This is a genomic window from Micromonospora endolithica (assembly GCF_003626595.1).
In the GTDB taxonomy this organism is placed as follows: Bacteria; Actinomycetota; Actinomycetes; order Mycobacteriales; family Micromonosporaceae; genus Micromonospora; species Micromonospora endolithica.
The window spans coordinates 1-115,343 of record NZ_RBAK01000004.1 but is presented as its reverse complement, the minus strand read 5'-3'; the positions used below and the strand labels follow the sequence as shown (position 1 = coordinate 115,343).

At 70.8% G+C, this 115,343-nt stretch carries 93 protein-coding genes and 6 pseudogenes (1 of these 99 running past the window's edge); 42 read left to right on the top strand and 57 right to left on the bottom strand.

Annotation, left to right across the window (positions count from 1 at the left end; translation table 11 throughout):
- Together D7223_RS12405 and D7223_RS12400 are read left to right on the top strand one after the other, a co-directional pair.
- A protein-coding gene (locus D7223_RS12405) for an alpha/beta hydrolase (RefSeq protein ID WP_120728386.1) crosses the window boundary here: on the top strand, positions 1–243 show its 3' end. The gene continues 558 nt to the left of window position 1, outside the view; the window shows 243 of its 801 coding nt (coding positions 559–801); its start codon lies off the left edge, out of view; it ends in the stop codon at positions 241–243.
- Positions 240–1,040, top strand: coding sequence for an MBL fold metallo-hydrolase (locus D7223_RS12400; RefSeq protein WP_120728384.1), 801 nt, complete (start codon positions 240–242; stop codon positions 1,038–1,040). Before D7223_RS12405 ends, D7223_RS12400 begins: the two co-directional genes overlap by 4 nt.
- Before the next feature lie 371 nt (positions 1,041–1,411).
- Here the strand turns inward: D7223_RS12400 and zwf are convergent, their stop codons facing one another.
- The 13 genes from zwf to rpmB form a co-directional block, all read right to left on the bottom strand.
- Positions 1,412–2,959, bottom strand: a complete 1,548-nt coding sequence (gene zwf, locus D7223_RS12395) for a glucose-6-phosphate dehydrogenase (RefSeq protein ID WP_238161867.1) — start codon at positions 2,957–2,959, stop codon at positions 1,412–1,414.
- A gap of 397 nt (positions 2,960–3,356) precedes the next feature.
- A complete protein-coding gene (locus D7223_RS12390) occupies positions 3,357–4,010 on the bottom strand; it encodes a choice-of-anchor M domain-containing protein (protein ID WP_120728380.1) in 654 nt (217 codons plus the stop codon).
- Positions 4,007–4,654 (bottom strand): choice-of-anchor M domain-containing protein, encoded by a 648-nt coding sequence (locus D7223_RS12385; RefSeq protein WP_120728378.1) that lies wholly within the window; start codon positions 4,652–4,654, stop codon positions 4,007–4,009. The genes D7223_RS12390 and D7223_RS12385 overlap by 4 nt, the downstream gene beginning before the upstream one ends.
- A gap of 212 nt (positions 4,655–4,866) precedes the next feature.
- The gene (locus D7223_RS12380) at positions 4,867–5,805 is read right to left on the bottom strand and encodes an anchored repeat-type ABC transporter permease subunit (protein WP_120728375.1); all 939 of its coding nucleotides are present in this window, start codon (positions 5,803–5,805) and stop codon (positions 4,867–4,869) included.
- Positions 5,805–6,548, bottom strand: a complete 744-nt coding sequence (locus D7223_RS12375; protein ID WP_120728373.1) for an anchored repeat-type ABC transporter ATP-binding subunit — start codon at positions 6,546–6,548, stop codon at positions 5,805–5,807. Before D7223_RS12375 ends, D7223_RS12380 begins: the two co-directional genes overlap by 1 nt.
- On the bottom strand, positions 6,545–7,537 hold the full coding sequence (locus D7223_RS12370) for a choice-of-anchor M domain-containing protein (RefSeq protein WP_120728371.1): 993 nt from the start codon (positions 7,535–7,537) through the stop codon (positions 6,545–6,547). Before D7223_RS12370 ends, D7223_RS12375 begins: the two co-directional genes overlap by 4 nt.
- Positions 7,537–9,123 (bottom strand): anchored repeat ABC transporter, substrate-binding protein, encoded by a 1,587-nt coding sequence (locus D7223_RS12365; RefSeq protein WP_186832198.1) that lies wholly within the window; start codon positions 9,121–9,123, stop codon positions 7,537–7,539. The genes D7223_RS12370 and D7223_RS12365 overlap by 1 nt, the downstream gene beginning before the upstream one ends.
- On the bottom strand, positions 9,120–10,787 hold the full coding sequence (locus D7223_RS12360; protein ID WP_186832197.1) for a TIGR03773 family transporter-associated surface protein: 1,668 nt from the start codon (positions 10,785–10,787) through the stop codon (positions 9,120–9,122). Before D7223_RS12360 ends, D7223_RS12365 begins: the two co-directional genes overlap by 4 nt.
- Complete coding sequence (locus D7223_RS12355; protein WP_120728874.1) at positions 10,784–11,902, bottom strand: WxL protein peptidoglycan domain-containing protein; 1,119 nt, start codon at positions 11,900–11,902, stop codon at positions 10,784–10,786. The genes D7223_RS12360 and D7223_RS12355 overlap by 4 nt, the downstream gene beginning before the upstream one ends.
- 122 nt (positions 11,903–12,024) lie before the next feature.
- Entirely contained in the window at positions 12,025–13,497 is a 1,473-nt protein-coding gene (locus tag D7223_RS12350; RefSeq protein ID WP_120728367.1) for a choice-of-anchor M domain-containing protein, read from the bottom strand.
- A 50-nt stretch (positions 13,498–13,547) separates the two neighbouring features.
- Entirely contained in the window at positions 13,548–13,853 is a 306-nt protein-coding gene (gene rpsN, locus D7223_RS12345; protein ID WP_120728365.1) for a 30S ribosomal protein S14, read from the bottom strand.
- Positions 13,853–14,020 carry a 50S ribosomal protein L33 gene (rpmG, locus tag D7223_RS12340; RefSeq protein ID WP_120728363.1) on the bottom strand — a complete coding sequence of 56 codons (168 nt, stop codon included), beginning with the start codon at positions 14,018–14,020 and terminating at the stop codon, positions 13,853–13,855. The genes rpsN and rpmG overlap by 1 nt, the downstream gene beginning before the upstream one ends.
- Complete coding sequence (rpmB, locus tag D7223_RS12335; RefSeq protein ID WP_120728361.1) at positions 14,020–14,256, bottom strand: 50S ribosomal protein L28; 237 nt, start codon at positions 14,254–14,256, stop codon at positions 14,020–14,022. Before rpmB ends, rpmG begins: the two co-directional genes overlap by 1 nt.
- A 223-nt stretch (positions 14,257–14,479) precedes the next feature.
- Between rpmB and D7223_RS12330 the strand changes: the two are divergent.
- Both D7223_RS12330 and D7223_RS12325 read left to right on the top strand, forming a co-directional pair.
- Positions 14,480–15,776, top strand: a pseudogene (locus D7223_RS12330) (CobW family GTP-binding protein).
- The gene (locus tag D7223_RS12325; RefSeq protein WP_120728358.1) at positions 15,773–16,033 is read left to right on the top strand and encodes a type B 50S ribosomal protein L31; all 261 of its coding nucleotides are present in this window, start codon (positions 15,773–15,775) and stop codon (positions 16,031–16,033) included. The pseudogene D7223_RS12330 and the gene D7223_RS12325 overlap by 4 nt, the downstream one beginning before the upstream one ends.
- Positions 16,034–16,244: 211 nt before the next feature.
- Here D7223_RS12325 and D7223_RS12315 read toward each other — a convergent pair whose 3' ends face one another.
- The 5 genes from D7223_RS12315 to rpmF form a co-directional block, all read right to left on the bottom strand.
- Positions 16,245–17,099 carry a class I SAM-dependent methyltransferase gene (locus D7223_RS12315; RefSeq protein ID WP_120728357.1) on the bottom strand — a complete coding sequence of 285 codons (855 nt, stop codon included), beginning with the start codon at positions 17,097–17,099 and terminating at the stop codon, positions 16,245–16,247.
- Positions 17,100–17,200: 101 nt separating this feature from the next.
- Entirely contained in the window at positions 17,201–17,533 is a 333-nt protein-coding gene (locus D7223_RS12310) for an NADH-quinone oxidoreductase subunit NuoE family protein (RefSeq protein WP_147252492.1), read from the bottom strand.
- Complete coding sequence (locus D7223_RS12305) at positions 17,530–18,243, bottom strand: class I SAM-dependent methyltransferase (RefSeq protein WP_238161866.1); 714 nt, start codon at positions 18,241–18,243, stop codon at positions 17,530–17,532. The genes D7223_RS12310 and D7223_RS12305 overlap by 4 nt, the downstream gene beginning before the upstream one ends.
- 2 nt (positions 18,244–18,245) lie before the next feature.
- A complete protein-coding gene (locus D7223_RS12300) occupies positions 18,246–19,472 on the bottom strand; it encodes a GTP-binding protein (RefSeq protein WP_120728350.1) in 1,227 nt (408 codons plus the stop codon).
- Positions 19,469–19,648 carry a 50S ribosomal protein L32 gene (gene rpmF / locus D7223_RS12295; protein ID WP_120728348.1) on the bottom strand — a complete coding sequence of 60 codons (180 nt, stop codon included), beginning with the start codon at positions 19,646–19,648 and terminating at the stop codon, positions 19,469–19,471. Before rpmF ends, D7223_RS12300 begins: the two co-directional genes overlap by 4 nt.
- A gap of 371 nt (positions 19,649–20,019) precedes the next feature.
- Here rpmF and D7223_RS12290 point away from each other — a divergent pair, with 371 nt between their 5' ends.
- Positions 20,020–20,775, top strand: coding sequence for a formate/nitrite transporter family protein (locus D7223_RS12290; RefSeq protein ID WP_238161863.1), 756 nt, complete (start codon positions 20,020–20,022; stop codon positions 20,773–20,775).
- 158 nt (positions 20,776–20,933) lie between these two features.
- Positions 20,934–21,563, top strand: coding sequence for a thioesterase (locus tag D7223_RS12285; protein ID WP_120728344.1), 630 nt, complete (start codon positions 20,934–20,936; stop codon positions 21,561–21,563).
- Positions 21,564–22,247: 684 nt separating this feature from the next.
- Here D7223_RS12285 and D7223_RS12280 read toward each other — a convergent pair.
- On the bottom strand, positions 22,248–23,267 hold the full coding sequence (locus tag D7223_RS12280) for a potassium channel family protein (RefSeq protein ID WP_158610869.1): 1,020 nt from the start codon (positions 23,265–23,267) through the stop codon (positions 22,248–22,250).
- A gap of 636 nt (positions 23,268–23,903) precedes the next feature.
- Here D7223_RS12280 and D7223_RS12275 point away from each other — a divergent pair.
- Together D7223_RS12275 and D7223_RS12270 are read left to right on the top strand one after the other, a co-directional pair.
- Complete coding sequence (locus D7223_RS12275; RefSeq protein WP_202864625.1) at positions 23,904–24,563, top strand: DUF1345 domain-containing protein; 660 nt, start codon at positions 23,904–23,906, stop codon at positions 24,561–24,563.
- 69 nt (positions 24,564–24,632) lie between these two features.
- On the top strand, positions 24,633–25,319 hold the full coding sequence (locus D7223_RS12270) for a TMEM175 family protein (RefSeq protein ID WP_202864624.1): 687 nt from the start codon (positions 24,633–24,635) through the stop codon (positions 25,317–25,319).
- Between the two features lie 68 nt (positions 25,320–25,387).
- On the opposite strand, the gene D7223_RS12265 is transcribed toward D7223_RS12270, so the two are convergent.
- Positions 25,388–26,296 (bottom strand): aldo/keto reductase, encoded by a 909-nt coding sequence (locus tag D7223_RS12265; protein ID WP_238161861.1) that lies wholly within the window; start codon positions 26,294–26,296, stop codon positions 25,388–25,390.
- A gap of 942 nt (positions 26,297–27,238) precedes the next feature.
- Here D7223_RS12265 and D7223_RS33200 point away from each other — a divergent pair.
- Both D7223_RS33200 and D7223_RS12250 read left to right on the top strand, forming a co-directional pair.
- Complete coding sequence (locus D7223_RS33200) at positions 27,239–27,781, top strand: SRPBCC family protein (RefSeq protein WP_202864623.1); 543 nt, start codon at positions 27,239–27,241, stop codon at positions 27,779–27,781.
- On the top strand, positions 27,778–28,953 hold the full coding sequence (locus D7223_RS12250; protein WP_120728334.1) for a zinc-dependent alcohol dehydrogenase: 1,176 nt from the start codon (positions 27,778–27,780) through the stop codon (positions 28,951–28,953). The genes D7223_RS33200 and D7223_RS12250 overlap by 4 nt, the downstream gene beginning before the upstream one ends.
- A 149-nt stretch (positions 28,954–29,102) precedes the next feature.
- Here the strand turns inward: D7223_RS12250 and D7223_RS12245 are convergent, their stop codons facing one another.
- A complete protein-coding gene (locus D7223_RS12245) occupies positions 29,103–31,634 on the bottom strand; it encodes an FtsX-like permease family protein (protein ID WP_120728333.1) in 2,532 nt (843 codons plus the stop codon).
- Positions 31,631–32,389, bottom strand: a complete 759-nt coding sequence (locus tag D7223_RS12240) for an ABC transporter ATP-binding protein (RefSeq protein ID WP_120728331.1) — start codon at positions 32,387–32,389, stop codon at positions 31,631–31,633. Before D7223_RS12240 ends, D7223_RS12245 begins: the two co-directional genes overlap by 4 nt.
- Before the next feature lie 146 nt (positions 32,390–32,535).
- On the opposite strand from D7223_RS12240, the gene D7223_RS12235 reads away from it, so the two are divergent.
- Positions 32,536–33,729, top strand: a complete 1,194-nt coding sequence (locus D7223_RS12235) for a sensor histidine kinase (RefSeq protein ID WP_120728329.1) — start codon at positions 32,536–32,538, stop codon at positions 33,727–33,729.
- Positions 33,726–34,364: a response regulator gene (locus D7223_RS12230; protein ID WP_120728327.1), complete on the top strand. Its 639-nt coding sequence runs from the start codon at positions 33,726–33,728 to the stop codon at positions 34,362–34,364. The genes D7223_RS12235 and D7223_RS12230 overlap by 4 nt, the downstream gene beginning before the upstream one ends.
- 113 nt (positions 34,365–34,477) lie before the next feature.
- Here the strand turns inward: D7223_RS12230 and D7223_RS34255 are convergent.
- The 5 genes and pseudogenes from D7223_RS34255 to D7223_RS33025 all read right to left on the bottom strand — a co-directional run.
- A pseudogene (locus D7223_RS34255) lies at positions 34,478–34,660 on the bottom strand (SDR family NAD(P)-dependent oxidoreductase); the annotation flags it as partial.
- A 256-nt stretch (positions 34,661–34,916) separates the two neighbouring features.
- The gene (locus D7223_RS12220) at positions 34,917–35,495 is read right to left on the bottom strand and encodes a DUF1963 domain-containing protein (RefSeq protein ID WP_120728325.1); all 579 of its coding nucleotides are present in this window, start codon (positions 35,493–35,495) and stop codon (positions 34,917–34,919) included.
- Positions 35,496–35,664: 169 nt separating this feature from the next.
- Positions 35,665–36,003 (bottom strand): cyclic-phosphate processing receiver domain-containing protein, encoded by a 339-nt coding sequence (locus D7223_RS12215; protein WP_120728322.1) that lies wholly within the window; start codon positions 36,001–36,003, stop codon positions 35,665–35,667.
- A gap of 173 nt (positions 36,004–36,176) precedes the next feature.
- Positions 36,177–36,893: a GNAT family N-acetyltransferase gene (locus tag D7223_RS12210; protein ID WP_120728320.1), complete on the bottom strand. Its 717-nt coding sequence runs from the start codon at positions 36,891–36,893 to the stop codon at positions 36,177–36,179.
- Positions 36,894–36,986: 93 nt separating this feature from the next.
- Positions 36,987–37,271 (bottom strand): hypothetical protein, encoded by a 285-nt coding sequence (locus D7223_RS33025; protein ID WP_186832450.1) that lies wholly within the window; start codon positions 37,269–37,271, stop codon positions 36,987–36,989.
- On the opposite strand from D7223_RS33025, the gene D7223_RS34250 reads away from it, so the two are divergent.
- Positions 37,161–37,769, top strand: a complete 609-nt coding sequence (locus D7223_RS34250) for a transposase (RefSeq protein WP_158610868.1) — start codon at positions 37,161–37,163, stop codon at positions 37,767–37,769. The genes D7223_RS33025 and D7223_RS34250 overlap by 111 nt on opposite strands.
- Here the strand turns inward: D7223_RS34250 and D7223_RS12200 are convergent.
- Together D7223_RS12200 and D7223_RS12195 are read right to left on the bottom strand one after the other, a co-directional pair.
- On the bottom strand, positions 37,723–38,157 hold the full coding sequence (locus D7223_RS12200) for a DoxX family protein (protein ID WP_120728316.1): 435 nt from the start codon (positions 38,155–38,157) through the stop codon (positions 37,723–37,725). The two genes, D7223_RS34250 and D7223_RS12200, sit on opposite strands and share 47 nt — an antisense overlap.
- 309 nt (positions 38,158–38,466) lie before the next feature.
- A complete protein-coding gene (locus tag D7223_RS12195; protein WP_120728314.1) occupies positions 38,467–38,841 on the bottom strand; it encodes a hypothetical protein in 375 nt (124 codons plus the stop codon).
- A gap of 405 nt (positions 38,842–39,246) precedes the next feature.
- Here D7223_RS12195 and D7223_RS12190 point away from each other — a divergent pair, with 405 nt between their 5' ends.
- Positions 39,247–39,891 (top strand): hypothetical protein, encoded by a 645-nt coding sequence (locus D7223_RS12190; protein WP_147252491.1) that lies wholly within the window; start codon positions 39,247–39,249, stop codon positions 39,889–39,891.
- A gap of 134 nt (positions 39,892–40,025) precedes the next feature.
- Positions 40,026–40,423 (top strand): annotated as a pseudogene (locus D7223_RS12185) (transposase family protein); the annotation flags it as partial.
- On the opposite strand, the gene D7223_RS12180 reads toward D7223_RS12185, so the two are convergent.
- Entirely contained in the window at positions 40,419–41,153 is a 735-nt protein-coding gene (locus D7223_RS12180; protein WP_120728309.1) for a TetR/AcrR family transcriptional regulator, read from the bottom strand. The pseudogene D7223_RS12185 and the gene D7223_RS12180 overlap by 5 nt on opposite strands.
- A gap of 96 nt (positions 41,154–41,249) precedes the next feature.
- Between D7223_RS12180 and D7223_RS12175 the strand changes: the two genes are divergently transcribed.
- The gene (locus D7223_RS12175) at positions 41,250–41,480 is read left to right on the top strand and encodes a hypothetical protein (protein ID WP_120728308.1); all 231 of its coding nucleotides are present in this window, start codon (positions 41,250–41,252) and stop codon (positions 41,478–41,480) included.
- 788 nt (positions 41,481–42,268) lie between these two features.
- On the top strand, positions 42,269–43,315 hold the full coding sequence (locus D7223_RS12170; RefSeq protein WP_147252490.1) for a TolB-like translocation protein: 1,047 nt from the start codon (positions 42,269–42,271) through the stop codon (positions 43,313–43,315).
- Positions 43,316–43,429: 114 nt separating this feature from the next.
- On the opposite strand, the pseudogene D7223_RS12165 reads toward D7223_RS12170, so the two are convergent.
- Positions 43,430–43,997: pseudogene (locus D7223_RS12165) on the bottom strand (IS256 family transposase); the annotation flags it as partial.
- Between the two features lie 244 nt (positions 43,998–44,241).
- Between D7223_RS12165 and D7223_RS12160 the strand changes: the two are divergent.
- The 3 genes from D7223_RS12160 to D7223_RS12150 all read left to right on the top strand — a co-directional run bounded on the left by D7223_RS12160 (position 44,242) and on the right by D7223_RS12150 (position 47,480).
- Positions 44,242–44,532: a hypothetical protein gene (locus tag D7223_RS12160; protein WP_147252489.1), complete on the top strand. Its 291-nt coding sequence runs from the start codon at positions 44,242–44,244 to the stop codon at positions 44,530–44,532.
- Positions 44,533–45,456: 924 nt separating this feature from the next.
- Positions 45,457–45,666: a hypothetical protein gene (locus tag D7223_RS12155; protein WP_120728302.1), complete on the top strand. Its 210-nt coding sequence runs from the start codon at positions 45,457–45,459 to the stop codon at positions 45,664–45,666.
- Positions 45,663–47,480, top strand: a complete 1,818-nt coding sequence (locus D7223_RS12150) for an HEXXH motif domain-containing protein (protein WP_120728300.1) — start codon at positions 45,663–45,665, stop codon at positions 47,478–47,480. Before D7223_RS12155 ends, D7223_RS12150 begins: the two co-directional genes overlap by 4 nt.
- 207 nt (positions 47,481–47,687) lie before the next feature.
- Here D7223_RS12150 and D7223_RS12145 read toward each other — a convergent pair whose 3' ends face one another.
- Both D7223_RS12145 and D7223_RS32480 read right to left on the bottom strand, forming a co-directional pair.
- The gene (locus D7223_RS12145; RefSeq protein WP_158610867.1) at positions 47,688–49,853 is read right to left on the bottom strand and encodes an NB-ARC domain-containing protein; all 2,166 of its coding nucleotides are present in this window, start codon (positions 49,851–49,853) and stop codon (positions 47,688–47,690) included.
- Positions 49,854–49,918: 65 nt separating this feature from the next.
- Positions 49,919–50,197 (bottom strand): hypothetical protein, encoded by a 279-nt coding sequence (locus D7223_RS32480; protein ID WP_147252488.1) that lies wholly within the window; start codon positions 50,195–50,197, stop codon positions 49,919–49,921.
- Between the two features lie 478 nt (positions 50,198–50,675).
- Here D7223_RS32480 and D7223_RS12140 point away from each other — a divergent pair, with 478 nt between their 5' ends.
- Positions 50,676–51,062: an endonuclease/exonuclease/phosphatase family protein gene (locus tag D7223_RS12140; RefSeq protein WP_238161856.1), complete on the top strand. Its 387-nt coding sequence runs from the start codon at positions 50,676–50,678 to the stop codon at positions 51,060–51,062.
- 42 nt (positions 51,063–51,104) lie between these two features.
- On the opposite strand, the gene D7223_RS12135 is transcribed toward D7223_RS12140, so the two are convergent.
- The 4 genes from D7223_RS12135 to D7223_RS12120 all read right to left on the bottom strand — a co-directional run bounded on the left by D7223_RS12135 (position 51,105) and on the right by D7223_RS12120 (position 54,354).
- Positions 51,105–51,887 (bottom strand): alpha/beta fold hydrolase, encoded by a 783-nt coding sequence (locus D7223_RS12135; RefSeq protein ID WP_238161852.1) that lies wholly within the window; start codon positions 51,885–51,887, stop codon positions 51,105–51,107.
- 158 nt (positions 51,888–52,045) lie between these two features.
- A complete protein-coding gene (locus D7223_RS12130; RefSeq protein ID WP_120728294.1) occupies positions 52,046–52,747 on the bottom strand; it encodes an alpha/beta fold hydrolase in 702 nt (233 codons plus the stop codon).
- A 554-nt stretch (positions 52,748–53,301) separates the two neighbouring features.
- The gene (locus D7223_RS12125; RefSeq protein WP_120728292.1) at positions 53,302–53,601 is read right to left on the bottom strand and encodes a GyrI-like domain-containing protein; all 300 of its coding nucleotides are present in this window, start codon (positions 53,599–53,601) and stop codon (positions 53,302–53,304) included.
- 45 nt (positions 53,602–53,646) lie between these two features.
- Positions 53,647–54,354, bottom strand: coding sequence for an alpha/beta fold hydrolase (locus tag D7223_RS12120; protein ID WP_120728290.1), 708 nt, complete (start codon positions 54,352–54,354; stop codon positions 53,647–53,649).
- 379 nt (positions 54,355–54,733) lie between these two features.
- On the opposite strand from D7223_RS12120, the gene D7223_RS33490 reads away from it, so the two are divergent.
- From D7223_RS33490 to D7223_RS32475, 3 genes are all read left to right on the top strand, one after another.
- The gene (locus D7223_RS33490; protein WP_337589447.1) at positions 54,734–55,222 is read left to right on the top strand and encodes a sensor histidine kinase; all 489 of its coding nucleotides are present in this window, start codon (positions 54,734–54,736) and stop codon (positions 55,220–55,222) included.
- A gap of 159 nt (positions 55,223–55,381) precedes the next feature.
- Entirely contained in the window at positions 55,382–58,102 is a 2,721-nt protein-coding gene (locus D7223_RS12110; RefSeq protein ID WP_120728286.1) for an AAA family ATPase, read from the top strand.
- A 136-nt stretch (positions 58,103–58,238) separates the two neighbouring features.
- Positions 58,239–58,490 carry a hypothetical protein gene (locus D7223_RS32475; protein WP_147252487.1) on the top strand — a complete coding sequence of 84 codons (252 nt, stop codon included), beginning with the start codon at positions 58,239–58,241 and terminating at the stop codon, positions 58,488–58,490.
- Positions 58,491–59,485: 995 nt separating this feature from the next.
- On the opposite strand, the gene D7223_RS32755 is transcribed toward D7223_RS32475, so the two are convergent.
- A complete protein-coding gene (locus D7223_RS32755; protein WP_158610866.1) occupies positions 59,486–59,854 on the bottom strand; it encodes a CU044_2847 family protein in 369 nt (122 codons plus the stop codon).
- 59 nt (positions 59,855–59,913) lie between these two features.
- Between D7223_RS32755 and D7223_RS12100 the strand changes: the two genes are divergently transcribed.
- Together D7223_RS12100 and D7223_RS12095 are read left to right on the top strand one after the other, a co-directional pair.
- On the top strand, positions 59,914–63,786 hold the full coding sequence (locus tag D7223_RS12100) for a tetratricopeptide repeat protein (protein ID WP_158610865.1): 3,873 nt from the start codon (positions 59,914–59,916) through the stop codon (positions 63,784–63,786).
- A 143-nt stretch (positions 63,787–63,929) separates the two neighbouring features.
- Positions 63,930–64,601, top strand: a pseudogene (locus D7223_RS12095) (IS5 family transposase); the annotation flags it as partial.
- Positions 64,602–64,763: 162 nt separating this feature from the next.
- Here D7223_RS12095 and D7223_RS12090 read toward each other — a convergent pair.
- Both D7223_RS12090 and D7223_RS12085 read right to left on the bottom strand, forming a co-directional pair.
- Complete coding sequence (locus D7223_RS12090; RefSeq protein WP_120728280.1) at positions 64,764–67,166, bottom strand: ATP-binding protein; 2,403 nt, start codon at positions 67,164–67,166, stop codon at positions 64,764–64,766.
- A 29-nt stretch (positions 67,167–67,195) separates the two neighbouring features.
- Positions 67,196–68,041: a formyltransferase family protein gene (locus tag D7223_RS12085; protein WP_120728278.1), complete on the bottom strand. Its 846-nt coding sequence runs from the start codon at positions 68,039–68,041 to the stop codon at positions 67,196–67,198.
- A gap of 319 nt (positions 68,042–68,360) precedes the next feature.
- Between D7223_RS12085 and D7223_RS12080 the strand changes: the two genes are divergently transcribed.
- The gene (locus D7223_RS12080) at positions 68,361–68,579 is read left to right on the top strand and encodes a hypothetical protein (RefSeq protein ID WP_120728276.1); all 219 of its coding nucleotides are present in this window, start codon (positions 68,361–68,363) and stop codon (positions 68,577–68,579) included.
- 215 nt (positions 68,580–68,794) lie between these two features.
- Here D7223_RS12080 and D7223_RS12075 read toward each other — a convergent pair whose 3' ends face one another.
- The 5 genes and pseudogenes from D7223_RS12075 to D7223_RS12055 all read right to left on the bottom strand — a co-directional run.
- Entirely contained in the window at positions 68,795–69,103 is a 309-nt protein-coding gene (locus D7223_RS12075) for a hypothetical protein (protein WP_147442470.1), read from the bottom strand.
- Positions 69,104–69,740: 637 nt separating this feature from the next.
- Positions 69,741–70,310, bottom strand: coding sequence for an NADAR family protein (locus D7223_RS12070; RefSeq protein WP_120728273.1), 570 nt, complete (start codon positions 70,308–70,310; stop codon positions 69,741–69,743).
- A 60-nt stretch (positions 70,311–70,370) separates the two neighbouring features.
- Positions 70,371–70,847 (bottom strand): hypothetical protein, encoded by a 477-nt coding sequence (locus tag D7223_RS12065; protein WP_120728271.1) that lies wholly within the window; start codon positions 70,845–70,847, stop codon positions 70,371–70,373.
- Complete coding sequence (locus D7223_RS12060; RefSeq protein WP_238161850.1) at positions 70,820–71,602, bottom strand: IS256 family transposase; 783 nt, start codon at positions 71,600–71,602, stop codon at positions 70,820–70,822. The genes D7223_RS12065 and D7223_RS12060 overlap by 28 nt, the downstream gene beginning before the upstream one ends.
- 35 nt (positions 71,603–71,637) lie before the next feature.
- Positions 71,638–71,850 (bottom strand): annotated as a pseudogene (locus D7223_RS12055) (helix-turn-helix domain-containing protein); the annotation flags it as partial.
- Positions 71,851–72,049: 199 nt separating this feature from the next.
- Between D7223_RS12055 and D7223_RS12050 the strand changes: the two are divergent.
- The 4 genes from D7223_RS12050 (at position 72,050) to D7223_RS12035 (ending at position 77,910) form a co-directional block, all read left to right on the top strand.
- Positions 72,050–73,744, top strand: a complete 1,695-nt coding sequence (locus D7223_RS12050; RefSeq protein WP_120728269.1) for a 3-hydroxyacyl-CoA dehydrogenase family protein — start codon at positions 72,050–72,052, stop codon at positions 73,742–73,744.
- Positions 73,741–75,162 (top strand): acyl-CoA carboxylase subunit beta, encoded by a 1,422-nt coding sequence (locus D7223_RS12045; protein WP_120728267.1) that lies wholly within the window; start codon positions 73,741–73,743, stop codon positions 75,160–75,162. The genes D7223_RS12050 and D7223_RS12045 overlap by 4 nt, the downstream gene beginning before the upstream one ends.
- A 130-nt stretch (positions 75,163–75,292) precedes the next feature.
- Positions 75,293–76,432 carry an acyl-CoA dehydrogenase family protein gene (locus D7223_RS12040; RefSeq protein ID WP_120728265.1) on the top strand — a complete coding sequence of 380 codons (1,140 nt, stop codon included), beginning with the start codon at positions 75,293–75,295 and terminating at the stop codon, positions 76,430–76,432.
- Complete coding sequence (locus tag D7223_RS12035; RefSeq protein WP_120728263.1) at positions 76,429–77,910, top strand: amino acid adenylation domain-containing protein; 1,482 nt, start codon at positions 76,429–76,431, stop codon at positions 77,908–77,910. The genes D7223_RS12040 and D7223_RS12035 overlap by 4 nt, the downstream gene beginning before the upstream one ends.
- A 36-nt stretch (positions 77,911–77,946) precedes the next feature.
- On the opposite strand, the gene D7223_RS12030 is transcribed toward D7223_RS12035, so the two are convergent.
- From D7223_RS12030 to ccrA, 5 genes are all read right to left on the bottom strand, one after another.
- Complete coding sequence (locus tag D7223_RS12030; RefSeq protein ID WP_238161847.1) at positions 77,947–79,230, bottom strand: IS4 family transposase; 1,284 nt, start codon at positions 79,228–79,230, stop codon at positions 77,947–77,949.
- A gap of 188 nt (positions 79,231–79,418) precedes the next feature.
- Positions 79,419–80,399: a dTDP-glucose 4,6-dehydratase gene (gene rfbB, locus D7223_RS12025; RefSeq protein ID WP_120728261.1), complete on the bottom strand. Its 981-nt coding sequence runs from the start codon at positions 80,397–80,399 to the stop codon at positions 79,419–79,421.
- A 1-nt stretch (position 80,400) separates the two neighbouring features.
- Positions 80,401–81,297, bottom strand: a complete 897-nt coding sequence (rfbA, locus tag D7223_RS12020; RefSeq protein ID WP_120728259.1) for a glucose-1-phosphate thymidylyltransferase RfbA — start codon at positions 81,295–81,297, stop codon at positions 80,401–80,403.
- A gap of 22 nt (positions 81,298–81,319) precedes the next feature.
- Positions 81,320–82,540 carry a nucleotide disphospho-sugar-binding domain-containing protein gene (locus D7223_RS12015; RefSeq protein WP_120728257.1) on the bottom strand — a complete coding sequence of 407 codons (1,221 nt, stop codon included), beginning with the start codon at positions 82,538–82,540 and terminating at the stop codon, positions 81,320–81,322.
- 9 nt (positions 82,541–82,549) lie between these two features.
- The gene (gene ccrA, locus D7223_RS12010) at positions 82,550–83,896 is read right to left on the bottom strand and encodes a crotonyl-CoA carboxylase/reductase (RefSeq protein ID WP_120728256.1); all 1,347 of its coding nucleotides are present in this window, start codon (positions 83,894–83,896) and stop codon (positions 82,550–82,552) included.
- A 194-nt stretch (positions 83,897–84,090) separates the two neighbouring features.
- On the opposite strand from ccrA, the gene D7223_RS12005 reads away from it, so the two are divergent.
- Complete coding sequence (locus D7223_RS12005) at positions 84,091–85,353, top strand: IS701 family transposase (protein ID WP_120728253.1); 1,263 nt, start codon at positions 84,091–84,093, stop codon at positions 85,351–85,353.
- A gap of 225 nt (positions 85,354–85,578) precedes the next feature.
- Here the strand turns inward: D7223_RS12005 and D7223_RS11995 are convergent, their stop codons facing one another.
- A complete protein-coding gene (locus D7223_RS11995; protein ID WP_272948692.1) occupies positions 85,579–88,455 on the bottom strand; it encodes a helix-turn-helix transcriptional regulator in 2,877 nt (958 codons plus the stop codon).
- A gap of 634 nt (positions 88,456–89,089) precedes the next feature.
- On the opposite strand from D7223_RS11995, the gene D7223_RS11990 reads away from it, so the two are divergent.
- The 3 genes from D7223_RS11990 to D7223_RS11980 all read left to right on the top strand — a co-directional run bounded on the left by D7223_RS11990 (position 89,090) and on the right by D7223_RS11980 (position 93,043).
- A complete protein-coding gene (locus D7223_RS11990) occupies positions 89,090–90,415 on the top strand; it encodes a cation:proton antiporter (RefSeq protein WP_120728249.1) in 1,326 nt (441 codons plus the stop codon).
- A 100-nt stretch (positions 90,416–90,515) separates the two neighbouring features.
- Positions 90,516–91,859: a lipopolysaccharide biosynthesis protein RfbH gene (gene rfbH / locus D7223_RS11985; protein WP_120728247.1), complete on the top strand. Its 1,344-nt coding sequence runs from the start codon at positions 90,516–90,518 to the stop codon at positions 91,857–91,859.
- Positions 91,856–93,043, top strand: coding sequence for a cytochrome P450 family protein (locus D7223_RS11980; RefSeq protein ID WP_147252484.1), 1,188 nt, complete (start codon positions 91,856–91,858; stop codon positions 93,041–93,043). The genes rfbH and D7223_RS11980 overlap by 4 nt, the downstream gene beginning before the upstream one ends.
- Positions 93,044–93,099: 56 nt before the next feature.
- On the opposite strand, the gene D7223_RS11975 is transcribed toward D7223_RS11980, so the two are convergent.
- Both D7223_RS11975 and D7223_RS11970 read right to left on the bottom strand, forming a co-directional pair.
- Positions 93,100–93,414: a hypothetical protein gene (locus D7223_RS11975; RefSeq protein WP_120728243.1), complete on the bottom strand. Its 315-nt coding sequence runs from the start codon at positions 93,412–93,414 to the stop codon at positions 93,100–93,102.
- A 37-nt stretch (positions 93,415–93,451) separates the two neighbouring features.
- Positions 93,452–94,270 carry a hypothetical protein gene (locus D7223_RS11970; RefSeq protein WP_120728241.1) on the bottom strand — a complete coding sequence of 273 codons (819 nt, stop codon included), beginning with the start codon at positions 94,268–94,270 and terminating at the stop codon, positions 93,452–93,454.
- Between the two features lie 157 nt (positions 94,271–94,427).
- On the opposite strand from D7223_RS11970, the gene D7223_RS11965 reads away from it, so the two are divergent.
- A complete protein-coding gene (locus D7223_RS11965) occupies positions 94,428–97,547 on the top strand; it encodes a non-ribosomal peptide synthetase (protein ID WP_120728238.1) in 3,120 nt (1,039 codons plus the stop codon).
- Between the two features lie 3 nt (positions 97,548–97,550).
- On the opposite strand, the gene D7223_RS11960 is transcribed toward D7223_RS11965, so the two are convergent.
- A complete protein-coding gene (locus D7223_RS11960) occupies positions 97,551–98,291 on the bottom strand; it encodes a thioesterase II family protein (RefSeq protein ID WP_120728236.1) in 741 nt (246 codons plus the stop codon).
- A gap of 196 nt (positions 98,292–98,487) precedes the next feature.
- Between D7223_RS11960 and D7223_RS11955 the strand changes: the two genes are divergently transcribed.
- A complete protein-coding gene (locus D7223_RS11955) occupies positions 98,488–99,264 on the top strand; it encodes an NAD-dependent epimerase/dehydratase family protein (RefSeq protein ID WP_120728234.1) in 777 nt (258 codons plus the stop codon).
- Here the strand turns inward: D7223_RS11955 and D7223_RS11950 are convergent.
- A complete protein-coding gene (locus D7223_RS11950; RefSeq protein ID WP_120728232.1) occupies positions 99,238–100,359 on the bottom strand; it encodes a DegT/DnrJ/EryC1/StrS family aminotransferase in 1,122 nt (373 codons plus the stop codon). The genes D7223_RS11955 and D7223_RS11950 overlap by 27 nt on opposite strands.
- A 245-nt stretch (positions 100,360–100,604) precedes the next feature.
- On the opposite strand from D7223_RS11950, the gene D7223_RS11945 reads away from it, so the two are divergent.
- Both D7223_RS11945 and rffA read left to right on the top strand, forming a co-directional pair.
- Positions 100,605–101,768: a nucleotide disphospho-sugar-binding domain-containing protein gene (locus tag D7223_RS11945; RefSeq protein ID WP_158610863.1), complete on the top strand. Its 1,164-nt coding sequence runs from the start codon at positions 100,605–100,607 to the stop codon at positions 101,766–101,768.
- A complete protein-coding gene (gene rffA, locus D7223_RS11940; protein WP_202864622.1) occupies positions 101,765–102,958 on the top strand; it encodes a dTDP-4-amino-4,6-dideoxygalactose transaminase in 1,194 nt (397 codons plus the stop codon). Before D7223_RS11945 ends, rffA begins: the two co-directional genes overlap by 4 nt.
- On the opposite strand, the gene D7223_RS11935 is transcribed toward rffA, so the two are convergent.
- Positions 102,933–103,616: a TetR/AcrR family transcriptional regulator gene (locus tag D7223_RS11935; protein ID WP_120728229.1), complete on the bottom strand. Its 684-nt coding sequence runs from the start codon at positions 103,614–103,616 to the stop codon at positions 102,933–102,935. The genes rffA and D7223_RS11935 overlap by 26 nt on opposite strands.
- A gap of 79 nt (positions 103,617–103,695) precedes the next feature.
- On the opposite strand from D7223_RS11935, the gene D7223_RS11930 reads away from it, so the two are divergent.
- Entirely contained in the window at positions 103,696–105,276 is a 1,581-nt protein-coding gene (locus D7223_RS11930) for an MFS transporter (RefSeq protein WP_120728227.1), read from the top strand.
- Here D7223_RS11930 and D7223_RS11925 read toward each other — a convergent pair whose 3' ends face one another.
- Positions 105,277–106,275 carry a threonine ammonia-lyase gene (locus D7223_RS11925; RefSeq protein WP_158610862.1) on the bottom strand — a complete coding sequence of 333 codons (999 nt, stop codon included), beginning with the start codon at positions 106,273–106,275 and terminating at the stop codon, positions 105,277–105,279.
- A gap of 242 nt (positions 106,276–106,517) precedes the next feature.
- Here D7223_RS11925 and D7223_RS11920 point away from each other — a divergent pair, with 242 nt between their 5' ends.
- A complete protein-coding gene (locus D7223_RS11920; protein WP_120728223.1) occupies positions 106,518–106,808 on the top strand; it encodes an acyl carrier protein in 291 nt (96 codons plus the stop codon).
- A 41-nt stretch (positions 106,809–106,849) separates the two neighbouring features.
- A partial coding sequence (locus tag D7223_RS11915) for a type I polyketide synthase (protein WP_475038321.1) occupies positions 106,850–115,343 on the top strand: 8,494 nt, incomplete at its 3' end.

Below are 115,343 nucleotides of genomic sequence, written 5' to 3'. Positions count from 1 at the left end.
GGCCACCAGGACACCTGGGTCGACTACCGCAACGACGACCGGGCGCCGCTGCTGTTCATCTCCGGCAGCGAGGACCACATCATGCCCCCGGCCGTGCAGCGCTCCAACGTCAGGCACTACACGTCCAACACGGTGACCGAGCACATCGAGTACGACGGCTACGGCCACCTCCTTCCCGCGCAGAAGGGCTGGCAGGACATCGCCTGCTTCGCCCTCGACTGGGCGCTGCGCTACGCCCGATGAACCAGGCGACCGATGCCATGATCACGCACATCGGCGGGCCCACCACCCTGATCGAGGTCGGCGGGTGGCGGCTGCTGACCGACCCGACGTTCGACCCACCCGGCCGCACGTACCACTTCGGCTGGGGCACCTCCTCACAGAAGCTGACCGGCCCCGCAGTGTCCCCGGCGGAGCTCGGCCACATCGACGCGGTCCTGCTGACCCACGACCACCACGGCGACAACCTCGACGACCTCGGCCGGACGCTGCTACCCGAAGCCGGAACAGTGCTGACCACCGAGTCCGGCGCCGACAGGCTCGGCAGGCCCGCACACGGACTCGCACCTTGGGCCGCCACCACGCTCAGCGCCGGGGGGCGGCCCACGATCGAGGTCACCGCGACCCCTTGCCGGCACGGCCCGCCGTTGAGCAGACCGATCGTCGGTGACGTCATCGGGTTCGCACTACGCTGGGACGGCCAGCGTCACGGCGCGCTGTGGATCTCTGGTGACACGGTCCTGCACCACGGAACCCGGGCCGTCGCCGAACGGCTACACATCGGCACCGCACTGCTGCACCTCGGCGGCGTCCGGTTTCCGATCACCGGACCCCTGCGGTACACGATGACCGGCCGCAAGGCCGTCGAACTGTGCCAGGCCATCCGGCCACACACGGTCATCCCCGTCCACTACGAAGGATGGCGGCACTTCCGGCAACCCCGGGCCGCCATCGAACGCGCCTTCGCCACCGCCGCCGCCGACATCCGCCGCAGCATCCGGTGGCTCGACACCGGCGTCCCAACCAGCATCCCCTGCTGACCATCAACCGCCATCAGGCCGTCCCGTCGCCACACCCGACGGGACGGCCTTCACCTTCACGCAAGCGCCTCAGCGGCAGTGTGATGCCGCGCATCGACGCCACGGGCAAGAAATCCCCACCGCGACGGGCTCCTCCGGCACGTGCTCGGGGACGCACTCAGGTCGGCACGAGCGTCCGCACCGAGCGGCCCGAGGGAGCCCGCGGCGCCGGCGAGCGCGTCACCGGCGACCGCACCGACCAAGGATCACTCCCCACGCCGGACGACCGGCAGGGATATCGACGGCTGCCGCACCGGGGCGGCGGAACTGCGCGCCGACGGCGAGATCGTGCGATCGGGCCCAGCAGCGCGGCCACACCCGTTGCGGCAGGGTTATGCGGAGTTGCGCCACTTGCGGCCGTGCCGGCCGATGAGCCGGTCGGCGTCGGTCGGCCCCCAGGAGGCGGCCTCGTAGGTAGGGATCGGCGAGTTGTCCTTCGCCCAGTTCTCGATGATCGGGTCGACGATCCGCCAGCACTGCTGCACCTCGTCGCTGCGGATGAACAGCGACGCGTCGCCGATCAGCGCGTCCAGGAGCAGACGCTCGTACGCCTCCGGCGACTCCTCGACGAACGTCTGGTCGTACGAGAACTCCATGGTGGCCGTGCGGACCCGGAAGGAGTGACCTGGCACCTTGGCGCCGAAGCGCAGCGAGATGCCCTCGTTCGGCTGGATCCTCAGGATCAGCGCGTCGGCCTCCAGGCCGGTGAGCTGATCGGTCGGGATCGGCAGGTGCGGCGGGCGCTGGAACTGCAGCGCCACCTCGGTGAGCCGGGCCGGCAGGCGCTTGCCGGTGCGCACGTAGAACGGCACGCCGGCCCAGCGCCAGTTGTCCACGTTGAGCCGCATCGCGGCGTACGTCTCGGTCCGCGACAGCGGGTCGACGCCGGCCTCCTCGCGGTAGCCGGCCATCAGCTCCTCGCGGGTGCCGCCCCGGGTGTACTGTCCCCGGACCGCGGCCTCGGCGATGTCCCGGTCGGTGGGGAGCCGAATGGCCTGCAACAGCTTCACCTTCTCGTTGCGCAGGCCCTCAGCCTCGAACGAGGCCGGCGGCTCCATCAGCGCCAGCGCGAGGACCTGGAGCACATGGTTCTGCACGATGTCCCGCATCGCTCCGGCGTCTTCGTAGAAACCGCCGCGGGTGCCGACGCCGAGGGTCTCGGCGACGGTGATCTGCACGTGGTCGACCCACGAGCGATCCCAGATCGGCTGGAAGATCGAGTTCGCGAAGCGCAGCGCCAGCACGTTCTGGACGGTGTCCTTGCCCAGATAGTGATCGATACGGAAGACCTGGTGCTCGTCGAACGCGCTGTGCACGACGCCGTCGAGCTCGCGGGCCGTGACCAGGTCGCGCCCGTACGGCTTCTCGATGACCAGGCGGGAGAAGGAACCCTCGCGCGGCTGGTTGAGCCCGACACCGGCCAGCCCGTTGATCACCGGCTCGAAGGCCCCGGCCGGGGTGGACAGGTAGAAGAGCCGGTTGCCGGACGTGCCCCGTCGCGCGTCCAGTTCGTCGAGGGTCTCCACGAGCCGCTTGTAGGTCTCCGGGTCGTCGTAGCCGCCGGCCACGTACCGTACGCCACCCCGCAGCTGGCGCTTGCTGGCGAGGCCATGCTCGCCGAGGGCACTCTCGGCGAACCGCTCGTCGGTCATCGGCGTGCGCGCGACGCCGACCAGCGCGAACTGGTCCGGGAGCCGCTCGTGCCGAGCCAGGCTCTCGACAGCAGGCAGCAGCTTGCGCCGGGTCAGGTCACCGGAGGCACCGAAGATCACCAGCGTCGCCGGCGGGGCACTCCGCTCCTGGATGAGCTGAGACGCGTGGTCCATGGTCTGCGTTCCTCCGGGCATCAGGGTGTCGGTCGGGGGGCGCTGTGCTGTCATGCCAGGAATTGTGCGTCTATCGGGTCGTGTCCGGGAGCCATGCGACGTGGCCTCTTTGGTCGCGGCACCTGAGCGTCGCATGCTTGGCTGACGTGATTGCCCACGTAGGTACCGAGTTCGCCGCTCCCGACCCCGGGGATGCACCTGGGGCAGCGGACGCAGCTCGAACAGGAACCGGATCCGGGAAAGCGTTCCTCGAACGTGCCATCCGCGGGTGTGCCCGGCAGGCCGTCGCGGATGGCGAACACCACACGGTCGCATCGGTCGACCGCCCGCAGCGCGTCGGCCGGCGCGAGGCCCGGGTGGTCGGTGGGCTCGCGCCGGCCGGGTCCGCCGCTTCCAGGCAGGTACCCCTACCCCGGCGGACGTCTGGTGCGGCTACTGCGGGTGGCGATACTCAGGGGAGAACGTCGAAGGTCCAGGTCTTGGCACCGGAGGTGACGGTGGTGCCGTTGGAGGCGAGCTTTGCGGTGACTTCGAAGGTGACGGTGTAGGTACCGGCGGCGTCGAAGCCCCAGTTGACGTGGGCATGGGTGTTGCGGTTGACGTTGAGGCTGTCGGGCAGGCCGTTGCCGCTGTCGAACAACACGGTGGGGGTGCCGCCGGAGACGGTGTAGACGCTGAAGCCGGCCGGCCCGGTGACGTTGGTCAGCTTGAAGGTGACCCGGTTGTTCTGGAGGACGCCGCTGGGCACCTCGGTGGTGTTCCAACCGCCCCAGAGCAGTCCGGCGGTGCTGGCCTGGGGCAGGACCCACGCGTGGCCGCCGGCGCCGAGGAACGTCCAGGCGCTGCCGCTGGGGACGGTGAGCTTGGCGGTGTGGGGGACGCGCAGGACGACGTCGGCGGGGTTGCGTTCCACCGACGGGCTGACGGTGTCGTCGAGCAGGTTGACGGTCAGCGCACCGCCGGCGTAGTCGACGTCGATGACGTCGACATGGCCGCTGGCCAGGACGATCGGTGCCGCGACAGCGGGGACGGCGGTGCCGGCGAGCAGCGTGGCGGTCAGGGTCAGGCCGGTGAGGAAGCGGTTGCGGGTACGCATGGTGTTCACTCCTTGACCACGACGCGCAGGGTGGCCGGCTCGCTGGTGACCTTCTGTCCGTTGGCGGCGAGGGTGCCGGTGGCGCGGAAGGTGACGCGGTAGGTGCCGGCGCTGTCGAAGGCCCAGTTGGCGTGCAGGTGGTCGCCGGCGGCCAGGGCGATGGTGTCGGGCAGTCCGTCACCGCTGTCCGCGAGGACGGTGGGCTGACCGACGGCGTTCTCGGTGTAGATGGCGAGCTGCCCGGGGCCGCTGATCGACCGCAGACTGAGGTTGAGGGTGTCGGCGGTGAAGGTGCCGGCCTCGATCTCCTCGGCGGCGATGCCGGGCCAGATCAGGCTGGTGTTCTGGATCTCGGGCAGGATCCACACGTTGGACACCCCGGGGGTGCCGAGGAAGCCGAAGGCGGGATCGTTGGGGACGGTGACCTGGGCCTGCCGCTTCACGACGATCTTGACGTCCTCGGTGGTGTACTCGACGTCGTTGTCCTCGTCGTGGACGCCGAGCTCCAGTTCGCCGGCCTCGTAGGCGATGTCGACCAGGTCGACGTGCCCGGAGTTGAACGTCACCAGGGATGCCTGCGCCGGTGGCGCTGCCGCGAGCAGCGCCGCGGTCACCACCCCGGAGGCGAGCAGCAGCCGGATGGGCTTGCGCACGAAGAACTCCTCTCCCGCGATCCCCTGTGGACCGTCGGTTATTGGAAACGATAGTCGTTATCTATAGCTCCGGGGAAGGGCTGAACGGTGAAGGCGGTCACGTGGACCGGCGGCTCGCCCCGGCATGCCGGCTGGTGAACGGATTCATGTTGCGTGGGCGGCCGGGCCACGGTCGCTCCGGTTGCCCACCGTCCCCAGTCCGCCCGGCTCCGTCATCGCACGGCCGGCGACGGGTCCGGCGGGTGAGCGAGGCCGGGCAGCGGCGCGGGTCGGTTGACATCGACGGGTTCCGGCCCACTCGGACGCCGCCACCGTCTGGTCAACAGGCCGTGCCGTGGGGCGACCAGCCAGGCGACGAGGAAGATGGCGGTGGCGACCAGGACGATGGTGCCGCCGACCGGCGTGTCGTAGCTCCAGGACAGGTACAACCCGACGACCGCCGACGTGCCGCCGATCACCGGAGCGAGCAGCATCATCACGCCGAGGCGGTCGGTGAGCAGCCGGGCCGCCGCCGCGGGGGTGATCAGCAGGGCCAGCACCAGGATGTTGCCGATGGTCTGCAGGGAGATCACCACGGCCAGGGTGACCAGGACGTAGAGCACGATGTCCAGCCAGAAGACCGACAGCCCCATCGCGCGGGACATCTCCCGGTCCAGGCAGACCGCGACGAACTCCTTGTGCAGGGCGAGCACCAGGCCGAGGACGACCAGCCCGGTGCCACCGACGACATACAGGTCCCGGTCGGGGATACCGGTGATCGAGCCGAACAGGAACTGTTGCAGCGACCCGGCGTACCCGGGCGCCTGCGAGATGATCACGATGCCGAGGGCGAACGCGCCGACCAGGAAGACACCGATGATCGAGTCCTCCTTGATTCGCCGGTTCTGCGCGAAGATCGCGATCAGCAGGGCGGTCACGACGCCGGCGACGGCACCCCCGAGCACCAGACTGCCCTGCAGCACGAAGGCGACCGCGATGCCCGGGAAGACCGCGTGGGCCACCGCGTCGCCGATGAACGCCATCCCGCGCAGGACGACGTAACAGCCGACGACCCCGCAGACGATGCTGGACATCACCGCGATCGCCAGCGCCTTGGGCAGGAACGCCAGGTCGGGGTTGAGCAGGTCGGTGAGAAATTCGGTGATCGACATCAGGTCGCCCTCACGAGTTTCAGCAGCGGGGACGTCGCGCTCACCCCGAAGGTCGTCGTCCACAGCTCGGCGTCCTGCAGGTCCGCCGGTCGCCCGTCCGCGACGATCCGGCCGTTGAGCAGGACCAGGCGCGTGCAGGAATCCACCGCCGCGACCAGGTCGTGTGTGGTCATCAGCACCGCACGGTCCTCCCGCGCCAGGCTGACGAACAGGTCACCCAGCATTTCCTGGGTGGGCATGTCCAGTCCGGTGAACGGCTCGTCGAGCAGCAGGATGCGCGGCGCGAGCGCGAGTGCCCGCGCGACCAGGACGCGTTGGCGTTGTCCACCGGACAGCTCACCGACCGGCCGGCGGCGCAGCCCGGTCAGCTGTACCCGGTCCAGCGCATCGCCGACCGCCCGCCAGTCGCTGACGCCGGGCCGGCGGAGCAGGCCCAGGCGACCGGTACGACCGGTCAGCACGGCCTGCTCGACGGAGATCGGGAAGTCCCAGGTGAACTCGTGCCGCTGGGGGACGTAACCGATCCCGGACCGGCCGGGGCGCGACGGATTGCCCTCCACGGTCACCGTGCCGGCGCGGGTCCGGGTCAGTGCCAGGATGGCGCGCAGCAGGGTGGTCTTCCCGGCGCCGTTGGGTCCGAGCAGGCCGACCAGTTCACCCCGGTCCAGGTGCAGCCGCACGTCCCGCAGAACGGGCCGGCCACCGAGGTCCACGTCGAGCCCTTCGACCTCCAGCGCTCTCACCGCTGCCCCCCGGACCGTGACGCCGCGCGTTCCCGTTCGGCGCGCCGCTTCACGCCGCGACCACGCAGCAACAGGAACACCAGTCCCCCGACGAGCAGGACGGCCGCGCCCGCCAGCGCCGCGAGCAGTACCGCCGGCGACGGGTCCGCCGGCTCGGTGGCCCGGGTGTCGTCCTCACCGGCCGGTGTCTGCTGGGCTGTCGCGGGGATGTCCGCGGTGGCCGCGTACGCCTCGTCGGCGTTGGTGGCGTCGCCCACGGCGAAGCGCAGCGTGCGGGTCGCCGAAACCTGCTCACCGTTGATCAGGTCGGCCGACGCCTGGACCGCGACCAGGTAGATCCCGGGAGCGCTGAACACCCAGTTGGCATGGGTGTGGGTGTTGACCTCGGCCCAGAAGGGCTGGGCCTTGGGCTCGGTGGACCGCCACAGCGGCTGCGGGGCGGCGAAGTTGCCCGACTGCAGATAGGTCGTGAGGCTTCCCGGTCCACGCACGCCGAGCAGGGTCAGGGTGACGCCACGGTCGATGGTCTGCATCACCCGGGGGTCCTGGGTGTTCCAGCCGAGCCAGACGACGTCGGAGTTCTGGACCTGCGGCACGACGTACACCTGCGTGCCGGCGTCGACGCCGAGGAAGGCGTACGCCGGGTCGTCCGGAACGGTCTGCAGCGCGGCGTCGGAAACCCGGAGCAGCGCCTCGTCCGGGTTGCGCCACACCGGTCGCGCCCGGGTGCCGTCGTGGATCAGCAGCGCCCAGGTGTCGTCGACGTATCGGGGGCCGATGTCCACGTGCCCGGCGGCGAGTTCCGCCCGGCCGGTGGCGAGCGGCTGGTCCGCGGCGATCGACTGGCTGAGCCCCGGTGTCGGTTGCTCGGCCCGCGCCGGGGTCTGCGTCACGGCCAGCACCACGACCGTGGCCAGCGCGCAGCGCAGGATGGCGGTCGTCGTGCGGGTGCGGCGTCGCGCCCGTCCTGCCGTCACTGGTTCCTCCATCATGTGTCGGTGGCCAGGCAGTCGTGCAGTGAGTCGGCGTTGAACCGCATCATCTGCGCGTAGCTGGTGACCTCGCGGTCGAAGGTGTCGCCGTAGATCGGGCAGACCCGTAGTCCCTGTTCGCGGGCCACCTCGGTCAGGGTGGTGGAACGGGCCGCCAGGTGGGGTTCCAGGAACACGGCGGGGATCCTCAGGTTGCGGATCGTCTCGGTGAGCCGGCGGCGGTCGGCCAGGCTCGGCTCGGTGGCCGGGTTCGGCGTGACGAAGCCGGAGATCTGGATCCCGTACGCCTGGCCCAGGTAGCCGAACGCGTCGTGGGTGCTGACCAGGTGACGTCGGGACGCCGGGATCCGGGCGACGGTGTCCCGGACGTAGGTGTCGAGCCGCTCCAGCTCCCGGATGTAGGTCGAGGCGTTCGCCCGGTAGGCCGTCGCCCCCGCCGGGTCGACGCCGATCAGGGTGTCCCGGATCAGCTCGGTGTAGGAGATCGCGTTGCGCACGTTCTGCCACAGATGCGGGTCGATCTCGCCGTGTACGTGCTTGCCGAGGACCGCCTGCGGAAGCTGGTAGACCGGGGTGCCGGGCCGGCCGAGGAACCGGAACCTCCGGTCGCCGGGCACCTCCAGCAGCGCCTTGTTCGGCACCTCGATCACGGTGCTCGCCGGGTCGTACACCTGCTGGTTGGCCTCGCCGCTGCCCTCCGGGTCGGCGAACAGGTAGAGCCGCCGCTCGTCGAGGTCGACGGTGATGTCGGCGTGCCCGGAGTTCAGTACCCCCGCCCCGGCCATGCCCGGCACCGAGTGCGGATCCACCCCGACGGCGAAGGTGAACACCTGCTCGCCCAGCGGGACGGGGGCCGTGTCGGGGGTGACCGCCAGCTGCGCCCGCATGGTCAGCCGGTAGACACCCGGCTTGGTGAACGCCCAGCTCATGTGGGTGTGCGCGTCGGGCGGCAGGGTGGCGGTGTCGTCCCGGTATCCGTTTGCGGCGTCGAACCCGTCCTTGGAGTCGACATAGAACGCCGGGTTGCCGAACGACTCGGTCAGGTAGGCCAGTACCCGACCCGGCCCGTCCGCGGCGGTCGCGCTGAGCAGCACGTCGGAGGAGCGGTTCGCGCCCTGCGCCGCGCCGGTGCCGCGCACCCGCATGCCCAACCAGATGGTGTCCAGCGAGACGTCCTCGACCAGCGGGATGATCTCGGCGGCGTACTTCACCGCTCCCTCGGCCAGCGAGATGTTCGGTACGCCGTCGCGCAGGTTCGCGTCCAGCGCCTTGATCACGGCCTGCTCCTCCAGGAGCAGGTAGTTGCTGAACGCGACGTCGGCGTAGACGACATCGCGGACGTCCCGCAGCGACGGCTCGTAGCTGTGCGGGTCGGCGCTGTCCGGCACCAGCGAGCTGACCGCCACCCGGGCACCACCGACGTTGCTCACCAGGTCCCGCAGGATCCCGGTGGTCGTGATGACCTGGACCCGCTCGTCGTCCGCGCTCAACGCCACCTCCGACCGGCAGCCGGTGGCCAGCAGGGCGATCAGCAGCGGCGGTACGAGCACCCGCCACCCCGGGCGCGACCGGCGAGGCGTCACGCGGCCACCCCGCCGGTTGCGTCGGGCAGGACGGTGTGCCGGCGGCGCCGGGCGAACACCAGCAGCAGGACGCCGACCACCACCAGGACGACGCCGGCCGCTGCGGCCGTCAGCACCCAACCGGCGCCGGTGCGTGGCAGCGGTCCGCCGCCTTCCTGATCCGTACCGCCGTCACCGGTGCCGGTGCCGGTGCCGGAGCCGGCCGCGGAGCCGGTGCCGGAGCCGGCCGCGGAGCCGGTGCCGGAGCCGGCCGCGGAGCCGAAGCCGCTGGCCGGATCGGTGCTGTCGCCGACGGCGATGGTGAGCGTCTTCGTGTCGGTGACCGCCTTGCCGGCGCTGGTGGTGCCGCTCATCTGTACCGCGAGGCGGTAGAGGCCGGGCCTGGTGAACGCCCAGTTGCCGTGCGCGTGGGTGTTGAGGGGAACGCTCAGCTGCTGCGGGAACGCCTTGACGGAGTCGAACAGCACGTCGGCCTTGCCGAACGAACCGGTCAGGAACAGGGCGAACCGGCCGGGCCCACTGACTCCCTTCAATGCCCAGGTGACACTGCCCTTGACACCGGAGACGACAGACTCGTGCTGGGTATTCCAGCCGGGCCAGACGATGCCCGCCTGCTGGGACTGCGGCAGCAGCCACACGGCGTCGCCCTGCCTGCCGAGGAAGTCGGCGCCGGCCGGCACCGTGATCCTCGCGTTGTCCCTGACGTGCAGCACCACGTCGGCGGTCTCCCGCCAGACCGGAGGGCTGGTCCGGTCGTCCTTGATCCGGATCGTCCAGCTGTTCCCGGACAGTTGCGGGCCCATGTCGACGTGCCCGTCGGCGATCACCTGACGGGCGCCGGCGGCAGGCGCCGCCGCCTTCGCGGCAGGCGGTGCGGCGGCGGGCTTCGGCACGGCCGCGGGCTTCGGCGCGGCCGCGGGTGCGGCGAGTGCCCGCGCCGCCGACTCCCCGCCGGACCGGGTGACCGGCTTGGCCGGAGCCGGAGCCGGTGGCGGTGCCTGCCCGGCCGGGTTGATCGCCGGTACCCGGACCCGGTAGGTCGCCTCGGCGCTGGCCTGCTTGCCGGAACGCACCGTGGCCGAGCCGGTCAGGGTCAGCCGGTACTCGCCGGCCGCGTCGAAGGCCCACACCACACCGCCGGTACGCGTCCCCACCGGTAGCCGTGCCGTCCGGGTCAGGCCCGGGCCGCTGCCGAAGAGCGGGCTCGCCGAGCCGAGACCGGACACCGTGTAGGCGGTGAACGTTCCCGGCCCTTCGACCGAGCGCAGGGTGAGGGTGACCGCGTCGTCGGTGACGGCGCCGGGGCGTACCCCGGTGGTGTCCAGGGCCGGAAACCCGGTGTCGCCGGCGGCCAGGGACCAGACGGCGTGGCCCGGCGCGCCGAGGAAGGCGAGAGCCTTCCCGGCCGGCACCCGGCCGGCCAGGCCGCCGTCCGGGCCGAGCACCACGTCGGCCGGGTCGTGGCCCGGCGCATCGCCGGCCACCTGCGCGGCGTCCCGGATCCGCAGCGACATCGAGTCGCCGTCGAGCGCCACCGCGACCAGGTCCGCGCCGGCCGTGGTGACCACGGCCGGTTCCGCCGCCGCCGGCGTCGCCCCGGTGGCCAGCGCCAGTACGACCACGGCAAGGCCGGCGGCGCCGGCACGAATGCTTCTCATCCTCATTGCTTGCTCCCCAGGCGAGGTGGTGTGTCGTCCGGCCGCGTTCTCCGGTCGTCGGTTGTCGCGGAGGTGTGCGGGTCGGTCTGCCGGCTGGCCTCGGTGCGGCCCTCCTCCCGGGCGGCTGCCAGCGCCCGCGCGACCTGTCGGGCCCGCCGGCGGCGGGTGGCGATCAGCGCCCACCCGGCGAGGGCCAGCAGCGCCAGCAGGACCAGCTGCGGCCAGGGCATCGCCCAGACGGTGGCCCACGCCGTGCCGCCCTGCGGCGGCGGATCGAGGACCTGACCGCCCACGGCGGCAGGCGTGACGGCGGCGCTCGCGGTCAGCCGGAACAGCGGCGGCACATCTGACATGCGTACGGTGGTGGTCAGTTCGTCGCCCGGCAGGATCTCCGGCAGGGCCGCGGCGTCGATCGAGCGCCGGCCGAGGCCGAACGGGCCGGCCGCGGTGAGCGCGGGCTGCCCGGTGAGCCGGACGTTGCCGGTGTTGCGGACGGTGAAGGTGGCGGTCAACGTGCCCCCGCCGAGGGGGTTCAGCGAGCCGGTGTGGCGTACCCGGAGGTCCTGGACGGTCAGCGCCGGTCGCAGCTCACCGGTCACCCGCAGGTAGATCCGCGCGCCGACCCGGTGGTCGACGGCGACCTGGTTGCCCTGGGCGTCCGCCGTCGTGGCGGCGAGCGAGGCGACGATCCCTCCGGCGTGGTCCCCCGGCGTGGCGTTGTCCGGCACGGTGAGCGTGAACGGGATGTCCAGGCGGGACGTCGACGGGACGGTCAGGGTCCGCTGGGTGAAGCGCACCCAGGCGCCGACGTCGGTGGGTTGCCGGTCACCGGCCAGCAGGTCGAACCCGCCCTGTGCGGTGGTGAACGCGTCGCTGGCGTAGAGGTTCAGGGTGAGCGGGCGCGCCGAGTGGTTGGTGACCGCGACGTGGTCGGTGAGGGTGGCACCGGGGTCGAGCTTGTAGGTGAACGCCGGCCGGCCGTTCGGGCCCTTCGCGGTCGACGGCGCCACCCCCCAGGTCACGACGGACGGCGTCGACGCTGCGGGAGGGGTCGGAGTGGGTGGCACCGGGGCCGCGCCGAGCAGGGCGACGCCGGTGGCGATGGCGGCTAGCAGGCGCATGGTGGGGACGACGTCCATTCCTGGAGGAGCGAGACGAGACGGGGTGGGCCGCGATGTCGGCCCGCCCACCCCGCGACCGTCCGGTGGCCGGCTCGGCGCCGGCCACCGGACGGATCGAGGGATCAGATCGCGGTGAGGGTGAGGGTCGCGGTGTAGGTGCCCGCAGCCGTCTCGGTGGGCAGGCTCAGCCGCAGCCCCGCACCGAGCTGTGCGGTACCCCGCCCGGCACCGTCCGGTGCCGAGCCCAGCACCGCGCTGTTGCCGAGGCCGCCGCCGGTCCCGACGACGTACGGCGCCACCTCCGGGCCGGCAACGACGCCCTGGCCGGTGCCCTGGGCCAGCACCCGGGGGCTCCAGCCGAGGTAGCCGGAGCTGAACGTCGCACCGCCCGGGCCGGCGAAGTCGGCCGGGATCTGGCCGGACGCGCTCCAACCCGGTTGACCGGCGCGGGTGTCGGTCACCGTGACCGGCCGGAGTTCACCGTTGCTCTCCCAACGGTCGCCGCCGGCGGTGAGCTGCGCGGGCGGCAGCACCACAGCCCGGTCGTCCGGGTTGACGCTGATCACCAGAGCACCCTGCGTCTCGTCGATCGAGGCGGTGACCGTCTGCGAGGTGCCCGGCTCCTGCGGAGGGAACGCGACCCACAGGGTCACCGGTTCGCTGCTCGCGACGACACTGTGGCCGTCGCCGTACAGCTTGGCCACGTACTCGCAGGCGTGCAGTTCCCGGGTCGCGGTGAAGGAGTAGCTGGCGCCCGCCTCACCCGGGATGATGGTCCAGTCGTCCGAGCCCGGGCACCTGCCGAACCAGTGGTAGTGGTCCAGCTCGGTCTGAGGGGTCTGCACCGCGTCGAGCGTGACCGTGTCGTTGGGCTGGTACTCGTCGGCCATGCCACTGACCGACAGGCTCACCTCCGGCCCGCCGCCGGACAGCTCGCCGACGACGAACGAGTAGTCGACCGGCCCGGTGCTGACCGTCGTGCCGTTGGCCAGCGTCGCGTCGGCCTGGAACTTCAGGGTGTAACTGCCCAGCGCGCCGAACGCCCAGTTCGCGTGCGCGTGGGTGTTCACCGGCACGTCGATCGCGTCCGGTAGCCCGTCGTCGCCGCGGAACTTGATGATCGGACCCCCGAACGAGTCCTGGGTGAACAACGTGACGTTGCCCGGTCCCCGCACGTCGACCAGGCTCAGCCGCACCTTGTCGCCCTCGAACACCCCCGTCTTCAGGGCCGTGGTGTTCCACCCCGGCCAGAGCAGGTCCGGGTCCTGGGTCAGCGGCAGCAGCCAGACCTGGCTGCCCGCCGGCCCGAGGAAGGCGAACCGGGGGTCGTCGGGAACGGCCATGGCCGCCTCCGGCAGGACCTGGAACGTCACGTCCGCCGGATCCCGCTTCACCGGAGAACTGCCCGTGTCGTCGTTGAGCTTCAACGACAGCGCACCACCCTCGTAGTGCACGTCGACCGCGTCGGTGTGCCCCTTGGCGAGCACCACCTTCTCGGCCGCCGACGCGGCGGTCGGCGCCAGCACCGTGCCGGCGACCACCACCGCCCCGGCCATCAGGGCCGCGAAACCGCGAGCCCTCCCTGTCAGATTCATTCCTCCCCTTTCCGACCGCGCGCCTGCGCGCGGTGGTACCTGTGGTGAGATCACCACGACGCCTTGCGCACCCCGGGCATCTCGCCGCGCAGGGCCAGCTCGCGGAACCGCACCCGGGACAGCCCGAACCGGGTCAGCACGCCACGTGGGCGGCCGTCGATCTGGTCCCGCGACCGCAGCCGCACCGGGCTCGAATCCCGCGGCAGCCGGCTGAGCCGGCGGACCGCCTCGGCGCGTACGTCGGGGTCGGTGTCCGGATGGGCGACCGCCCGCTTCAGTTCCGCCCGCGCGTCGGCGTGCCGGGCTACCAGCTCCTCGCGGCGCGCCTGCCGGTTGACCAGGCTCTTCCTGGCCATCAGCGGGCCTCCTTGAACTCGACGTGCCGGCGCACGATCGGGTCGTACTTGCGCAGCACCAGCCGATCCGGGTCGTTGCGGCGGTTCTTGCGGGTCACGTACGTGTAGCCGGTGCCGGCGGAACTGCGCAGCCGCACGATCGGCCGCACGTCGGTCTGCCGGGCCATCAGACCTTCACCCCCCGGTTACGCAGCTCGGCGACGACCTTCTCGATGCCCTTCCGGTCCACGGTCTTCAGCGCCTTGGCGGTCAGGGTGAGGCTGATCCACCGTCGTTCCGACGGCAGCCAGTAGCGGTGGTTCTGCAGGTTCGGGTTCCACCGGCGACGGGTGCGCCGATGCGAGTGGGACACGGCGTTGCCGAAGCTCGGCTCCGCCCCGGTGACGTCGCAACGTCTGGACACAGTGATCGCTCCTTGTTCGGGTGTCACGATAACGACAACGGTTTTCAGTTTTACATCACCCGTTCGGCCAGGACCGCTCAGGGTCGTGGGTGATTCGACGGGGCAGCCGGCGCCGAGGTGGTAGCAGGCCTCGGCCGCACCCACCGGCAGGTCCCCTGTTCGCTTCGACGGCTGGGGTATGCCTAGAATGACAATCGTTTTCAAGTAAGTCGAGAGGAAGCTGATGTCGTCGTCACCACAGGCTCCGACCCACACCGTGACAGCGGACGCCGATACCCGCCCGTCGCTGACCGTGCTGTCCGGGTTCTGGCCGGCGGCGACCTTCGCCGTCGCCCGCACGTTGCTCGCCGCCGATCCGTCGCTGCTGCTGGTGCGGCACGACCTCATTGGGATCCGGCAGGGCGTGGTCCGTCGGGTGGTCCGTTCCGGCGGCGGCATCATCGAGGACGAGCAGGTCGAGCTGCGGCACGGCTGCGTCTCCTGCACCCTGCGCGAGGACGTGCTGCCCACCCTGGCCCGGTTCACCCGCAGCCATCCCGGCCAGGACCTGGTGCTGATGCTGCCCGAGGTGGTGGAGCCCGAGGCGGTTCGCCGCCGCGTGCGCCCACTGCCTCGTCGACGGTGCCCCGATCACCGATCTCGTCCGGATCGACTCCTACGTGACCGTCCTCGACGCCGAACACCTGCTCGACGGCCTGGCCAGCACCGACGACCTCGCCGCCCTGGGCATCCAGGCCGCCGAGGACGACCACCGCGCGCTCGCCGACGTCGTGGTCCGGCAGATCGAGTACGCCGACACCCTGGTGCTCTGGGGACAGTCCCGGGAGGGCGCCTTCGACACCAGCCGGATGGCGGTCCTGCTGCAGCGGATGGCACCGTGGGCGGCGCACCTCCGGGTCGACGGCGATCTCGTCGACGCCAGCACGCTGACCCGGCAGCTGCGGCACACCCACCGGCACCGGCCGGAGACGCCCGGAGTGCTCGCCCGTGGCCTGCAGGGCTACACCCTCGGCGCGCACGAGCCGGAGTCCGACTGCGGTGTGGTCTCCGCCGTCTTCCGCGCCCGCCGCCCCTTCCACCCACAACGCCTGCACGACGCACTCGAAGACGTCAACGCCGAGATGATCCGTTCCCGGGGCCACCTCTGGCTGGCCAGCCAACCCGACACGGTGGTGGCCTGGGAGTTCGCCGGCGGCGGTCTGGCGATGGGGTCGCTCGGGCACTGGCTGGTCAGCCTGCCCGAGGACCGCTGGGAACACGTCGAGGACCAGCGCCGGCTCGCCGCCGCGCTGGAGTGGGATCCCTACTACGGCGACCGGCACCAGCACCTGGTCTTCATCGGCCTCGACGTGGACCCCGTCGAGCTGCACCGCGTCCTTGCCAACTGTCTGCTCACCGACGCCGAACTCGCCGACGGCGAGGAGACCTGGCGTGCCTACCACGACCCGTTCGCCGGCTGCTTCCCCCTCCACCCGGAGGAGCTGGCCGACACCGACCCCGAAGGAGCGCGAACCGCATGAAGCCCGGCATCCACCCCGAGTACCGGCCCGTCGTCTACCGCGACAAGGACGCCGATTTCACCTTCCTCACCCGCTCCACGGCCACCAGCGACCAGACGATCGAGTGGACCGACGGCAACACCTACCCTGTGATCGACGTCCAGATCTCCTCGGCCAGCCACCCCTTCTGGACCGGCAAGCAGCGCCTGCTCGACACCGCCGGCCGGGTCGAGAAGTTCCGCCAGAAGTACGCCCGCCGCGGACCCCAGAGCAAGTAGGCACCGACCCGCCGGTCGACTGGACCGAGCTGGCCCCGCAGCTCGTCGACGCCGCCTGGCCTGGCGCCTGGTGGGCGCCCGCGAGCTGGCCGGTCCCGCCGGCCGGCTCGCGGGCGACGTCGGCTGTGCCGCGGCGATGGCGTTGGCCACCGCCCGGATGATGGCCTGCGGCCGAGTGGTAGCAGTGGATGCGAGTCACCACGGGTATTCGCTACGACGGGTCGTTCGGACACGCGGCGGCGGGCGACGGCACCGCGACGGTGACCCGGATCGTGGTGATCAGGGCCAGGCCGCCGCCGGGCAGGCGGGCGGGTGCGAGCGCCCGGGCGGCGTCGGTGGTCGCGGCGTCGAGAAGCTCGGCCGGGATGTGTCGCAGCAACGCGCGTGCGCCGTGCGACCACATCCACTCCATCCAGTGGTCCACGTCGCGGAAGCGGCTCTCGACCCGGTGCTGGCTGATCGCGGTCACGGTGAGGCCGGCCGCCGCCATGGTCGCGGTGACCGTCTGGTCGTCGGCGAACGGGTCGTCGGTCGGGGCCGGCCGGGGCTGGTCCGCGGGCAGATGGCGGGCCAGGGCGTCCATGGCGGCGACGAAAGCCGGGTCCATGGCGCCGAAGGTGCTGATCGCGACCCGTCCCGCCGGTCGCAGCAGCCGCGCATAGGCCCGAAGCGCCTGCTCGGGTTCGGGTAGCAGGAAGACGACCAGCCCGGCCAGGACCACGTCGAAGCTGCCAGCCGGGAAGTCGGGCTGCTGGGCGTCACCCATTCGGATGTCGACGTGGGTCAGGCCGGCGCGGGTGGCGTCCTCGGCGGTGAGCGCCACCATGGCCGGCGCGAGATCGGTGCCGGTGACCCGACCCGTCGGACCGGTGGCCTCCGCCGCAGGGAACAGGACCGCACCCCGGCCGCAGCCGACGTCAAGGACGCGCGCGCCGGGCCGGATGCCGGCACGGCGGACCAGTTCGGCGCCGAACGGCCCGAAGAAGGACACGCCGGTACGGTCGTAACTCGTCGCGGCCTGCTCGAATACGTCGACGGTCCCGTTCGACCGTTCACTGCTGGTCATCGGCGCTGCCCTTCCACTGTCACATCTCGCCGGAATCGCCGCCGTCGGTACGCGCCACCCGCAGCGCGACGGCACGCCCAGGTGGATGTCGCTGGAGTCGGTCAGGGTGCGGCCCGGCCAGCCTGCCGGATCAGGTCGACGACCGCATCCACGTGCTGGAGTTCCTCGATCGGGCCGATCAGCATGCCACGCCGGCCCGCCGGATCGGCGCCGGTGAGCAGGAGCAGGGCGGGGGCGCGGTGGCAGGCGCCGAGGCACTCAGCCCGGATGAGGACACCGCCGTGGCTGGTCCGGATCGCCTGGCGGAGGACGTCGGCGAGGTCCCCCGCCTCGTCGGACGCGTTCGGACGACCCCGGTCGCGTAGCGCGCGGCAGCGGTGACCGTCGCAGTAGGCGACGGTCACACCTCCGCCGCGCGGCGGCGGAACGCTCATCGGCGGCACACCATCAGGGCGTGACCGGCGCGTTCCCAGCGCACCGTCGGGTCGGTGAAACCGGCCCGGCGGGCCGCCGCACGGTGCCAGCCGACCGGCGCGGCGAACTCCGCCGAGCTGAGGCCGCTGAGCGCGGCGGTCCGCTCCTCCAGCAGCCGCGCCATCGCCGGTTCCCGGGCCAGTGCGGTCCACCAGGCGGTCCACGGGTCGGTCCCGCTGTCTGGTCGCTCGGCGGCGACGGGGGCGACGGGCATGGCGTCGGCGACGAGGAGCAGCCCGCCCGGGCGCAGCAGCCGGCGGGCTTCGGCGTACCAGTCGCGCACCCGGCCCGCGGGCAGATAGTGCAGGGTCATCAGGGCCATGACCAGGTCGTACGGGCCGCCGGCCGGTGCGAGCCAGCGCGCCGAGCCGAGGTCGGCCCGGACGGTACGGATCCGCAGCGGGGCGTTGTCGGCCAGGGCCAGCAGGGCCGGGTCGATGTCGAGGACGGTGACGCGCGCCTCGGGCCACCGCCGCAGCACCGCCTCGGCAGTGGTGCCCGGCCCGCCCCCGACGTCCAGCACCCGCTCGGGTGGGTTGCCGGGTACCTCTTCGGCGGCGGTGAGACCGGCGGCCAGGAGATCGTCACGACCCGGCTGGTAGTGGCGCATCATGGTTTCCCAGTCACGCCGCCACCGGGCGACGTCCTCGGGTGCCAGAGTGGTTGCCATGGTCAGGCCGGGACCGGTTCGGCGTGGTCGTGCAGGTCACCGAGATCCCACTCGGGGAACGGGTCGGTGAGGGCCCGCCAGGCGTCCTGTCCGGCACTGATCTCCGGGTCGGTGAGCAGGCAGGCGGTCAGGGCCGCCCGCAGGCGGTCGGCGTCCAGGTGCACGCCGATGACGACGAGTTCCTGCTGCCGGTCGCCGAAGACCGGATGCCAACGGGACTCCAACTCCGCTCGCTCGTCGGGATCCTCCGGCCACTCCCCCGACACCACCACCGGCACACCGATCGGGTCGCAGCGTCCCGACGGACCGGCCTGCGACCACAGCGCCTGCACGTCCGGGCGGCTGGCCAGCCAGAGGAAGCCCTTCGAGCGGACCACACCTAAGCCGTCCAGACCGCCGGCGAGCAGGTCCCACAACCGCTGCGGATGAAACGGTCGGTGGTCGCGGAACACGATGCTGGAGATGCCGTACTCCTCGGTCTCCGGCACGTGCCCGCCGTTGAGCTCCGCCACCCAGCCGGGCGCGGTCTCCGCACGCTCCAGATCGAAGCGCCCGGTGTGCAGGATCTCCGCGGGCGGCACCCGTCCCTGCACGGCACGGACCTGCCGGGCGGCGGGATTCAGGCGGGTCAGCAGCGCTTCCACCACCGCCAGGTCGGCCGCGCCGATCAGGTCGGTCTTGTTGACCACCAGCACGTCGGCGAACTCGATCTGGTCGACCAGAAGATCGGCGATGCCCCGGTCGTCGCCCTCGTACGCGGCCAACCCCCGCGCCTGCAGGCTCTCCCCCGCCTCGATCATGCCCCGCAGCGCCGCCGCGTCGACCACGGTGACCGTCGTGTCCAGGCGGGCCAGGTCGTCGAGGATCTGCCCGTCCGCCACACCGAAGGCGAAGGTGGCGGCGACCGGCATCGGCTCGGAGATGCCGCTGGATTCGATCAGCAGGTAGTCGAAGCGGCCCAGTCGCGCCAATCGGGCCACCTCGTCGAGCAGGTCGTCGCGCAGCGTGCAGCAGATGCAGCCGTTGGTCAGCTCGACCAGCCGTTCCTCCGTCCGCGAGAGCGACCCACCGTCCCGCACCAGCGCGGCGTCGATGTTGATCTCGCTCATGTCGTTGACGATCACCGCCACCCGCAGCCCGTCCCGGTTGGCCAGCACGTGGTTGAGCAGGCTCGTCTTGCCCGCGCCGAGGAACCCGGACAGCACCGTCACCGGCAGGCGGGCGGTCACGGCTGGTCCACCACCTGACGCCCCTTGTAGAGACCGCAGTGGGTGCAGGCCCGGTGCGGCACCACCATCTCCTTGCGCGGACACGGGCACGGCGTCAGCTGCGGCACGCTCGCCTTCCACTGCGCCCGCCGGTGCCGGGTGTTCGACCGCGACATCTTCCGCTTCGGTACGGCCACGGGAATCTCCTTCGTCGAGGGGTCGGCACACATCTTAACGGCACTGGTTTTCGTTTTCTGTCTGCCCTCTCCCCCTTCATCCGGCCCGTCACGGCCGAGCGTGCGTGGGTTTGGTTGTTTGCCGGATTTGCTGCCGGTGCTTGCCGAGAATGACGATGTCGGCTCGCGCCGTGTCCGGAGCCCTGGCCCCCCGACCCTCAGGACGCGGCTTGGCCGGTGGCGGCACGATCGACGACCCGGTCCACGCGCGTCGACCACCTCGGCCCGTTCACCCCGGACAGGCGATGGAGGTCCAGCACAATGGTCACCGCGAACACGGACGGACGGCCTCCGGCGTGAGGGGAGGACATTGGACCGGTTCCGAGCCGGAAGTGGCCCAGGCGTTCGACCGCGTGGTCGAGGAGGGCACGATCCGACTCGCGCGTCCGTGGATCCCGCTGATCGTGACCGGGATAGTCGGCGGCATCGACGTCGGCACCGGCGTGCTGGCCTACCTGCTGGTCGAGCAGGTCACCGGACAGCCCCTGCTCGCCGGGCTCGCCTTCGGCATCGGCTTCGTGGCACTGCTGCTGGCCCGTAGCGAGTTGTTCACCGAGAACTTCCTGGTGCCGGTGACCGCCGTGGCCGCCGGGCGTAACACCGTGCGATCTCTGCTGCGGCTGTGGAGCGTGACCCTGGCCGGCAACCTGCTCGGCGGTTGGCTGGTGGCCTGGCTCATCACTCGCGCCTTCCCCGAGCTGCGCCGCACCGCCATCGAGACCGGCACCCACTACGCCACGCTCGGCATCAACCTGCGGTCGTTCACCCTGGCCGTGCTCGCCGGCATGGCAATCACCCTGATGACCCGGATGCAGCACGCCACCGAGAGCCTCGGCGTACGGCTGGTGCCGGCGCTGCTGTTCGGCGCGCTACTCACCGGCGGGCAACTCTTCCACAGCGTCCTCGACTCGATCATGATGTTCGCCGCCCTCACCGCCGGCCGCGCGCCCTTCGGCTACCTCGACTGGCTCGGCGCGCTCGGCTGGTCCGTGCTGGGCAACATCGTCGGTGGCGTCGGCCTCGTCACCGCCCTCCGACTGGCCCGGGTGTCCGGTGAGCTCGCCGACGAGCGTTCCCGGCAGCGGTGACCGACGACGGACGTGGCGCCGGTGCCGAGCAGCCGTTTGATGTTTCGGCACCCGGGTAGACCGCGACCCAGTCCGAAGGGTGGGCCAAGGGTCGGATCCACGTACCGATGTTGGGCTCCATCCGGTCCGCATGCGAGGCGAGGCCCGAGGAGTGCGGAATGGCCGATCCGGAGAGCCACAGCAGCAAGACGATGTCGGATCCGGACGTCGTCCTCCAGCTCCCGCAGGTCAAGGTCGAACAGATCTGCGTCGAGGTCGACGATCTGGACGCCTCCGTGGCACTGCGAGCGCGGCTGGGTAGCCTGCTCCAGCTCGACGTCGGCGTTCAGGCGCACCTCGGCACGGTAAAGATCGACATCAGGGGCGTTGAGGCCGAGGCGATGCTCGAGGTGCGGCTCGAGGAGCTCCGCGGCATTCTCGACAGCGCCCTTCGCACCATCGAGCGCAACCCTCAGATCATCGAGTCGCTGGTGAAGACCGTGGATACCGCCGTGAACCAGGTCGGGCAGACAGCGCAGCAGGCGCTCGGGCCCAACGGGCCGCTGTCGCAGACGCTGCAGCAGGCCACCCAGCAGGTTGGTCAACAGCTCGGGCAGGCCACCCAGCAATTGGCTGAGAACCGCGTGGCAGCAGCGGGTGGCGGCGGTGGGGGTGTGGGTGGCGTGCTCGGCGGACTTCCGGCCCGAGCGGCGTGGCAACGGTTGAAGAGGACCGTCCACAGCAGCCAACCACTGCGGCAGATCTCGGCGCGGCTGGTAGGACCGCAGGGGCAACAGCAGCGGAGCTGATCGACGTCCGTCCTGTTGCAGGGTGCGCCAACGTCACATGGCTTCGGCGTTGGCACGGCGTGGGCATCAGGACAGGCCGCCGCGTTGTCGCCAGCGATCACCGAGCCTGTACAGCCGGGGGGGGTGACGAGAACCAGGTCCATCGACTGCGCCGGCAGCGGCGTCCGCAGGCCGGCGGCGCCGTGCAGATGATGGCGGCCGCCGTCCGTGCCCGGCCGGACAACCTCGTCGATCTCGAACAGCTCGGCATCCTTGGCCGGAGCCGTCCCGCTCGAAAGCATGGGCGCCCGGGCAGGGGGTACCCACCGGGCATGGGTAGCCAGAAACGCAACAAGCATGACAGCGGCGGCGAGTCGGCGCGGGGCCGTCGGCACCCGGGCAGCGGAGCACGGGGTCGGCAGGGGGCAACGGTGGAGCACTCGCCGCACCAGCGACATGAGCGCACCGCGACCGGCTCGGCCGGCACCGAGCGCGACCATGGCCGGTCGAAGGCCGCCCGGGAGGGGCGGGTCAACCGCCAGGGTACGGCCTGACCCGCGGTTACCGGTTCTCCGTACGCTCGTCGGTCAGCTCCGCAGCGGCGGCAGCGGCGGCAGCTGCCGCACCGTCGGCTGACGCCCGGCGGTGCTCCCCGGTCGCATTCCGAGGCCCAGGCCCGCCGCATGATGTAGCCCCGCCACGGCTTCAACTCCCGTCGGCGCTTCGTGGCGGGCTGGCGGCAGGCAGGAGCTGCGCGGGCGGATACAGGTGTTGCTCGGCCAGATCGTCCAGGAAGGTCTGGCAGCATCCGACGAACCGGGCGAACTCGTCGAGATCCGCCTCGTCTTCCCCAGGGCGGTCCACCCCCCAGTCGCCGGCCGCGGCGGTCAAGCTCTGCCAGCGACGACGAGCGTCGGCGGCGTCCAGCGGACGGCGCAGGCACCGGGGGTCGCGCATCAGGAACCCGATGGCGTAGTGGTCGATGACGTGCTGAAGACGAAGCTGCAGTTCGCGCCCCTGCACACGGGCGTATGGGGCGGCGTCCGTGGCGATTCCCCACCGTGCCTGCAGGCACACCATCGCGGCGCCACGGATGAACGTGTGGAGTCCGGCCGACGGGTCGTTCGCCCGGAAGTAGTAGAGGAACGGGAAGCGCTGAGTGTCCTCGTCCACGGAGATCAGCCTGTCCTGCAGACTCTGGAGGTAGGAGCCTCCTCCCAGGACCACCAGCTCCGCCGCGCGTACCGGGTCGTCGGCCTGAGTCTGCACCGTACGTGCCGCGCTACTGATCTCTGAGGTGAGCGGGTAGATCGACAAGATGTACGTGATGGCCGCGGTGATCAGGCCGAAGCCCGCGGCGGCCTCGATGACCGTGATCAGGCGCAGTGTGTCCGTTCCACCGACGACGTCGCCGAAGCCCACCGTCGTCAAGGACATGCCGCTCACGTACAAGGCGTCGAGGAAATTCAGCGAACCGTAGGAACCCGAGGGCGAGTAGGAGAGCCCGGCCAGGTTCGGCAGGAACAACAGCGCGAAACCTGCCCACATGAGCGCCGTCCACACCACCACGATCGCCAGCACGGCGAGCATCCCCGCGCTCGACAGGATCCGCGGACGCCCGGCGCGGCGAGCCAACAAGCGGGTGACCGACCACACCCCGACTCCGGTCACGAGGGTGACCGGTCCACGGCGCGTGGGGTGCAGCACGGTCATCACCGCGTCCACGATCCCGAGGACTATGAGGAGAACCCCGGCGGTGACAGCCCACACCCGTGACCCCCAACCCGCACCGGAGCCTGGGGCCCGACGATGCAACGTGTCCATGCTGTCCGAACCGTTTCGACGGCACCGACGCTGCGGCCCAATCGCCCGTCCGGGTCCGCGTGCCACGTCTTTGTGCTGTCCATGCCTGTCACCGGCAGTCGTGCCGCTGCACTCGATTTCATCCGGCTGGTTGGTCGCGGATCATCGGATCTTCGCGGCGCAGCCCGTCGTCACCGATGCCACGTCGAGTCCTGCTCTCGGTCCGGGCCTACTCGTCCGTCAGCACATTATCCGCGACCGGGCTGCTCAGAAGGCCATTCCGGGATTCGTCACCGGGGCTCTACCGCCCTCGCGCAAGGCTATTGCCGGCCGGACGGCGACAGCCCGGCTCATCGAGCGTCGTCTCGGGGCGCGAGGCGCACTCGTCAAGGTAGGCCCGGGCGGTGACGGCGCCTTCGACGGCGGCGATCCGAACCGCGGCGCCGGCCCGGGACCCGAGCGTGGATCGTCGACGAGTCGCCACCCTCGCCACAGCCCGATCCGGTGATCGCTCGGGGTTTCCCCTGCACGACGCGGTCGAGCCGGAACGCTGAACGGGTGGAGCAGCGATCGGAGGGACCGGCGCGAAGGCGTCTGCTGTCGGTCAGGCGTGCCCTGTGGTCGCTGGCCGTCGGCGTCGTCGCCGGGATGGTCACCGCACTGCTCGGGGCGCCGGAGCTGACGCCGCTGGTGATCTGGACGATCGCGGCGGGCACGATCCTCGTCTGGGTGTGGCGGGCCTGCTGGTCGGCGGGTCCCGAGCGTACCGAGCAGCTTGCCGAGGCGGAGCAGCACTCCCGTTCCACCGACTCGGCGATCCTGATCGCGTCCGTCATCAGCCTCGCCGCCGTGGCCGAGGCGCTCGTCCGCGCCTCGAACCAGCAGGACACGGTGGCTGTCATGCTGGTGATCCTCAGCGTGGTCGCGGTGGTCCTGGCGTGGGCGCTGGTGAACACCGTCTTCGCATTCAAGTACGCCCGGCTGTACTACCGCGACGACGACGGCGGCATCGACTTCAAGCGGGACGATCCACCGGCGTACGCCGACTTCGCCTACGTCACCTTCACGGTCGGCATGTCCTACGCACCGGGCGAGAACGAACCGACCAGCAACCGCATGCGTCGGATCGCGCTCGGGCACGCGCTGCTCTCGTACGCCTTCGGAACCGGCATTCTGGCTGTTGCCATCAACCTGGTCACCAACCTGGGCCAGTCGTGAGCCCTTCGTGCTACTCGTTCAGCGGCGAGGAGCCGGTTATCGTGGGCGGCGGTGGGTAGCCACCGGACCGTGAACAGGCCAACCGACGACCTCGGCACCCGGTCGGACACCAGCCGCGCCATAGCGTTCAGCGACGCTGTCTTGGCCATCATCATCACGTTGCTCGTGGTGGATCTCCGGGTGCCGGACGTACCGCCCGGGCGCCTGCTGATCGGGCTGCTGGAGCAGTGGCCGGGTTACGTCGCCTATCTCGCCTCGTACGCCTACGTGGCCGTCGTCTGGCTGAACCACAAGGTCGCGTTCAACCGCGTCAAGGAGAGCGATCGGGGGCTGCACTGGGTGAACTTCTTCGTCCTGTTCACCACCGCGCTGCTGCCGTTCCCGACCGCCGTCGTTTCGGACGCGCTTCAGAAACACGACCAGCAGGACCAACGCGTGGCCGTCGCCTTCTACGCGCTGATCGGCGCGCTGCTCTGCGCGAGCTGGCTGGCGTTCTTCCACTACCTGGCCCGGCACAGAGACCTGCTCAAGGAGGGGGTCAGTGAACGGCACTTCCCCGCCGAGCGGGTGCGGGCGCTCGTCGGGGTCATCCTCTATGTCGCCGCTGGGCTCATCGGGTACCTGGTCGCACCGCTCGCCGGCCTGGTGATCTTCGCCGTGCTGCCGGTGTTCTACGCCGTCACCAGCGCCGGCCTCTACCAGGTGCCGCTCACCCGCCGGATCGCCCAACGCCGCCCCCCGGAGCCGGGGAGCTGACGGTCAGCACGGCGCCGGGCCTACCTCGGCCCGGCGCCGTCGGCCGAAACGGTCGGTGGGTGAAGCTGCTACAACATCTCCAGCGGTTGCGGGCCGGCCGGCGGCGGGAACGCCGTGTCGAGTGCCGCCATGTCCTCCTCAGCCAGATACAGGTCGTGTGCTTCCGCGTTTTCTCGGGTGTGGTCGGGCTTGGACGACCGGGGGATGGCCGCGACCCTCTCCTGTCGCAACAGCCAGGCCAGCGCCACCTGAGCGGGCGTGGCCTCGTGCCGGGCGGCGACCTCCGCGACCTGGGGGTGGCCGAGCAGTCGGCCCTGCTCGATCGGCGAGTACGCCATCACCGGGATCCGGTGCTCGCGTAGCCACGGCAGCAGGTCGTACTCGGGACCGCGGCGGGTGAGGTTGTACAGGATCTGGTTGGTCGCGCAGGCGTGTCCGCCCGCCGCGAGCAGCTCCGTCATGTCGGAAAGGCCGAAGTTGCTCACGCCCCACTGGCCGATGTCACCCGCGTCGACGAGTTCGGCGAACGCTTCGATCGTCTCGGCGAGGGGATTCGTGCCACGCCAGTGCAGCAGGTAGAGATCGATGTGGTCGACGCCGAGTCGTTGCAGGCTGCGGCGGCAGGCCTGCACGGTTCCCCGTCGGCTCGCGTTGGACGGCAGCACCTTGTCGACCAGGAAGACATCGGCGCGTCGTCCGACGATCGCCTCGCCGACGAGTTCCTCGGAGGCGCCGTCACCGTACATCTCCGCAGTGTCGATCATGGTCATCCCCAGGTCGAGCCCGGTGCGTAGGGCGGCGATTTCGTCCCGCCGCCTCTCGGGGCGCTCGCCGAGGTACCAGGTTCCCTGGCCGAGCACGGGCATCGTCTGGCCGGACGGCAGTTCGATCGCGGTGGTAGCGAGGGTCATAGCTCGACCTTTCCGGAGCCTGGGCACGAGTGGGTTGCCTGCGTTACCCGCCGCGACGGCCAGCACACCTGGTAGCGGACCGTTTCCGCGCAGGCCGGCTGTTTGCCGGTGTCCGCACCGGGAAGGCGACCGCGAGCGACCGATGCGCCGCCGGACCGGGCGGCGCCGCGAAGGGAGGCCGCAGAAATGGCGCAGAGCCAGCAGCCACTGACCGGCAAGCGAGTCACCGTCACCTCGTTCCCCAGTCTGCGCACCGACATCCGCAACGCCGGCGGGAACTGAGTCGACCAACAGGTACAGGTCGACAACGGCCTGGTCACCAGCCGCAGCCCCAGCGACCTTCCGGCCTTCTGCGCCAACAGCGTCGAGCCGACCTCCAACGGCTGGCGCGGTGGCACGAGTGCGCGAACGGTACGAGAGAAACATCAACGCCGCGGTCGATGAGCGGCTTGAGGTGGTTTCCGAGGGGTATCCCCGGCCCCTACGGGTCGCGCCCCGGACCGTCGTGAATCGGAATGCTCGGCCGGGTGCGACCGGATACGGAGGCTACCGGTGACTCGACTGGCAACCAGAGAGGCAATGGAGGCCGGGCAGGACGAAGTACAACGGCGGGGACGCGGGCTCGGCTGGATGAGTCTGGGTCTGGGCGTGGCACAGCTGGCGGCGCCGGAGACGGTGCGCCGGATCAGCGGCGTGGACGACTCCTCGACGTCCCGGGCGGTGGTACCGCTGGTCGGGGCGCGGGAGCTGGTACACGCGGCCGGGCTCCTGACGAGCCGGCGGAAGGGCATCTGGGTGTGGACCCGGGTTGTGGGCGACGCGATGGACCTGGCCTCGCTCGGGATTGCCATCGCCCGCCGCGACGGGCGCCGCCGGCGACGCCTCGTCGGTGTCACGGGCGCCGTCGTCGGAATCGCGGTGGTCGACCTACTGACCGCCGTGCAGGCATCCCGGTCGAAGAGAGCCGGCTCAGTACGGGCGGCGCGGAGCTCACGCCAAGGAGGTTCCATGGAGCTGACAGCCACGACGACCATCCGCAAACCCGCACCAGAGGTCTACGCGTTCTGGCGGGACCTGGACAACCTGCCGACCTTCATGGCACACCTTGAGGAGGTCCGCGCCACCGGTGACCGCACGAGCCACTGGTCCGCCAGCGCTCCGTTCGGCAAGAACGTCGAGTGGGACGCGGAGATCCTCGACGAGGCGACCGGTGAGAGGATCGCGTGGCGGTCGACCGGCAACGCCGACGTGCCGAACGCCGGCACGGTCCGGTTCGTGCCCGCCCCGGACGGGGTGAGCACCGAGGTGCACGTCGTTCTGTCGTACGACATCCCGGGCGGCGCGGTCGGCAAAGCAGTGGCCAAGTACTTCGGCGAGGAACCGCACCAGCAGCTCGACGACGACCTGCGCCGGCTCAAGCAGGTGCTGGAGACGGGCCAGGTCGTCCGATCCGAGGGCGCCCCGTGGGGTAAGCGGGCCCGCAAGGAGTTCCCGCAGCGGCCGGCGCAACCGCTGTCGGATTCCGAGTTCGCGAAGGGAGCGGACGCGTGAGGGCGAACACCTGGGCGGGCCGCAACAAGGTCAAGGTCCGTGACGTACCGGACCCCAGGCTCCTGAATGATCGAGATGCCGTCGTACGGATCACTTCCACCGCGATCTGTGGCTCGGACCTGCACCTGGTCGACGGGTACGTGCCCACGATGCAGGACGGCGACGTGATGGGTCACGAGTTCATGGGTGAGGTGATCGAGGTCGGCCGGGGCGTCGACCCCGGTCGGCTACGCGTCGGGGACCGGGTCGTCGTGCCGTTCCCGATTGCCTGCGGCGCGTGCGGCGCCTGCGCCGCCGACCTGTACTCGTGCTGCGAAAACTCCAACCCCAACGCCGGGATCGCGGAGAAGATGTTCGGCCACCCGGTCGCCGGGATCTTCGGCTACTCGCACCTGACCGGCGGCTTCGCCGGCGGTCAGGCACAGTACGCGCGGGTGCCGTTCGCCGACGTCGGTCCGCTGAAGATCGAGTCCGATCTGACCGACGAGCAGGTGCTGTTCCTCTCCGACATCCTGCCCACCGGCTACATGGGTGCCGAGATGTGCGACATCCAGCCCACCGACGTGGTGGCGGTGTGGGGCGCCGGCCCGGTCGGCCAGTTCGCCATGGACAGCGCCCGGGTGCTCGGCGCCGCGAAGGTGATCGCCATCGACAAGGAGCCGTACCGGCTGCAGATGGCCGAACGGGCGGGCCACACCACGGTGAACTTCGAGGAAGTGGACGTGCGTTCCCGGCTGCTGGAACTGACCGGTGGGCGGGGACCGGACAAGTGCATCGACGCGGTCGGCATGGAGGCCAGCCACGGCAGCATGCCCCTCTACGCCTACGACCGGGTCAAGCAGGCAGTCCGTTCGGAGACCGAGCGCCCACACGCCCTGCGCCAGGCGATCCTGTCGTGCCGCAGCGGTGGCATCGTGTCGGTGATCGGCGTGTACGGCGGCTTCCTCGACAAGTTCCCCGCCGGCGCCTGGATGAATCGGGCGCTGACCCTGCGTACCGGGCAGTGCCACGTGCAGCGCTACATGAAGCCGCTGCTGGAACGCATCGAACGCGGGGAGATCGATCCGACCCGGGTCATCACCCACACCCTGCCGCTCGACGAGGCCGAACGCGGCTTCGAGATCTTCAAGAACAAGCGGGAAAACTGCGAGAAGGTCGTCCTCAAACCCTGACCGCCACGCGGCATTCCGGCCACCACGGCGCGCGCCGTGGTGGCCGGGATGCGCGTCTGCGCGGAAGCGGCCCGACTGCGGCGCGCGGCTCATCGGCCCGCCGGTCAGGGTTGGTACGGAGTGCGGCCGGCGCCGACCGACGGCGCTGCTCAGCCGTCGGCCCCCAGTGCGACCACCGGGCTGACCCGCGACGCCCGACGGGCCGGCAGCACCCCGGCCAGCGCGGTCAGCACGACCAGTGCGACGAAGAGCCCGGCCAGCGGCAGCACCGGCGCGGTCAACGGCGCCTCGATCCCGAGGGCCCGCACCGCCAACCAGGCGTACGGGATGCCGAGCACCAGGCCGATGGTCGCGCCGATCACCCCGTACAGGCCGGACTCGACGGTCAACATGGTGCGCAGGCCGGTCCGGGACAGGCCGATCGCCCGGAGCAACCCGGACTCGCGGACCCGCTCCACCACCGAGAGCGCGGTCGTGGAGCCCACGCCGACGACCGCGATCAGCACGGTCAGCCCGACCAGACCGACCGCGACCAAGACCAGGGTGCGCACCAACGACTCGTTGCGGTCCCGTTCGTCCGCGAGCACCGCGAGGCCCACGTCCTGACTCCCCCCGATCGCCTGGCGCAGCGCCCGCACGCCGGCGGTGCGACCGTCCTCGCCGGTGCCGGCCGCGTCGGCCAGCAGACCGGTGTACGCGGCCGGCACGCCGAGCCGGTCCAGGTCGGACGGATCGGTGAGGATGCCCGCGTGCAGTGGGCCGTCCCCGGGCAGGACTGCGGCCACCCGCACGTCGACCCTGCGCCCGGCCATGGCGAGCGTGACGGTGTCACCGGCCCGCAGAGCGGCGTCCCGGGCGACCCAGTTGTTCAGCACGATCCGACCGGGGCCACGACCGGCCAGGCTGCCCTGGGCCACGTCCAGGTCACCGGTGGTGGGCAACGCCGTCAGGTCCAGGTCGTTGGTCGGGTAACCGGACTCGACGTCACCGAGCTTGTCGGCGCCGCGCATCAGGGTGACGCCGTCGACCCTCCGGTACGGCACCACCCGGGCCAGCGCGCCGCGCGCGGCCTCGGCCCGGGTCACGACAGCCGCCGGCAGCGTCCCACCGTTGCTGCGGACCTCGAAGTCGGTCGGCGCCGAGAGCGCCAGCTCGCGGTCGGCGAGGATCTGCAACGACGCACCGCCGATGACCACCCCGGAGGTCAGGGTCACGCCCAGCGCGACCACCACGGAGACCGCCGCCGCCCGGCGCGGCGTCCCGCCGATCCCACCGACCGACATCCTCCCGAGCGGCCCGAGCTGGCGCAGCGGCCAACCCACCACGGCCAGCACCGGCCGCACCAGCAGCGGACCGAGGGCCACCAGCGCGAAGAACGCCAGCGCACCCGACCCGACCAGCAGGAACAGCGGCACCGTCGGGTCGTAGTTCGACTGGTCCGGCTCCGGCAACTGGCTGACCGTCGCCGACCCGGCCAGGATCGCGCCGACGGCCAGGAGCAGCCCGGACACCAGACGCAGCATCCCGATGCCGCGCCGGCCGGCGGTGGTGCTCGACGCCCGCAGCGCCTCCAGCGGGGAGACCCGGGCGGCGGAGAGCGCCGGTGCCAGGACGGCCACCACGGTGATCACGACGGCGCCGATCACCACCGTGACCGCCGCCGCCACCGGCAGGCCCGGTGACGAGACCGCGCGGCCGGTGGTACGCAGGATCGCCGGCAGCGCGTACCCGAGGGCGAGGGCGCCGACAACCCCGACGACGCCGGCGACCAGGCCGGTCAGGGCTCCCTCGGCGGTCAGGGCCCGCACCAGGGTGCCCCGACTCGCCCCGACTGCCCGCAGCAACGCGAGTTGCCGCATCCGCTGGGCGAAGACGATGCGGAAGGTCGAGGTGACCACCAGCGCCGCCGCGACGACCGCGATGGAGACGAACATGCCGACCAGGATGAAGAGTCTCCCCACCTGCTCGGCCGCCGCGTTGGCCTCCGCCTCGCGCACCTCGGCGCCGGAGCGGATCGGCTGACCGGCGACCGCCGCGGCCACCCGTTGGCGGACGTCCTCCGTCGGGGTGCCGGGGGCCACCCGCACGTCGACGCGCTCCACGGCCGTCAGGCGCGCCCAGGCGGTCACGACGCTGTCCGGGGCGTACGCGTCGTAGCCGGCGTCCGCGCCGGTGTCGACAACGCCGGTCACGGTGAGTGGGGCGGGTGCGGTGAGTTCACCGCCGGTGCCGCTGGTGGTGGTACCGACCCGGAGCCCGAGCCGTTCGGCGGTACGCGGGGTGACCGCGATCTCGCCGGGCCGGTCCGGGTAGCTGCCCTCGACCACCCGGACCGTGGTCAGCGGGCCGTTGCCCGGATCGGACTGGAGATTGAGGTACCCCTCGCCGACGGAGACCCCGGTCGACACCCGGGCCACCGCCTCGGCGACACCGGGCACGGCCCGGACCTGCCGCACGTCCGTCACGGTGGGTGGCGGCACGTCGGGGCTGCCGATCACCAGGTCGGTGGCGGCCGGGGTGCCGCTCAGGTTGTCCCGCACGGTCCGTTCGGTGATCTGCTGCACCAGCACGGTTCCGAGGACGACGAAGGACGCGACCAGGATCGCCAGGCCGGTCAGGATCAGCCGGCCGGGCCGCCGGGCGGCGGCGCTCGCCTGCGTACGCAGCACGGTCCCCCTCATGCGCGGGCCGCCAGATCACGCAGCGCGTCGGTGACCGACACCTGGTTGGGCTTGTCGATGTCGCCGGCCAGCCGGCCGTCGGCGAGCAGCACCACCCGGTCGGCGTACCCGGCGGCGATCGGGTCGTGGGTGACCATGACGACGGTCTGGCCGAGATCGCGTACCGAGTCGCGCAGGATGGTGAGCACCTCCGCGCCGGAGCGGGAGTCGAGGTTGCCGGTCGGCTCGTCGGCGAAGACCACCTCGGGACGCGCCACCAGGGCCCGGGCCAGCGCCACCCGCTGCTGCTGTCCGCCGGACAGCTCGCTGGGCCGGTGACCGAGGCGGTCGGTGAGGCCCAGCACCCGCACCAGGTGCGCGAGAAGCTCCGGGTCGGGCTGCCGGCCGGCGAGATCCAACGGCAGGGTGACGTTCTGCGCGGCGGTGAGCTGCGGCAGCAGGTTGAAGGACTGGAAGACGAACCCGATCCGCTCCCGGCGTACCCGGGTCAACGTCCGGTCCGACTGGCCGGTCAGCTCCGTGCCGCCGAGCAGGACGCGGCCGGAGGTGGCGGTGTCGAGACCGGCGAGGCAGTGCATCAGGGTCGACTTGCCGGACCCGGACGAGCCCATGATGGCGGTGAACGCGGCCCGGCCGAAGCCGACCGAGACCCCGTCCAGGGCACGGACCGCGGTCTCGCCGCTGCCGTACACCTTCACCAGGTCGACCGCGGCGACCGCGGCGTGGCTGGTCTCCGGCGGGGCGTGGGTTGTCATTGTTCCTCCAGTGGCTGCGATGTGACCCGGGAAGCGTCGCCGGCAGCGGCGGGTGGGCGCATCGGCCCGCAGCCGGGTATCGCCGCCGCCGGGTCTGCCTTTCGGCCGATCCGCCACCTCCACCCGGCTGGCTACGCTGGGTCACCATGAGCACGCCGGATCTTCGACGCTGGTGGGTACGCCTGGCCCAGGCCGCCGGACTGGTGGCCATGGGGCTGCTCGCCCTCTTCGACCTGCGGTTCGGCGCGCCCGAGAGCCTGGCCGCCCTCCTGGTCCTGCTGGTGCGGATGGGGCTGGCGGTGGCGACGGTGCCGCTCTGGCTGCCGGTGCACCGGCTGGGCTCGCGTTGGCTGCCGCTGGCCGCGCTGGTGCTCGCCTGCGCCTCACTGGCCGTGACCGCGGCGACTCTGCTCCTCTTCGGCGGCGCTCAGCTGTTCAGCGGTAGCTGGGGGCTCGCCGAGTCGGCCGGGCTGATCGGGGCGGTCTTCGTGGTGGCCCGCTGGGGCGCGCCGCGGCTCGCCCCGTGGGCGGCGGTGGCCGCCGGTCTCGCTGTCGCCGCGATGCCGCTGCGCGTCGGCGCCGAGAACCTGCTGGTGATCTTCGGTCTGCTCCAGGTGCTCGCTGCGGCGGGCGCCGCCGGGGTGGGCCTCTACCTGCGGATCATGGCCGCCGGTCGGGAGCGGGCCATCGCGCTGGTCCGGGCCGAGCAGCGTGCCGAGTTCGCCCGGGACCTGCACGACTTCATCGCCCACCACGTCACCGGCATCGTGGTGCAGGCACAGGGCGCCCGGTTCGTCGCCGCGCAGGACCCGCAACGGGTGATCGTCGCGCTGGAGCAGATCGAGCGGGCCGGCGCGGAGACGATGGCCTCGATGCGGCGGATGGTCGGGATCCTGCGCAACCCGGACGCGCCGCCGGACGCACCGCTGGCTCCACTGGCCGGGGTGACCGAGCTGGAGCCGCTGCTGACCGGGTTCAACGGCGCGGCGAACGCGCCGGCACGGCTGCACGTCGAGGGCGACCTGAACGGACTGCCGGTGGAGGTCTCGACGTCGGCGTACCGGGTGGTGATGGAGGGGCTGACCAACACCCGCCAGCACGCGCCGGACGCGCGGTCCGTGGCCGTGGCCGTCCGGCGCACCCCGGACTGGTTACTGGTCCGGGTCGCCGACGACGGCGCGTCGCCGCGTACCGCGCCGGCCCGCGGGCACGGCTTCGGCCTGATCGGCCTCACCGAGCGGGTCCGTGCCCTCGGCGGCACGATCACCGCCGGGCCGGGCGTCGCCGGTGGTTGGGTGCTCGACGCGGCGTTTCCGCTGCACGTGGCGGTGACCCGGTGATCCGGGTGCTCATCGCCGATGACCAGGCCATGGTCCGGACCGGCTTCGGCATGATCATCGGAGCCCAGTCGGACATGGAGGTGGTCGGCGAGGCCGCCGACGGCGTCCAGGCCGTCGAACTGGCCCGACGACTGCGCCCGGACGTGGTGCTGTTGGACATCCGGATGCCCCGCCTCGACGGTCTTGAGGCACTGCGGCTGCTCGCCGGGCCGGGCGTCGCCGACCCGATCCGGGTGGTCGTGGTGACGACCTTCGACCTCGACGAGTACGTGCACACCGCGCTCTCCAACGGCGCGTGCGGTTTCCTGCTCAAGGACTCCGGCCCGGCCCTGCTGGTGGAGGCGGTCCGCGCGGCCGTCTCCGGTGACGCGCTGATCAGCCCGTCCATCACCGTACGACTGTTGGAGCACCTCAGCTCGCCCGCCCCGGCACGCGAGGACTCCGGCCTGTCCCCACGGGAACTCGACGTCGTGAAGCTGGTCGCCCAGGGCCTGACCAATGCCGAGATCGCCGCCCAACTCTTCATCGCCGTGGGCACGGTCAAGACCCACCTGGCCAGCGTGCAGATGAAGCTCAGCGCTCGCAACCGGGTCGAGATCGCCGCCTGGGCCTGGGAACGTCGCCTCGTCGGCTGAGGGATGTCCCGTAACCCCTGGTGTCTGTCTGTTGAGGATGGTCGGGCCGGATGCCGGGCGGCAGCCCGCCCAGTTCCGCACGCTGGTCCGGCTGGTCGCCGAGCGTGGCGCTCTCGTACATCGGCGCCTAACGCTTGTGCCGGCAATCCGCGCGCCTCGATCAAGCGTCCACACGCCCGCGCGGCTCGCTCATCGAGATCGGCTACGACGATGGCATAACCAGCGTGGGCAAGGCCAAGCGCGACTTCGCGTCCCGATCCATTGCCGGCGCCGGTAACGATCGCGGTACGAACCATGATCACGCTCTCCCCAGAAGTCGCCCGTCGTGGGTCGGCTCTTCCTACCCGCGGACTTGCCGTCTGAGACGCAAGCGGACACGGCCGATCGCCAGCGCCTCGGCGCAACTGGCTGGTTTGACCAAGCATCCGGATCTGCCGCCGACCGCGCCTGCTGTGGTACAGGCATTACGGCGTCGTGCTGTGCGGCAGTGCCACCCGTCGCGTGCCCACTCCGCGCCGCCCTGGGTGACGGTCCTGGGTCGGCCTCAGTCGCTCATCGTTGCCAAAGGAACGCGGCGTCGCCGCAGGATCGGCAACGAAATCCGTAACCACAGCCACCACCGCCGAAGTTCGCCGAGGTTCGGTAATCGTGTCCTTCCTCAAGCTGCACGATGAACGACATTGGTTGATCACAGACGGCGCAGTCGGGTGTCTCGTCGTTCTGCAGCCACGCCGGCCGACCACCGACCTGGCCCAGCACCTGCGGCACGGACCGACGGGTCTCGCGAGTCCAACGGTCCCGCGCTCCCAGATAGTCGTACCCCTCGATCTGTGCGAAGCCGATCGCGGACGTCTCGTCGAGCAGCGTGACGCCGTCATCGGGTACCGGGGCGGCCCGCGTGGCATCGGACCCGAACACGAAGGCGCTGTTTCCGCCCGCGGTGGCGTCCCATTCTTCGCAGAGCCCCGGCTCGTTCTGGCACATGAAGACCGACAGCAGACCGGTACTGCCGGGATCGGCGTCAGCGAGGCAGATCTGAGCCAGGAACTGCATCGGCCCTTCGCACTCGCGGCACCGAGGCCACTCGAACTCCGGCGGCGTGAGCGGGACTCCGCCCGTACGGGATCCCAACGCGTCTGCTGCCGCGGGGCCCGGCGTAGATCATCAGCTTCACCACGCGAGCAGGGTACGCGGCGCCCTTCGAACGAGCGGTCGGACGAATGCCGGTCTTCGGCTCGGCTGACAAGACTCACTGATTCGTCGCTGACTTCCCGAACCCCCTCCACACCGAGACTCTCGGTTACTCGTTCAGATAGCCGACTGCCGCGGAGCCGGATGCGATCCGGACGCGGTAGTCCCGACATTGCAGAGCCTGAGCCATCCTGCCCGCACCGGCAGGGTTGGCAGAGTGGACGTGGACGACGCCGATGTCGAACGGACGCCCTTCGAAGGCCGCACGCTCCCACACCTCCACAACCGGCCAGATCGTGTCGGCGCCACCGAGGTCGTGATCGAGCCACAGCTCTTCCAGCCGCTCGTCGCGGTGGCGTTCGAGGAGGGCGACCCCGGCGGCGCTGCTGCGTGCCACCGCGGCATTACGGCCATCAGCGAAGGAGCGCAGGTCGTCCACCAGAATGATTCGTCAAAGCTTGCTGCCGTCCACGAGACCATCGTGCCGCACCTCCTCGGGAGATCCGAGGGCTCAGGGACGATCACCTAGGCCATCGGGCGCACTCTTCTGCCGCGGATCGTGCGACTCGCGCTGCTTTCGGCCTGGCCGTCTGCGCGGTCGGCGAGTTGGTGTTCGGGGGTTCAGGTTTCGATCCGGATGCTCAGCTGAGCGCCGAGGTGACAGAATCCCAGCGCCCGCGCTACTCGGCGCGACGGTTCAGGTCGAGCCCGCCACTGCGGCAGCAGATGGTTCGCCAAGCCGTCCGCGACTGCTGCGGAGGCAACGGCACGCGCCAGCCCGCGCCCCCGTTGACTCGTTTCGGTAAGGACGCACATGTGGGCCGCTCCCGGCCAGCGTCGGTAGCCGGCCGCCGCGACGACGTCGTTGCCGTGGCGTACCACGAATGCGTCGGAGGTTATGTCGGCCAACCCGCATTCGTCCGCGTCGTCCACCGGGACAGAGGCCAGAAGCGCGGCGAGATCGGCATGCCCTGCGGGCAGCACCTCAACGGTATCGAATCCGGCCGGCTTGAAGTCGCACTCATCGAGATAGGCCAGGCTCGTCGGACCCAGTACCTCGGTGACCGGCAGGACAGCGCACAGCCGGTCAGCGTCGCTCAATGCCTCCAAGGGCAGACCGCGCAGCCCTTCGCGCACGATCCCGGCCCAACTGTCCGCCGATACGGTGACGATGGCGGCGTCGCCCAACGCGACGATCCCGACCCAGCCCGGTGGACAGAGCAGCGATCTGGCCGAGACGGCAACGGCAACGCCGCCAACAGCGGGGAAGGCCATCGCCACACCAGACATCTCGAGCCAGACCTCCCGAGCCCGAGCGAGCAACGGATCACCGGCCATAAACGCATCCTCATACCTGGTCCAGCTTCACCCCACCGAATTCGCATGCTGCCATGACCGTCGCGTGGGGCGCGGTGTCTCTGATCCAACCGGTCACTGTCTGTGCTGTCGGTCGGGATGATCGCCGATCGCGACGTCGGGGCTGGCGTTGAGAACGGTGGCGATCTCGTCCGGGAGCGGGTAGGCGTGCTCGACGGGCAGGTGAAGTGACCCCCTGAGACCGGACACCTCCTGACTTGGCATCCTGCCGAGGAGGAGGAAACCGCTGTGGCTCGACAGAGCAAGTACCGGGAGGAGTTCCGGCGCCAAGCGGCGGCGCTGGTGTTGGACTCCGGTCGCACGATCCGGGACGTGGGCCGGGAGCTCGGCGTCAACCACGAGACGCTGCGCAACTGGGTGGCGCAGTTGCGCCAGGAATGCGACGGTGGCATGCCCAGTGACCTGGCCGCTGACGAACGGGCTGAGCTGATCCGCTTGCGGCGTCAGGTTGCTCAGTTGGAGCTGGAGAAGGAGATCTTGAAAAAGCCGCGGTCTTCTTCGCACGCGAGACGGAGCGGTCAACCGGACCGATGTGTATCGGTTCATCGCCGCGGAGAAGACCACCTACCCGGTCCGTCTGCTCTGCCGGCTCCTCGGCGGCGGCCACAGCGCCTTCTACGACTGGCTGCGGGCAGGCCGGCAACGTGCCGTCGAGCGGGAACGCCAAGACCGGCACAGGGTCGAAGTGACCCGGCAGGCGTCGTCGGAGCATCGCGGCGTCTACGGCGCCCGACACACCAGGCAGCGAGCGACAACCGGGCTGAAGATGTCGTTGGATTCGCTTCGTGTGTCAGGGACGACGATGTAGTGAGCGCAGCGCGGAAACCGCGTCGGTGACGGCGAGCGCCCAGAGCACGAGCAGCGGCTGGAAGATCAGGCGGACCGCCCGTGCCGCGTCGGTGTCCAGGCCGAATCCGTCACGCCCTTCAGTGAACTGAGCGATGTTGCCCGGGAAGACCGCGACGAAGAAGGCCGCTACGACCGCCCCGGCGAGGCCGCGTACGGGCTGTCTCCAAGCGGCGAGCAGGGCCAACCCCAGACAGATCTCGACCACTCCAGAGGCGACGACGACGAGGTCGGCGTCGAGCGGGAGCCAGGAGGGCACCTGCGCCAGGAACTCCTGGCGCGCGACGGTCAGGTGGGCGGTGCCGGCAACAAGCAGCATCACGCCCAACGCGACCTGGCCGACCGCGCCCGTCAACCGTCGGGCAGACGTGGATGTCATGGTGTCTCTCCCGAGGCGTGAACGAGGCACGGTCGGCCGGCCCGCTGCGAGGGCGACTCCCACCACCCTACGGACACAAGAGGCGGTCCGGCCGGCTCCAGCCTCGTCTGTCGACTGGGCTTGAGGATTCTCCGTAGAGGTGACCGACCCTGCCGCCGACCATGGTCAGGTCCAGCGACGGACGGTTCGGCCGGTGGGCTCCCCACCACTTCCCATCCAAGGCTGTTCGGGAGACGCCAGGCGTGGTGAGCAGGCTACCCGCCGCTGGGGTGGGCTGAGACCACCGTTCACGCAGGCCATCGTGATGGATCACGCCGAGGCCCAGGCCGCAGCCATCCCGCGCCGTCCCGACGCTCCCCCGGTGATGTCGCGCAACGTGCGGTGCGCGGGACATTCGCAGGATGGCTGCAGCGGGTCCGGGCACCCGACGAGGGCAGACGTCAGCCGCTGGACCCCGTCGGCGTCGACCGGCCACGACCAGTCCATCTCCCACGGCTCCTCCCAGGGCGGGTGGAAGCAATCGTGATCAAAGTGCACCAGAAGGCCAGCCCCACACTCCGGGCAGGCCATCACGCTGCTCCAGCGGTAGTTGACCTGGTGCCCCGAGGCACCGTGCGGAACGCCCCAGCAACTGATGATCACCACCGTGCGCTGATCCGCCCGGCATACGACGCAGATGCCCATGGCTGCCCCTCCCTGCCGTACGCCCGCAACCACACGTAGCGCCGGAAGCCAGGGAGGCCGCAGCCGCAGGCGAGCTTGCGCTCGGCGGGTGCTTCTTCCGCCAGGGCCTGACCAACCTGGTCTGGGACAAGCTCACCTCCCGGCGAGCAGATCCGCACGCTGGCGCCACCCCGCGGCCCGTGGACGCGGCTGGGGTCGCCGCCACGGCATTCGTCCCCTCGGACGGCGCCCGGGCAGCAGCGCCACTCTCGCCGGCACCGGCCGCCCGCCCACGGGGTTGCCCACCACGCCTACGTTCACGAGCGGTGATCGCCGTAGACGGACGCGCGTGACACCGCCGGACAGGTGCTAAGCGGCAGCCAGGCGCGAGCAGACGCATTCGACCAAGCCGATTAGATTGGCTCAATGGCCATGCTCGCGCCTTCATCGCACGATCCGGAGCGTTCTCCTCGCAAGCGCCAGACACTGCGCGTCGTGGCTGGACTCTTCATCACATTGGCGCCGGTCCTACTCGGGACCGTGCTTGCGCTCGCCGACAAGATGCGCGCACCGCTGTGGGTGATCCTCGGCCTCACCGCGGCGTCCGGTGTCGGCGCTCTGGCGGTGGCGACCCGTGATCACCTGATGGCCGCTCGACCCACCGCGGGACTTCGGGCGCCGGGTCGCCTGGAAATTACCGCGATAAAGGTGAAACGTCTGCCGGGCGACCCGCTGTACGAACTTGACTTCCGAGTGAGCAACACCGGCGGCTCCACTGTCTCCGTGCATGCACTCACATTGCGGGTTGAGCGGGCCGAGGTCGAGGCTGTGCACTGGGGCGTGGAAGAGGTGACCGCCCACTACGAGATGGACATAAGCGGCCTCCGCGAGGGCGGCTCGGCGTCCGCTGACCTTGCTCAGCGGATCGAGCCCGGTGACAGCGACCGCTTCGTGGTTCGAGTGCTGCACTCGACCAGTTTCCTCTATACGACGTTCGCACTGCGACCGACGCTCGCGACCAACTTCGGACCGGTGCTGGGCCCGCTCGTCGCGCTCATCGGTCGGGAGTGATGAGCATGAGCCATTTTCATCGTGATGAAGGGCTCCTGAGCAGGCACGCGGTGGTGTGTCGCTGCTCGAAGTAGGACGAAGCTCCCGGTAGGACAGCAGTCGACCAAGACGCACTGCCCAGCACGGGAGCTTCGTTGCTGACCTATCCTGTCAGCATCCCGCTGTCCACGCGTAGCCTGACCCGCCTGACCGAGTTGATCCGCGACCGACGCCGCGCGCTCGGTGGGCGCTGGCGCCGGCTACCCGTGCAGCAGCAGGCACTGATGGCCCTGGCCCACCTGCGCAACGGCGACACCCTCACGCGGCTGGCCGCCGGCTTCGAGGTGTCTGTGACCACCGCGTGGCGCTGCCTACGCGAGGCCGTCGACCTGCTCGCCGCCTGCGCCGACGATCTCGCCGCCGTCATGCGCCGGGCTGCACGGCTGGCCTACGCGATCCTCGACGGCACGCTGATCCGATCGTCCAGGTCGCCGACCAACGGCCCTACTACTCCGGCGAGCACAAGCGCCACGGCGTCAACGTCCAGGTCATCCTGGCGTCCCTGTCTGTGCTGCTGTCAGGAGAATGCCGGTGAGGCCCTCCTCGAACAGCAGGTCGTCGTTCCACTGGGTGTCGTCGAGATGGCCAGAGGCGTTGAGGGTCGGATAGGAACTGGCGCTCGCGGCGATATAGTCGCGGGCTGCGGCCCTCGCCTGAGGGTCCGCGGTCTGGTGCCACGTGGCTTCCGTGAGCGAGGCGCCGATGACGTAGTTGGCCAGCATTCGTGTGGCCACCGCGAGCCGAAGTCCGCAACAGCCACCGCTCACGAGCGCCGATTGCAGGAACTCGGTACGGGCTAGGACGTTGGGCCCGAGCATCGGCCGTCCGACCAGCCTTGGCGCCCAGGGATGGCGCAGCATGGCGCCGCGCCAGGCTCGGGCGAGGACGCGGATGTCCTCTAGCCAGTTGTCGCTCACGTCCGGAATTGGCACATCGCCGAAGATCCGGTCAACGGCCAAGTCCAGGACGTCATCCTTCGTCTTCACGTGCCAGTACAACGCGGTAGCCGTTACGTCGAGCTGCTGGGCGAGGCAGCGCATCGTTAGGCCCTCGATGCCGTGCACGTCGAGCAGAGTCACGCCTGCGTCCACAATTCGCTCAAGGGTCAGCGGCGGTTTCCGTCGTACACGCGACGGCTCCGCACGTAGCCATACCGACGAGGAAGTGCGGCTATCCCGTTGCCCGGCCGGCCTCCTCGGCGCACCCGGCTCTGCGGTGGTCATGGAACCACCCTAGTACGGTGGACAGGCAACTTAACAACGGTAAGCTGATTGGACGTATGAAGGTAGGCCCTGACGGGCGGGCAAGGAGGTCTCGTCATGCCTCTGCTGCGAGTCCACCTCGACAGTGACCGGATCACTGCTCGTCGCGTTCTGCAACTGCATCAGGAGGGCAAAACCCATCACGAGTCGCGGGAAGCGGCCCGGGAGCAGGTGTGGCGACAGGGTCGCACTCCGGCCGGTGACCCGATCTTTGTCGGCCTCACGAACGGTCGTCGCAACGTACAGCTGCTCTACGACGTAGAGGTCTACTCCGACACAGTGCGTTGACCACCCGGCCCCGCGTCACGCAGCTGGCGGCTCATACCTCGCATGAGGCCACTGAGCTGTGGAAGACGGAGGATGAAATAGGCTTAGGAGTCAGCATGCGAAGTCCAACGGCATCTACGCCGGCACCCTCGCGCGGTTGCCGCTGATCGACCCGGACGGGCCACGGTCCCGTCAGTTGCCGGACGCCGCCGCGGCCGCGCTGCGCCGTCGGGTGCGGCTGATGCCCCGACACCGACGGGTGCCGGTTCTTTCACGCCTGCAGGAACGGCCCGACCACTGCCCACTGACCATCGGTCAGGTCACTCGGATAGGCCGCACCCTCACACATGATCGGCCCAACGCGGCCGGGACCCTACCGGTTAAGACCACGGCTCAATTCACACGCCGGCCAACCCACAACTGTCGACGCCGGCTGAACTTTGGCTCATCTGGCTCAGCTTTGGCGCTCGCCCCACGGCCGAAACGGCTCTCGGTCGAGGCTGCCCCTGTAGGGGTCGGACGCGCCCAAGGACCTACCGAACCCCCACCGAGCAACGTGGCCCCCTGATCAACGGAGTGAACGTAGCGGCCCGGCCACTACTTGGATAGACCTGACTACAACTGGTGATGATGGATCGGTCTCGATCGGGCAGATCAGCCTTGAAGATCATCTAGCGCGACCTTGCCGGTCACGTCCTCGCACCGGAGCGCTGTCGAAGGCAGAGAGGCCAGCCGCTGACCAAGCGGCCCCAGCTACCCCGGCGCAGAGCATCTTGTTCGGGGGATGCCTTGGTGGGCATGCTGTTGCGGTGTTTCACCGCCGCGAGGAAGAGGATCTACTGGTCACGTCCGGGCCGAATTCGGAGGTGTTCCCGATTCCCCCGCGACCGTTCTCGTTCGTGTCCGCGATGCGGTGGTGCGGTCACCGCAACGAAGTGATCACATCCGCTACCCCCGCCGGGCGCCGCGCGCCCGACGTGTCGGCCAACGACCGGGGTGAGTTACCCCTGTTCCGGTGTAACCCGCGTGACGGAGTCTGGCAACAGGTCTACGGCGGATACGCCCACGACCCGGTGTGCCTACCCGACGGTGGATACATGGTGCATCGAGGCGCCGGCCTGACCCAACTCGACAGGCGAGGCGCGGTGGTACGCGACGTCAAGATCGGGCGATTCAACTGGGGGCCGCCGTCGCTTTCGGTCAGCCCAGACGGGGATACGGTCGGATGGGTCCGGTGGCGGGGCGACGACCAGCAACTGTGTGTGGAGAACGTGCAACCGGGGCGGTCGACCCAATTCCGGACGAGGATCTTCCGCTACGCCTGGCTCGACTCCCACACCCTCATCTACGTGCACGGAGCCCGCCCCCGCCTGCTCGACATCACCTCCGGCGATACCCGGCCGTTCGGGCCGGGGCTGCGCAACCAGGCGCGCCACGGGGTAAGCGGTGCGACCGCCGAGCTGCAGGCCTTGGCGGAGCTGCCCGCCGACCACCTATGGGAGTACTACGGAGACCTTCAGGTCGTCGGCGACGACGTGTGGTTCTCCGCGACCTTGACCGAACAGCGCGGCTCACGTCGCGTGAACGGGCTCTTCCGCGCGAATCCCGAGGGTACGAACTGGAGCCTGACCGCGACGATGGCGCCCAACGACCGGATCGAAGGATTCTTCGCTCTCCCCGACCGGAGCGTGCTGATCGCCGTCGCCACTTACCGAGGCACCACCATCATCGACCGCAGCCAAAAGACCCTCGGACCGATGGCCGAGTTTCTCACCTCCGGATGGATACCGATGCGGAACAGCCACCAACCGACATTCGGATTCCACCGTCTCCCCGGACGTCCGGAGGTCCGCTGACAGGGCAGACCCCGGCGGCGCGAGACACGAGCCGCCGCAGTAGTCACGGGCCGAGGACCGATCGGAGCCCCTCTGGGTCTGTCAAACGAACGGTGTAACCCGGGTTGTTGAGGGTTACCTTCGGCCTGCGGTCAGGCGTCCTTCGAAGGCCATCTCGAAGGCGTTCAGGGCGGGTTTCCAGCGCATGGTCCATCGCCGGCGGCCCTGCCCGGTCGGGTCCAGGCTCATCACGGCGAGGTAGACGCATTTGAGGGCGGCGCCCTCGTTGGGGAAGTGGCCACGGGCTCGCAACGGCTCGGCGGATGCGGGCGTTGACGGACTCGATGGCGTTGGTGGAGCAGATGACGGTGCGGATCTCGGTGTCGAAGGCCAGGAACGGGACGAACTCCGCTCCAGCCTGCTCCCACAGTCGGATGATCGCCGGATACTTCGTGCCCCACGCCTGCGTGAACTCGGCGAAGCGTTCCCGGCCGGCGGCCTCGGTCGCTGCCGTGTAGACCGGCTTGAGGGCCTTGGCGATGGCGTCCCAGTGCTGCCGGCCGGCGTAGCGGAACGACGCCCGCAGCAGGTGGATGATGCAGGTCTGCACGACCGCTCCGGGCCAGGTCTGCCCGATCGCGTCCGGCAGACCCTTGAGTCCGTCGCAGACCACCATGCACGCGTCCGCGACGCCACGGTTTTCAGCTCGGTGAGGACGCAGACTTCGACCGCGCCCAGGACACGCTGCACCGGCGCGCCCGTACCGCCACCTCGCCGAAACGGACCCACCGATCCCGCCGCCCCTACATCTTCAAGAGCCTGGTTCACTGCGGCATCTACGACCGGAAGATGCAAGGCCAGCACTCCCACGGCGTCGCCTACTACCGCTGCCGCTTCCCGCAGGAGTACGCCCTGGCCAACAAGGTCGACCACCCGCGCAAGTGATCATGCGTGAAGACGTGCTGATTCAGCCGCTGGATACCTGGCTGGTCCAGGGCTTCGGGCCACTGCACCGCCGGCACACCATCACCACGCTCCTCGAACAGGCCCACACCGACATGCCAGTCGTGGCCGCAGTCGCACCGGAAGGACCCACCCTTGCCGAATGCGACGCCAAGCTCTTCCGCTACCGCGCGGCACTCGACGCCGGCGCTGACCCGGCCGTGGTCGCCGGCTGGATCGCCGAAACCCAGGCAGAACGGAAACGCGCCGAGCAACGCCACCAAGCACCGGCCTAAGAAAAACCCCGCACACCCACTCGCCTCAACGAGGACCAGATCATCGCCGTTGTCGAGGAACTCGGCGACCTCGTGGACGCCCTGCGAGACGCCGAGCCGGAACGCAAGCTGGAGGTCTACCGCAGCCTCGGACTACACCTGTCGTACACCCCGGAAACACAAACGGTGCGGGCAAGTGTTGACCTTGCCGCGCACCGTGGGGATTCGGTTCGTGTCCGAGGGGCGACGCCGACTGGACATCCATGGCCGTCATCCAGCATGCGCTGGCGCTGACACCTTAGCCGACGACACCCCGACGAACAGGACCCCTTGGCCATGCCGTGTGACCTGCGGTCTCAACCCGGACCGCAGTTGCGTAGGAGACTCCTGCGCAACGTGTGCCACTGCTGGCGCTGAGCCAGTCAATGCCGTTCGCAACGCTCGTGGGAGGCGTCCCCTGCTGGGCGCCTACGCCGGCCCGTGGCTGTGGGGCGCTGCCCGTCGAGTCGGATCGGGTGTGGGGCTTTCCGTCATGGCGCAATGTCCCGCCAGTGGCGACCAAGGGCCACTGGCCATGGTGATCTGGCGTGTTCGACGTGAGAGCGTGTCGGTGGCAGGCAGGGGCGGGTAGCTGCCGATGGCAGCGAGAACGATTCGGTTCAGGCCGGTAGCGCCAGGCGGCCCCGACGATAGTCCTGCGGTTCGATAGGCGTCGAGCACGGCGGCTTCTGCCCGTGGGGCGGTCGGTGGGTTCGTCGGGCAGGTTGACGCGATCCACGTCCACGCCTTCGTCTCGGCCGCGATGGAGCGTTCTGAGACCACCGTCAAGCGCTTGTAGGAGCTCCTCGGCGAGCGACGAGCGTGCGTGATGTAACGCTTCCATTGCCATCAGGCAATAAGCGATGATGGGCTCATCGAACTTCTTCGACGTTAAGGACGGACCGGATGGACATGCCCTCGACCGAGATCGAGGTTGAACTGCTCGACCTCTCCACGGTTGACGTGGCTACCCTGCGGTCCGTCCCGGCCACCGACCTGGAGACCACGATTCGACGGGTCAACGCACGGATCACCGATGCCGAGGGCAGCATCAGTGGCTACAGCGGCTCGTTCTCCGGACGGATGCGTCCGGAGAACGAGCCGGAGCCCGATTGAGCAGCCGGACAACGGCCGCCCACATCGTCGAAGCCGACCACTTCCGGCAGCTGGCCGCGGGGATCGACGACCACGAGGCGGTCCGCGCCCTGTGGCGCAGTGAGCGCAGCTGGCGCCTGGTCGTCCTGCGGCGGCTGCTGGACGCCTTCGCGGCCCGCGATGACGCCACCGGGCCGCTGCCGTCGCTGGACAAGGCGTGGGACCTGCTGTCCGAGGCCGACCGGACCGACCACGCGGCCACCGAGGAGATCCTGGCCCGGCCCACCGTCGGGCTCTGGGCAGCGCACACACTGCGACGGGTGACTCGCGGCGATACGGCTTCCCCGCCGCTCTGGGTCGATGTCGGATATCTGCACTCGAGCGCCGCAGCCGCCGCGATCCGGGCCGGGCTCGACTTCACCATCACCGTGGCGGTCACGCACGGCACCGTCGTGTTGCCCACCGTCGGCGCGGCGACGTTACCCGGGACGACCGAGACCGCGGTGGTGCGATCTGTCAGCGGCCAGGTGACGATCACCGGTGGCGCGACGAGCGTGAGGGTCGGCAGCAGCGAGCCGGGATGGCATCCACCGGTGCTCGCCGAGGTGACCGCCGACGGGGTCCGGCTCGCCATCGAACTACTGGACCGGGACCCGTACCGGGATCTGCGCCGGCCATCGGCACCGCTGCCGCTCACCGCCAGGCAGATCGAGCGGTGGCGGGCAGATCTTGCCCAGGCATGGGAGATCCTGGTCGCCGAGCAGCGCGGCCGGGCACTGTCGATCGCGGCCGGATTGCGCACCGTCGCTCCCGTGCCGGCCAAGGAGCAGCACCGGCCGCTGTCCGCCTCCGGCGCCGAGGCCTTCGGCGGGGTGCTGCTCTCCGAGCCCGACGATCCGGCGCAGCTGGCGATGAGCCTGGTGCACGAGACGCAACACCACAAGCTGGGCGCGCTGCTGCATCTGCTGGACTTGGTGGAGGAGGACCGCTCGCGGCGGTTCTACGCACCGTGGCGGGACGATCCGCGGCCGCTCGGTGGACTCTTGCAGGGTGCCTACGCGTTCTGCGGGATCATCGACTTCTGGCGGATGCATCGGCTTCGGGCCACGGGCGGGGCGGCGGCACTGGCGCATTTCGAGTTCGCGCTGTGGCGGCAGCAGACGTTGGCCGTGGTGCGGACGCTGGCAAGAAGTGGTCAGCTGACCCCGTGCGGCGAGGAGTTCTTGGCCCGGCTCCACGAGCAGCTCGCGGCGACGCAGGACGATCCGGTGCCAGAGCCGGAGCAGACCGCCGCGCAGCGGATGGCGGCAGATCATCGGGCGATGTGGCGGGCACACAACGTACGTCTCGCCGTTGATAGTGATCTTGCCTTGACCGCCGCATGGCAGAGCGGCGAGCGGCCGCCGGCGACGGTTCTCGACGCCTGCGGCCCGGAGTTGACCGTCGTGGCGGAGCCGGAGATCGGTTGGCTGGACACCCGGGCCGTGCTGACCCGGCACCGGCTGGCGCCCATGGTTACCCCACCCGCCCGGGTGCGGGGCGCCACCGAGGCCGACCATGCCCTGATCGCCGGGAACCTCGACGCGGCCCGGGCCGGCTATCTCGCCGATCTGGTACGGGAGCCAGCCAGCGCGCACGCCTGGATCGGGTACGCACTGGCGGCCGACGGCCCGGAAAGAGACCTCCTGCTGCGACAGCCGGAGCTGGTCATGGCGGTGGCCCGTCGGCACCGTCAACGCCCGTTCGATCCAGAGCGCCTACTCGCCTGGCTGACGGCGGGCATGCCAGAGACGATGCTGCGCGAGCCGGAGCCCAGGGGCTGGCGGGTCGCCTGAGCCCAGTCCGTAAGACCAGCATCCGTTACAGCAGAAGCGGTCGACGTCGCAGGTGGCGCGACACCAGAGGCAGCCGCCGCGCACGCCGGGTGGTCCTCGCCAAGGCTCACCCGTAGCAGTTCCAGGCTGCCCTCGGCGTGCGGCCGATGGCCCGCGGAGCCGCGCTGCCTGGTGTGGCCCAGCGAAAGATTGCCATTCTTGTCGCACTCATCCGGCCCGTAGTCGCTCGATGATCTCTCGGACCAGGAGCGTCTGCGGGTGGTTGAGCCCGAACAGCCGAACATGGTCATCGAACAACCGCTGTACGTCCTCGATAGATGCGTCTCCGAGATCGGCCCGCCAGTGGGCGAGGAACCGACGGGTGATCAAGGTACGGGGGTGGTCGGGGCCGAGCTCATCAAGATGGTCCCGCAGTACCGCCGACAGCGCGTCGGCCGCGCCCGCCGGGTCACCGGCATGACCGTGCCAGTCTGCGAGATAGCGGCGGCTGGTGAGGGTGTGGGGATGCATCGGTCCGAGGACCCTGGCGAAGTCGGGTACGAGTTCGCCGTATTCCTGGGCTGCGCCCTGAGCATCGCCCGCCTGTCCACGCCAGTTGGCGAGGTGGGCACGTGTCGTGAGGGTGAATGCGTCGCTGGGCCCGAGAACCCGGGTGAGGTCTGCCAGGAGCGCCTTCGTCTGTTCCACGGCAAGCACGGGATCGCCGCTTCGTGCCGTCCAGTCAGCGATCCCGCGGCGGACATCGAACGTGACGGCGTCGGTTGGTCCGAGTGCTCGGGCGCAATCGGGTAGAAGTTCCTCCAGGGCGCGGCGCGCGTAGTCCGGCCGCCCGGACTCGCCCTGCCAACGTGCAAGATCCCTACGGACGGTCAGGGTGACCCGATGATCTTGACCTAAGGCCTCCAGGCAGTCTTCCTGCAACTCCTGCAACAGCTCAGCGGCGAAGGCTTGCCGGCCGTTCTCCCCGAACTGGTAGGCGATATCCAGCCGGGTCGCGAGGGTGTCCGGGTGAGTGGGACCCAGGGTTTTCATCTGGCCGGCCAGGTGCTGTTCCAAAGCGCTGGTTGCCGACTGGGGTAGACCAGCTTCATTGGTGTCGCGCCCGTATTGGAAAACGATCGGGTGAATGGTCGGTTCAAGGAGAAACCGGTCGCTGTTGCGGCGGAGCGCGGTGGCGTTGGCGCGAATGAGCTGCGCACGGGCCTCGTCGTGGTCGGCGGCAGGCCACAGTTCCAGCAATGCGTCGGCTGCGGTGACGGCAAGGGACCGCTGGTGTTCGTCCGGTGTCGCTTCCCGGCTGGCGCGCTGGACGAGCGCATGGACCTGGATTGTCGTGGTGCCGTCGTCAGCTCCGAGCCCGACCAAACCGAGCCGGTAGAGAGTACGGATGGCATCACGGGCGTCGTCGCTGTCAACGGTTCGCCCCAGCCGCTGCCGGTAGTAGTCGGTAGCCGCCCGTGTGGCGAACATGTCGCTCGGGATTCCGTTCGGGTCGAGGAGCGCAGCGAGCTGCAGCACCACCCGCGTTGTCCCTGCGGTCACGCCGTCGGCGATGTCGACGGACAGTGCCCAGGTGGTGTCCACAGCGGTCTCCTGATCGTCGGGTAGCAGATGCGGGCGGAGCGCAAATAGCCGACGGCGTGACAGTCGTGTCCGGTATTCGATACAGGTTAGATCCTGGTCCAGCATGTAGGTGACTGCCTGCGCCAAGGCCAGGGGAAGCTGACCGAGGTCCGCCGCGAGCTGCTCTGCTTCCCGCAGATGGGTCTGTCGGCTTCCGAGTCGTGCACGAAGGTAGTCGAGCGACTCGTCGGTGGTGAAGGTTCCGACCTCGATCACTTCCCGACCGCTGGTCAGGGCGGCATCGCGACGCCGGGTCGTAACAATCGTACGGCCCCAAAAGGTGGCCGGCGGCCACAGGCCGAGCATGTCCGCAGGCTCGGTGAGGTCGTCTAGAACGACGAGCCAACGGAGTCGCGTCGTGGCGAGCCACGCGAGAAAGCGTGCGGCGCACTCCCGCGGGTCAGTGGTGTGGCAGTCGGCGACCTCTCTGGCCGCCTGTGCGTATCGATTGACGATGTTGGTCGCCGACGTCGCGGTCACCCAGACGAGGAGATCGATCCGGCCCGTGTTCCACCAGCGATCGGCGAGGTTGGCCACGATCTGGGTTTTTCCGACGCCGCCGGGGCCGGTGAGAATCTGGTCGCCCGTTCCTGCTCTCGCTGCGGTGGCCTCAATGCTCTCATCGGCTTGTCGGCCCAGCCGTCCGTTGATGGGTCGCGGGACCACACCGACGCGGTGCGGCCACGTGATTTCCAGTCCCAGCCGTCCATTGACGCTGACGTTGCCATGGAATACGCCGACCGGGCCCAACCCGGTGCCGACATGAACGGGAGATTCGCTGGGCCGGTGATGCTTCCGGCCGGGAGGGGCTGGCCCTACGGGGCTCCCGGCTTGCCTGGGGGGCCTGGTAATTGTCCGTACGAGACAGTGACCGGGCCGTTGACAGTCCCTGCTGCCGGCCCGTACGAGGTGTCAATCTGAATCGAGGTGGCGCCGGTCTGCTCTATCTCATAGAACCCGGCTTGTACCTGATCCGGATGGGTGAGGCTGAGGACCCGCATCGATGCTGCCAGAATGGCCTGGTCCTGATCGGCGCCGGTGTCGGTAAGGTCAGCGCCGAGAGACGCTTCCCAATGGCCCGGATCGTCCTCCACCGACTCAAGTATTCTTTGAGCGCTCGTTCGCCCCGCCAGCCGACGGCGAATCGCGTCTCGCAGTCCGTTGCAAGCCTCGGACACCGCCGCCCTGGCGACATCCTGAGAACCTGCGGCTGCTCCTGCCGCGAGGGCTGCTGCGATCAACTCGACACCGGTCACCTGTGGATCACCTCCGGTGATGGGAGTGGTTCATTCTGTCAGCTTTGGTGTTTGCTTTCCAAGACTCTGATGCGGGTGTGACCCGTTGCCGACAGCCGTAGTCATCGTCTTACCCGGTCCAGGCCGAGCGGAGCCGTGTCACCGGTCGGAGACTCAGGCGAGATCAGATGCTCTCAATGAAGTAACCCCTGCCCGCCGGACACCTCCAGGCCTGTCGCGGACTACCCGGCCCTGTCATAGCGGCATTCGGCAGCGAGCCGGCGTCCCAGAGTGCGATTCTCAGGCTGGCGACAGACCCGGATTCAGGGGAGCGAGGGTGGCCAACGACCTGATCGTCATGACCTGGAATGTGGAGAACCTGTTCCGGCCCGACGGCACCGACACGTCGGCGGCGGAAACCTACGCCGCGAAACTCACCTACCTTGCCGGCCTGATCTCCGGCACCGGCGCCGACGTCGTCGCGCTCCAGGAGATCGGCTCACCGCAAGCCGCACAGGACCTCCAAGCGACCCTCGGCGGGGCCTGGCAGGCCGTCGTGTCGTCGCACCTGGACGACCGGGGCATCCGGGTGGCGGTCTTCGCCCGGCACCCACTGACCGCTCGTCATGGTCGACAGACACGACTTCCCCTTCTCCGCAGCCAGCTGCGTGCCTTCCGCACCCGACGGCACGGTGGCCGGGGTTTCGGAAGCCGCCCGGCATGACGGCCGGCGGAGCAGCCGGCATGCCGGGCGTACCTTGGTCGGTCAGCGGGTGGTGGCGCGGGCGGCCTCGTCGATGAGATCCGCCACCGCCTTCGGCTCGGAGACGGTTACCGCGTGCGAGGCGTTGATCTCGACGGTGCGGGACTTGGCGCGCTCGGCCATGAACCGCATCGACTCGGCCGGGATCGCCAGGTCCTGCCTGGTCACCATGAACCACGACCGGATCGACTTCCACGCCGTCCTGGTGGCCGGCTCGTCGAGCGCTGCGCTGGTGATCGGCCGCTGGGTGGCCGCCATCAGGTCGGTCACCTTCCGCGGAACGTCAGCGGCGAACACCCGTCGGAACTGGTCCTGCTTGATGTACAGGTCCGTGCCCGTGCCGACACCCGGAATGGAGACCGGCACGCTCACCAGGGCCGAGCCCAGCTCCCCACCGGGGAACTTCGCGGCCAGCCCCGAGGTGCTCTCCCCCGTGTCCGGGGCAAAGCTGGCGATGTAGACCAGCGCCTTGACGTCCTTGTCCCCGTCGGCGGCCTCGCTCATCACCGACCCGCCGTAGGAGTGACCGGCCAGCACGATCGGCCCCGGGACGCTGTCCAGCACGCTGCGCACGTACTCGGCGTCCGAGTGCAGTCCGCGCAACGGGTTCGCTGCGGCGACAACCGGATAGCCGTCCCGCTTGAGGTCCTTGATCACACCGTTCCAGCTCGACGAGTCGGCGAACGCGCCGTGCACCAGGACCACCGTCGGCTTGGCCCACGGGCGATGTCCGGGCACCGCGTGCGCGGACCCCGCGACGAGCGCGGCGGTGGCGACGCCCGCCACGACCGCTGCCCACGAGGCCATTGGCCTCGACACACGGGAGAAGGGGAGGTTCATGGGAGATGTCCTTTCAGGTCTGGGGCTGCCCGGCTGAGTTGGGCGCTCCCGCATTGGGGGATGTCCGGCGACGAAGGGGCGTCGCCGGGGGACCTGGTGCGGCGTCAGACAGCCGCTGCGGCCCGGAGGATGACGTCGGCCACCGCCTGCGGCCGCGACGCCGGGAGGGCGTGGGACGCGCCGGACACCTCGATCGATTCCCGCGCATTGGCACGCTCGGCCATGAAGCGGAACGTCTCGAGCGGGATGGTCAGGTCCTGTTCCGGGAAGATGAACCAGGACGGGACGGTCTTCCACGCCGGCTCGGCGGATCCCTCGGTGAGGGCGTTGGTGTTCAGTGGTCGCTGAGTTGCCGCGGCGAGATCGGACTGGTCGAACGGCAGGTCGGCGGCGAAGAGCTCGTGGTAGCACTCCGGACGGACGTAGAGGTCGGTGGTGCCATCGGCCAATGGCACCTCGTAGAGGTGGTCGCCGAGGGTGGCCCCGGGGAACTTGCCGGTCAGGTCCGGCACGTTCTCCCCCTTGTCCGGAGCGAAGGCGGCCACGTAGACGAGGGCCTTGACGTTGTCGTTGCCGACAGCGGCATTGGAGGCGACGGCGCCGCCGTACGAATGACCGACCAGCACGATCGGGCCCGTGATCGTGGCGAGAAGGTCGGACACGGCGGCAGCGTCTCCGGTGAGCGTGCGCAGTGGGTTCCCGGCCGCGATGGTGCGGTGACCAGCGGCCTGAAGCCGGCCGATGACCCCGTTCCAGCTGGCTGACTCCGCGAAGGCGCCATGGACAAGCACGATTGTGGGCTTCATGCGACATCTGCCTCCTGATGCTCGATGCGATGGTGGCGGCCCGTCCGGCAGGCCGCTGATGGATCTACGGTCGGCTTCCGGACGGCGTACCGAATCAGTCATTCGCCTGCGGCCACGCGCAGTCGATCGCTGCGATCGGAGCGGAACCCAGCCTTGAATGTTCGGATCGCCCGAATCCATCTGGCCGGCAGCAGCGGTCGCGGCCCCGGTCAGGAACCGGGTGGATCGACGGCAGCGAGCGACCCGGCATGGCTCGGTTAGGTCATTCGACAGTCAGCCCGAGAGGTACGGCAGGCGCTGAGCGGGTCGAACCGCTCAGCTCCGCCCACTTGCCATCACCCCGCGGGCGAGGTCGCTCACGTTCGGTTGTGAGCCGGGCGAGCAGAGCGCCGTCCCGGGCGTTCCAGCAGTGCAGATCCGCCGATCCGCCCGGGAAAGTTGCCCTCCAGTTACTGCACCACATCGAATCGCGCCGCACCGTTCCCCGGTCTGCACCACTGACCACCCGTCAGTCAGTCAGGCTCCCGTGGGCAGCGGGGCGACGACAGCCGACCTCAGCCGGGAGTGAGACGGAAGACCGGCCGGCCGATCTCGGTCCGCCACCGCCGGGCGTCCCCGGTGTCGCGGGGACCCGCCAGGTATGTCTCGTGGACGGGCCCGTCGATGCCCAGAGCGTGCGAGACGACCCAGTCCCCCAGGCGCCCGTAGCTGACATCGATGTCGTCGTGCGGGCCCGCATGGACGGTCACGGCCAGCTCCGCCGCCGGAAGGTCGACGACCTGGATCCGACCATCGCCGCGTGGGTTGCGCACCGGTCGGAAGACGGTCACGGCGCCGGCGCCGTCGGTGAACACGGCGTTGGCGAATAGACCACCGGGCGGTCCGGTCCGGGGATCGGGTCAGCGCGCGCCGGCGGCGGCACTCTGCGCGGCGGTGACGATCACGTCGGAGACGACACCGGGCTGCGTCGCGAACAGGGCGTGACTGGCTGAGACGTTCGTGATCTCCGCGTCGATCCGCTTGGCCATGTGCTGCAGCATCGCCTGGTCGAACGCCTTGTCCTCGGTGGCGATGACAGCCCAGCTCGGCTTGTCGCGCCACGCGGCGTTCTTCACCGCCGTCGAGAACGCCGCCATGTTGACCGGCACCTGCGAGTCACGGAGAAAGGCAGCGTCGGCGTCGCTGGTGTCCGCTGCGAACCCGGCCTTGAACGTGTCGGGGTTGAGGTAGCCGTACCCCTCCACGACGTCGATGACGAAGTCCGGCGTCGGGGCGAAACCTTCGTACTGCTGGGCGGAAGTCTCACCGGCGTCGGGCACCAGCGCCGACACGTAGACCAGCCCGGCGACGTTCGGGTGCACGCCCGCCTCGGTGATGACCGTGCCGCCCCAGGAGTGACCGACGAGAATCGTCGGACCGTCCTGCCGATCGAGCACCCGCACGGTCGCCGCGACGTCGTCCTCGAGTGAGGTGAGCGGGTTCTGCACGATCGTGACCCGGTATCCCCGGGCCGTCAGGTTGTCGTACACGCCCCGCCAGCCCGAACCATCGGCGAACGCGCCGTGCACGAGCACGACGTTCTGGATCTCTTGACCGGTCGTACTCATGGTGGTTTCCTTCCGTCGCCGCGCCGGCCGTCCCGGGCGGGGTTCCTGGTGGTCCGGCGAGACCGGCCGGCGTCATGAACAAGTGGTGTTTCACGTCGTGCCACGGCTTGTCGCACTGGTCGGGGCGTCGACGAACCCAGAGTCGGCTCTGGCAGACCGTGGCGAATCAGTCATTCGTCTGCGGCCACCCGCACCCGGTTGCCGCCCTCGAGGCAGAAACCCGCCCGAGAAGCCCGGATTGCCGGGCAAGACCGGTCGGCACCGACGGTGCGACGCCACACCGAGGAACGCCGAACCGATGTCCCGGGCGCGACCCGGGATGGCTCGACTAGGTCATTCGACAGTCAGCCCAACGGGTGCGGCAGTTGATCACGACTGGGTGGAGCCCGAGGAGACGCGCGTCCCACGTCGGCTCGACCAGATCGTCGCGGCGGTGCTCGACAACCACCGGGCCCGGGCCGAGGAGGCCGGCGTCACGATCATCAGCCGGTTGACCCCCCGACTGGTCGCCGGCGAGCAGGTGCTGCTGGAACGACTGGTCGTCAACCTGGTGCAGAACGGCCTGAAGTACAACCGACCCGAAGGCACCCTGGAGGTGCGGGTGGGCACAGACCCGGCGCTGGTCGTGGAGAACACCGGCGACGACGTCCCCCCGGACGAGGTCGCCGCCCTGTTCGAGCCGTTCCGACGCAGGTCCGGCAGACGCATCGACCACAGCGGCGGCGCGGGCCTCGGACTGGCGATCGCCCGCTCGATCACCCGGGCCCACGACGGCATCATCACCGCCTCCTCCACCGGCCGGGACGGACTGCGGATCCGGGTGACGTTCCCCGTGGCCGACGACACCGCGGGTGCGTCCGATGGCTGAGCCGTCCACTCCAGCGCTACCGGGGCCCTGGACGCCGGGGCCGACGAAGCAGCGGGCTGGGCGGCGATACAGCGCCGAGCGGAGAGCGAGGGGGGTGGCTCGGCCGGTGGACCGAGCTCTCTATTGACACTGCTTTCCACTCAGCGTGCAATATGCCGCATGGGGGCAACCGCCGGGGAGGTGCTGTTCGGTCGCGAGACGGAGCTGGCCCGGATCAGCCGATTCCTGCAGTCGGTGCGAGACGGTGGTGACGTACGCATGGTCCGCGGCGAGCCCGGCGTCGGCAAATCAGCGCTGCTCTCCGCGGCGGCGGATCTGGCCGGCACCGCAGGCATGCGGGTGTTTCGGGCAAACGGCTCCGAGTTCGAGGCGGATGTCAGCTACTCGCTGCTGAACCAGCTGCTGCTGCCGCTGTACGCCGACATGCAGCGACTGCCGCCGGCGCTGCGCGACGCCCTCACCGTCGCCCTTGGTTTCGGGCCCGGACCGGCACCCGCCGCCCTGCTCGTGTGCAACGCCGCCCTCCTACTGCTCACCACCGCAGCCAGGACAAAGCCTGTCCTGCTCATCGTCGACGACGTCCAGTGGATCGACCGGCCCAGCGCCGTCGTCCTCGGCTTCGTCGCCCGACGCGTGCCGGGAACGCCCGTCGGCGTCATCGCCGCCTCCCGCACCGGCACGGAGAGTTTCATCGACCGCCGTGGCCTGGCCGAGGTCATGGTGGAACCCCTGAGCGACGAGGCTTCGGCCCAGCTCGTGGATACCCGCTTCCCCACCATGACCGGAGGCATGCGGCAGCGCCTGCTGGACCTCGCCCAGGGCAACCCGCTGGCCCTGGTGGAACTGCCGAGCAGCCTCACCGACTCCGCCCACTCGGCGGACGTGGTGCCGCTCAGCGACCGACTGCAGGCCACTTTCGCCACCCGCGTGGCCGGTCTGACGGAGTCCACCCGCCTGCTGCTGCTGCTCGCCACGTTCGAAGGAAGCGGCGACCTGCACACCCTGCGCGGCATGACCGATCTGGCCCACCTGGCCCCGGCCGAACGAGCTCAGCTCGTACGCGTCGACGACGCCGGCAGGCGCATCGTCTTCCGCCACCCGCTGATCCAGTCGGCGATCGTCGCGATGTCCAGCCACGAGGAGCGCCGGCTGGCCCACCAGGCCATCGCCGCCGCGCTGCCGCGCGATCCGGAACGCCGCGCCTGGCACCTCGCCGCGGCCACCGCCGGCCCGGACGAGGCCGTCGCCGTACAACTCGAAGCGGCCGCGCGTGTGGTGTTGCGGCGTGGCGACGCCCTGGCCGCCATCGCCGCGCTCGTCCGCGCCGCCGAGATGAGCGGCACTCCCGAGGACACCGCGCGGCGGCTGGCACGGGCCGCGTACACCGGCGCGGAGGCCGGCGTCGCCGGCGACGCCACGACGCTGCTGGCCGATGCGCGCGCGTTGAGCCAGGACTCGGCCGGAGCGCTGCACGCCGCCAACGCGACCGCGTTGCTGATGATCAACGGTGACGGCGACGTACACACCGCCCACCGCCTGCTCGCCGGCGCCATCGAGACGGGCGAACACGGCTGGCGCGCCGACGACCCGGCCCTCGACGAGGCCATGTACACGCTGCTGCTGCTGTCCTGGTATGCCGGCAGCGCCGACCACTGGGCCGTCTTCCACCGGGATCTGACCCGGCTCACTCCGGCACCGCCCGACATCCTGTCGGTGGTGAGCCGGACCTTCCCCGACCCCGTACGTACCGGCGCCGTCGCCCTGCCCGACCTCGAGGCGCTGATCGCCGCCCTGCCCGGCAACAACGACCTGACCCGGGTCGTGCGGATGGGCACCGCCTCGGCCCATGTCGACCGGCTGGGCGAGATCCGGGAACATTCATGGCGGCTCGTGCACCAGGGACGCGAAGGCGGTGCGCCCCAGTGGCAGCTGAGCGGGCTGATGCACCTGTGCCAGGACGACTATCTCACCGGACGCTGGGACGAGGTCGAAGAGCTGGCCGGTGAGGGCGAGCGGGTCGCCGTCGACAGCGGCCTTCCTTTTCTGCGGTGGCCCTTCGTGCTCAACCGGGCCGTCATCGCAGCTAGCCGGGGCCGGTCCGGCGAGGCGTATGACCTGGCGGATGACATGACCCACTGGGCGGCACCACGCGGCGTCGTGAGCTGGCTGTCCACCGCAAACCTTCCCCGCACGCTGGCCGCCATGGCTGAGTGCGACTTCGAGGCCGCCTACCGGCACGCGACGGCCATCAGTGCGGCCGGGGTGCTGGCACCGTACGTGCCGATCGCCACCTGGGTGATGCTCGACCTGGTCGAGGCCGCCCTGCGCACCGGCCGTACGGCCGAGGCCCGGGCCCACGCCGAGGCCATGCGCGCAGCGGACGTGGCCGCCCTGTCCCCCCGCATGCGGTTGATCCAGCATGGCGTCGACGCACTCGTGCTCGACGACGAAGCCGGCCACCGGCTCGAGCAGACGCTCGCCGACAGCGCCAGCGAACGCTGGTTGTTCGAGTCGTCACGCATACGGCTCGTGTTCGCCGAGAAATTGCGACGGAACAAGGAACTCACCCGCGCCCGGACGCATCTGCTCGCCGCCCGCACCGGCTTCGCCGCGATGGGGGCCGAGCCGTGGCTGGCCCGCACCACTGCGGAACTACGCGCCACCGGTTACCGGTCGGCCGTGACCGAGCAACCGCCGGCCGCCCTGACCGCCCAGGAACTCGAAGTCGCCGGCCTGGCCGCCGCCGGCCTGACCAACAAACAGATCGCCCAGCGCCTTCACCTGTCTCACCGCACGGTAGGCGCTCACCTTTACCGCATATTTCCCAAACTGGGCGTCTCGTCCCGGGCCGGGCTACGCGACGCCCTCAACGGGACCTGAGCCCGAGTCTCAGCGAGGTCGGCGGGTCACCGTGCTCGTAACGCGCCATCAGCCCGCGAACGCCTCGGCGAGCTGGTGCCCGTCCGCACCTGCTGTTGCCGGCGGGTGGTCGGCCGGGTCGCTCCGGGTGAAGAGCATGAATCGTCTTCCGAGCCGCCGCTCGGATCGCCAGAGCCTGAAGCCCTCTCTGGCCTTCTACTTGCCCATTTACAAACTGGACGTCTACCGCAGCCTCGGGCTGCACCTGTCGTACACCCCGGAAACACAAACGGTGCGGGCAAGTGTTGACCTTGCCGCGCACCGTTGGGATTCGGTTCGTGTCCGAGGATTGACACGAACCGATACCCATCACGGGTTGCGTCTTGTCGGCGCCATCCCGCTCGGCTGACAGCAGCCTACCGAAGTTGGATTGGCCCCGGACTCTCAACCGGGGGGCACGGCAGCGGTTCAGGGCGACTGCGGTGACCGCGCTGTACGCCAGACGCGGAACCAGGTCGATCACCCGGCCGGCGTCCGACCACGACCGTGGGTCGGTGACCTTCAGCGCGGTCATCGGCGCGTTCGACGCGACCACCGCCAGCCCGGCCAACGCCAGTGCCGACACCAGAGTCGACAGCCGGGCCACCGGCCGCGCTGAAGGTCGCGGCGGGGGCCACGGAAGTGGCATAGCCGAGCAGCGGCCCGAGCCCGGACCGCCGGTTCCCACCGGTCTGCTCGTCATCAAGGTCGACGTGAGCGAGGTCGCGGAGCGCGTCGCGGAGCTGCTTTTCGGTCATCTTGGAGTTCCCCTCGATGCCCGCGTCGTGGCCCGCTGCCGAAGATCGTGCAGCTCTTCCCGGTCAATCATGTCGACCTCCCGGGGTGCGGTGGCGCTGGCGTTCACGCGCCCTGTCGTCCGCCGCCTTCCCGTGCCGCGGCGGAGACATACGGTTCAGCCGGTGTCCCGTCCCGCGGGCTTGTGGGACTTGCGGGTGATGACGCTGAACTGGCCCTCGGGCTCCACCCGGACCTCTTCGACGTCGTCCAGACTCGTTGGGTTCAGCGGACGCGGAGAGCGACGATCCCGAACACGATGGTGATTCCGTGGTCGTCGTGCGGAGTCACCCCGCGAGCGCCGCAGCACCTTCCCGGGTGCCCGGATATCCGGTCGGGGTCGGCGTGGGCGCCGGGCCGACCGCCTCCGGGTGAGCATGCGGCGAACAGGGTGAGCCCGAGCAGCACGACGACAGGGCGCGTTCTCACGGTGCGCCTGGCAGTACCGACTGGTCTCTACCGGAGACTACGGCGGGCCGGGCGAAGTACCGAGTGACTGTCGAGTTTCCGCCCCCGACCCGGACCGCCGCCGGAGGCCCGCACCCGGTCCCGCTCGTCGTGGCATGTCGATCAAGGGCCGGTGTCGCCGGGCGGCTCGGCCTCGTCGTCGGCGCCGGCGGCCGGCGCGGGCGCGTCTCCCGACCAGTTCAGCGTGACTCGCAGGCTCGCCTTCGCGCCGGTCTCGGTGAGCACACTGATCACCTTGCCGCTCTTGACCGCCAACTCGATGCCGAACTCGACGCTCCACCCGTCGGGGCTTGCCGCGCTCAACGCCTCACGAACCGAGGCCGCCACGGCCTGGACCGTGTCGACCAGGTCGTCCAGGCGGGCGGACGGCGGCCCACCCCGCCATGCCACGTCCGCGGGCCCGCCGTCGACCGCCACCCGCGCCCAAATTTCCTGCCCGTTGGGCATCCGCAGCCGGACTGGTTCCACCATGTCCACCCCCTACTCGGACTAACCTTCCAGGTGATCATCATCGTCGATACGCTCCGATCATGCACGCCGACCGTTTGTCACCGGCCGAGCTGCTCGATGCCGCAGTGTTCCAGGTGTTCCTCGGGGACCGGTTCGCCGGTTCGGGTTTCCTCGTCGGCGACCGCCTCGGCGTCACCTGTGCTCACGTCGTGTCCACCCGGCAGCTTCGGGTCCGGTATCGGGAAGCCTGGCTGCCCGCGACGCTTCTCTCCACCCATCCGCCCGAGCCCGGGGAGGACGCGCTGTATCCGTTGCCCGATCTGGCCTTTCTGGAGATCGGCATCGCCGTGGGCCACCCGACGGTCCTGCTGTCCCGCCACACGCCACGGCCCGGCAGCCGGCTGTTCGGCCTGGGTTTCGCGGTCGACGACGGGCCCGGCGGCGGTTGGCCGCAACCGCACGGCGTGCTGGCCGAGGTCACCGGCCCGGCGGCCGAGGCCGTCCGGCTACGCGGCGACCAAATCGTGCCCGGGCTCAGCGGCAGTCCCCTGCTCGACCTCGACGAGGGCCGCGTGTGCGCGATTCTGAAGACCTCCCGTCACGTACGCGAGGTCCGGGGTGGCTGGGCCGTGCCGATCCGGCTCGCGGAGGTATGCCGGCCGGGTCTGCTGTCGGTGAACGCGACCCGGCATCCGCCCGGCACGCCGTGGCGCGATGCCGCCGATCAGCGCAGCGAGGCGACGAGGGCGTTGTTCGCGACGACACGCCCCAACGCGCCGAGCGCCCGGCCCTCCGACCCGCCGCCCTCGTGGTGGCTCAATCCGCGCAACCGGACGGTCGACTACGTGCGCCCCGCCCTCTACGGCGACCTGCTGGCCTGGTGCCGCGACCCGGCGCCCTCCTACGCCGTCCGCCTGGTGGTGGCGCCGGGCGGCGTTGGTAAGACGCGGCTCGCCCTAGAGCTGCGTGAGCAGCTCGCGGCCGACGGCTGGATCGCCGGGCTGGTGTCCCTGGGCGCCGACGTCCGGCGGATCGCCGCTGCGCTCCCCGAAGCCGCCGAGCGACACCGGGTGTTCATGTCGGTCGACTACGCCGAGACGCTCCGCCCCGAGCTCGACGAGCTGCTCCATGCCGTCGACCGATGCCCCGCGGGCTCCGTACGGGTCCTGCTGCTCGCCCGTTCCACCGGCCCGTGGTGGCCGCACCTGCTGGGGCCGACGACGCACCGGCTGCTCGTCGACAGCGCGGAGGGCCGCCTGGACGGCGATCTCGGCCAGGTGCCCGTAGCGGTCGTCGAGGCCGCCTACCGGACCTTTCGGGCCGAGGTGCCGGGCGCGGACACCGACGCGCCCTCAGAGCTGCCGCCCTCGCTGCGGGAACGGGCAGCCTCCCAGCAGCAGATGCTGGATCTGCACGCCATCGCCCTCGTCGGCGTGCTCGGCGGCGACGCCGTGGATCCGCTGGCCGACGTCCTCGGGCACGAGCTCCATTACGCCATGCGGATGCTCGACACACGCGCCCAGGTGCCGTCCGGAGCGGACGACTCCGTGGTCCAGCGGCTCACCCTGGCGCCGACACTCGTCACCGTCGAGGACCGGGACCAGGCCGTGTCCCTGGTCGAGCGCCTCGCCGTTCCGCTGCGGCGCGCCTTCGCCGCGCCGGAATCGGTGGCGGTGGTTCTCGCCGGGCTCTACCCGCCGGAGAGCCCCGACGCGTACTGGGGACAGTTGCGGCCCGATCGGCTCGCCGAACATCTCCTTCGCGACGTCGCCGCCAGCTTCGGGTCCGTCCGCAGCGTGAGCGACTACCTGCGCGCCGCGCTCGGCGCGGCCTCCCCGAGCCGGGCGATACCCATCGTCACGGTCATCTTCCGGGCGGCCCTTCCGGCGGGACACTCCCCCGTCGACCTGATCGAGGTGCTTCGCCAGATGGTCGCCGACAATCCGCCGACCATCGCGCCGGCCGTCCTGGCCGCCTCCGTGACCAGCGACGACGCGGCCAGCCTCATCGACCTGGTGCGCGCTGAGCTGAACTCGGCCGATCTCGCCACCGTTCAGGCGATCAGCGACCACCTTCCCGCCAACTTCCGCGACGTCTCCGACTACGCGAGCTTCGGCGTCGCGGTCCTGCGCCGCCTCGATGAGCTGTTGGAGGCGGACGGTTACGCCCCCTCAGCGCCCCGCCGGGGGGACAACTTCCACGATCTTGCCCTGGCACTCAAGTCGGCCGGGAACGCCGACGAAGCCATCGAGTGGTTCGTACGCGCTCGCGACGGCTTCGCGTCGGCGACGCTCGCCGACCCCGCGGCGTTTCTGCGTAAGCGGGCCTCCGCCGTCAACGGTATCGGCCTGTGCCTGTCCGACCTCGGACAACACCGGCAGGCCACGGACGCCTTCGCGGAGGCAGCCACGGTGTGCCGCCGCGCGATCGCCGCGAAGGATTCGCTCTCCGCCCGTGACACCCTGGCCATGATTCTCGGCAACCTATCCCACGGGCTCCTGGCACAGGGCCGGCACACCGCAGCGCTGGAGCCCGGACGGGAGTCCGTGGCGACCCGCCGAGCGCTCGCCGAGCAGGAGCCGGCCTACCGGCCCGGCCTCGTCCGCAGCCTCACCAAACTGGCCGACGTCATGAACGCCAATGAGCGGCCCCACGAGGCGGTCGACCTAGCCCGGGAGGCCGTCGAGGTCGCGGAGGGCCTCGGCTCGAGGACGAACCCCACCGCAGCCCAGATCACCGCGTCCGCCCTCGGCTCGCTCGGCGAGTGCCTGGACCGTCTCGGCGACCACGACGCCGCGGTCGGCAGGCTCACCGAGGCCGCCGACCTGCTGGTCCGGCTGGCCGACATCCGGGGCGACCCGCACATCGAGGAGGTGGCCCTCACACTGACCAACCTGGCCGCCACGCTCGCCGCCCGGGATCGCCTCGAAGAGGCACGCGGGCGCATCGAGCAGGCACACCGGCTGGCCCGGAAGGCCGCCTCCCGTGACCTGGGACTGGCCCGCTTCTACGTGCACGTCGTGGCGCGCTGCGCCGAACTTCTCCTTGTGGTGGGCGACGTGCGCGAGGCGTACGAACTGAGCGCATGGGCGTTCGACCGGAGCGAACTCCCCCTCCCGGGCGCCGCCATGCCGCAGACCCCGGCGTACGCGGCCCTCGTGCACGGCAATGTGCTCTTCGAGGCGCAGGGGGCCGAGGAGGCGCTGGTGGTCGTCGACGAGGCCGTCGCCCGGTACCGGCGGATCGCCGGAGCGCTCGACGGGGCCTTCCGCGGTGACCTCGCCCGGGCCCTGCTAGAGAAGCAGAAGATCGAGAGCGTCCTGGGCGACCATGAGGCGGCCATGGCCGCCGGAGAAGAAGCAGTGGACATCTGGAACGGCCTCAGGGCGGACGGCGCCGGCGGCTTCGACGACGGACTCCTTCAGGCCCTCACCTTCGCCACCCGCAATCAGCTCGCGCTCGGCCGGACCGAGGACGCGATCGACACGGCGACCCGGGCGGTGGAGCTGCTGACCGGCCTGGCGGGAACCGAGCCGCTGCGCCACGGCGCGGCTCTGGCGGTGGCGTGGACGGAGCTGGGCCTCGCCTACAGCAGCGGGGGTCGCGGGCGGGAGGCCCTTCACGCCAGCCTCGAGGCGGTACGAACGATCGAAACCTTCATCATCGGTGGTGGCGACGACGGCGAGCGTGTCTACGCGAAATGCCTGCGCAACCTGTCCTGCGACCTCGCCGACGCGGGTTACGGCGCGCAGGCCGTCGCAGCTTCACGCCGCGCGAACGAGCTGCTCAAGGCGTTGCCCGACTGGACGGGGGCGGACCTCGTGGAGAGGAGGGGTGTACTCACGAACCTGGTGAAGCAATGCCGGGCGGTGGGCGACCACGACGGGGCCTACGCCGCTGAGAAAGAGGTCAAATACGTCGATCGCCTGCTCGGCAGGCCGTGGCCGACCTGACCGAGCGTCGACAGGTGTCCGCGGCACTCCGGACCTGCCCTAGGCAGGGTCTAGGAGTCGGGTGCGGCGTGTCGGCGATCGATAGACGGCGAAGTCTCCGGTAGAGGGTTTCGACCATGAAGAACCTGAATGCCGGAGACCTCGTGGCCTCCATAGCGGTGACGAGGCGGCACGACCTGACCGACGCGCAGTGGGCGGTGCTGGCGCCGCTGCTGCCTGGGGCTAAGCGGCCTGGTCGACCGTCGCAGTGGAGCAAGCGGCAGCTCATCGGCGGCATCCGGTGGTGGGTTCGGGTCGGTGCGTCGTAGCGGGATGCCGGCGGGTCACGGCTCCTGGCAAGCGGTGTACGCGCTGTTCAGACGGTGGCAGCGGGCCGGGGTCTGGCAGCAGATCGTGACCGGATTGCGGGCCCGCGCCGACGCGGCCGGGTTGATGACCTGGGATGTCGGCGTCGATTCCACCATCGCTCGGGCGCACCGACCGCCGGCGCACGTCCGTGCCCGCAGCAGCAGGTCGAGCCGCCCGGCGGGGTGGCGACGGAGCCGGCCGACCACGCGCTCGGGCGTTCCCGCGGCGAGTGGACCACGGAGCTGCACCTGGCGTGCGAGCAGGGCGGCAAGCCGCTGTCGATGCTGCTGACCGCCGGTCACGGCGGTGACAGCCCGTAGTTTCCTGCGGCGCTGGCCGGTATACGCGTGCCTCGGCTTGGCACCGGCCGCCCCTCGTGCGACTGGACCGGGTCGTCGCCGACCGCGCCTACACCTCCCGCGCCAACCGCGCCTACCTGCGTCGCCGGGATCAAGGCCTGCATCCCAGGCACCACGTCATCCCGGAACTCTCGGGGGTAAGGCTTGGGCACAGCGACATCCTTCCAGCCCGCCCTCAGGGCAAGCCATCTCAGATGTCACCTATCGGTGCAGCAGACCCGTCGGATCGTGGGGGCAACTGTTGCAGGGGTGTACATCGGATGACGATGTTCATTGCTGGTTGTGGTGCCGACTAGCGTCGGCGACGTGGCTCCGAAGCTCTTGTGCGGCTGGGTCACCGAATTGCCGCAGGAGTTGCTGTGCCTCGCTCCAGACGTTGGAGGCGTCTGCGTGGCGTCCTGCTGCATCGTAGGCGTCACCCAGGTGTGCGAGTGCTACTGCCCGCAGCCAGTTGTCTGTGAGGTCGCGGTGCATCGTTGCGGCGTGGTGGTGGAATTCAGCGGCTTCGTTGTAGCGGTGGAGTTGCTGATAGGCCAAGCCGGTGGCGTCGAGCGCGGTGGCTTCGCGGCTTCGGTTGCCGAGGCGGCGTTGAAGGACGACCGCGCGTTGGTAGGAGGCGAGGGCCCCTTCTGGGTCGTCAAGGTCTTGCTGGATGCGGCCGAGTTCGATGAAGCCGACGGCGGTGATGACCTGGTCGTCGGTGTCGGAGGCGATCGCCAGGGTCTGGTTCGCGACGGTGCGTGCTTGTTCGAGCTGACCTACCTGCCGCAGCATGTCGCATTGCTTGACCAGGACGTCAATTTCAGACGCACGGTTACCGAGTTTCCGCATGGTTGCCGCTGCTGCCAGGCTGTGCTGCAGTGCCTCGGCGGGGCGTCGTAGTTCCAGCAGCGCCCAACCCACCAGGTGACTGGCGAAGGCCTCCTGATGCGGGTCCTCGAGTTGACGGGCCGCGGCGTGGGCTCGGCGGAACATCGTGAGGGCTTCATCGAGGCGTCGTAGGCGAAGGCACGCGAGGCCGGCGCCGCAGAGCGTTTCGGCTTCTCCTGCCAGGTCGCCGACTCGCCGTTGCAGGGCTATGGCCTGGGTGAGGTACTCGAGGGCCTCTCGGTGACGGTTGGCCTGGGTATGGGCTTTGCCGAGGCTGTAGAGAAGGAACGCCTCGGCTTCCTGGTCGTGCAGGTGTCGGACGGACGCTAGGCCGACTTCAGCGGTGGTGAGCCATTCCTGGATGGGGTGGCGGAAGTTGTAGATCTCGTGCAGCAGGGCGGGCAGCCGCCAAGCGTGCTCGTGCATACCGTGTGCGTTGGCAGCGCGGGTGGCGGCGACGAGGTTGGTGCGCTCGGCCTCGTACCAGGAGATGGCTTGCTCGTGCGTGGTGAATGTCGCGGGCGTGACTCCGTCGGGAGGTGGCGCGAGGTCGACGTGGGTGCGTCCGTACATGCTGGCGGTGATGGCATTGTTCGTGCTGTGGAGGTACCAGGAGATGATTCTGTCGAGGGCGGCGGCGCGCGATTCGCTGGTTTCGTCGTGGAGGACCTGATCGGCGGCGTACGCGCGGAGTAGGTCATGGAACTGGTATCGGTCGCGGGCCTTCTGTTCGAGCAGGTGCGCGCCGACCAGGACGTCGAGGATGCTGCGGGTGCGGTTGGTGGGCCTACCCGCTAGCGCTGCGGCGGCGTCGGTGCAGAAGTCCGGCCCTGGGTGTAGGCCGAGCAGGCGAAAGAGCGAGGCCGCGTCAGCGGGTAGGGCCTGGTAGGACCAGGCGAACACGCTACGGACTCCGCTGGCTTCGTCGTCGTCGCCGGCGGTCAGCAGGTCCCATAGGCCGGATTCGTCCCGGAGGTCTTGGATGAGGTCACCGAGGGCCTGGTGGGGGTAACGGGAGGCACGTTCGGCGGCGATGCGTAGGGCGAGCGGGAGCCGGGCGCACAGCTGGGCGAGTTCGGCGAGTTCCTGGGGGTCGTCTCCGCAGCGGTAACTGTCGGTGGTCAGTTGCAGGAGTTTGACGGCGTCGGGGTCGCTGAGGACGTCGAGAGTGAGGCGGCGCGCGCCGTCGCGAGCAACGAGTGTGGATAGTCGACTGCGGCTGGTGACGATGGTCAGGCAGCTGCCTGTGCCGGGCAGGAGTGGACGGACTGTGCTGACGTTGGCGGCGTTGTCGAGAACGACGAGTGCGCGGCGCTCAGCGAGCAGTGAGCGGTAGAGGTCGGTGCGACTGTCGGTGTCGGCGGGTATGTCGTCGTGCGGGACTCCGAGAGCGCGGAGAAAGCGTTCGAGGATGTCGTGGGGTTGGGCGGGCTGGCCGGGGTCGTAGCCGCGGAGGTTGGCGTAGAGCTGCCCATCGGGGAAGTGTTCGCGGACTTGGTGTGCCCAGTGCAGGGCGAGGGACGTCTTTCCCACGCCTGCGGTGCCAGCGATGACGACGATGACGGTGGGCGTTCTGGTATCGGCGCTTGACGCGAGCGAGGCACCAAGAGTTTGTAGATCCTCGGTGCGGTTGACGAAGTCGGGTACGCCAGGTGGCAGCAGCCGTGGGGTGGGTCCGGCGGGGTGGTGCGGGGCGTGGAAGTGGACTCCCCCGCTGACGCTTCCGGCTTGCACGACATCACGGGCCGCGCCGGAGAGCTCGGAGCGTGTCTGGTCGCCCGGCTCGGGATGCGCGTCATGCACGGTGTCCTCCCTGCGCTGCTGCTAGCGCCTCAGACGGGCTTGTGATGAAGGGCGGGCTGGGTCTGCAACAGGCCGTCGGTAAGCGCCACGATCCAGCCGCGGTTCAATCTCGCGGCGACGCGGCCCGGCGGGTATTGGTGCCGGCACCGCGAGGCGGCCGCCGCGCGCACTTGCATCGGGTGCTCGTCGTCGGTGTGCAGAACGAAGCCTAGTTGGCCAAAGCGGGCATGCAGGTGCAGAGCGTCGGCCACGGTTGCTGTGGCGGCGTCCAGGGTGCGCTCTTCTTCGGGCGGCTCGGGCCAGTAGGAGCCGCCCACCTGGTCCTGCTTGTGGAGGAAGTAGTGGTCCACGTCGTCCAAGAGGCGCTGCAGTGTACGAGGCGCGTGAGCCCAGAGTTTGAGGAAGATCTCGTCGAATCCGTCGTCAGGATCGCGGTCGAACGGTTCTTGAAGAAGGACGGGACCTTGGTCGAGCTCAGGGGTCATTTCGTGGATGCTCACACCGTTGAGCTGCGGGTAGTCAAACGTCAGGTACGCCAGCGGGTTGGGCCCGCGTCCCTCTGGCAGCATGGTGGGGTGAACATTGACCGCGTATCGGACGTTTAGCTCTTCGATCGGTATTCGGTACATGTACGCGGCGCACACCAGCAGGTCGACGTTGATGCCGTTGAGTTCGTCGATTCGCGCCGCACTCCAGCGGCCCGTCCAAACGGGTGTTTGTCGTGCTGCGGCGATGGCACGGACGTTGTCCGTTGGCTGGCCGCCAGGTTCGTCGGTGAGGACGAGCACGAGATCGACGTCCGCCCGCTGGGCCAGCATCTCCAGACATGAGGAGAAGAAGTCATGGCCAGCGTAGGCAACACGCAACCGCGTCATGGCGCGTCCTATCACTTGTGGGCGACCAAAGTTGTCCGCACAACTTATCGCTTGAGACCCCCGGGGCGCACGCCCGCTGCCGCAGATGAAGGCCGCTTTTCGCCCGCGACAGCCGGTGTCCACAGTCGAGGACGTGAAGAGTGAGCACTACCCGTGTTGTGTCAGATCCATCGATGAAAACCGAGGTTTTCACAGCATAACAGCAGGTCGCAGCCCCGAGCAGCACGCAGGTGGACCACCAAGACCTTGACTACGAAGGGTGACGCGACGGATACTTGGCTCACCCTCCACCAAGTCGCTCCCTATAGCGAGGACCTTGATGAAGCTGCGGCTGCTATATAGCACGTCTTCGTCCAGCTGCCCCACAATCTACATTGCGGAGGACGGCGATATCGTCGTTCAGGGCCTGCGGCTGGATCAGGAGACCGAAGGCGAACTGAACAATGTCCTGGCGGGCGAGACAGCCGTGAAGATCTCTCCTCAACTGCTGCTCGGTGCCGCCGCCGAGTATGAGCAACGCGGCCGTCAGTTGTCGTAGTCCGCCATTGCCGTCCACCGTCGGGCCTTATCACCACGGCATCCGTCATGGCTTCGCGGTCTGACACGCAACGACCCGCGAGGAGTCTAGTAAGACACGCGGCCGAGGTGGGCATCTTACCCACGAGGCCTGTCGGCACCGGGAGCGCAGAGTCTTCCTGCTGAAGTGCAGAAACACGCTCGAATTCCCTCTGCCGATTACACTCTCACGGCTATTCAGCCGAAGGTGACAGGTCCGGAGAAGTCCCTCCCCTGGATGGCCGATCCCGACACCCTGCCGGTGATGGTGTTACTCACCTGGGGCGGATTCAGCGCAGCCGCAGCCTGCGTGAGAACAGCGTCGAGATCCGAAGCGAATCGCGGGTCGTTGTTGCCGCGGCGCGTCAGCACCTCTGCAAGCCGTTCAGCGACCACAGGATCCGCGGACGTCGCTTCCAGCGCCGCAAGCTCACGCTCACCGGACGGCACGAGGGGCGAGCCATCGTCGTCGATATCGGACGACGGACGGTGCACCAGCGCCGTCAATGCGGTCCACGCCTGCCGACCCAACTCTCCACCGGCGCCGCTCGCCAGGGCCGCTAGCACAGCTGCTGAAACCACGTCCATATCCGCCTCCGAGTCCTCAGCGCGTCGAAGGGCCGCCTCATGTCAGGGAGCGGCGCTCGTACAGAACAGACCAGCCTCGTCCAGAGTAGAGACATCGACGCTGCTCAGCGACTGGCATTCACGTCCCTGCGAGCGCCACAGGCAGGCGCTAAGCCTTCACCGATCCATCCGGCGCCCTGAAAGGCGCCACGGCCAGGTCGCGATGCAGCTGGCTCCAGTAACGCAACCAGGAACACCTGATCACCAATGCCGTCTCCGGTGGCGTCAGCGGGTCGCTGGCGCAGACGCGTGACGTTCATGGCGGTATCTCTTTCGGCGGACGCACCGAGTACCGCCGTCCGCCGGCTAACCAGCCTCGCGGCGGTCTGCTCGCCCCGGGGCGGCGCAGAATTGCCGGGCTTCGATGAGCAAATCCAACCCTTGGCCAAAGGTCGCCAGTTTCAGGACGAACCAGAGCTGTTCTCGCCCAATACAGCGCCGGTGACCGGGTTGGCGGGGCGGGTGACGGTGGATCGTTCGGCGCCGAGGTCTCCGTGCCGTAAGTGGATCTTCGAGCTTATGTGGTGGTGAGCTGCGCGCGGGCCTGCATCAGCGCGAACCCGAGGAGGTTACGCCCGCGCCATTGGGCCGGGTCGTGCGCGCGGGGGTCGCGGACGGACAGGCCGATGCCCCAGACTCGGTCGACCGGGCTGGCTTCCACGAGTACCCGGCCGGCGGTGCGGGACAGGTACCGCGCGAGGTCAGGGTGCTGGCGGAACTTGGCTACGTTCCCGGCGACCACCACGTCGAAGCAGCGTGCGTCCCAGGTGGCCTGGTCGAAGTCGCTGACCTGTCGGCCCAGGGCCTTGACCGCACCCGGGTGCGGCGCGGCGAGCATCTGCGCGACTATCGCATCGTCGCCGAACAGGCGGGCCTTGCCGACCATCATGTAGTGCTCGGCGGTGGCGTACCGGATCCCGTCCACCACGAACGGGGCGGGCCACCACTGGCTCAGGCACCCCGGCCCGATGCTGCCGTCCGGTTGGGGCTGGTGGCCCCAGAAGAACAGGTACTTGACCCGGCCGCCGGCAGCGGCGAGCGCCTGCAGCTCGGGCAGGCTGCGCGGCGGGCAGGCCGGGTCGGGCATGTCGGCCAGGGTGCCAGAAACGGGTGGTCACCCGCTATCCGGTTTACCCGCCGGTGGTGATCACTTGACGACGTGGAACTGGGGGTGGGTGATCCACGCAGCCATTGCCTGCGCGTCGAGGTAGACGGCGTCATCGACACGGACGCAGCGGCCCACACCACACAGGTGGTCGAGCAGATCCGTCGAGGGTCGATCGTGGAACTCGACGAACACCCAGCCGTCGCAGCGCCGTGCCACTCGTTGGGCCACCCGGGCCAGGACGGGTCGGCCGGCGAGATCGCTGACGAAGATGTGGATGCCGATGTCGCATCGCATCTGCCTCCCGGTAGCTCGCAGCACGAGCTGAAGCTCTTCGGGATCGATCTCGACGTCCGGCTTCTGCAGGTCGTAGCCGAAGGGCAGGCCATCGGCGCAGTGCCAGTAGCTCGGGTCGGGTCCGTACCGGGTCAGCCCCTCGGCGAACATCTCCTCGATGAGGATCGGCTCGACACGCTCAACGGTGTACGGACTCAGAACCTGCAAGGCTGTGCCACCCATGGGCAAGAAGTAGACAGCATCCGACCTCGCCGCCACCAGGCGATGGAGTACGACCCGGAAGCCTGACGACGCTTGAGGCTCTCGATGATGTTGGTGGTGTAGAGGACCTTGCGGACCTCGTGGTCGTAGTCCAAGAGGGGTACGAACTGCGGCCAGGAGGTGCGCCAGAGCCGGATCACGGCCGGGTACTGGTCGCCGAACTGCGTGGCGAACTCCTCGAACCGGGCCTCGGCAGCCGCGACGGTCGGAGCCGTGTAGATGTCCCGCAGGGCGGGGGTGATCTTCTGCCAGTCCTTGCGGTTGGTGTAGCGCAGGCTGGCGCGCACGAGGTGCACGACGCACTGCTGGTGCACCGCCTGCGGCCAGACCTGCTCGATGGCGTCGGTCATGCCCTTGAGGCCGTCGGAGCAGACCATGAACACGTCCTCGACGCCGTGGTTGCGGAGTTCGGTGAGGTAGCCGGCCCACTGCTTGGCGCCCTCCCCGCCGGTCCCGGCCCACATACCGAGTACGTCGCGTTCCCCGTCGAGACTGATCCCGACCACGACGTAGACGGGCCGGTTCGCGACCTGCCCCTGGCGGATCTTCATCACCAGAGCGTCGATGAACACCACCGGATAGACCCGGTCCAGGGACCGTTGCCGCCAGGCATCCATCTCCTCCAGCACGCTGTCGGTGACCCGGCTGATCAACTCCCGGGACACGTCGGCGTCGTACACATCCGCCAGATGCGCGGAGATCTCCCCGGTGGTCAACCCCTGGCATACAGCGACAGGATCGCCTCCGGCGCTGGCGTCCGTCGCGGTGACCGACGCGGGCGGCTGGACCGGTCGACCATCCCTGCCACGCCCTCGGCCCGGTAGCGGTCGGCCCACCGCTTCGCCGTCGTGGGGCTCACCTGGAACCGCTCAGCGGCCCGGCGAAGCGGTCAGCCATCGTCCACCACACAGCGGGCCAGGCGCAGCCTGCCGGTCTCCGACAACGGGGCATTACGGTGGGGCACGAGGACCTCCTCGGGTCAGGTGCGGCTGTCTGGTAGCTCCACACCTACTCGGGAGGTCCTCACCCATTCAAGATCCCGGACGCGTCACCAACGTCCATGGACAGAACACCTAGGGGTCGGCAGGGGTAGTGGCGGACCGGCGCCGGCCATACGTTCACCCGCACGTTCTTTCTTCCGACGACCCGGAGGGACCGTGCACATGGGGAGACCACTGTCCGTCGTCGGTGTGATCGGGCTCGGCACCGTCGGCTCGGCTCTCACCGCGCTGCTGTCTCGCGCCGGTGTGCGGGTCGTGGCCGTCGAGGGCGGCCGGCAGGCACTCCGGGCGGCCCGGGACCGGCTCGGGCCGATTGAGAACGTCGTCTGCGCCGAGGAACTGCCGTCTACTGTGGACATTGTCATCGAGGCACTGCCGGAATCGGCGGCGCTGAAGACCAAGGTACTCCGCCGGGTGCACGCCCGCTGCGCGCCGGAGACCGTCTTCGTCACCACCACGACCGGGCACTCGGTCGCCGACATCGCCGCCGGGTCCGGCCGCCCGGACCGCACGCTCGGCCTGCACTGGGGCGAGCCCTCCCCGGCGCCGGACGGTCTTGTGCTGGAGCTGGTGCGCGCGCCGGGCACCGGCGAGTTCGCCGTGGCCCGGGCCGGCGAGCTGATCCGGCTGCTCGGCGGCACCGCAGTCAGGACCGGCGGGGTGGGCGGCGCGCTCATCCTCGGCCTACTCAACGGTGCCGCCCGGATGTACGACGACGGGTACGCCGGCGGCGCTGACATCGACACCGCGATGAGGCTCGGCTGCGGGCTGCCGGTCGGCCCGCTGGCCCGGCTCGACCGGATCGGCCTGGACACCGCGCGCGACAGCCTGCGTGCCCTGCACGACCGGACCGGCGACGACACGTTCGCCCCCGCCCCCGTCCTGGATCGCCTGATCGGCGCGGGCCGGCTCGGCCTCAAGATCGGCCGCGGCTTCCACAGCTACCCCGCGGCCGAGGCGCGGCCCATGGCTGAGGTCCCGCCGGGACGACCCGTGCGGCGGATCGGGATCGTCGGCTCCGGGCAGATGGCAAGCGGCATCGCCGAGGTCTGTGCCCGGGCGGGCCTGCCCACCACCGTGGTCGGCCGGACGGAGCCGCGGGTCAAAGAGGCGCTCGCCGCGGTCGAGGCCTCGCTGGACCGGCGGGTCCGCCGCGGAAAGGTCACCCCGCGGGAGCTCGCCGCGGTCATGGACCGGCTCACCGGCGCCACGGAGCTCGACGCACTCGGCGACTGCGACCTGGTGGTCGAGGCGGTGGTCGAGGACCTGACGGTCAAGCGGGCCGTCTTCGGCCGGCTCGACCGGGCGACCCCGCCCGGCACCGTGCTCGCCACCACCACGTCGTCGCTGCCCGTACTCGCGTGCGCGACCGCCACCGGCCGCCCGGCAGACGTGGTCGGCATGCACTTCTTCAATCCGGCGCCGGTGATGCGGCTGGTCGAGGTTGCCCCGACGCGGCTCACCGCACCGGCCGTGACCGCGACCGCGCACGCCCTCGCCACCGCGCTGGGCAAGCACGCGATCGGCTGCGGCGACCGGACGGGGTTCATCGTCAACGCACTCCTGATCCCGTACCTGAACCACGCGGTGCGGCTGCACCAGGACGGCCGGGCCGGGGTTGACGACATCGACGCGATCATGACCGAGGGCTACGGCATGCCGGTCGGCCCGCTGGCCCTGCTCGACCTGATCGGTCTGGACGTCGCGCTGGCCATCCAGCAGCGGCTGTACGCGGCCTCCCCGGAACCCCGGCTGGCACCCGCCACCCTGCTCACCGACCTCGTCGCGGCCGGCCATCTCGGCCGCAAGACCGGGCACGGCTTCCGCACACACACCGACGGGGAGACGGCGTCATGACCATCCTGGCCCACGAGGGGCAAGCCCTCACCGACCTGCGCGACCCGCGGCTGCGGCTCTCGCTGCTGCTCGACTCCGGCCCGGGGCACGAGCCCTGGGTCACGCTGCCCGGCGACGAGTGCGGCGTGGTGGCGGTGCAGGGCCGGATCAGCGGCGCGCCGGTCGTCGCCTACTGCACCGACGCGACCCGGGCCGGCGGCTCGCTCAGCACGGCGGAGGCCGACCGGATCATCGATGCGATCGAGCTGGCGGTCCGCCGGGACGCGCCGGTGATCGGACTCTGGCACTCCGGCGGGGCGAAACTCGGCGACGGCGTCGAGTCGATGGACGCCGTCGGCCGCATGTTCGCCGCCATGACCCGGGCGTCCGGGAGGGTTCCGCAGATCTCGGTGGTGCTCGGCCCGGCGGCTGGCGCGGCCGCCTACGGCCCGGCACTGACCGACATCGTGATCATGGCCGGTGGCGCCCGGGTCTTCGTCACCGGCCCGGAGGTGGTGCGCAGCGTGACCGGCGAGCAGATCGACATGGCGGAGCTGGGCGGCAGCGACGCGCACGGGCGCCGGTCGGGCGTCGCGCACCTAACCGTGGACACCGAAGTGGATGCCTGCGCCCGGGCGCGGACTCTCACCACACTGCTCAGCCGGCCCTTGGCCGACTGCCCCGTCCCCGTCGTCGGCACGCCGCTGGGCGACCTGCTGCCCGAGTCGCCGCGCCGCGCCTACGACGTACGCCCGCTGGTCCGGGCGATCCTCGACGACGGCACCGGCTTCGAGGAGCTGCAGCCGCGCTGGGCACCCAACATGGTGATCGGTCTCGGCCGGCTCGCCGGGCGGACCGTCGGAGTGCTGGCGAACAACCCACTCCGCAAGGGCGGCTGCCTCGACTCGCTCTCGGCCGAGAAGGCGGCGCGGTTCGTCCGGATGTGCGACTCGTTCGGCGTACCGCTACTGGTGCTGGTGGACGTTCCCGGCTATCTGCCCGGGGTCGACCAGGAGTGGGAAGGGGTGGTGCGCCGCGGCGCCAAGCTGCTGCACGCCTTCGCCGAGGCGTCCGTGCCGCGGGTCACGCTGATCGTCCGGAAGTCGTACGGCGGCGCGTACATCGCGATGAACTCCCGGTCGCTCGGCGCCACCGCGGTGTTCGCCTGGCCACAGGCGGAGGTGGCGGTCATGGGCGCCGAGGCCGCTGTCGGCATCCTGCACCGCCGGCCGCTGGCCGCCGCCCGGGAGGATGAGCGGCCCGGTCTGCTGGCCCGGCTGACCGAGGAGCATCAGCGCACCACCGGAGGGGTCGGCCGGGCGCTGGGGCTCGGTGTGGTGGACGCGGTGATCGCCCCCGGGGAGACCCGCGACCGGCTCGCCCGAGCCTTCGCGGTAGCCCCCGCCGGGCGCGGGCGGCACGGGAACATCCCGCTCTAGTGCGATGTCCACATCGCGGGGTGGTGGTTAGGGGAGTCTAGGGGCTAACTGCGGTTCCGGGCCGTGGCTATCGTTCGTTGCCACGACGCCGCTCGTTAGCGGGGATTCCCAGCAGGAGGCGGGACAATTCATGGAATTCGAGCTGTCAGCCGGACAACGCAAACTGTACGACGAAATCCACGACCAGGTTGCCGAACGGCTGGGGAACACGGCGGCGGCAACCGGGGTGAAGCAGGCCCGGGCCGCCTTCGCTGCCGCCGCGGCCACCGGGGTGACCGGGCTCTGCCTGCCGACCGGATCCGGCGGGGCCGGCCTGGGCGCGTTGGACACCGCTCTCGGCCTGGAGGCGTTCGGCCGGGCGTGCCCGGAGACCGGGCTCACCTTCGCCGTCGCGGCGCACCTGCTGGCATGCGCGGTGCCGATCCGGGACCACGCCACCGACACTGTGCGTGAACGCCTGCTGAGCGGCCTGGCCGCCGGGAAGATCATCGCTGCCAACGCGATGTCCGAGGACGAGGCCGGCTCGGACGTCGGCGCACTCACCGTGACCGCCCGCGCGGACGGCGGCGCCTACGTCATCGACGGTGAGAAGTCCTGGGCCAGCAACGCCCCGATCGCTGACTTGATCGTCACCTACGCGGTGACCGATCCGCGGGCCGGTTTCCTCGGCGTGTCGGCCTTCGCGGTTCCCCGAGACTTGCCGGGCGTCGCCGTCGGCGAGCCGTTGGACAAGCTGGGCCTGGCCGGTTGCCTGGCCGGCCGGGTGCGGTTTGACGGATGCCGCGTCCCCCGCGAGTACCTTCTCGGCGCCGAGGGTCAGGGCTCCGCCCTCTTCCAGCACTCCATGGCCTGGGAACGGGCGTGCCTGTTCGCCATCTACGTCGGGCTGATGGATCGTCAGCTGGCGATGTGCGTGCGCCACGCCGGGCGGCGCCGCCAGTTCGGGCGGCGCATCGGCGAGTTCCAGGCCGTCTCGCACCGGATCGCCACGATGAAGCAGCGGCTGGAGGGCGCCCGCCTGCTGCTGTACCGGGCTTGCTGGCTGCTCGATCGCGGCCGCGACCACGTGGAGGCCGCGGCCCTGTCGAAGGTTGCGGTCAGCGAGGCCGTGGTGGCGAACAGCCTAGATGCGTTCCAGATCTTCGGCAGTGCCGGTTACCTCACCGGCAGCGGCGTCGCCGAACAGGTGCGCGACAGCCTACCGAGCTCGTTGTTCTCGGGCACGAACGAAATTCAGCGGGAACTGATCGCGAAAGGTCTGGGACTGTGAATCTCCATCACCTGGTGATCGACTCGGCCGCCAAGTTCCCCGACAAGATCGCCGTGGTGGCGGCCGACGGCGAGCTCAGGTATGCCGACCTGGACCGGCGGGCCGACAGCATGGCGCATACGTTGCGTGCCGCCGGGGTCGGCCGCGGCGACCGGGTCGTGGTGTGGAGCGGGAAGAGCACCGCCGTCATCATCGCGATGCAGGCCGTGCTGCGGCTGGGAGCTGCGTACGTCCCCGCCGACGGCAACTCTCCGGTGGCCCGCGTCACCGGCCTGGCCCGGGACTGCTCGGCCCGGCTGGTGCTGAGCACCGGCGACCGGCTGGCCGCGCTCACTGCGGCGGGCGTGGCCTGCCATGACCTCCTCATCGGCGACGATGGACCGGCGGAACCGGTCAACGTGGCGATGGAGGCGGACGACCTCGCCTACATCCTCTACACCTCGGGGTCCACCGGCGTCCCGAAAGGCGTGTGCATCAGCCACCGCAACGCGACGGCCTTCGTGGACTGGGCGGTCGACGTGCTCGGCGCGTCGCCGCAGGACCGGTTCTCCAATCAGGCCCCACTGACGTTCGACCTGTCGGTACTCGACCTCTACGCCGCGTTCGCGGTCGGAGCCTCGGTGCACCTGGCGCCCGTCGAGCTCGCGTACGTCCCCACCCAGCTCGTCGAGTTCCTGTACGACCACCAGATCACCGTCTGGTACTCGGTGCCGTCGGCGCTGACGATGATGATCCGTCTGGGCGGACTGCTCGACCGGCCGGCGCCCTCCCATCTGCGCGCGATCCTGTTCGCCGGCGAACCGTTCCCCATCGGCCAGGTGCGCGCCCTGGCCGGGTGGACCGACGCGCGGCTGCTCAACCTTTACGGGCCGACCGAGACGAACGTCTGCACGTGGCACGAGGTGGTCGCCGCAGACCTGGAACGCGACCGGCCGGTGCCGATCGGGACGGCCAGCTGCGGCGACCGGGTCTGGGCGCAACGCGCCGACGGAGCGCCCGGCGTCCCCGGCGATGAGGGGGAGCTTCTGGTCGAGGGGCCCACCGTGATGCTCGGCTACTGGGGCCGCCCGGCGCAGGCGGGCCCGTACCGGACCGGCGACGTGGTCCGGGTGCTGCCCGGCGGCGCCTTCGACTACATCGGCCGGCGCGACCACATGGTGAAGGTCCGTGGGCATCGCATCGAGCTGGGCGAGGTGGAGGCCGCGCTGACCGCCCACCCGGATGTCGCCGAGGCGGCGGCGCTGGTCACCGGCCATGGCGCGGACTCCCGGCTGGTGGCCTGTGTGGTGGGCCGGGACGGGCGCGAACCGGGCCCGCTGCAGCTACGCCGCCACTGTGCCGAGCGGCTCGCGCGGTACATGCTCGCCGACGAGTTCATCAGCGTCGCTGAGCTGCCCCGCACGCCCAACGGCAAGGTCGATCGCAGAGTCCTCGCCACCCGCATCAACGACAGGGACGACCGCCGCGAACCCGGCTAGTATCAACGCCGTTTAGTTAGGGCGGTGGCTGGTTCGTCAAGGGTCGATGGTGATGACGTCGATGCTGGTGGTGGCCTTGTAGGTGCGGCGGTCGATGTGGGGTCCGCGGGCCTGGTACTTGGAGTTCGAGCGTTTGATCATGCGGGTTTTCGTCCGGACGCGGCGGTCGGGCAGCAGGGTCGTCAGGACCGCTTGGCCGATGACGCCGACCAGGTCGATCACGGTGTCGGCGATAAACGCCGGCGGCGTGCACGACCTGGTCGCGGGCGGTGTTGAGGGCGGTGGTGAAGCTGACCCGGTCCGGGTCGAGGCCGGCCGGCTGTCGGTGGCGTCGACCATGACGGTGCGGAGCAGTTGGTAGACGATCAGCAGAGCGTGGATCTCCTGATCGACACCGTCGGGGGTGCGGGCGCGTAGGACCCGGCCGCCGAGGATGGTGGACTTGAGTTCGAGGTAGGCGGTCTCGATCTCCCAGCGCTGGTGGTAGAGCCGGACGAGGTCGGCGGCCGGGTAGTGACGCGGGTCGAGCAGGGTGGTGATCAGCCGGTAGTCACCGGTGTGGCTGCCGGCCGTGGTGGTGATGCTGATTCTGGCTTCGATGACGTGGACGGCCTGGCCGCCGATGACCGACAGCCAGGATCCGTCGCGGTTGCGGCGGATCATCGGGAGTTTCCGGCTGGTCTTGCAGCGGATCAGCAGGTCGGCTCCGGTGGCGGTGACCGCGGTGATCAGGTCGGCCGCGGCGTAGTTGCGGTCGGCTAGGAGCAGCATCCCGGCCGGCAGGCTGCGGGCCAGCCGCCGTGCTTGGACGGTCTCGCCGGTGGTGATCGGGTCGAACACCGCGTCGATGACCGAGCGGGTGCCGCAGGCCAGCAGCGCACTCAGCCGCAGTGTCGGGTAGCCGGAACCGCCGTGGTCACATCGTTGTTTGACGTAGTGGCGCAGGTTGGCCGTGGAGTCTGCGACGGCGATCATGGTGCCGTCGACGACGACCGGCAGCAGACCACGCCACCGCACCGCGGCGACAGCGCCGGTGGCCGCCCGGCCGCGCAGCAGGTCGAACAAGGCCCGTAACGGGGCCGGGCCGAGTCGTTGCCGGGCCTGTCGCAGGGCGCTCCCGCTGGGATCGGGCACCGGTAGCCCACGTAGGCCGGCGATCAGCTTCGCCCGCATCTGCCGGTAGCCGCAATCGGCGAACAGGCAGCCGGCCAGCAGCAGATACACCACGACCCGGGCCGGCAACAACCGGACACGTTGCTGCGTACGCCGGGTCGCGGCCAGGACGTCATCGACCATCTCGAACGGAACGAGGCGGGTCAATTCACCGAGGTTACCGGCCGCGAAAGGCCCGGCGGCTACCGTGACCGTACGGGTTACGGCAATCTGATCCACCGAGCGGGGTTCCTGGTTCGGGTTGTCTTGGAGTGACAAACCTTGATACCGGAACCCCGCTTCTCACACCCGATCAACACACCCCTTGACCAGCCACGTCCAACTGAACGGCGTTGCTACTCGACCCGGGCCGGCTTGAGCGGCTGCCACCAGGCGGCATTGTCCTTGTACCACTGCACGGTCGCGGCCAGCCCGGACTTGAGGGTCGTCGCGGGCCGGTAGCCGACCTCGGCGGTGGCCTTGCCGTAGTCCAGGTCGTACCGGAAGTCGTGGCCTTTGCGATCGGCCACCTGCCGCACCATCGACCAGTCCTTGCCCATGATCTCCAACAGGGTCTCGGTCAGCTGCCGGTTGGTCAGCGGGGTGCCGCCGCCGATGTTGTAGACCTCCCCGGCCCGGCCGTGCTCGGCGACCAGGGCCACGCCCCGGCAGTGGTCGGCCACGTGCAGCCAGTCGCGGACGTTGCGGCCGTCACCGTAGAGCGGCACGGTCGCGCCCTCCAGCAGGTTCGTCACGAACAGCGGGATGACCTTCTCCGGAAACTGGTAGGGGCCGTAGTTGTTCGAGGCCCGGGTGATGCACGTGTCCAGGCCGTGCGTCACGTGAAACGCGCGGACCATCAGATCGGACGCGGCCTTCGACGCGGAGTACGGCGAGTTCGGCTCCAGCGGGTAATCCTCGGTCCACGCCCCGGTCTCGATCGACCCGTACACCTCGTCCGTCGAGACGTGCACGAACCGGCCGACGCCCGCGACGCACGCGGCGGTCAGCAGCGTATGGGTGCCCGCGACGTTGGTGCGGACGAAGGCGTCCGCGTCGGTGATCGAACGATCCACATGCGACTCGGCGGCGAAGTGCACGACCAGGTCAACGCCGCGCATCACGTCGTTCATTAGCGCGGCGTCGCAGATGTCGCCCCGCACGAAGCGCATCGCGGGATGGCCGGCCACTGGCGTGAGGTTCGCCAGGTTGCCGGCGTAGGTGAGCTTGTCGACCACGATGACGTCCGAACCGGTGAGCCCGTACGCGCCGGCGATCAGCTCGCGGACGAAGTGGCTGCCGATGAATCCCGCGCCGCCGGTGACCAGGATTCGCATATCAGGCTCCCGTCGCGAGCAGGTCGGCACGATACTCGGCGGCGACGTTCATCACGTACTGGCCGTACGGGGAACTACCCTGCGTGAGGCCGAGCCGGTAGCAGCTCTCGTGGTCGATGAAGCCCATCCGCAGCGCAATCTCCTCGAGGCAGGCGATCCGCACGCCCTGCCGCTGCTCCATCGTCTGCAGGTAGTGCGACGCCTGCAGGAGCGAGTCCGGGGTGCCGGTGTCCAGCCAGGCGAAGCCGCGGCCCAGGTCGACCAGCCGGGCCTTGCCGCGCTGCAGATAGACCTGGTTCACCGCGGTGATCTCCAGCTCGCCGCGAGCCGACGGCTTGACCGAGCGGGCAATCTCCACCACGTCCCGGTCGTAGAAGTAGAGCCCGGTGATCGCCCGGTTCGAGCGCGGCTTCTCCGGCTTCTCCTCGATCGAGATCAGCCGGCCGGTCTCGTCGGTCTCGCCGACGCCGTACCGGTCCGGGTCCGGCACGGTGTAGCCGAACAGCACGCAGCCGTCCAGGCCGGCCACGTTCTCCTGGAGCAGGTTCGCGAAGCCGTGCCCGTGGAAGATGTTGTCGCCGAGGATCAACGCCACGTCGTCGTCGCCGATGTGCTCCGCACCGATGGTGAACGCCTCGGCCAGCCCGTGCGGCCCGTCCTGGCGGGCATAGCTGATCCGCAGGCCCAGGTTCGAGCCGTCGCCCAGCAGGCGCTCGAACAGCGGCAGGTCGCGCGGCGTCGAGATGAGCAGGATCTCCCGCACCTCGGCCAGCATCAGCACGGACAGCGGGTAGTAGATCATGGGTTTGTCGTACACCGGCAGCAGTTGCTTCGAGATTGGGAACGTCGCCGGGTGCAGGCGCGATCCCGTGCCGCCCGCCAGGATGATGCCTTTCACCGAGGACTCCTCAGGTTGATGATCATGTCTGCGCGAGCTTGTCCAGGACGTCCACGACGTCGGCGGTGGTCGGCCGCAGCGTGATCTCGTCCCGCAGATGCCCGGCACGCTCGCGGTGCACCGGGTCGTCGAGCAGGGCAGCCACCTCGGCCCGGACGATCTCCGGTGCGGCGGCGGGGGCCGGCAGGTGGCGGCCCGCGCCCGAGGCGGCCAGCCGCCGGGCGGCGGCCGTGGTCTCCGAGATGAAGGTGACGGCGAGCTGCGGCACGCCGGCCCACATCGAGGTCATCGTGTTCCCGCTGCCGCCCGGGTGCACCGACGCCGCGCAGGTCGGCAGCAGAAGCCGCAGCGGCAGGCGATCCACCAGACGTACGCCGGGCGGCGGCGTGCCGAGCGCGGCCAGGTCCGCGCCGATCGCGGCCACCACGATCTCGGCGTCCAGCCCGGCCAGCGCGTGCACCAGCTCGGGCAGGCGGAACGTGTCCGGGCCGGACATCAGCGACAGCGCGGTCGACCACACCACGCACACCCGGCGCCGCTCCGGCGGATCAAACAGCCAGGCCGGAACCTCGCCGGAGCCGTTGTAGGGCACATACCGCACCGGGATCCGCTCGGCGGTGACCGGTGGCGCCACGGCCGCCGGGCACGGGTCAAGCACGTGGTCGATCTGGTCCAGGGTGAATTCGCCCAGCCCGTACCGGGGGAAGGAGTCACTTCGATCGGGCGGGACGATGCGCATGTGCTCCGGCTCGTGGGTGCCCACCGGACCCCACAGCGACAGCACCGCGGGCACCCCGGTCACCTTCGCGGCCAGCAGGCCCTCGAGGCTGGTCGGGTCGTGCACGACGACGTCCGGTCGCCAGCGCCGGGCAATGTCCACCGCCGCGTCGTACGAGCGGGCCTCGCGGGTGACGAACTCCGGTTCCACGTCGCGGCGGTACGCCGCCACGTCGAAGTCCGCGAGGCTCGCCATCCGCTGCCCGTTGATCGGGTGCAGCGGCAGCCACGGGTTGGGCCAGTGCCCGTCGACCGCCTCCTGGTAGTACTGGAGCCGGTTTGCGGTGACGATGTCCATGCCGTCGAGCACCGGCACGGGCAGCAGCCCGGCCGCCGCCACCGGCCCGGCCTGTGTGGGCGGGCACAGCACCCGCACCTCGTGCCCGAGGCTCTGCAACGCCCAGCCGAGCGGCACCATCGAGGCGTAGTGGGTGGCCCAGGAGGACACCGTGAACATCACCCGCATGGCTGCCGCCTAGCCGCCGGCCGGCACCCGGAACCGGCCGATCGCCGCGCTGTGCTTCTCGCGCAGCTCGTGGTCGCGGACGCCGAGCCCTTCCCGCGGCGCCAGCCCGAGCACCCCGACCTTGCCCTGGTGCAGATTGCGCCGCACCTCCCAGGCAGCCTGCCCGGTCTCGGACAGCGGATAGGTGCGCGACACGGTCGGGTGGATCTTGCCGCGGACGATCAGCCGGTTGGCCTCCCACGCCTCGCGGTAGTTCGCGAAGTGCGTCCCGATGATCCGCTTGAGCGACATCCACAGGTAGCGGTTGTCGAACTCGTGTACCGGCCCGGAGGTGGACGCGCAGGTGACCACCGTGCCGCCCTTGCGGGCCAGGAACACCGAGGCGCCGAACGTCTCCCGGCCCGGATGCTCGAACACGATGTCCGGGTCCTCGCCGCCGGTCAGCTCCCGGATCCGCCGGCCCATCCGCTTCCACTCGCGCGGGTTCTGGGTGCGCTCGTCGGACCAGAACTTGTAGTCGTCGGCCTGCCGGTCGATCACCGCCTCGGCGCCCATCGCGCGGCACAGCTCGACCTTCGCCGGGCTGGACACCACGCAGATCGGCGTGGCCCCGCCGGCCAGCGCGAGCTGGGTGGCGAACGAGCCCAGGCCGCCGGACGCACCCCAGATCAGCACGTTGTCGCCCTGCTTCATGGCGGCCCCGTTGCGGGACACCAGCTGCCGGTACGCGGTCGAGTTGACCAGGCCGGGCGCGGCCGCCTCCTCCCAGGTGAGGTGCGGTGCCTTCGGCATCAGCTGATTCGCCTTGACCAGGGCCAGCTCGGCCAGCCCGCCGAAGTTGGTCTCGAAGCCCCAGATCCGCTGCTCCGGGTCGAGCATCGTGTCGCCGTGGCCGTCCGCGGACTCCAGCTCCACCGACAGGCAGTGCGCGACCACCTCGTCGCCCGGGCGCCACAGCGTGACGCCGGGCCCGGTACGCAGCACCACGCCAGCCAGGTCCGATCCGAGGACGTGGTAGGGCAGGTCGTGCCGCCGGGCGAGGGGCGACCGCCGCCCGTACCGCTCCAGGAAGGAGAACGTGTGCATCGGTTCGAAGATCGACGACCACACGGTGTTGTAGTTGATGGCGCTGGCCATCACGGCCACTAGTGCCTCACCGGGACCGAGCTCGGGCACCGGCACGTCGTCGAGATGGAGGGACTTGCGCGGGTCCTTGTCGGCACTGTCCATGCCGTCGAACATGTCCACCTCGTCGCGGTGGACGGTGATCGCCCGGTAGCTGTCCGGCAGACGTAGACCGGCGTAGTCCTCGGTGGTCGCGTTCCCGCTCAGAATCGCGCTGGAGACCTCATGCACGTGTTGGCTCCCCGGGTAGCGGAGTGGATGGTGACGCCGAGGGGGACGTTAGGAGCAGCCCGCTCCGCTACCCAACCCCTACTGCCTGTTTGCGGGGTCGGAGAACGGGTTCGAGAGCGCCCCCTAATAGTGCTTTGTTAGGTTCGCGGCGTGTCGTTGGGGCGTCCTAAGAGTGGGTGTCTGAATATCGTGGTGTGAGGGCTGACGAACTGGCTGAGCTTGCGCCGCGCCTGGTCGGGTTCACGGCGCAGATGTTGGATGGTGCGGTCCGGCGTTCGGATCAGCGGGTCAAGGGCGAGTTGTACGTGCGTGGCCTGCTGACCGATGGGGCTCGCAAGTCGATGCAGCCGATGGCTGGACGCCTCGGGGTCGATCATCAGCAGTTGCAGCAGTTCATCACGTCCTCGACCTGGGACTACCAGGTGGTGCGGGCGAACGTGGCCCGGTGGGCGGTCGAGGCGATCGACCCGACGGCGTACGTGATCGACGACTCGGGGTTCCCGAAGGACGGCACCGCCTCACCGTGCGTTGCCCGGCAGTACTGCGGCACCGTCGGTAAGACCGGCAACTGTCAGATCGGGGTGAGTGTGCAGATGGTCACCGATGTCGCGTCGGTCGCCGCCAACTGGCGGCTGTTCTGCCCGGGGTCGTGGGACGACACCACGATCAGCGACCCCGAGCGGGCTGCCGCCGTGCGGCAGCGGCGCGACCGCGCCCGGATGCCCGACGACGTGCGGCACCGGGAGAAGTGGCGGCTGGCGTTGGACATGCTCGACGAGATGATCGACCAATGGGGGCTGCCGAAACTGCCGGTGACCGCGGACTCCGGCTACGGCGACTGCACCCTGTTCCGGCTCGGCCTGGCCGAGCGTGGCCTGCGCTACGTGGTCCAGGTCGACCCGAACGCCACCGCCCACCACGGCGACGCGGTCCCGGTGGCCCCGGCCTACTGCGGTCGGGGCCGCCCACCCCGGCCCGTCTACCCCGACCCGCCGGCCACCTTCAAGGACCTGGTCCTGGCCGCCGGCCAGAAGACGGCACGGCAGGTCACCTGGCGGCGAGGCAGCCGACGCAGTAGAGCGATCCCGACCGCGGCGATGCGTTCGCACTTCCTACGCCTGCGGATCCGCCCGGCGAACCGGGACATCCCTCGCGGTGCCGACGGCAGCCTGCCCGAGTGCTGGCTGATCGCCGAGTGGCCACCCGGCGCGGACGAACCGGTCAAGTACTGGTTGTCCACCGTGAACACCCGCACCTCCCTCACGGCCCTGGTCCGACTCGCGAAGATCCGCTGGCGAGTCGAGCACGACTACCGCGAACTCAGAACCGGCCTGGGCATCGACCACTTCGAAGGCCGCTCCTTCACCGGCTGGCACCGCCACGTCACCCTCACCGTGCTCGCGCAAGCCTTCAGCACCCTGCTGCGCCTGGACCCAAAAGTCCCGGCGCCGGCCTGACCCTCTACGCCGCACTGCGGCTCCTGCAACGACTGCTCGTCGTCATGGCCGGCGCATGCCACACCTGCAACCGCCCATTCCCCGACCCGCCAACCTAACAAGGCACTACTAGGTCGGGCACGGCGCAGCGGGTGCGGCCTCCCCAGGATCATGTTGTCTCGGCAACTCCATAATCACTGAAGAGCCGCGACGTCATCCATGGACCGCAGCCCGCTCAACCCCAGCTCAGCGCCCTACGAACCCGACTACGCAATGGCTCTGGCGGGAGAGGTCGGCCGGCAGGTCCGTCCGGCGGGTGACGTTCAGTTTGCGATACACCCGGGTCAGGTGCTGCTCCACGGTGCTGACCGTGATGAACAGCTTGCGGCTGATCTCCCGGTTGGTGTGCCCGCCAGCCGCCAGCATCGCCACCCGCCGTTCGGCGTCGCTCAGTGCGGTGAGCTTCTCGTCCTCGGAGGTGGCGTCCGGCTGCGGGTCGACCGCCACCGAGACGCCCATCGGTTCGTCCGGGACACCACCGCTGGGTGCCCTGTTCTGCTCGTCGTTGAGGTCGATGCGGGCCTGGTCGAGCAGTTCGGTGCCGAAGTCCGCGATCCCGACGTCCGCGGTCAGTTCCTTGGCCGCCCGGCCGGCCCGGCGCAGCACCAGCCGGGCCCGGCCGAGCTCACCCAGCTCGCGGTAGACCTGGCCCATGTCGGCGAGTGCCTGGGCGAGTTCCAGCCGGTCGCCGCAGCGCTCCAGCAGCTGGATCGCCTCGCGCAGGATGCCCATCCGGTCCTTGAGGTCGACGCTCGCGGCGAGCAGCCGCAGGGACGCGCCCCGGGCGCGTAGGCCCACCTTCTCCCCCGGCCGACCGAGCTGCTCGGTCAGCAGGTCCCGGGCCCGTTTGCGACCGCCGAGCCGCAGCTGCGCACGGGCCACGTCGCTGCGCCACGGCATCATCAGCGGTAGGTCGGCCCCGCAGCGCCGGACGATGGTCGCGCATCGCTCGAAGTCGTCCAGGCCGGCCAGGGCCCGCCCGATGGCGAGGTTGTGTTGGCCCGCGGCGTTCAGGTACCAGGCCCCGAACACCGAGTCGTACATCGCCCGCGGCACCGGGCGGTCGAGCAGGGCGGCGGCCTCGTCGTGGTGGCCCATCGCCGCCTCGGCCCGGATCACCACCGAGAGCGGAAAGCCGATCAGGACGCCCCAGCCCTGCGCCGGGAGTCGAGCCAGCGCGGTACGCCCGTGCGCCGCGGCCACGCTCAGCCCGCCACGCCGCAGCGCGATCTCGGCCCGGACCGCGCCCAGCACCGCCTGCCAAGTCGTGGCGCCACGCCGGACCGCCTCCTCGAACAGCACGTCGCACCAGTATCCGGCCCGGGTCAGCCGGTCCGCGTAGATCAGCGCGAAGATCGCCGCGGCGGCGACCTCGGGCACCACGGTGTCGAGCCGGCTCTCCAGGACGTGGTCGGCGGCCGTGACGACCTCCTTGGTGGCGCCGTCGGTCCACATCGCGCCGAGCCGCCCCAGCGCCAGCAGGCCCGGCGCGGCCGGGGTGGCCGGGGTGGCCTTCCGGCGGCGGACCTCGTCGTACGCCTTGGCGCGGCCGTGTCCGAAGATCCAGCTGATCGACAGCCGCAGCTCGGCCTCCGCCCGGTGGTCGGCCGTCGACGCCGGCGCGCGCAGGCCGGAGAGGCGGCTCATCGCGCCGGACAGGTCGCCCTGCCACAGCGCGTGCCGGATCACCGGCGCGGCATCACTGTGGGTGAGCTCGCCGGCGTCCAGGGCGTCGTGCAGCAGGGTGAGGTGTGGGGTGGCGGCGGATGGGTTGACCTGCCAGGCGGCCCGCACCAGCGCCGCGTGAAACGGCACCCGGGCGCCGTCGTCGTCGCAGGTCCGCACGGCCAGTTTCAGGCTGGTCATGGCGAGCGCGGCGTCCTGCCCGATGGTCTGGTCGGCGGCCTGCCGCAGGATCGGCACCGCCCAGTCGCCCGGCACCTCGCCGGCGGCGATCACGTGGCGGGCCACGTCGACCACGTTCACACCGTGGCCGTGCAGCACCTCGGCCGCCCGGACGTGCAGGTAGGACACCATCTCAGCGGGTTCCGCCTCGAGCACGACGGTGCCGGTCACCGGCGCGTTGTAGCGGCATCCGGTGGTCACCCCGGCCGCGGTCAGCGCGTCCAGGACCTCGACCACGACGTGCCGCCGCAGGCCCAGCAGCTGGGCGACCAGCTCTGCGGTGGCCCGCTCGCCGAGCACCGCGAGCGCCCGGCCGACCTGCAGGAATTCCGGCTCCCAGCGATGCAGGCAGTCGAGTACGGCCTCGCGGAACGCCGGGCCGAGGACCGGTGCGGCACTTCCCTCGGTGCCCCGGCCGTCTTCCACGTTGTCCGCGATCAGGGCATGCAGGAGCAGCGGGTTGCCGCCGGTGAGCCGATGACAGGCTGCGGTGAACGCCGGCTTCGGCTCGGTGCCGAGGGCGCGGGCGACCGCGTCGGCTGTGGTGGCAGCGGAGAGCAGGCCGAGGACGAGGCGGCGCTGCGGCTGCCGGGTCAGCTCGGCCCGCAGCGGCGGGCGGGCCAGCTGCGGGCGCTGCCACTCGGACAGCACCAGCATCACCCGGGCGCGCCGCATCCGCCGACGCAGATAGAGCAGCACCTGCAGGGATGCCTCGTCGGCGTACTGGATGTCGTCGATGCTGATCACCAGAGGCCGGTCCCGGCCGAGCTCGAGGAGCACCGCGCAGAGTCCGTGGATGCGTCGGGCGTCGGATTCGCCGAGGACGCGGCGGAACGTGCGGGTGTCCTCGGGCGGGGTCTCGGCGGCCACGTCGAGGTCCATCACGTCGGCGACGCGTTCGTCCAGGTGCGCCGGTAGCGTGGTGCTGCGGACCAGCTGGCCGATGAGCCCGGCGGGCAGCGCCCGCTCGGCGTGGGCTGCGGTCGCGGTCAGCAGCACGGCGCCGGCCTCGACGGCACGTTCCCCGAACGCGTGCAGCAGTTCCGTTCTGCCGCTGGCGAGGGGTCCCCTGACGACAACGGTCTGGCCATGGCCCGCGCTGCTCTTGTGCAACAGAGTCATTAATTGCGCGAGCTCATCATCCCGGCCAAGTAGCATCGTGAACCACATCCCCCGTGTTCAACGAAGATACATATGTATGAGCACCAACAGTGCACAATTAGATTCGTTCGTCCCAGCAGGCTGACCAGCGCCCACGCCTCCTACTGGCGGATTCGGCAACTCGATAAGCCGACCCGTTCCGCGAAGACCCGAAGAAGCTATCACACATTCACACCTGTTACCACACCCCTTGCACGGGAGGCCGCTTGCCTGATGCAGGCCGTAAGCGCTCTCATGCAACGCCCCGCCCGGCCAGAGCACCGCCGACGAGATTGACGAAGAGGTAGGCGGCCCAGCTGATGCAAATGCGCAGTCCAGGGTCGAAACCCGCGAGTAACAAAAGGCCCACCGGCCGATAACCCCGGCCGCCTCCCTTTACGGTCCGGACGCACTTCCCACCGGAAGCCGCCCCCTACGCACCCCTATTAGCGACCGGGGCGAGCCTCGGCGTAGGGGTTGCCGCTGCGCTTTGCGCGCTGCCACCCTGAAGCATTCCGCCGCCCCCGAGGGCGTGCCGGTTCTGCGGCTCCGTCAATTCTCACCGACCCGCCCGATCCGGTGGACGTATCGGAACCTCGGCGTAAACTTTCCGCTTTTTACCTTACCGTCACGTGTAGGGAGCCGCTTCGCCATGGAGACCACCCTCGCCGCGGCCGCCGGAGGCGGGCCGTCCACGATCCAGTCCGTCCTGGTGGCGCTCGCCGTGCTGCTGCCCACCGCCTACCTGTGCGGGCAGATCGCCCGCCGCGCCGGCCAGCCCGCCGTGATGGGTGAGATCGTCGGCGGCGTGGCCCTCGGGCCCAGCCTGCTCGGACTGCTGCCGGGCAACCCGACCGAGGTGCTGTTCCCGCCGGAGATCCGGCCCATCCTCCAGGCACTCGCCCAGATCGGGCTGGTCCTGTTCATGTTCGGGGTGGGCTATCACCTGAACCTGTACGGGCACCGCGTCGGCCGGAAGGTCGCCGTGATCTCGCTGAGCTCCGTCGCTCTTCCGTTCACCCTCGGCGCCGGGCTCGCCGTCGCGTTTCACCACCTGCTCGACACCGGCGAGGGTCTGCCTGGCCTGCTAGGCCCGGCCCTGTTCCTGGGCGCCGCGATGTCGATCACCGCGTTCCCGGTGCTGGCCCGGATCATCACCGAGCACGGACTGAACCGCCGGCCCGTCGGCCAGCTCGCCCTGGCCTGCGCCGCCGTCGAGGACCTGCTGGCCTGGACCGCCCTGGCCGTCGTCGTGGTGGTCGTGAACGCGGACAGCCCGTGGCGGCTCGGCGGGATGGCTCTCGAGATCGCGGCGTTCGTCCTGCTCATGTATTTCGCGGTCCGCCCCGCGCTGGCCTGGCTGCTGTCCCCCGAGCGCCGCTGGGCCGCCACCGGCGGTATCACCCACACCGTGCTCATCACCGGGCTTCTGCTCAGCGCGTTCACCACCGAGTTCATCGGCCTGCACGCGGTCTTCGGCGCGTTCGCGTTCGGCGCGGTCGTTCCCCGGCTGCTCGTCGAGGCGCAGCACCCGGAGGTGCCGGACCAGATCGAGCACACCAGCCTGCTGCTGCTGCCGGTGTTCTTCACCCTCACCGGGCTGTCGGTGAACATCGGCGGACTGGGCGTCGACGGCGTCATCATGGTGGTCGCCGTGATCGTGGTGGCGGTGGTCAGCAAGTTCGTGGCGGCGTCCAGCGCGGCACGGCTGACCGGTTCCGACTGGCGGGAGGCGCGCGTCCTCGGCGTACTGATCAACGCACGTGGCCTGACCGAGCTGGTCATCCTCAACGTCGGCCTCAGCCTTGGCGTCCTGAACAGCCAGATCTTCACCGCCATGGTGATCATGGCGCTGGTCACCACGCTGATGACCGGTCCGCTGCTGCGCCGGCTGCTGACGCCGGAGGAGCGCGGCGAACCCGCACCCGCCCTGCCTGCCGGAGCCGGCTCGGTGGCGGGCGCCGGACCACAGCCTTAAGGCGGCCTATAGCCCACGCGGCTACGGTCCCCGCACATACCTGGGCCGGTTCCCGCCTCCCGGCGGGCCGGTCCACCCCGGACACCGGCGGGAGCGCGCTGTGAGCGAGTTGAAGAGTCTGGTCCTCGACCAAATCCGCAAGTACCACCAGGAGCAGACGACCGGCGACTCCTTCATCCCGGGCGTCACCCCGTTGCTGTCCGCCGGCGCCGTCCTCGACGAGGACGACCGGGTCGCCGTGGTGGAGGCGGCGATAGAGCTGCGCCTCACCTCCGGCGTCACCACCCGGCAGTTCGAGCGGGCCATGGCGATGTACATCGGAGCGCGCAAGGCACACATGACGAACTCCGGCTCGTCGGCCAACCTGCTGGCGCTCACCGCGCTCACCTCGGACCAGCTCGAGGACCGCAGCCTGCGGCCCGGCGACGAGGTGATCACGGTGGCCGCCGGCTTTCCCACCACGGTCAACCCGATCCTGCAGAACGGCCTGGTGCCGGTGTTCGTCGACATCGAACTCGGCACGTACAACACCACCGTGGAGCGGCTGCGCGGGGCGATCGGGCCGCGTACCAAGGCCATCATGATCGCGCACGCGCTCGGCAACCCGTTCGCCGCCGAGGAGATCGCCCAGCTGGCCGACGACCACGACCTGCTGCTCGTGGAGGACAACTGCGACGCGGTCGGCTCCACCTATCGGGGAAAGCGCACCGGCACCTTCGGCGCGCTCAGCACGATCAGCTTCTACCCCGCCCACCACATCACCACCGGCGAGGGCGGCGCCGTCGTGACGGACAACCTGGTGCTGGCCCGGATCGTCGAGTCACTGCGCGACTGGGGACGCGACTGCTGGTGCGAGCCGGGCGAGGACAACAAGTGCCGCAAGCGCTTCAGCTATCAGATGGGGACGCTGCCGCACGGCTACGACCACAAGTACATTTTCTCGCACCTCGGCTACAACCTGAAGTCGACGGACCTGCAGGCCGCGCTGGGCCTGACCCAGCTGCCCAAGGTGGAGGAGTTCGGCCGGGCCCGGCGGCGCAACTGGAAGCGCCTGCACGACGCGATCGCCGACCTGCCCGGGCTGCTCATGCCCCGGCCCACCCGGGACAGCGACCCGAGCTGGTTCGGCTTCGTGCTGACCGTCACGCACGAGGCCGAGTTCAGCCGGGACGAACTGGTGGCCTTCCTGGAGGACCGCCGGATCGGCACTCGGCGGCTGTTCGGCGGCAACCTGACCCGGCACCCGGCCTACATCGGGCGGCCGCACCGCATCGCTGGCGACCTCACCAACAGCGACATCATCACCGACCGTACGTTCTGGATCGGCGTCCACCCGAAGCTCACCACCGAGATGGTCGACTACATGGCCGCCTCGATCCGGGAGTTCGCCACCGCCCGCTACCGGCGTGGCCGGGCGACGAGCGCGGAGGAGCCCACGGCTTGACCGACCCGGAGACCTACCGGAGGTACGCCCAACTGCGCGGAGAATGCCCGGTGTCCCGGGTACGGCAGCCGAACGGGATGGAGACCTTCCTCGTCACGCGCTTCGCCGAGGTGAGCGAGGCGCTGACCGACGCCCGGCTCGGCAAGAACCCGCGGCACGGCGCCGCGATGCTCGCGGCCGGTGGCGCCGGCATGCCTCGGGAGGGCGGGAATCTGGGCGGGCACCTGCTGGCCAGCGATCCGCCCGAGCACACACGGCTGCGAAAGCTGCTCGCCCGGGAGTTCACCATGCGGCGGGTGGAGTCGATGCGCCCGGCCGTCCAGCGGCTCGCCGACCGGCTCGTGGACGACATCGCGCGGGACCTGACCGACGGGACCGGCGAGGTGGACCTGCTGCCGGCCTACGCGGTCCCGCTGCCGATCATCGTGATCTCCGGCCTGCTGGGCATCCCGCAAGCCGACCAGGAGCGGTTCCGGGCCTGGACGCGAGCGATTCTCCAGCCGCTCGGCTCGCCGGGCAAGGCGGACGGCGTACGCGAGTTCAGCGCCTACCTGAGCGACCTGATGGAGGCCAAACGCGCGCACCCCGGCGACGACCTGTTCAGCGCGCTGGTCGCCGCGGAGGCCGACGACCGGCTCTCCCCGCAGGAGCTGATCGGCACCGCCATCCTGCTCATCGTGGCCGGTCACGAGACCACGGTGAGCCTGATCGCGAACGGCGTCCTGGCCCTGTTGCGCCACCCCGGCCAGCTCGAGCAGGTGCGGGCCCGAACGGAGCTGCTCCCGGCCGCGATCGAGGAGTTCCTGCGGTACGATGCGCCGCTGGACCGGGCGACCGCGCGCTGGGCCGTGGAAGACCTGGAGATCGCCGGCACGCCGGTGCCGAAGGGCGCGATGGTCATCGCGGCTCTCGGCTCGGCCAACCGGGACGAGACGGTGTTCCCGGATCCGGACCGGCTGGACGTCAACCGGGAGCACGCGCACCGGCACCTCGCCTTCGGCCGCGGCATCCACCACTGCGTCGGCGCCCCGCTGGCCCGGTTGGAAGCCGAGACGGCGATCGGCACGCTGCTGCGGCGGTTCCCGTCGATCGAGCTCGCGGTGCCGGCCGAGAAGCTCCACTGGACGCCGACCATCGTCATGAACAGCCTGGACGCGCTGCCGGTACGCGTGTCCGTGCGCTGACGACGGAAAGGACCGGCCTCGATGGGCCGGCCCTTTCGTGCGATGCGGCGACCGGCTCAGCCGGCCGGCTCGGTGGCGACGCGGCGCCCGCCGAACGAGCGGACCCCGAAGGCACCCATCCGGATCTCCCCGAAGATCTCGTCGCCCTCGATCGTGGCGTTCCCGGAGAAGCGCAGCTTCCGGGGCACCACCAGGGTCGACTTCCAGGAGAGCCGGTTGCCCTCGACCCTGCCCTCCTCCAGCGCCACCTTGCTCTCCACCAGGTCGAGAGTGCCGGTGAAGCTGTCGCCGTCCGGTTCCATCGACAGCTTCCAGTCGAAGTCGCCCTTCGGCGTGTGGGCGACGATCGCCCACTCTCCCTTGAGGTCCATGTGCTTCAGCCTTCCCGGCCGGTTGTCCGGCCCGTGGTCAGTTGTCCAGCAGTTCGGCGACGGCCTCGGCGAGCCGCCGGTCGGCCAGCATCCCGGCATGCTCCACCGGGCAGTGCACCTCCTTGGCGACCGCCACCTCCACACCGTTGGCCCGCATCGCGTTCAGGCCGCTCAGCGGGGTGTTGGAGGAGAACGCGACCGCTTCGCGCCAGCGCTCACGGGGATCCAGCTCGCTCGCCAGGGCGAGATAGCCGAGAAAGCCCGAGAACACGCCGAACAGCTCGGCCCGCCGGGTGGCGTCCAGGCCGGCCCGGGCCAGCGCCGGATCGCCGAAGTCGTGCATCAGCGTGATCAGCCGGTCCTTCAGGTCGACCGGGCCGGTGCTGTACTCGAACGCCTGCTGCCCGATCCGGCGGGCCTCGGCGATCTCGGCGGCGGACAGCGTGCCCGCCATGAACCCGGAAACCTTCTGGAACTGCCACATCAGGATCTGCGAGTTGAGCAGCTCCGGGTCGAAGATCACGACGAGCGGCGGGTCCTGCCAGGCGGCGATGCGATCGGCGAGCGCCGCGGCGTACACCGAACCGGCGCAGAAGCCGAGCACCGCCTTGACCGGCGCCCGCTCCGCGGCCAGGTCGCGGATCCAGTGCTCGACGTAGCCGGCACCGGTGGACGCCTCGGGTGAGCCGGGCGCCGGCGGCAACGTGTGCCAGATCGGCTCGGGCCGGTTCATGGTGCCGGCCAAGGCGGCGAACGTCGCCTCGGGCCGGCCGGTGGTGTCGAAATCGACGGCCAGCACGACGGGTGTCGCCCGGTCGCCGTTGGCCAGGGCCTTCCACGCGCCTGATTCCTTCATACTCATCCTCACGGCAGGGCCGGCTGGGGCCGATTACGAGCGTAGGAGCCGGATTCGCGGCGCCCCACCCCTGCCGCACCCTTATCCGGCCGGGCGGCGCCGGAGCCCCGTCCGCTAGGGGTACTGAGGCCCCGGTGCGCGCTCATATCGTTCCGGCATGGCACCCGTATCGCATGTCGCCGGAGTTCCGCGGGACCTGATTCCGGCCAGCCGCAAGGAAGAGGCGATGTGGCTGCTGGACCGGCTGGTGCCGGACAGCGCCGCGAACAACCTCGCGCTCGCCTTTCAGGTCGAGGGCAAGCTCGACGCGGACGTGCTGCGTGCCGCGCTCGCCGTGCTGCTGCGCCGGCACGATGTGTTGCGAACCGGCTACATCGCGGCCGGCGCGGAGCTGGCCAAGGGCGTGATCCCGGCCGACGGGTTCCCGGTTCCCCTCGAGGTGATCGAGGCGTTCCAGCCGGACGCCGCGGAGCCCGACCTGGGTCTTCGGCCGTGGCTCACCCAGCGGTTCGTGCTCGACGGGCGGCCGCTGGTGCGCGCCGGGCTGTTCCGCCACCGCGACGGCGACATCGTCTGCCTCGCGTTCCACCACCTGGTGTACGACATCATCTCCGGCGCCCTGCTGATCGAGGAGCTGGCCACCGCGTACGCGGCCCTGGCCGCCGGTCGCCCGGTGCCGCCGGAGCTGCTGACCCCGGTCGCCCCGTACCACGAGCCGGAACCGTCCGCCGCCGATGTCGCCTGGTGGCGTGACCAGCTGTCCGGCTACGATCCTGACGCGCTGGACCTGTGGTGCGGCGCCGACGACCCGGCCCGGCCCACCCTGCACGGCGCCTATCTCACCCACGTGCTGTCGGCGGAGGCCCGGGACACCGTCCGGAGGCTGCCCGCCGCGCTGCGGGCCCCGGAGGCGGCGGTGCTGCTCGCCGCGTTCGACGTGCTGCTCGCCGCGCACGGCGCCGGGCCGGACCTGGCCGTCGGCTCGCCGGTGAGCGTGCGCCCGCGGGAGACGCCGCGCGCCGTCGGTCACCACACCAACGTGCTGCCGCTGCGGGTTCGGGTGGATCCGCGGGACACGTTCCGCGGCCTGGTGCGGCAGGCCCGCGACGTCTACTTCGGCGCGCTGGCCCACGCCGGGGTCCCGGTCGACAGCGTGCCCGAGCTGGCCCCGCAGGGCACCGCGTCCTGGCGCAACCGGCTCTGCCGCCACCTGTTCAACTACTTCCCGCAGCCGGACGTGTCCGGCTTCACGGTGGCCGGCCTGCCCGCCCGCCAGCTGGTGGTGGAGAACGGCTACAGCAAGTTCGACCTCGAGTTCTTCGTGCAGACCTCGCCGCAGGAGATCCGCGTCTTCGCGCGCTACTCCGCCGAGAAGTTCACCGAGCCCGAGGTGCGCGCCCTGGTGGAACGGTACGAGGCACTGCTGCTCAGCGCCGGCCCGGACGCCGACCGGCCGCTCGGCGAGCTGCTCGTGTGGAGCCCCGCGGACCGCCACGTGATCGCGGCGGCGAACGACACCGCCCGCTCGTTCAGCCCGTCGGACGTGCCGGCCGCCGTGCACGGCCACGCCTGCCGCACCCCGGACGCGATCGGGATGCGCGACGGGGACCGCGAGGTCACCTACGGCCGATTGTGGGACGCCGCCCGGCACAACCGCGATCTGCTGCTGGCCGCCGGGGTCGCGCCCGGTGACGTGGTGGCGATCATGACGACCCGCAGCCCTGAGCTGACCGCGGTCGTCCTCGGCGTGTGGCTGGCCGGCGCCGCCTATCTGCCGGTGGACCCGGAACACCCGGCCCAGCGGGTGAGCTATCTGCTCGCTGATTCCGGCGCGACCGTGATCGTCACGGACCGGGACCTGGCGCCTCGGCAGCCGGGCACGGCGGTGCTGGCGCTGCCGCGGATCGACGACGCGCCGGCCGCTGAGCCCGGGCCGGCGCCGGATACCGACCCGGAGTCGGCGGCATACCTGATCTACACGTCCGGGTCGACCGGGCGGCCGAAGGGCGCGCTGTTGCCGCACCGGGCCATCAGCAACATAGCGGGCGACTACACCGAGCGGCTGGGCATCGGTGCGGGCGACGGGACGCTGTGGACGACGACGTTCGCGTTCGACATGGCGAATCTGGAGCACTACGTGCCGCTGTACTCCGGCGGGCACATCGTGGTCGCGCCGGACTCGGCACGCACCGACGGAAGGGTGCTGCGCGCGCTGATCGAGCGCTACCGCCCGGTCGTCGTCCAAGGCACCCCGACGACCTTCCGCCTGGTGCTCGACGACGTCGCCGACGTGCTGGCCGGGATCAAGGTGGTGATCGGCGCCGAGGTGGTGCCGGTGCCGCTGGCGCAGCGACTGCTCGACACCGGCTGCGAGGTGCACCACGCCTACGGCCCCACCGAAACCACCACCTGGTGTACGTGGGGAGTGCTGCCGCCCGTGCTCGGCGAGCGGCTCGACATCGGCGCGCCGATCGCGAACACCCGGATGATGGTATTGGCCCCGGACGGACGGGAGCTGCCGGTGGGCGTACGCGGAGAGGTCTGCATCGCCGGGGACGGCGTCGCGCTCGGCTATCACGGCCGCCCCGAGCTGAATGCGCAGCGGTTCGGCGAGCACCTGGTGTACGGCCGGTTCTACCGGTCCGGGGACACCGGGCGCTGGCTGCCGGACGGCACGCTGGAGCTGTTCGGCCGGGCCGACCGGCAGGTGAAGCTGCGCGGCAACCGGATCGAGCTGGGCGAGGTGGAGGCGGTGATCCTCGGCCACCCCCGGGTGCGCGCCGCGGCGGCCGTGGTGGTCGGCGACCGCAGCGCCGACGGGCGGCTGGTGGTCTTCGTCGAGGCCGACGAGGACCTGCCGCTGGACCGGCTGTGGGAGTTCAGCCGGGGCGAACTGCCGCACTCCGCGCTCCCCCAGTCGTTCGTGGTGGTGGGCGCGCTGCCGGTGAACGCCAACGAGAAGATCGATTATCCGGAGCTGGAGCGGCGGGCCGCGGCCGGAGCGACGCCGGCCGTCCCGGCCGCGGTGGACACCGCCCCCGACGGCGACGACGAGCTGGCCGGATCCTTGCTGCTGCTCTGGCGGCGCCTGCTCGGCCGCGACGACCTGACCGTGGAGTCGAACTTCTTCATCGAGGGCGGGCATTCCCTGCTCGGCGCCCAGCTGGTGCAGCAGATCGAGGAGACGCTCGGGGTGCCGGTGGCGCTGGCCGATCTGTTCGCCGCGCCGGCGCCGGCCGCTCTGGCCGCGCAGATCCGGGTGCGCCAGGCGGCGTGACGCTCAGCCGTCCGTCAGGGCGGCGGTGATCAGCGAGCCGAGCTCGGCGACGCGGCGGTCCAGGAAGAAGTGGCCGCCCTCGAACACCCGCAGGTCGAACGCGCCGGTGGTGTGCTCGGCCCAGGCCGCCGCCTCGCCGGGCGTGGTGTGCGGATCGTCGGTACCCATCAGCATCGTGATCGGGCAGTCCACCGTCGCGCGCGACCGGGGGTGCGTCTCGACCACCCGGTAGTCGCCGCGCACCGTGGGTAGCAGCAGGGCGCGCAGCGCGGGATCGGCCAGCCACTGCGGGTCGGTGCCGCCGGCCGTCCGCAGCTCCGCCAGGACGTCGTCGTCCTCGCCGCGGTGCACGCTGCCACCGCGCAGCCTCGACGGCGCCTGATAACCGGAGGCGAACAGGTGCACCGGCGCCGGCCGGCCGGTCAGCCGCCGCGCCACCTCGAAGGCGACGATCGCGCCCATGCTGTGCCCGAAGAACGCCCACGGGCCGCGGTCCGCCTCGCGCAGTACGCCGGCCAGGTCGTCGGCCAGCCCGGCGAGCGTCGGCGCGCAGCCCTCGTGCAGGCGGTCCTGCCGGCCCGGGTACTGCACCGCCAGCACCTCGACCCCGGGCAGCCGCTCGGCCAGTGCGGCGAAGTAGCCGGCCGAGCCGCCGGCGTGCGGGAAACAGACCAGGCGGACGGTGGCGGCACGCGGCTGAATTCGCCGCAACCACCGGCCATCGAGGTGCGGGGCAGTCGTCATGGGACGGACGCTAGTCAGCTGGTGATCGGCCGGATAACCCCTACTGCCCCGGCACTGCGCCGGTGCCCGGGCCGGCCACCGCCGGCGATGGGCTGGGGTGGTTAGGGGCTTCTCCGCCCGGCCGGCAGTTGACAGTCTGCCAGAGGTGCGGGCCTTGCCCTGTCCGCTCGTCGCGCCGGAGTAGGAGATTCCGTTCATGGACGTGGTAGGGCGTGGCTTCGTGGCCCAGAATCTGCTTCCGATCGCCGACCGTCACCCGCGGGTGACGGTCCTCGCCGCCGGCGTCTCCACCACGGTGGAGGACGACGCAGCCGAGTTTCAGCGGGAGACCGAACTCGTCCGCCGGCAGGCGGACCGGTGCCGCCGGGAAGGCCGGATGCTGATCTTTCTGTCGACGGCTTCGCACTCGATGTACGGCAGCCCGCCGGTGGCGGCCGACGAGGATTACCCGGTGACACCGCCGGAGCCGTACGGCCGGCACAAGCTCGCCCTGGAGCGGGAACTGCGCGCCCACGGCGTCGACTGGCTGACCCTGCGCCTGAGCCACGCGGTCGGGCCGGGCCAGCGCGGTCATCAGCTGCTCACCTCGCTGATGGACCAGATCAGGGCCGGCTCGGTGCAGCTGTTCCAGGGCAACCACCGGGACCTGGTCGACGTCCGTGACGTGGTGGCCGCGCTGGACGGGCTGCTGGCAGCGGACGTCCGCAACGAGGTGGTGAACGTGGCCTCCGGCACCGCCTACCCGATCGAGGACATCATCGACGGCGTGGAAGCGCGGCTCGGCTGCCGGGCCGCCCGGGAGATCATCGTGGACGTCGATCCGAACCACACCGTGGTGTCGGTGGCCAAGCTCCGGGCGCTCGCCCCGGCGGCCTGCCCGTCCGGCGGACCGCGATATCTGGACCACCTTCTGGACCGGTACGTCGGGCCGAGTCCCGTGAGCTGGTCAGAGCGACGTCAGTACGTCTCGTAGCGCCTCGATGACCCGGTCCTGCATGTCGCGGGGCAGCGACGGGTACATCGGCAGCGAGAAGATCTCCCCCGCCAGCCGTTCGGTCACCGGCAACGACCCGGCGGCGTAACCGAGGTGGGCGAAGCCGGTCATGGTGTGCACCGGCCACGGATAGCTGATGTTGAGAAGGATGTCCTGCTCCTCGAGCCGGCGCAGGATGACGTCGCGCTGCGGGTGCCGGACGACATAGACGTAGTAGACGTGCTCGTTGCCCTCGGCGGTGACCGGCAGCTGGAACCCGCCCGGTCCGGTCAGGTCCTTCAGGCCGTCCTCGTAGCGCCGCGCCACCGCCCGGCGGCCCTCCACATAGGCGTCCAGGCGGGTCAGCTTGCGGCGCAGGATCTCGGCCTGCACCTCGTCCAGCCGCGCGTTGTGACCGGGCGTCGTGACGACGTAGTAGACCTCGTCCATGCCGTAGTAGCGCAGCCGGCGCAGCGACTGCTGCACGTCGTCGTCGGACGTGATGACGGCACCACCGTCGCCGTATGCGCCGAGCACCTTGGTCGGATAGAAGGAGAACGCCGCCGCGTCGCTCATCGTGCCGGCCAGCTCGCCGTGGTGCAGTGCCCCGTGCGCCTGTGCGCAGTCCTCGAGCACCTTGAGCCCGTGCCGGGCCGCCACCTCGCGCAGCGGCGCCATGTCCACGCACTGGCCGTAGAGGTGCACCGGCAGCAACGCCCGGGTGCGGGCGGTCACGGCGGCCTCCACCAGCCGCGTGTCCATCAGGAAGTCCTCCTCGCGGACGTCGACGAAGACCGGCGTGGCGCCGGTGCCGTCGATCGCCACCACGGTCGGCGCCGCGGTGTTCGACACCGTCAGCACCTCGTCGCCGGGGCCGACGCCGAGCGCCTGCAGGCCCAGCTTGACGGCGTTGGTGCCGTTGTCGACGCCGGTGCAGTGCGCTACGCCGTGCAGCTCCGCGAACTCCTGCTCGAATCCCGCCACGCTGCGCCCGAGCACCAGCTGGCCGGACGAGAAAACAGTTTCGACGGCATCCCGGATATCGTCTCGCTCGGTTCCGTACTCGGGGAGATAATCCCAGACACGAATTGCCACGACCGCTCCTTGTGAAGGTGATGAACGGGCCTGCTGCAAGCGTCCAGTCTGCCATGAGGAGCCGGTGTGAACAGGGGCTGCCAAGCCGTCGTACGGGCGGATTTAGCAGCGCTTCGTCGCCACTTCAGAAGCATTTGATGATGTGGTACCCCGCCGGTATCGACTTTTTCAATGCCGATGACAAATGGAGCGGCCATATGCGTGTTCTCTTCCTTCCGGCCCCAGTGCCGAGCCATTTGTTCCCGATGGTTCAGCTCGCCTGGGCGTTCCGTGCCGCCGGGCACGAGGTGTACGTCGCCGGGCCTCCGTCCACCGTGGCCGACGTGGCCGGTGCGGGTCTGACCGCGGTACCGGTCGGCACGCCCTACGACCTGATGGGCAGCATCGCCGCGGCCGGTGACATCGTGCGCCGCGAGACCGGCGAGGGCCCCAGCCCGTCCGGCGACATCTCGCAGATGTCCCCCGAGTCGTTCCGCCGGTTCGCCGAGCTGCGGTTCTCCCCGCACGTGACGATGGCCGAGACGATGGCCGAGGACCTGGTCGCGTTCGTCCGGGCCTGGAAGCCGGATCTGGTCGTCACGGACCCGATCACGATGGTGGCGCCGCTGGCCGCCGGCGTGGCCGGGGCGCCGCTGGTGCACCACCTGTGGGGCCCGCAGCCGCCGACGCTGAGCCAGTTCCCCGGCTACGGCCGGGACCCGGCGACCTGGCCGGCCGACCTGGCAGGACTGTTCGAGCGGTTCGGCGTGACCCCGCGGGCGCAGCACGGCGTGGCCACCGTCGACCCCGGGCCGGCCAGCCTGCAGCCCGCCGAGGTGCCCAACCGGATCCCGGCGCGGTATCAGCCGTTCAACGGCTCCGGCTCGGTGCCACAGGCCATCCTCGCGGCGCCGGAGAAGCCCCGGGTCTGCCTGTCCTGGGTCACCGCGAACACGATGACCGACGCCGGCCCGGGGGGCCACCCGCTGCGCACGCTGATCGAGGCGCTGTCCGGGTTCGACGTGGAGACGGTGGTCGCGGTCCGCTCGGGTGACCGGGACCGGCTGGGGACGCTGCCGGCGAACGTCCGGGCCATCGTGGACCTGCCGCTGAGCTTCGTCATGCCGACCTGCTCGGCGGCGGTCAACCACGGCGGTACGGGTACCGCGCTGACCGCCGTCTACTACGGCGTGCCCCAGCTCGTGGTGCCGTACAACCCAGGCCTGGGTCTCAACGCCGGGGTGCTCGCCAAGTCGGGCGCCGCGATCACGGTGGCCGCCGACCCGGTCGACCCGGCCGAGGTGACCGCCGCGATCGAACAGCTGCTGTCCGGCACGGATCACCGCAAGGCGGCCGAGGATCTGCGCGCCGAGAACCTCGCGCTGCCCGCTCTGGATGACGTGGTGACGACCATCGAGGAGATGGTGTGAGCGAGGACGTTCTGGCCCGGGGAAAACTGCTGCTGGAGGACGCCGGCAACAGCGTCATCCCGTTCAACCGCGCCTTCCTGACCGGCGCGGAGCTTCACTACCTGGAGACCGCGCTGGCCAGCGGCACGCTGGAGGGCGACGGCCCGTTCACCGCGCGGGCCAGCGCGCTGCTCAACAAGATGCTGGGCGCGGTCGCCACGTTGCTCGCCACGTCGTGCTCGCACGCGCTGGACATGAGCGCACTGGTGCTCGACCTCCAGCCGGGCGACGAGGTGATCCTGCCGTCGTACACGTTCCCGTCGACCGCGAACGCGTACGCACTACGCGGCGCGGTCCCGGTCTTCGTGGACTGCCGCCCGGACACCATCAACCTCGACGAGCGACTGGTCGAGGCGGCCGTCACGGACCGCACCCGGGCGATCGTCGCCGTGCACTACGCCGGGGTCGGCTGCGACATGGACGCGCTCGCCGGCATCGCCGAGCGGCACGGCCTGCGGCTGATCGAGGACAACGCGCACGGACTGGGCGCCACCTACCGCGGAAAGCCGCTGGGTAGTTTCGGCTCGCTCGCCACACAGAGCTTCCACAGCACCAAGAACGCGCACTGCGGCGAGGGCGGAGCGCTGGTGATCAACGATCCGGACCTGGTGCTGCAGGCCGAGATCATCCGGGAGAAGGGCACGAACCGCACCCAGTACTACCGCGGCGAGATCGACCGGTACCACTGGGTCGACCTGGGTTCGAGCTACCTGCCGTCCGAACTGCTGGCCGCGTTCCTCACCGCTCAGCTGGAGAACTTCGACGTCATCCAGGCCGGCCGGATGCGGGTCTGGAACGCCTATCACGACCGGCTGGCGGAGTGGGCGGCGGACAACGGCGTAGCCCAGCCGGTCGTACCCGTCGACCGCGTGCATCCGGCGCACCTGTACTTCCTCGTGCTGCCCGATCCGGCGGCCTCAGCGGGGTTCCGGCGGCACCTGGCCGACCTCGGGGTGCAGGCCACGTCGCACTACCAGCCGTTGCACAACGCGCCGGCCGGCCTCCGGTTCGGCCGCACCGCGCCGGGCGGCTGCCCGACGACCGAGCGGGTCGCCCGGCAGCTCACCCGGTTGCCGCTCTACACCGGGCTGAGCGACGACCAGGTGGACCGGATCGTGGCGGCGGTCACCTCTTATCGGGTGGCTCGCTGACGTGCAACGGCCGCACACCGTAGCCGGCCAGGCCCTCGGTGAGCACATCGAACAGGCGCTCGGCGGCGGCCACGGCGTCGGGGTGGATCGCATCCGGCGACTCCCCGTCGACCAGCCGCCGCCAGTTCTCCGAGGAGACCGCGCGCATCGCACCCAGCACAGCGGCGGCCACCATGTTGGGCGTCATGTCGCCCGGCGCGGCGCCGGTCTCCTCGGCCAGCGCCTGAGCGAGCTGCACCTCGCGATGCCGGTCCAGCAACATCACCCGGCCCGCGAGCGCCGGGCTGCTACGCACCACCCGCATGAACCCGAGCCCCCCGGCGTCCAGCCCGACGTGCGACTCGCGCCGATCGAGCTCGTCGAGAAAGGCACGGCGCAACGCGTCCAGCACCGACTCACCGGGCGCCCGGGCACGCACCGGCTTCCCCGGGTCGGTCATCGCCTCCCGCATGGCGACCATGATCAGGTCCTCCTTGGACGGGAAGTAGTTGAAGACGGTGGCCTTGGAGACGTTGGCCGCCTCGGCGATCTGCGTCATCGAGACCCTGTCGAAGCCCTCGGCCACGAAGAGCTCCAGCGCCGCCTCGTAGATCGCGAGCCGGGTCTGCTGCTTCTTGCGTTCCCGCAGGCCGGGAGGGGTCGAGGTGTCAGGAACCATGTCTGCACCGTATCAATAACTGGTACCGAGTACAAACTTGGACTTGTTCTCAATTCGTACAGCGGATAGGTTTCTTTCCATGACGGTCATTCAGATGCGGCTCGCCACCATCGGCGCGGTGATCGCCATGGTCCTCGGCATCATCGACACCAACGTGCTCGCGACCGCGGTCTGGCCGATCGCCACCAGCCTCGACCCGGAGAACGGCCTGCAGACGTTCCCGTGGGTCATCACGGCGTACGCACTGGCCGCGACCGTCACCCAGCCGCTCTACGGCAAGCTCGTCGACCTGCACGGTCCCAAGCGGATCTTCCTGTTCTCGCTCGCCACGTTCCTGATCGGATCGGCCGCCTGCGGACTCGCGCAGACCATGGGCCAGCTGATCGCGTTCCGGGCCGTCCAGGGCGTCGGCGGTGGTGGCCTGATGGGCGTGACGCTCATCATGATCATGGCGATCTGGCCGCCCGAGAAGACCGAGGAGGGCGGCTCGTCCGGTGGCTCCGGGGTCGGTATGGGCGGCGTCATGGTCGGCGTCGGCGTGGTGGTCGGCCCGCTCGTCGGCGGCGTCATCGTCGACCACCTGAGCTGGCCCTGGGTCTTCTACGTCAACGTGCCGCTCGGCATCATCTCCTGGGTCCTGATCGCCACCTGCCTGCACCTGCCCGACAAGGAGAGCCGCGAGCGGGTCGACTACCTGGGCGCGGGCCTGATCGCGGCCGGGGCCAGCGCGATGCTGCTGATCGCCGAGTGGGGCGGCCGCAACTACGCGTGGAGCTCACCGCAGGTGGTGCTCCTGGTGGTGCTCGCGATCGTCCTCATGGTGACCTTCCTGCTGCGGCAGGGACTGGTCCGCCGGGGCGCGCTTGGCCGGTTCGCCGCGTCCGATCCGATCTTCCCGCTCACCCTGTTCCGCAACCGGGTGTTCCGGGTGGCCAGCCCGCAGGAGTTCTTCGCCGGGATGGTGATCACCGGCAGCATCGTCTACGTCTCGCTCTACCTGCAGGCGGCCCGCGGGGTCGACGCGGTCGGCGCGGGTCTCTACCTGCTGCCGATGGCCCTCGGCATGACCGTCTCCGGCGTGGCGGCCGGCCGCTTCGTCCGCAAGCCCGGCCGCTTCAAGATGCTGATGGTCAGCGGCATGGGCCTGGTGACCGTCGCGATGGGACTGCTCTCGCTGCTCGACGTCGGCACGTCGACCTGGCAGATCAGTGTCTACCTGTTCCTGCTCGGCGCGGGCCTCGGCCAGGTGGTCGGGCTGGCGCTGGTCGCGGTGCAGCTCACCGCCCCCGAGGAGCAGATGGGCGTGGCCATCACGTCGGTACGGCTCAGCCAGATGCTCGGCGGCGCGATCGGCAGTGCCATCTTCGGCACCGTGCTGGCCCGCATCTACGCGGCGAACCTGCCGCCGGCCCTTGCGGCGACGGCGGAAAGCGGGGAGGCGAGCGCGGCGAACCTCGAGGCGGTGCCCGAGGCGGCCCGCCCCGCGGTGATCGACGCGGTGGTGGCCGGCACCAGTGGCGTCTTCCTGACGGCCGCGGGCATCGCGCTGCTGACCGCCGCCATCACCTACTTCTTTTTCCCGGAGCCGACCCAGGCGCCCGCGCCGAAGGCCGGGCCGCCGAAGGCGGAGTCGGAGCCGGAGCCGACCGTCCCGCGCTGATCAGGCCTCGGCCAGGATTGTGGAGATCAGGTTCAGGTCCACGTTGCCGCCGGTCAGGAGCACTCCGATGTCCCGGGCCTGACCGGCGGCGGCGAACTGCACCGCCGCGGCCAACCCGCACGCGGCGGCCGGCTCCACCACCAGCCGGGCGGCGTCCAGGGCCATCCGCATACCGGCCACGATCCCGGCCTCGTCGACCTGGATCACCTCGTGCAGCGCGCTCCGGACGACGTCGAACGGCAGCCGGCCGATCCGGTCCGGGCGCAGCCCGTCCGCGACGGTCGGCAGGCCCGGCACGGTGACCGGCTCACCGGCCGCCAGGGCCGCGGTCAGCGCGGGCACCGCGGCCGGCTCGGCGGCCACCACGGCGACCCCGTGCCGGGCGGCGACCAGGCAGGCGCCCGCCACGGCGCTGCCGCCGCCGACCGGCAGCACGAGCGCGTCAAGCCGGCCACCAGCCGAATGCACCTGCGTGAGGAGCTCGGCGGTCGCCGTGCCCTGACCGGCCACCACGAACGGATTCTGGTAGGGATCCACCACATCGAAGCCGCGGGTGAGGGCGACCTCGTCGACCGCGGCGGTCCGCTCGGCCAGGCCCGTGCCCACGATGAGCACCTCGGCGCCGGCTTCCCGGACCCGCGCGGCTTTCGCCGGCAGCACGTCACCCGGCAGCACCAGGATGGCCGGCAGGCCATATTCGCGGGCGGCCAGGGCGACGGCGATCGCGTGGTTGCCGGTGCTGTGCGCGGCCACGCCGGAGCTGCCGCGGTCGCGCAACTCCCCGACCGCCAGCAGGGCACCGCGGAGCTTGAACGAGCCCCCGCGCTGCAAATTCTCGGCCTTGAGCCAGAGCCGCGCACCGGCCAGCCGGTCCAGGTCGTCGCTGCGCACCACGGGGGTGCGCAAGACGTGCCGGGCGAGCCGGCGCTGTGCGCGCTCGATCCACTCGTGGCTGAGCAGTCCGGCGGGTGCCGATCCGGGCGTCCCGTTGGTCGTCATCGCTGACATCGACACATGTCCCCTCGGTCGGGCAGATCCCCTCCATCCTCGGTAGCGCCCTTAACCGGTCCTTGTCCCGGCTGTCCCGCACCGCTGTCCCGACCGGCTGTCCTGACCGGCGCAAGGAAGCCTTTAGCCGGGTTTCACAGACTGGCCCTACTCCAGGTGTCGGAGTGTGCGCCGGCATCAGCGCCCTGCCGCGCCCTCGCCGGCCCCTCCCGCCGCACGAAACCGGAGGAGAAATGTCCCTCAACACCGACCGCCTCAACGAGGACGAGATCACCGAGAAGCTGCTGAGCTTCATCCGGGAGCGGTTCCTGGCGGGCGATCCGCGCGGCGAGCTCGAGGTGGACACCCCGCTGCTCGAACACGGCATCCTCGACTCGCTGAAGGTCGCCGTGCTGCTCAACTTCCTGCGCAGCGAGCTGGCCACGGACGTACCGACGGAAAAGATCAGCGGCCGGCACTTCCAGACGGTCCGCAACCTTTCCGAGCTCGTCCGCGACCTCGGCCCGGCGGTCGCACAGCAGTGAGCGACTCCACGGACCCGCGCACGACAGTCGCCGTGGTCGGAATCTCGTGCCGGTTGCCCCGGGCCGACGACCCGGCGGCGTTCTGGCGCCTGCTCCGCGACGGCTCGGACGTCGTGTCCGGCACCCACGGCGCGCGGCGCCGGGACGTGCCGGACTCCGACGCCGAGATCGCGGTGGCCGGCGCCGGCGGCCGGGCCCGTGCCGGGCTGCTCGACGACGTCGCGACCTTCGACGCCGAGTTCTTCGGCATCACCGGCGCCGAGGCCGTCGAGATGGACCCGCAGCAGCGGTTGATGTTGGAGCTCGGCTGGGCGGCGCTCGAGGACGCGGGAATCGTCCCGGGCAAGCTCGCCGGCTCCGCCACCGGGGTGTTCGTCGGTGCCACCGGCGACGACTACGCGGCCCTGCTCGCCCGCCGCGGCCTGCGCGGGCTGACCCCGCACACGCTGACCGGCACCGGCCGCGGCATCATCGCGAACCGGGTCTCGTACGCGCTCGGCCTGCGCGGTCCCAGCGTGACGGTGGACGCCGCGCAGTCCTCCTCCCTGGTGGCCGTGCACCTGGCCGCCGAGAGCCTGCGCACCGGTGAGTCCACGGTCGCGCTCGCCGGCGGCGTCAACGTGATTCTCGGGCACGGCAGCACCGCGCGGACCGCGCTGTTCGGCGCGCTGTCGCCGGACGGCCGGTGCCACACCTTCGACGAGCGGGCGAACGGCTTCGTCCGGGGCGAGGGCGGCGTGTTCGTCGTCCTGAAGACGCTGGACCGTGCCGTCGGCGATGGCGACGACATCTACTGCGTCATCCGCGGCAGCGCGGTGAACAACGACGGGGCCACCGGCTCCCTCACCACACCCAGCGCGGACGCACAGGCCGACGTGATCCGGGCGGCCTGCCGCAACGCCGGGGTGGCCCCGGCCGACGTGCAGTACGTGGAACTGCACGGTACCGGCACCCGGGTCGGCGACCCGGTCGAGGCGGCCGCTCTCGGCGCCGCCTACGGTCCGGGCCGGCCGGCCGGCTCGCCGCTGCTGGTCGGTTCGGTGAAGACGAACATCGGTCACCTGGAGGGCGCCGCGGGTGTCGCCGGACTGCTCAAGGCGATCCTCAGCATCCGGCACCGGCAGCTGCCGCCCAGCCTGCACTTCCGGCGGCCCAACCCGCGCATCGACCTGAACGGCTGGAAGCTGCGGGTGCTCACCGAGCCGACCGCCTGGCCGGTGCCGGACGCGCCGCTCGCCGGAGTCAGCTCGTTCGGCATGGGCGGCACGAACTGTCACGTCGTGCTCTCCGGCCCGCCGCCCGCCCTCCCGCCCGCCGCTCCCCCGCCCGCGCCCGCGCCCGCGCCCGGCCCGATGGTCTGGCCGCTGTCCGGCCGGACCGCCGGGGCGCTGCGGGACCAGGCCGGCCGCCTCGCCGCGCACCTCGTGACGCACGGGCGTCTCGAGCCGCGCGCCGTCGGGCACGCCCTGGCCACCACGCGCACCGCTTTCGACCACCGCGCCGTCCTGATCGGCGACGACGAGGAGCAGCTGCGGAACTCGCTGCGACAGCTCGCCGAGGGCCGGCCCGGCACCGGCGTGGTCCGCGGCCGGCGCGGCCCGGACGGCCGGCTCGCGTTCCTGTTCAGCGGCCAGGGCAGCCAGTACGCCACGATGGGCCGCGGCCTGTACCGGACGTACCCGGTCTTCGCCGAGACCTTCGACCGGATCGGCGAGCTCCTGGACCCCGGGCTCGGCACGCCGCTCGCCGCCGTGGTCCACGCGGAGGACGGCGCGGAGCCGGGTGGCCGGCTGCACGACACGCAGTACACCCAGGCCGCGCTGTTCGCCGTCGAGGTGGCCGTGTACCGGCTGCTGGAGTCGTGGGGACTGCGGCCGGACGTGCTGATCGGCCACTCCGTCGGCGAGCTGGCCGCCGCCCATGTGTCCGGCGTGCTGTCCCTGGCCGACGCGTGCACGCTCGTGTCGGCGCGCGGCCGGCTGATGCAGGAGCTGCCCGCGGGCGGGACGATGCTGTCCGTCGAGGCTTCCGAGGAGGAGGTTCTCGGCACGCTCGGCACCGACGGACCGGTGGTGGCCGCGGTGAACGGGCCCCGGGCCGTGGTGGTGTCCGGCACCGAGGCGGCCGTGGCCGAGATCGAGGCACTCTGGCGCGGCCGGGGCCGCAAGGTGAAGCGTCTCCGGGTCAGCCATGCGTTCCACTCGCCGCTGATGGAGCCGATGCTGGCCGAGTTCGGACGGGTGGCCGGTGAGCTCGCGTACGGCCCGGCCCGGACCCCCGTGGTGTCCAACCTGACCGGCCGGCTCGCCGAGGGCGACGACCTGCGCACGGCCGACTACTGGACCCGGCACGTCCGGCAGGCGGTGCGCTTCGCCGACGGAGCCGCGGCACTGGTCGCGTCCGGCACCACCGCGTTCCTGGAGATCGGGCCCGGCGGCGCGCTGACCGGCCTGGTGGAGTCGGCCGCCGGGGACGCCGAGCCGGTGCTCGCGGCCGCGCTGCCGAAGGGGCAGGACGAACCACGCTCGCTGCTCACCGCGCTGGCCCGGCTGCACACTCACGGCGTCGCGGTGCCGTGGGACGCGATCTGCGGCGCCGGCGACGGCGTCCGGGTGCCGTTGCCCGCCTACGCCTTCCAGCGCCGCCGTCACTGGCCCAACCTGGACGGGACGCCGGCCGCCGAGGCGCCGGAGCCGGCCGCCGCACCGGACTCCTGGGCCGCCCGGACCGCCGGGCTGCCGGAGCGGGAGCGCCGGCACGTGGTCACCGAGCTGACCCGATCCGCCATCGCCGCCACCCTGGGCCGGCCGGACCTGTCCGGCGTGGACGACACGCTGACCTTCCAGGATCTCGGCTTCGACTCGCAGGCCGGGGTGGCGCTGCGGCAGTTGCTCGGCGAACTGACCGGGCTGCGGCTGCCGACCACCCTGACCTACCGCTGCCCGACGCCCGCCGCTGTGGTGGATCACCTCCTCACGATCGTCGCCGGGCAGCCGGACCGGGCGCCGGCCGGGAGCGCCGCGGTGGATCCGGCCGGGGACCCGATCGTCGTGGTCGGCATGGCCTGCCGTTATCCGGGCGACGTGAGCAGCCCCGCCGACCTGTGGCAGCTGGTCGCCGACGGCCGGGACGTGATCGGTGACTTCCCCGGCGACCGCGGCTGGGACCTGACCGCCCTGTACGACCCGGACCCGGAGGCGCACGGCACGTCCTATGTGCGCTCGGGCGGATTCCTCGCCGGGGCCGGCCGGTTCGACGCCGGGTTCTTCGGGATCAGCCCGCGCGAGGCGCTCGCCATGGACCCGCAGCAGCGGCTGCTGCTGGAGAGCTCGTGGGAGGCGCTCGAACGGGTCGGCGTCGCGCCCACCAGCTGGCGGGACCAGCCGGTCGGGGTGTTCGTCGGGCTGACCGCCCAGGACTACGGACCCCGGCTGCACCGCGCGCCGGCCGGGCTCGACGGCCACCTGCTGACCGGCGGGACGGTGAGCGTGGCGTCCGGGCGTATCGCGTACGCCCTCGGCCTGCGCGGGCCGGCCGTCTCGATCGACACCGCCTGCTCGTCCTCGCTGGTCGCGGTGCATCTCGCCGCGCGCGCCCTGCGCGCCGGGGAATGCACGCTGGCACTGGCCGGTGGCGTCACGGTGATGGCGTCGCCCGGCATGTTCGTGGAGTTCAGCCGGCAGCGTGGACTGGCACCGGACGGCCGTTCGAAGCCGTTCTCGGCCGCCGCGGACGGCACCTCCTGGGCCGAGGGCGCCGGCATGGTGGTCCTGGAGAGGCTGTCCGACGCCCGTCGCAACGGCCACCCGGTCCTGGCGGTACTGCGCGGTTCGGCGATCAACCAGGACGGCGCCAGCAACGGGCTGAGCGCGCCGAACGGCGAGGCGCAGCGCGAGGTCATCGCGCGGGCGCTGGCCGACGCCGGCCTGAAGCGCCTCGACGTGGACGCCGTCGAGGCACACGGCACCGGCACCCGGCTGGGTGACCCGATCGAGGCCGAGGCGCTGATCGCGGCGTACGGCCGGGGGCGGCCCGCCGACCGGCCGCTGTGGCTCGGGTCGCTCAAGTCGAACATCGGGCACACCCAGGCGGCCGCCGGGGTCGGCGGCCTGATCAAGATGGTGGAGGCGTTGCGGCACGGCGTGCTGCCCGGGTCGCTGCACGCGGACGAGCCCAGCCCGCACGTCGACTGGGCCGGCTCCGGCCTGGCGCTGCTCACCCGCAGCACGCCGTGGCCAGAGACCGGCCGGCCGCGCCGGGCCGCCGTCTCGTCGTTCGGCATCAGCGGCACGAACGCGCATGTCGTGCTGGAGCAGGCACCGCCGGCCCCGGCCGCTGGACCAATCGTCACGCCCGACGGCCCCGCCCCGGTGGTGGTGTCGGCGAAGTCGGAGCCGGCCCTGCGCGCCCAGGCTCGGTCACTGCTGGCGCATGTCGACGCCACACCGGAGCTCGACCCGGCGACGCTCGGCGCCGCGCTCGTCACCGGCCGGGCCGCGTTCGGCCACCGGGCCGTCGTGCTGGCCGCCGACCGGGCCGAGCTGACCGCCGGCCTGCGCGCGCTGACCGCCGGCGAGCCCGCGATGAACGTGCTCGCCGCAACCGTCACCCCGGGCCGGGTCGCCTTCGTCTTCCCGGGGCAGGGCTCCCAGTGGGCCGGCATGGCCCGGGAACTGCTGGACGCCTCCCCGGTGTTCCGGGACCGCATCCAAGCCTGCGAGCGGGCGATGGCCGAGCTGACCGACTGGTCGCTGACCGAGGTGCTGCGCGGTGCGCCGGGCGCGCCGACGTTCGACCGGGTCGACGTGGTGCAGCCTGCCCTGTTCGCGGTGATGGTGTCGCTGGCCGAGCTGTGGCGAGCGGCCGGGGTGGAACCGGATGCGGTCATCGGCCATTCCCAGGGCGAGATCGCCGCCGCGTACGTGGCCGGCGCGCTCTCCCTCGAGGACGCCGCCCGCGTGGTGGTGCTGCGCAGCCAGGCCATCGTCGCGCTGGCCGGCACCGGCGGCCTGATGTCCGTCCCGCTCCCGGCCGGCACGGTGGCACAGCGGCTGACCGGCGGCATCAGCGTGGCGGCGGTCAACGGCCCGCGGTCCACGGTCGTCGCGGGCGATCCGGCCGGCCTGGCCTGGCTCCGTGACGCCTACCTGGCCGAGGACGTCCGGGCCCGGCTGATCCCGGTGGACTACGCGTCGCACAGCCCGCAGGTCGAGGCGATCCGCGACCGGGTGCTCACCGACCTGACCGGCGTCGCGCCGCGGTCCACGACGACCGCGTTCTACTCGACCGTCACCGGCGGCCGGATCGACACGGCCACACTGGACGGCGGCTATTGGTACCGCAACCTGCGCCAGACGGTGCGATTCGAGCAGGCCGCCCGGGCGCTGCACGACGACGGGTTCCGGGTCTTCGTCGAGTCGAGCCCGCACCCGGTCCTCACGGTCGGTATCCGGGAGACGGTGGACGCGGCCGAAGCCGAGGCCGCCGACCCCGGCACCGGCTCGGTGGTGCTGGGGTCGCTGCGCCGCGACGACGGCGGGTGGCGGCGGTTCCGGGCCGGTCTGGCGGAGGCGTACGCGCACGGCGTACCGGTCGACTGGACGGTGCACCTGCCCGCGCCCGGCGGTCTCGCCGCCGAGCTGCCCACCTATCCGTTCCAGCGGGACCACTACTGGCTGGAGGCGACGGACGACGCGCCCGGCGGCCGGCTCGGGGTGAGCCCGTCCGGGCATCCGCTGCTCGGCGCCGCGGTCGACCTGGCCGACGGCGACGGCAGGGTGCTGACCGGGACGCTGGCCGCCGGGGACCACGCCTGGCCGGCCGATCACGCGGTGGCCGGCACGGTGCTGCTGCCCGGCACCGCCTTCGTGGACCTGGCGCTGCACGCCGCCGGGACGGTGGGCGCCGACCGGCTCGCCGAGCTGACCCTGCACGCGCCGCTGGTGGTCGGCCCGGACCGGGTCCGGCTGCAGGTCACGGTCGGTGCGGACGGGCCGGACGGCCGTTCGGTCGACATCCACTCGCGGCCGGAGTCCGGCGACGGCGACTGGACGCACCACGCCGAGGGCCTGGCCCGCGCGCGGCCCGCGGGCGATCCGCCGGCCGCGCCGGTGCGGCGGCCGGACGGCGCCGAGCCGGTGGCGGTCACCGAGCTGTACGCCCGCCTCGCCGCACAGGGCTACGAGTACGGCCCGGCGTTCCAGGGCGTACAGGCGGCTTGGCGTGCCGGCGACGAGGTTTTCGCCGAGCTGAGCCTGGCCGAGGCGGAGGCGACCGCGGCGGGCGGGTTCGTGGTGCACCCGGCGCTGCTGGACGCGGCGCTGCATGTCCTCGAGGTGACCGGGCTGCTGGCTGGTGCCGCCGGGACCATCCGGCTGCCCCACGCGTTCCGGGACGTCACCGTGCACGCCACCGGCGCCACCGCCGCGAGCGTCCGGTGGCGGCTGCTCTCGGCCGACGAGGCCGAGCTGACCGTGGCCGACGCGGCCGGCGAGCCGGTGCTGACCGCCGCGTCGGTGCGCACCCGCCCGGCGCCGCTGGACCGGCTCACCGGCCCGGCCGGGTCCACCCGGGACGGTCTGTTCCGGCTCGACTGGGTGCCCGCCGCCACGTCCGGCACCGCGACCGGGCCGTGGACGACCCTCGAGCCCGGCCAGGCGCCGGGCGACCTGCTGTCCGGCGCCGATGCCGCGCCGGACACGGTCATCGCCACGCTGCGGGCGCCGGAAGCGGAACCGGACGTGCCGGCCGCGGTCGGCACCGCGACGCGGGCGCTGCTCACCCTGCTCCAGCAGTGGCTGGCCGAGCCGGCGTTCGCCGGCTCCCGGCTGGTGCTGGTGTGCGCCGGACCGGATCTGCTCACCGCCCCACTGGCCGGTCTGATCGGCACCGCCCAGGCCGAACACCCGGGACGCTTCGTGCTGGTCGAGGCCGACGAGCCGGTCACCGGGGCGGCACTGGCGGCCGCGCTGAACGCGGGCGAGCCGCGCATCGCGATCCGCTCCGGGCGGCCGCACGTACCGCGGCTGGTGCGCACGACTCCCCCGGTCGATCCGGCGCCCGCGATGAACGCCGGCGGGACCGTCCTGATCACCGGCGGCACCGGCATGCTCGGCCGGCTGTTCGCCCGCCGCCTGGTGACCGGGCACGGCGTCCGCCGGCTCGTGCTGACCAGCCGCCGGGGCTCGGCCGCGCCGGACGCATCCCGGGCCGTCGCCGAGCTCACCGAACTGGGCGCCGAGGTCACCGTGGCGACGTGCGACCTCGCTGACCGGGACGCGGTGGCCGCTCTGCTGGACTCGATCCCCGCCGAGCATCCGCTGACCGCGGTGGTGCACGCGGCCGGCGTGCTCGACGACGGTGTGCTGACCGCGCTGGACGGCGACCGGCTGGACGCGGTGCTGCGGCCCAAGGTGCACGGCGCCTGGCACCTGCACGAGCTCACCGCCGACCGCCCGCTCGCCGCGTTCGTGCTGCTCTCCTCGGTGACGCATGTCCTCGGCAGCGCCGGGCAGGCCTCCTACACCGCCGCGAACGCGTTCCTGGACGCCCTGGCCCGGCACCGCCGCGACGCCGGCCAGCCCGCTTCGGCCCACGCCTGGGGTCTGTGGGCGGGCGCCGGCGGGCTGACCGGGGAGCTGTCCTCGGCCGACCTCGCCCGGCTGAGCCGCGGCGGCCTGCTCCCGCTCGCCGCCGACGAGGGTGCCCGGCTCTTCGATGCGGCGCTCGCGGCCGACCTGCCGGTGCTGGTGCCCGCCCGGTTCGACCTGGCCGGACTGCGCCGGCGGTCATCCGATGCCGAGGTGCCGCCGGTGTTGCGCGCCCTGGTGCCCGCACCGCCGCGTCGGGCGGCCGGCGCGTCGGGTGCGTGGACCGACCGGATGCGGGCGCTGCCGGACGGCGAGCGCTCGGCGGGCGTACGGGACCTCGTGCTCGCCCAGGTGTCCACGGTGCTCGGCCTGGCTCCGGCGGATCTGCCGGCGGCCGGCGGCACGTTCAAGGACCTCGGGTTCGACTCGCTGATGGCGGTCGACCTGCGGAACCGGCTGAACACGGCAACCGGCCTGCGGCTGAGCCCCACCATGGTCTTCGACCACCCGACCCCGGCGGCGCTGACCCGGCACCTGCTGGCCGAGGTGACCGGCGAATCCGCCCCGGTGGCACCGGCGGCGACGCCCGCGACGGCTGGCGACGACGACCCGATCGTGGTGGTCGGCATGGGCTGCCGGTTCCCGGGTGACGTGCGGTCGCCGGCCGACCTGTGGCAGCTGCTCGCCGACGGCCGCGGGGCCGTCGGCACCCTGCCCGAGGACCGTGGCTGGGACGTCGAGAACCTCTACGACCCCGATCCGGTCGCGCCGGGTAAGACCTACACCCGGCACGGCGGTTTCCTGGCGGACGCGGCGGGCTTCGACGCGGAGTTCTTCCAGATGAGCCCGCGGGAGGCGCTGGCCACCGATCCGCAGCAGCGGTTGCTGCTGGAGGTCGCGTGGGAGGCCGTGGAGGGCGCGGGCATCGACCCGGCGTCGTTGCGGG

What these genes read in the sequence shown, in the direction of transcription:
- D7223_RS12400 (WP_120728384.1), top strand. Translation starts at nt 240, where the DNA reads ATGAACCAGGCGACCGATGCCATGATCACGCACATCGGCGGGCCCACC.
- zwf (WP_238161867.1), bottom strand. Translation starts at nt 2,959, where the DNA reads ATGACAGCACAGCGCCCCCCGACCGACACCCTGATGCCCGGAGGAACG.
- D7223_RS12380 (WP_120728375.1), bottom strand. Translation starts at nt 5,805, where the DNA reads ATGTCGATCACCGAATTTCTCACCGACCTGCTCAACCCCGACCTGGCG.
- D7223_RS12370 (WP_120728371.1), bottom strand. Translation starts at nt 7,537, where the DNA reads ATGGAGGAACCAGTGACGGCAGGACGGGCGCGACGCCGCACCCGCACG.
- D7223_RS12360 (WP_186832197.1), bottom strand. Translation starts at nt 10,787, where the DNA reads ATGAGGATGAGAAGCATTCGTGCCGGCGCCGCCGGCCTTGCCGTGGTC.
- D7223_RS12355 (WP_120728874.1), bottom strand. Translation starts at nt 11,902, where the DNA reads ATGCGCCTGCTAGCCGCCATCGCCACCGGCGTCGCCCTGCTCGGCGCG.
- D7223_RS12350 (WP_120728367.1), bottom strand. Translation starts at nt 13,497, where the DNA reads ATGAATCTGACAGGGAGGGCTCGCGGTTTCGCGGCCCTGATGGCCGGG.
- rpsN (WP_120728365.1), bottom strand. Translation starts at nt 13,853, where the DNA reads ATGGCCAGGAAGAGCCTGGTCAACCGGCAGGCGCGCCGCGAGGAGCTG.
- rpmG (WP_120728363.1), bottom strand. Translation starts at nt 14,020, where the DNA reads ATGGCCCGGCAGACCGACGTGCGGCCGATCGTGCGGCTGCGCAGTTCC.
- D7223_RS12325 (WP_120728358.1), top strand. Translation starts at nt 15,773, where the DNA reads ATGAAGCCCGGCATCCACCCCGAGTACCGGCCCGTCGTCTACCGCGAC.
- D7223_RS12315 (WP_120728357.1), bottom strand. Translation starts at nt 17,099, where the DNA reads ATGACCAGCAGTGAACGGTCGAACGGGACCGTCGACGTATTCGAGCAG.
- D7223_RS12310 (WP_147252492.1), bottom strand. Translation starts at nt 17,533, where the DNA reads ATGAGCGTTCCGCCGCCGCGCGGCGGAGGTGTGACCGTCGCCTACTGC.
- D7223_RS12305 (WP_238161866.1), bottom strand. Translation starts at nt 18,243, where the DNA reads ATGGCAACCACTCTGGCACCCGAGGACGTCGCCCGGTGGCGGCGTGAC.
- D7223_RS12285 (WP_120728344.1), top strand. Translation starts at nt 20,934, where the DNA reads ATGGCCGATCCGGAGAGCCACAGCAGCAAGACGATGTCGGATCCGGAC.
- D7223_RS33200 (WP_202864623.1), top strand. Translation starts at nt 27,239, where the DNA reads ATGGAGCTGACAGCCACGACGACCATCCGCAAACCCGCACCAGAGGTC.
- D7223_RS12245 (WP_120728333.1), bottom strand. Translation starts at nt 31,634, where the DNA reads ATGAGGGGGACCGTGCTGCGTACGCAGGCGAGCGCCGCCGCCCGGCGG.
- D7223_RS12240 (WP_120728331.1), bottom strand. Translation starts at nt 32,389, where the DNA reads ATGACAACCCACGCCCCGCCGGAGACCAGCCACGCCGCGGTCGCCGCG.
- D7223_RS12235 (WP_120728329.1), top strand. Translation starts at nt 32,536, where the DNA reads ATGAGCACGCCGGATCTTCGACGCTGGTGGGTACGCCTGGCCCAGGCC.
- D7223_RS12210 (WP_120728320.1), bottom strand. Translation starts at nt 36,893, where the DNA reads ATGGCCGGTGATCCGTTGCTCGCTCGGGCTCGGGAGGTCTGGCTCGAG.
- D7223_RS12200 (WP_120728316.1), bottom strand. Translation starts at nt 38,157, where the DNA reads ATGACATCCACGTCTGCCCGACGGTTGACGGGCGCGGTCGGCCAGGTC.
- D7223_RS12195 (WP_120728314.1), bottom strand. Translation starts at nt 38,841, where the DNA reads ATGGGCATCTGCGTCGTATGCCGGGCGGATCAGCGCACGGTGGTGATC.
- D7223_RS12190 (WP_147252491.1), top strand. Translation starts at nt 39,247, where the DNA reads ATGGCCATGCTCGCGCCTTCATCGCACGATCCGGAGCGTTCTCCTCGC.
- D7223_RS12180 (WP_120728309.1), bottom strand. Translation starts at nt 41,153, where the DNA reads ATGACCACCGCAGAGCCGGGTGCGCCGAGGAGGCCGGCCGGGCAACGG.
- D7223_RS12175 (WP_120728308.1), top strand. Translation starts at nt 41,250, where the DNA reads ATGCCTCTGCTGCGAGTCCACCTCGACAGTGACCGGATCACTGCTCGT.
- D7223_RS12160 (WP_147252489.1), top strand. Translation starts at nt 44,242, where the DNA reads ATGCGTGAAGACGTGCTGATTCAGCCGCTGGATACCTGGCTGGTCCAG.
- D7223_RS12155 (WP_120728302.1), top strand. Translation starts at nt 45,457, where the DNA reads ATGGACATGCCCTCGACCGAGATCGAGGTTGAACTGCTCGACCTCTCC.
- D7223_RS12130 (WP_120728294.1), bottom strand. Translation starts at nt 52,747, where the DNA reads ATGAAGCCCACAATCGTGCTTGTCCATGGCGCCTTCGCGGAGTCAGCC.
- D7223_RS12120 (WP_120728290.1), bottom strand. Translation starts at nt 54,354, where the DNA reads ATGAGTACGACCGGTCAAGAGATCCAGAACGTCGTGCTCGTGCACGGC.
- D7223_RS12110 (WP_120728286.1), top strand. Translation starts at nt 55,382, where the DNA reads ATGGGGGCAACCGCCGGGGAGGTGCTGTTCGGTCGCGAGACGGAGCTG.
- D7223_RS32475 (WP_147252487.1), top strand. Translation starts at nt 58,239, where the DNA reads ATGAATCGTCTTCCGAGCCGCCGCTCGGATCGCCAGAGCCTGAAGCCC.
- D7223_RS32755 (WP_158610866.1), bottom strand. Translation starts at nt 59,854, where the DNA reads ATGGTGGAACCAGTCCGGCTGCGGATGCCCAACGGGCAGGAAATTTGG.
- D7223_RS12100 (WP_158610865.1), top strand. Translation starts at nt 59,914, where the DNA reads ATGCACGCCGACCGTTTGTCACCGGCCGAGCTGCTCGATGCCGCAGTG.
- D7223_RS12085 (WP_120728278.1), bottom strand. Translation starts at nt 68,041, where the DNA reads ATGACGCGGTTGCGTGTTGCCTACGCTGGCCATGACTTCTTCTCCTCA.
- D7223_RS12080 (WP_120728276.1), top strand. Translation starts at nt 68,361, where the DNA reads ATGAAGCTGCGGCTGCTATATAGCACGTCTTCGTCCAGCTGCCCCACA.
- D7223_RS12070 (WP_120728273.1), bottom strand. Translation starts at nt 70,310, where the DNA reads ATGCCCGACCCGGCCTGCCCGCCGCGCAGCCTGCCCGAGCTGCAGGCG.
- D7223_RS12065 (WP_120728271.1), bottom strand. Translation starts at nt 70,847, where the DNA reads ATGGGTGGCACAGCCTTGCAGGTTCTGAGTCCGTACACCGTTGAGCGT.
- D7223_RS12050 (WP_120728269.1), top strand. Translation starts at nt 72,050, where the DNA reads ATGGGGAGACCACTGTCCGTCGTCGGTGTGATCGGGCTCGGCACCGTC.
- D7223_RS12045 (WP_120728267.1), top strand. Translation starts at nt 73,741, where the DNA reads ATGACCATCCTGGCCCACGAGGGGCAAGCCCTCACCGACCTGCGCGAC.
- D7223_RS12040 (WP_120728265.1), top strand. Translation starts at nt 75,293, where the DNA reads ATGGAATTCGAGCTGTCAGCCGGACAACGCAAACTGTACGACGAAATC.
- rfbB (WP_120728261.1), bottom strand. Translation starts at nt 80,399, where the DNA reads ATGCGAATCCTGGTCACCGGCGGCGCGGGATTCATCGGCAGCCACTTC.
- D7223_RS12015 (WP_120728257.1), bottom strand. Translation starts at nt 82,540, where the DNA reads ATGCGGGTGATGTTCACGGTGTCCTCCTGGGCCACCCACTACGCCTCG.
- D7223_RS11995 (WP_272948692.1), bottom strand. Translation starts at nt 88,455, where the DNA reads ATGCTACTTGGCCGGGATGATGAGCTCGCGCAATTAATGACTCTGTTG.
- D7223_RS11990 (WP_120728249.1), top strand. Translation starts at nt 89,090, where the DNA reads ATGGAGACCACCCTCGCCGCGGCCGCCGGAGGCGGGCCGTCCACGATC.
- D7223_RS11975 (WP_120728243.1), bottom strand. Translation starts at nt 93,414, where the DNA reads ATGGACCTCAAGGGAGAGTGGGCGATCGTCGCCCACACGCCGAAGGGC.
- D7223_RS11970 (WP_120728241.1), bottom strand. Translation starts at nt 94,270, where the DNA reads ATGAAGGAATCAGGCGCGTGGAAGGCCCTGGCCAACGGCGACCGGGCG.
- D7223_RS11965 (WP_120728238.1), top strand. Translation starts at nt 94,428, where the DNA reads ATGGCACCCGTATCGCATGTCGCCGGAGTTCCGCGGGACCTGATTCCG.
- D7223_RS11960 (WP_120728236.1), bottom strand. Translation starts at nt 98,291, where the DNA reads ATGACGACTGCCCCGCACCTCGATGGCCGGTGGTTGCGGCGAATTCAG.
- D7223_RS11955 (WP_120728234.1), top strand. Translation starts at nt 98,488, where the DNA reads ATGGACGTGGTAGGGCGTGGCTTCGTGGCCCAGAATCTGCTTCCGATC.
- D7223_RS11945 (WP_158610863.1), top strand. Translation starts at nt 100,605, where the DNA reads ATGGTTCAGCTCGCCTGGGCGTTCCGTGCCGCCGGGCACGAGGTGTAC.
- D7223_RS11935 (WP_120728229.1), bottom strand. Translation starts at nt 103,616, where the DNA reads ATGGTTCCTGACACCTCGACCCCTCCCGGCCTGCGGGAACGCAAGAAG.
- D7223_RS11930 (WP_120728227.1), top strand. Translation starts at nt 103,696, where the DNA reads ATGACGGTCATTCAGATGCGGCTCGCCACCATCGGCGCGGTGATCGCC.
- D7223_RS11925 (WP_158610862.1), bottom strand. Translation starts at nt 106,275, where the DNA reads ATGACGACCAACGGGACGCCCGGATCGGCACCCGCCGGACTGCTCAGC.
- D7223_RS11920 (WP_120728223.1), top strand. Translation starts at nt 106,518, where the DNA reads ATGTCCCTCAACACCGACCGCCTCAACGAGGACGAGATCACCGAGAAG.